Genomic DNA, 114,215 nt, shown 5'->3' with positions numbered 1-114,215 from the left:
CTTCGGACACCGTGGTACGGATGCCGATCTGTACGGTGGAGTAGGGAATGAACGTCGCGATCACCCCAAACAGCAACAGCCCGCGTACCGGACGTCTGATGATGGTGATGACCGACGCGGCACCGACAGCCGCCAGCAACACGAACGGCACCGGCAGCATCCAGATCATCACGCCGAACAGGAGACTGAAAAACAGTCCTATGGGCATGGCCATCGGCATCAGCGAAGCTCCTCAAGCGTGGCATGCACCTGCTTGCAGAACGCGTCGAGGTTGTAGCGGGCTGCCCAGTCTTTCGATACCACCGGATCTTCTGCGGGGGCGTTCGACAGCGTGCCCATCAGGTGAATCAGGCCGGCGCTGTCGGTGGGCGAAAAATGCGGGCTGTCGGGCGGCGAGATTTCATCCAGCGACGAGCCGGTCGCAACGGCCACGCGGGTGCCAACGCTCAGCGCCTCGATAACCGGCAGGCCGAATCCTTCGCACAGTGACGGTTGCCACAGACGATCCGCGTCGCGGTAGACGGCATGCAGTTCGGCATCGCTCAGGCCGGTCAGTACATGCAGGCCCTGAAGCTGACGCTGGGCCTCGGTCAGCGGTTCGTCACCGCCGACCAGCACCAGATCCGGCGTGTCAACGAATTGCATGCGCGCCGTTTGCCAGGCATCGACGAACCATCTGATGTTCTTGCGCGGCTCCCGGGTGCCCACGCACAGCCAATAGCGCTGCGGCAGTTTCAATGAACGGATATCGGCCGCTTCACCTTTGAAACCCTCGACGAGCAGCGGCACGATGCGAATCTTGTCCCGCGCTTTGGGAAAAAGACGCAAGACTTCGCTCGCCGTGTAGCTCGACGGCACCCAGACCTGATCGGCAACCCGGATCGAGTGGGCAATCGAGAGGTAGTCAGTCAGTCGATAGACACGGGCCTTGAGGCGCGATCCATGGTTGTTCTGCTGAGTGATCTGAAACACATCGTGAAGCTGCAGCACATAACGCAGGCCCTCCGGTTTACGACCCAGCGGCAGCCCCATATTGATGTTGGCGAAGTAAATCTGGATATCCGCGTCGCGCAGGGCACGCGGCAGGAATAAACCTTCGAAGCGCAGCCGGTCCGGGATCCGGTGTACCGAGTTCAAGGGCGTGGCCCACCGCGGCGCATGAATCAACCGCCGGATCGGATGGTTGTAAGGGGCCACGCCGAACAGTTGCAACTGAACGTCGGGATGAGCGCGAAACGCTTCTTCGAGCGCGAAGTTCTGGCGGCCGATGCCGCTGACGGGGTAACCGGCTGCTGCGCGGTAATCAAGTCCTATACGCATGAGCGCGATCCTTGCCTGTGTGCGTGAGTCGGGTGTAGATGACTTCCAGTTGTGACGCCGATACTGACCAGTCGTGGTGAGAGCGCGCGTACACGCGCGCGGCTTCGCCGATTCTGTCCAGGCGCGTGGGCTTGTCGATGTTATCGATGATCAAGTCCGCCAGCCCTGCGGCCTCTTCACTGCCCAGATAATGCTCACCGTTGTTGACCGCCAGCCCCGAGACGCCCTGGCTGGTGGTGATGATGGGCAGTCCGGCGGCCATCGATTCCAGTGTTTTGAGTTTCGAGCCGCCGCCCTGGCGCAGCGGGGCGAAAAAGATCGCTGTGGTGGTCTGCAATGCGCGCAGGTCTGGCACGAACCCGAGCCATTCGATGCGTGGATCCGGCCAGCGCTCGCGCCACGACTCAGGCATCGCAAAACCGCCGATGGCAAAGTGTACGTCGGGCGATCTGGCCCAGACCTGGGGCATGATCTCGTCCAGCGCCCATTCGATGGCGTCGATGTTGGGACCGTATTCGTAATTGCCGATGTACAGCAACCGACGGCTCGTGCGGTCGGCATGGACGCTGGCGTAGTAGCCGCAATCCACACTGTTGACCACGAAAGACGTGGCCTTGCCACTCAGGCGTGAGAGAACTTTGGCATCGTCTTCGGTTACGGCGACCAGTTCACCCGCCTGACGGAAAACGCGGGTCTCCCAGCGGCGATAACGCCAGCGGTCATACACCGCGAACGCGTTGGCCCAGCGCGGTATGCGCTCGTAACTGGCGGCGCCGAGGTCTGATTCGACGTTGTGTTCGGTGAGCACGAACGGTTTGCCCGAGCGTTTGAGCGCCTGCTCGAAAGGCTGGAAGGCATAGGTGTGCTGCAACTGAATCACGTCCCAGTCTTCACGCAACAGTTCTTCGAAGACCTTTTCCAGTTTCGGCGCATAACCGTTGACGCTGGCAAGCATTGGCGGTTTGGCCAGCGCGACGGCCAGCAAGGTCTTGAGACTGTGCAGAGGGCGCCGCTCGATAACGATCAGCCGCTCCAGCCAGGGCTCGAGTGCCGAACGGCAGCTGTCATCCAGCGCCGTCTTGGATTGCACCAGCAAGGTGATGCGATGGCCGCGTGCGGCCAGATTGCGCAACAAGTGATATTCCCGGGTCTTGCCGCCACTGGTGGTGGGCCAGGGCAGGTACGGGAGCGTCCAGAGTATCCGCATGTTCAGGGCTTCCATTCCAGGATTTGCAGGGTCGGCTTGAGCGCCAGGCTGATGCCCTTCGTGGCGGACAATGGAATCCGGCTGCCGGTCAGCGGGTCGTGCACGATGGCATCGTTGATGGCGGGGAAGGTCAGGCTGACGCCCGAGGCGCTCCACACCATCAGCAGATGCTTGCCGTCTTCGCGGCTCCAGGTCACGGCATACAGGTCATCGGGCACCTGGCTGACGGCGGGCGGATCGGTCGGTGTAAGGCGTGGTCCGGTGATGGTCAGGAAATTCTTCAGCGCGGTGTAGACAGGCTTCGGGCTGGCTTGCAGATCCAGCAGGCCATAGCCCTGATCACGGGCCGAGGCGCGTTCGTCCAGGTCGCTGAGGTTGAACAGGAAGATGCGCTGGAAATCCAGAGCGCTCATCAGGGCCAGACGACGCAGGGTGTAGTCGGCCTGACCGGACGTGCCGATCAGTCTTTGCATTTCCACCGGGCCGTCGTAGCTCGACCAGCCCCACTCGGTGGCCCATACCTGACTGACACCATTGCTGTGCAGCAGGTTATTCATGGCATTGGCCCGCACCAGGAAGTCCCGATCCTGGACCGAGTCGCCTTCGGGATATTCGGAATACGGATGATAGGCCGCCACGATGTTCTGGGTGCCCAGACCTCCGTCGAGCAGGCTCTGCAACATGTAGCCGGGCGTGCTGTGCATCTGGCTGTAGTAGGCCATGCCGGCGGTCACGATGGTTTTTTCCGGCAGTGCGGTCCGCAGGGCCTGGGCTGTGGTCGTCAGCAATCGACCGTAGGCTGCCGGGTCTTCCTTGGGCAGCCAGACGATATTCGGCTCGTTCCATACCTGCCAGTTGTTCACCTGCGGGTAGCGCTGGGCGAGGGTCACCATGCGCGCGGCGAAGATGGAAAAATCCTTGGGTGGATACTGGTCACGCCCCGTCGCGCCAGCCAGTGCACTGCTGGCGAAAGGCGCCGAGCCCACCATATAGGCAAGCGTGTTGTAGCGGTGCGCCTTGATCGCCTCCATCGCCGCGTCCAGTTCCGACAGCGCCAGTTTGTCTTTCTGCGGTTCGATGATGGGCCAGTGAATGGTCAGGCGGACCCAGTTCAGTCCCAGCTCGTCCAGACGCGCCATCTGTTGCTGGTAGATGTCCGGCGCAAAATACTGGAACTGCACGTTGACGCCTAGAAAGTCCTGCCAGACCACCGGACGCGGTGCTTTCAGCACGGTCGCCGCCTGACCGGCAGTGGCCAGCGTGGCGCTGATCAGAGCAGCGGTAACAGATCGCCACACGATTGAACGATGGGACATTTCAATGCACCTCGCAGGCTTGCCGGAATACCTTCTGGAATCGCTCGGCGGTGTGGCTCCAGACTCTGGCCCGTCCCATCAGTGAAGCCTTTTCGGCCCACTGAGCGATAAGCTCCGGGCTGGTGCAGACTTTCACCAGCGCATCGGCAAGCCCCTGAACATCGCCCTGCGGATAGATCATGCCGTTACCGTGCGACACCTCTTCGGCGAACGAGCGTGCGTCGGAGGTAATCACGCCGCGACCGCAGGCCACGGCCCAGGACAGCGCGCCGCTGGTCCCGCGCAATTTGCCCAAGATCTTCAATTTGCTGGATTCGCGGTACGGCAAGACCATCACGTGATGCGCCTGGATGACCTGTGGAATCTGCTCGGCAGGCAGGTCCAGTTGCCAGTCGATCAGGTCCACCAGACCCAGTTGGCGGATACGCAGCCTCAGTTGCTCCAGATAGCTGCCGGAAGGGCCGAATGCCATTTCCGGCTCGCTGCCGCCCGCCAGGGTCAGGCGTACGGTCGAGCGCAAGGCCGGTTTTGCGGTGAAGACCCCGGCCAGTGCATCGAGCAGGTCTTCGATGCCCTTGCCGCGATAGATGAAACCGAAGTACAGCAGGCGCAGCGGTTTCATCGGCGGTAACGGTGCCGGAGCAATGTCCCTGTTGCCATGGCTGATGACTTCCATCTGCGCAGGCTTGAGGCCCATGCGCTGACGCAGGCTCTGGCTGCCAGCCTGCGTCAGTGTCACCAGGCGGGTCATGTGCCGGGCCAGTTGCCGCTCTTCATACAGGCACAACGGATCGGCCAGCACAGTGGCCATTTCAGGCAGTGGAGAGCGCATGCCACTGGCGATCGACAGCGGCCAGGGCAGCTTTTCACGGCGCCAGACCAGACGCTCCGGGTCATGCACGGTGGCGGTCAGCGGCAATTTGGGGAAGCCCCGCTGTAACGCACGCAACGCCTGGAACTCAGCCAGCCGGCCGCCGCCCAGTTCGGCATGCACCACGTCGATTGCGCTCCAGTCGATTTCGGCCACACGTTGTATGGCGGCACGTGGATCGTTGCCGACGCCCTGCAACGGCGTGACCACGTGCAGCCCCAGCGCTTCGAGCGCATGCCTTAAATGGCCCGCATAGTCGGCGATGCCGTTCTGCTCCGGTGGCAGGGGGGCGAGCAAGGCAATACGCATCAGCCACGGCTCCCGATACGCTTGAGGAACTTCAGCACGTTCTCGGGCACTTCGAAGCGACGGCGGTTGATGATCACGCCGTCGACTTTCTTGAACGCGGTATTGAGGTTATGCAAGGTGTCTTCGAGCATTGGCACCGTGGTGTCCTTGGCCCGCACCACCAGCAGAATCAGGTCGGCATTGCGCAGCAACACGAAGGCTTCCTGATTGGTCGATACACCGGAGGCGTTGATCAGCACGATCTCGCCCGGCCGCGCAGGCGCCCGATTTTCGGTACGCACCTGATGCCCCTGCTCGATCAGCAGCGCGGCCAGGCGCTCGATCACGAACGATACGCCGGCGCCGGCCTTCACCGAGGTGAAGCCCAGCGTCAGACCTTTCTCATCCACCTGATCCAGCGGCAGGATGCCGTATACCCGATGCAGGTTGGAGATGAACGCAGCGCTGCGTTCCTGAGCGTGTTCCAGGTCGGGCAGGGTGGTCCAGACCGGCACTTTGAACGTGCTCTCGATCTTGTCGCCGTCATGGATCCGTTGATCCAGCAGGTAGAAGAAGTACAGGGCCAGCGCGCCGACCACGAGGCTGAGCGGGAAGGCCAGCAGCACCATCAGCAAGCTTTTCGGGAAGACCCGGCTCGGGTTGTAAGTGGCTTCTTCGATGGTCGCGATGTTGCTGATCTGGCTGTTGTCCAGCTCACGGTCGATGCGCGCCTTTTCCAGGCTGTCGGTGTACAGCGCGTAGCTTTTCTCGGCGGCATCCAGCTCGTTCTGCAGTCGCGAAAGCTCAGGCTCCAGATTCAGTGCCTGTTGACGGTCGGCTTCCAGCTGGGCGATCTGGGCATTCTGCTGCGCGAGTTGGGTCTGCAGGCGGGCGAAGCTGGTCTGCTGGTCGGCATACACGTTCTGCATGCGGTTGTAGATCGGGTTGGGCGTGATGCTTTCCGAGCGTTGAACCGTGGCGTCCTGTTCGTTGAGCAGTTTTTTGAGGTTGTTGATTTCCTCGTTCACTGCCCGGATTGGCGGCGCCTGTTCCTTGAACGAGCGCAACAGTTCCTGACGCTCGACTTCCTTGCCATTGATGCGGTTCTGCAGGTCTTGGCGGTTGGGGTTGAGGGTCAGTTCCCGTCCGGCGGAAACCGTCTTGGGCTGTGCGGCCAATTGTTTTTTCAACAGATCCAGCCCTGCCTTGGTAGAGGCAATGGCTCGGGTCGTGTTGTTGCGCTCGGTGCGCAAGTCGTTCAAGCCTTGAGAGGTGTCGGCCAGACGCTGGGAAATGCTCACCGCACTCAGTTGATTCAGGTAGTTCTGAATCTGCTTCTTGTACGAAATGATGTTGTCGCCGGTGTTCTTCACCTCCGACTCGTAGAACGTATACAGGCTGACGCGGCCCAGGGTCTTGGTGCGTTGCAGTTGATATTCTTCGATCCAGGTTCTGAGCACGGTCTGGGCGGTGGTCGGGTCATTCCAGGTAAAAGTCAGTTCCATGACCGATGAGCCGGGTTCGTGACGGACCTTGAAGTTCTTTTCCAGGTCTTCGGCCATGCGTTCGGCCTGAGTGCGTTTTTCGACCAGTCCGATGAATTGCAGGACGCTGCGACCGGCGTCCACGACTGCGCCGACAACACGCTTGAGGCCGTTCTTGATCGAGGCCAGAACACCGGATTCAGGTTCGGCACGAGACAGTTCAGCCAGGTATTTCTCCGACACTTTGCGCATGATCGGACGTCCCGTCAGCATGCGCTCCTCGTCCAGCAAAGGGTCGCGCAATGCGCTGGGCACCACGATGGCCTGACGGTTGGACAGCTCGATGGGCACCGTGCTGCTGTCCCGGCCGGGCTTGACCAGCAGCAGTGCGGTGGATTCATAACGGTTGGGCAGCAGCAAGGCCCCCAGCAGTACGACGACGAAGGTCGCTATGACGGTGATCTTGACCTCACGCCGAAAAATAAACAGCAGGCGCAGCAGGTCGCGAAATGAGCGGATATTGATCATGTCTGTTTCCCTGACAATTAATTGTTGTTGCGCAACTCGTAATTCAGACCTAGCCCGATCGACTTCGCGAAGGGGATCAACTGGTTGAAGTACAGGGTTACGCCGTCAACCTTGTTGCCGACCGTGGATTTGGGAACGAACACGATGTCGCCACGCTTGAGCAGCACGGGTGCCGTGGGGCCGCCCGCGCTTGCCCAGAGAAACTTGCTGTAGTCAAAGAAGTAGGTCTTGTAGAGTCCGTCGTCTTCCTGGCGCAACAGGGCCACCAGAGAGGCATCGGCATCGAGTGCGACACCGCCTGCACCGACAATCGCCTGAGCCAGGCTGGTGGCCACGTTGACCGGCAGGGTCACCGAGTTGCGCACTGCGCCGCCCACGAACACTGTATTGCCCGGAGACTGGGAGATATTGATGGTCAGGGCCGTTTCGCGATAGACGTTCTGCAGCTTGCTTTCCAGCAGGTCATTGAGCTGCTGGAGGGTCAGACCGGCTGCCTTGACCGTACCTATATACGGATAGGAAAAAGTCCCGTCGTTGAGCACCTGAAACAGGGTCAGCTCATAGATCGAGTTGGCGGTGAACGCCGAGATGGACGGCGACTCTCCGGTATTACGCACAATGCGCAAGGTGTCACCCGGCCGGATACGCTCCGGTGGCAACGGCTTGCCCGCCAGCGCCCTGCCGGCTGCCTGGCCTGCTTCGATCTGCGCCGGGTCGTCGGGCAGACCGACCCTGGATGGGGTATTACAAGCGCCAAGCAGCAATACGCTGACGATCAGCATCATGCGTTTCATTTATCCTGAACTCCTGTCATGCACGAATACGGCTCCCTTTCGGGTAATAAAATCATGGTGTAGGGCTACAGCCAGGTTCGTATCGGGTGGGTCCAGTCCTCTAGAGTGGTTGAGGGAGAGCCGCCACCAGCGGCCTGCTCGCATCAAGCCTGATCAGATTTTCAAGGTCTGCTCGGGAACGCGTCCGTAGACGTCGGTAAACCGCACGATGTCGTCTTCGCCCAGGTACTCACCGCTCTGTACCTCGATCATCACCAGATCAATGACCCCGGGGTTGACCAGTCGATGGGTAAACCCGGGCTTGATGAAGGTCGACTCGTTGGTGTCGAGCATGAACTCGCGTTCGCCGTTGGTAACCCGCGCCATGCCGCTCACGACAATCCAGTGTTCGCTGCGGTGGTGGTGCATCTGCAGCGAGAGCGACGCCTGCGGACGGACCACGATGCGCTTGATCTTGAAGCGTTTGCCTTCTTCCAGAACGGTGTAAGTGCCCCAGGGGCGAGTGACCGTGCGGTGCAGACGATAGGCGTCATGACCCTGACGCTTGAGTTCCTGAGCGATGATTTTGACGTCCTGACTGCGCGTGCCATCGGCGATCAGCAGCGCGTCCGGCGTGTCGATGATGATCAGGTTGTCCAGACCGACGCCGCCGACCAGCCGCTTGGGCGAGTCGATGTAGCAGTTGGTCACGTCATGCAGCACGGTCTGGCCGTTGCACTGGTTGCCGTGGGTGTCGGCGCCGCTCAGTTCGCGCACCGCTTCCCAGGAACCGATGTCGCTCCAGCCGAGTTCGCAGGGCACGACCGCCACGTTGTCTGAGCGCTCCATCAGGGCATAATCGATGGAGATATCCGTCACCAGGCCAAACGACTCGCTGTCGAGTTCAACCTGCAATTCGCGGTTGCCTTCTTTGCTCGGACTCAGTTCCAGGCACGCCCTGACAGCGCTCAATACGTCCGGCGCGTGGGTTTCCAGTTCACGCAAAACCGCATCGGCGCGCATGCAGAACATCCCGGCATTCCACAGGTGCAGGCCGCCGTCCAGATAGGCCTGTGCACTCGCCGCATCGGGCTTCTCGACGAAACATGCAACCTGATACGCGTCGGTATTGAGTGACTGGCCTTTCTCGATGTAACCGAAACCGGTTTCCGGCTTGGTCGGCACAATACCGAACGTCACCAGCCAGCCTTGTGCAGCGAGTGCCTGTGCAGATGTGACCGCCCTTGAGAAAGCTTCGATATTGGTGATCAGGTGATCGGCCGGCAAGACCAGCAACTGCGCGTCGCCACCGTACAGGCGGGTGACATGCACAGCGGCCGCAGCAATGGCCGCTGCGGTATTGCGGCCAAACGGCTCAAGAATGAAATCCAGCCGGACTTTGCTTTTGTTCAATTGCCGGTAGTCATCGACGGTGCGGAAATACACTTCCCGGTTGGTCACCGTCAGCAGGCGTTCGACATGGGGCAGGGCGGCCGCGCGCTTGAAGGTTTTCTGCAGCAGGCTTTCGCCGTCGGGGAGGCGCATGAACGGCTTGGGCATGGCTTCACGGGAGACAGGCCACAAACGGGTGCCGGAGCCGCCGGCGATGATGCAGGGAATGAGGGTGCTCATCAATAAGCCTCACGAGTGAAGAGCACTGCCGGAACAGTGCGCATAAGGATGTAGAGGTCGAACCAGACGGACCAGTTTTCTATGTACTCAAGATCGAACTCGACGCGTTTTTCGATTTTTTCCACGGTGTCTGTTTCCCCACGATAGCCGTTGATCTGAGCCAGCCCGGTGATGCCGGGCTTGACCCGATGTCGCGACGTGTACTCCTTCACCGCTTGCTCGAAAAGAATGCCGGCCGCTTTCGTTGCCGTTGCATGGGGGCGCGGGCCCACCATCGACATGCTGCCTGCTACCACGTTGAACAGCTGTGGCAGCTCGTCCAGGCTGGTCTTGCGGATAAAGCGCCCGACCCGGGTGATCCTGGCATCGCCCCGGATGGTCTGTTTTTCCGCTGTTGCATCGGCCTGGTGCTGATGCATCGAGCGAAATTTGAACACCTCGATGAGGCGATTGTTGTAGCCATAGCGCTTTTGCCTGAAGAACACCGGACCCGGTGAGTCTAGTTTGATTGCCAAAGCGACCAGCAGCATGAACGGCGACAGAGCGAGCAGCGCCAGCGAGGACAGCACGATGTCCTCGGCGCGCTTGATAAATGGAGACCAGCCGTTGAGCGGTACGTCCGAGGCGTTGAACATCGGCAGTTTGGCCACTTCCGTAATGCGGTTATGGCTGTGACGAAACGCGACCATGTCCGGCACCAGCAACACGTTGACCGGAAACCGGCGCAGCTCGTGAATGATGTGGTCCATACGGTTTTCGGCGGTCCAGGGCAGGGCGACCAGCACTTGCGTGACCTTCTCTTCGCGGATCAGCCGCTCCAGGTCACTGGTGTTGCCCAGCAGAGGCAGGTTGGCGACGGTCTTCGGCATGCGGCCGATGCGGTCATCGATGAAGCCAGTCACGCCAGAGCGGATGTCCTGATGCTGGAGCAGGTACTCGGCCAGACGCATACCGTTCTCGGTCGCGCCCAGAATCACGGCGTGCTGCAGGAACACGCCTTTGCGCATCTGGTGCTTGAACAATGCCAGCAGCAACAGACGAATGACGCAGTACAGGAAGAGGCTGGCCAGATACCAGAACATCAGCTGTTCATTGGAGAGGTAGCCGAACAGACCCAGCGTGCGTTGCATGAACAGCAGCAGGCCGAATGAAGCAGACCAGGCAATCACGATCGAGCGCAATCGCAGCGCGTTGCTGAACAGCGCCTCCGAATACACCCCCATGGCTTGAAAGATCAGCACCACAACAATGCCGAAAAAGACCTGCATCGCCAGAAAATCTTGCGGCTTTTCCATTACGCCGTCTGGCATGAATGCTCCGAGCAGCAGGCCGGGGAGCATGCAGGCGAGTGCGTGCGCGATGCGGATACCGAATAGAAAATACTCCACCAGACTGGTGCGAGTGAGCGACAGGCTGTCTACCGGTTGCAACCTCATAAAGCTCCCTTACTTCCTGTAACCCCGCGGCATCCGGGCCTAATCTTTATGTGAGCTGTGTCGTCAAAGCGCAGAGTCAAAAAAACACCTTCTTTACGGAGTTTGCTGAAGCGTAGCCAATAAGTTGTCGAAACGATGGGTTTTGAACCCTGCTATTTGTAGATACCACTTTGTGTATATCGACCGGTGCTCGCATTAACGTGAGAAATTTCAGCCGTTTGTGAGTGAAAACTCTCAAACGAAGGGTTTTGCTGTAGTTAAGCTCATGAAACAGAAAATGGGAGGGCGAATGTCGCGATGAGCGGTGCATGCGAGCGGCTACCAGGCTGGCGAACTGATTTGCCTCCCATTTTTTGGGACCAAACCCTATGTCAAAGGCATAAAAAAATATTCACGTGGACGGGCTTTTTTCGATCCGGCGGGGTCACAACCCTGCGCTGTGCCAAATGCAGTCAGGCGCTGGCAAACAAAAGCGTCACTCATACGTGGTACTCGTACCGGTCACCAGAGGGGGTTTCATGACACAACGCAGGGCTATGCTCATTCTTCACGGCAAGCAATCGCTCAATGAAGAGGTCAGGGATGGGGTCGCTGAAAAACGCAGGCAGGGCTGGGAGCTGGATGTGCGTCTGACCTGGGAGGGGGGCGATGCTCAGCGTCTGGTCAGCGAAGCACTTGCGGCCGGGCATCGTCATATCGTGGCAGGCGGTGGCGATGGTACGTTGCGCGACATCGCCGAGGCGCTGGCACAGGCGCCAGAGACCGATACCAGTCTCACTATCCTGCCGTTGGGCACTGCCAACGATTTCGCGCGCGCCGCCGGCGTGCCGCTTGAAATCGACAGGGCGCTGGAGCTGATGGACGGCACGCCGCGTGCCGTCGATCTGGGCGAAGTGGGTGGCAAGCTGTTCCTGAACATGGCCACTGGCGGCTTCGGCAGTCAGGTGACAGCCAATACCTCGGAAGACCTCAAGAAAGTGCTTGGTGGCGCGGCTTACCTGTTTACCGGGCTTACCCGATTCAGCGAACTGCATTCCGCTCACGGCGAACTGATCGGTCCGGATTTCCACTGGCGTGGTGATCTGTTGGCGCTGGGCATCGGCAACGGGCGGCAGGCGGGCGGCGGGCATGTGCTGTGCCCGACGGCAATGGCCGATGACGGCCTGCTGGATATCAGCATCCTGCCTGCACCTCAGGAAGTGGTCGGTACGCTCAGGAGCCTGCTTGAAGGCGGGCTTGGCTTCGACAACATGTTCGTGCGTGCGCGTCTGCCGTGGGTGGAACTCAAGTCTGCGCAGGGGCTGGAAATCAATCTGGATGGCGAGCCATTGTCTGGCGAAGACCTGCGGTTCCAGGCACGGCCTGCGGCGCTCAGGGTTCACTTGCCGGACGACTCGCCGGTACTCTCGTCAGCGGGCAGGGTTCAGCAGCTCAATCGTCCAGGCTGATGATTCGCTCCCGGACGCAGAACAGCACAAGACCGGCCACATCGAAGATCTGCAGCCGCTTCATGATCTGTGAGCGGTGAGTCTCCACGGTCTTGATGCTCAGATTCAAGCCGCTGGCGATTTCACGCGTGGATTTGCCCCGCACGATCAGGCGCAGGATTTCCATCTGTCGAGCCGTGAGGTTGTACGTCTCCTGCGGCAATTCGGACTTTCCTGAGCGCTGGCCTTGCAAGGCCCGGTTGATCACGGTATGCGCGATGGCGGGGCTCAGATAGCGTTCACCGTTGCGCAAGGCTTTCAACGCCTGCTCCAGCTCGGTCGCTGTGGCGTCCTTGAGCAGATAGCCATGAGCCCCGGTTTCCAGCGCACGCATGATGATGTCCGGCTCGGTATGCATCGACAGGATCAGAACCTTGCAGTCCGGCTGTACATTGAGCAGTTGCTCCAGTGCGTCCAGGCCATTCATGTCTTTCATGCCGATGTCCAGCAGGACGATGTCAGGATTGAGGCGTTGCGTCAGACTCGACAACTGACTGCCGTCGCACGCCTCCCCGACGATGGCGTAACCGGGAATGTCCGAGACCAGGGCGCGTACGCCGGCTCTGATAAGTGAGTGGTCATCGACCAGTAACAGGTTGCAGGTCATTGTGTTTTCTTGTATAAATGGGCGCGCTCGTCCGAACGGGGCGCCCAGGGAAACATGACTTCGATTCGAGTACCCCGCCCCAGGCTGCTGTGCAGTGACCAGGACCCGTCCAGCAACATGACACGCTCACGCATGCCTGCCAGGCCATTGCCTTCAGATCGCGGGCCGACGGCAGGCTCGAAGCCCTTGCCGTCATCGGCGATCAGAAGCAACAACCCGGCAGGTTGACGCTCGAAACGTATCAATAGATTTTTTGCCTGTGCATGGCGCAGCATATTAGTCACTGCTTCCTGGCAGACGCGATAGGCGGCGACGGCCATCTCTTCGGGAACCCCGTTCAGGTGCTGTCTGCACTCCAGGCTCCAGTTGATCTGGCTGCTGGCCAGAACGCCGACCAGATGGGCGCGCAGGCCGTATTCAAGCCCCAGGCTCGATAACTGGCGAGGATTGAGAATGGTGGACAGGTCGCGGACTTTTTCCAGTGTTTCTGCAAGGGTGGACTCAAGTTGCCCGGCAGGGGTGTTCAATGCGTCAGGCAGTCGGCGTTGCAGCCAGGCCAGTTGCAACTGCGCGCCGGTCAGCATCTGACCGATGTCATCATGGAGTTCCCGACTCAAGCGCTGTCGCTCGGTTTCCTGAACATCCAGCATTCGCTGCGCCAATTCCTGTGGCTGCAGCTGGATCAAACGGCTGTTGCGCCACATCCACAGCCAGATGCTGGCAAAAGTGATCAGATTGAGCGTCAGCAACGATGCCGGAAAATCCGCAGAGCGGGCAAACAACACGATATTGCCCAGTGCTGCGCTGGTACAGAACGCGGCTGTGACCCACTTCAACCGGTTGGTTGCATCAGACCCCAACCGCAAAGACTGGACGATGGCATGCATATCGATTCGCGCCATTAATAGCCATAGCCAATAATCGGACAGCTTGATGTCAATTTAATATTGATTGCAGTGTCAGCTGACTGTTTGAGTATATTCAAGGAAATTGAACTCGACACTTTTGATTCTGTTCCAGTCAAACCCGCGTTCACGTCCGGGAACAGCAAGTCATGGGTGTCGGACAATCTTACCGTACTGCCGCGTCAACCAAGCAGTTTAACTGCAGCGTGCGCCGACGGGATGGAAGACATGCAGGGCAGGGAATTCAAAGGAGTATTCGTACGCAAGTCTCAGCTTCGAACGGAGAGCGCATGAACGCTCGTTCCTTGCCATCTGCAGGATGCTCAAATGTTTTCAGTGAAGAGGGGGCGACGTTGCTGCCCTCTGGTTGTTTATTCGCGGACAGCATCCTCACGCTTGCCTGAACAGGCCGAGAGGGCGGCAAGTCTGCCCAGCAATTCCTGCTGTTCCTCGTTGTCCATGACCAGCTCGCCGGTGTTCGGATCGAGAAACTCCAGCTGCCAGGAAATCAGGGCCAGACAACTTTTGACGGTCGCCAGTGTTTCCTGTGACAGTCCGGTGGTCGGGTCCGCGTCATCGAGAAGGCTACGCAATCGCCGGGTAAAGTCCGCTATACATTGGACGGATGCGTCGTCGGCTTTATGGGTCAGCGTCAGCAATGATGCCAGCAGGCAATCGACCGCATCTTCATCGCCGCCGATCAACTCAAGGTGTAACAGACACTCTTCCGATTTATATAAAAGCGCCTGGGACTCGGCCAGAAACTGTTCATGTTTCTGCTGCCAATCGTTACTGCTCAGCATCCTGTATCTCCACACATCATGGACAGCGAACTCTCGTCCGCCGCGAATGGCTGACAGTTAATGTCGATTTCATCTGAAAGTCTGTAGGGCGTTTCGGAATGTATCTCTGCGATGTCGTATTGATATGCGTCGGGGGTCGTCAATGTGGATCCGATCCTGTTGTCAGGGCGCAAAAAACGCTCTGCTTCCTCTGCAATGGCTGCCTGTGCGAGCGAAACATCGATCTCAACGGGGCTGGTCGATTGCAAGAACTGGAACGCGAACACAAGCCTGACTCCCTTCGTGCAATGAGAATGGCGTCACAATAGTGGCAATGAGATAGCGATCATATCAGGCTTTCCCCGATAGACATTCAGGGCAACACCTAGGGCTGAGCGTATCGACCCTGTTTATCGGGGGTGAGCGTCGGGAGCGAGTTTGTTGTCGCACGGACACTTTTTGAAATGCGACATCAGTAAAGCATGATGTTAATGTGACATCAATGTCTGAAATTGGCCTTTCATCGCCATTAAGGTCCGGCTCGTTTCAGCCGATACACGTTAAGCAGACTCATCGTGACCAACGCTTCAGGAGCTAAAATGGCTGGCATTCTCGACACAGTAGATCAACGCACACAACTGGTGGGCGAGAATCGCCTGGAAATTCTCATGTTCCGCCTTGCCGGTCGCCAGTTATTCGCGATCAACGTGTTCAAGGTTCAGGAAGTGTTGCAGCTCCCGAAACTCACGCTGATGCCACAACGGCACTCCTTCGTCTGCGGCGTCGTCAACCTGCGCGGCCAGACGCTGCCGGTCATCGACCTGTCTCAGGCCATCGGCATGCGGCCTCTGGTGCCAGGCCCCGGCAGCACCATTATCGTGACCGAATACAACCGCTCGGTTCAGGCGTTTCTGGTGGGCGGTGTGGACCGTATCGTGAACATGAACTGGGATGCGATCATGCCGCCGCCTACCAGCGCCGGTCGTCAGCATTACCTGACCGCGATCAGCAAGGTCGATGACCAGTTGGTGGAAATCATCGACGTCGAGAAAGTGCTGGCCGAGATCGTGCCTTACAACGCCAAGGTGTCCCGCGAGAAACTCGAGGATCCGGTGCTTGAGGGCGCGCGTGGTCGCGAAGTGCTGCTGGTGGATGACTCCAAGGTGGCGTTGGCACAGTTGCGCGACACCTTGTCGCAACTGGGTCTCAAGTTGCACGTGGCCAGTGATGGTCTGAAAGCACTGAACATGCTCAAGGGCTGGGCTGATGCTGGCGAGGACGTGCATGAAAAACTGCTGATGGTGTTTACCGATGCGGAAATGCCGGAAATGGATGGCTACCGTCTGACCACCGAGATTCGTAACGATCCGCGTCTGCGGGCGCTGTACATCGTGCTGCACACCTCGCTGTCCGGCAGCTTCAACGAATCGATGGTCAAGAAAGTCGGCTGCGACAACTTCCTGTCCAAGTTCCAGCCCGACAAGCTGGTGGAAGTGGTGCGCGAGCGCCTGATGATGCTGACTCACTGATTCACTGCCTGATCGAGACTGCCTGTCGGGTTCCTGTTCGTATAAGCTTTGCCGCTCACGGCAAAGCTTATCGAGCCACCCAAGGAACCGTTCATGTTACGTCTGCGCGCGCTTTATCGTTTCCCTCTCAAATCATGCAAGGCGCAAATCCTGCAGCGGGCGTCGTTCGACAGCCTGGGGCTGGCGGGTGATCGACGCTGGATGCTGGTTGATGAGAGTACGGGGCGTTTTCTGACCCAGCGCGCCGTGTCGCACATGTCGCAACTTTCGGTGCTGTGGAACGCTGGCGGAGGCGTGACCCTGAGTGCGCCAGACTTCGCGCCGCTTGATGTCGCTGTCCCGGCCGATGTGCAGGAAAACCTGCGCGGCGTGACCGTCTGGCGCGATTCGCTGCAGGTGCCTGACGCAGGCGAGGAGGCGGCCGAATGGGTCAGTCGCTTCATCGGCAAGCCGACGCGCATGGTCTACATGCCCGTCGAGCGTGCGCGCTGGCTGCCTGGCGGCTATGGCTCCACCGACAACCGCGTCAACTTTGCCGACGGTTTTCCGCTGTTGCTGATCGGCCAGGGCTCGCTCGACGACCTGTCTGCCAGGCTGGGCAGGGATGTAGAAATGCTGCGCTTCAGGCCCAATCTGGTGATCGAAGGCGCCGAAGCCTTCGCCGAAGACAACTGGAAGCGTATCCGCATAGGCGACATGCATTTCGAACTGCTCAAGCCCTGTGCCCGCTGCATCCTCACCACTATCGACCCTGCCACCGGTGAACGCAGCCCTGACCGCGAACCCTTCGCGACCCTGAAGACCTACCGTGAAGTCGAAGGCAACGTCATGTTCGGGCAGAACATGGTCAATATCGGGCCGGGCGAGATCGAGGTGGGGATGGAAGTGGAGGTGTTGGAGTGAAAGGGTGACGTGAGCCCTGCGCTCGGCTCACTGAATCCGCAATCTGTGCCATGTGTGACGCGTAGCGTCACAGGATGCATGCCCACGCGGTGCGCGTGGGCACTATCAGTGTCGAGGCAGACATCTTCATAACGATGTCTGCTCCACCTCATAAGTCATCAAAAAACCGTTCGTGCCAGTCCACCAGCGGCTGCGGCGAGTTGAGTTTCTGGCCGTAGATCACCGAATACGACAATACGTTCTGCACGTACTGACGGGTTTCGTCGAACGGAATGCTCTCCACCCAGACATCGAATGCCAGGTGATTGGCACCCTTGAGCCACTGACGTACGCGGCCGGGCCCCGCGTTATAGGCGGCCGAGGCCAGCACGCGGTTGCCGTTGAACTGGCTGTGCACCGAGCTCAGATAAGCAGCGCCAAGCTGGATGTTGGTGTCCGGGTCGAGCACCTGCTGGGGTGAGGCCAGCGGGATGCTGAACTTGCGAGCGGTTTCCTTGGCCGTGGCGGGCATCAGTTGCATCAGGCCGCTGGCGCCTACACCCGAGCGCGCATCGTCCATGAAGGCACTTTCCTGGCGGGTAATCGCAAATACCCAGCTGGAATGCAGGCCGCGAATCTTCGCTTCGCGAACCAGCGTGTCGCGGTGCGCCATCGGGAAGCGGATATCCAGATCATCCCAGTATTGCGCCTGGCTGATGGTGCGGATGGCGGGGAAATACCACTTCAGGTCGTAGGCCAGCTTGGCCTGCGCAACCATTTCATCGCGATTGAAATGGCGGCTGACGTGGTACCACTCGCGACGACCATCGACGATCTCGCCACGGTCATGGAACTCCAGCGCGCGACGGACACCCGGCGTGTTGCGTACCTTATTGATCAGCGCCTGGCTGAGCACCAGCGGCTTGTTGTTGAGCTGGTAAGGGCTCTGGGTGCGGTCGGCGGCCAGAAAGCCGTAGAAATCACGCTCCTTGGCCACGTCTTTGTACAGCGCGGCAATCATCGGGCTGTTGGGCTGGGCCAGTTCAAGCGCACGGGCCTCCCAATAACGCCAGCGGTTGGTGGTGGCGAGATCCTTGGGCAGGCGGCGCGCCAGCTCATAGGCATCTTCCCAGCGGCCCAGACGCAGCAGCAGGCGCAGACGCCATTCGGTCACGGTGTTGTCGCGCAGGTCCGGGTCATATTTTGTCATGACCTCAAGCGCACGGTCATCGTAGCGGCGCGCGAGCGTCAGGCCGATTTCCTTGGCGATTTCCACCTGCTCTTCCCGGGAGAAGTGCATGGTGATCGCATAGCTGTCCAGCATCGCCAGGGCTTTCTGCGGGTCCTGACGTGCCAATCGACGCAGGCCGAGGCCCACGACGTCGGACATGGCTTCATCCACCGGCAGGAACTGCCCCGGGTTGTTGATCATCTCCGGCTTCTGGGCCACAGCAACGAGCAGTTTGCCCTGTGGTGCCAGCGAGTTGAGGCTGTTGACCAGCGTGTTGGCCAGGGTGTAGTTGCGGCCCTGTGCCGCCAGCTTGGCGCGCTGCCAGCGTTTCTGCTCGGTCAACTGACCTGCCGCAGCCCATTGCGCGAAGAACGCGTCGCAGGCAGCCGGCAAGGTCTTGCCGGTCATCCACAGCTTCTCGGCATTGGCATAGCCTTCGGCGCGCTTGTTGTTATTCAACTGATACTGGCCATACAGGCAGTCCAGTTCGACGAAATTCATTTTGGGGTCGTAATACTTTACGAACGGCTGCCAGTCGCCGCGCTCGGCGAGCCAGCGCAGCCAGCGCAACTTCATCCAGTTGGCCTGGGGAAGATCACCATGCTCGGCGAGAAACTTCTCGATCTCGGCATTGCTGGCGGTCTTCAGGCGCGCAGTCAGCTCGTCGTATTCCAGATACGGCTCGAGCGGATAGTCGGCCAGTGCCGTGCTGTACATCTGGTACGGGCCTGAATCGCCCTTGGCCAGCGCACGCTTGGCCTCGTCGTAATATTTGCGTTGTTGGGTAAGGTCTGCCGCGTGAGCGGTCTGGACGGCAGTGGCGGAGAGGAGCAGGCACGATAGAAAGCTGAACAAACGACTGCGCATGAGACTTCCGAGCAGATGAGTCGTGAAAAGTGCGGCTAGCTTAGCCTTTTGCCAGCTCATCGTGAAAGCACTGCCGACGAGCTTGACTCATGAAGAAATAATTGGCGGGTATAAAGAAGACGCTGTGTCGACCGCCTGCGCGACGAATCCCGACATCCACCGGCTATCTCAGGTAGAATGCGCGCCCGGTTTTTGGAGAAGCTCATGACCCTGCTCAAATTCAGCGATGTGTCCCTTGCTTTCGGCGCCATGCCGTTATTGGACAAGGTGTCCTGGCAGATCGCCCGTGGTGAGCGGGTGTGCATCATTGGCCGCAATGGCACTGGCAAATCCAGCATGTTGAAGCTGGTCAAGGGCGTTCAGAAGCCCGATGAAGGCGCTGTCTGGCGTGCACCCGGTCTGAAGATCGGCGAGTTGCCCCAGGAATTGCCGGTAGCCGACGGACGGACAGTGTTTGACGTGGTGGCCGAAGGTCTGGATGGCGTGGGTGCCTTGCTCGCCGAATACCATCATCTGGCCCAGAACTGCGTGACTGAGGACGACCTCAACAAGCTCATGCACGTGCAGCAGGACCTCGAGGCCCGTGATGGCTGGCGTCTGCAGCAGCTGGTCGAAAGCACCCTTAGTCGTCTGCAGTTGCCTGCCGACAAGACGCTCGCCGAGCTCTCCGGTGGCTGGCGTCGTCGTGTCCTGCTGGCTCAGGCGCTGGTTTCCGAACCCGATCTGCTGCTGCTCGACGAGCCGACCAACCACCTGGATATCGGCGCGATCGCCTGGCTGGAAGAAGCCCTCAAGGATTTCCAGGGTGCAGTGCTGTTCATCACGCACGACCGGGCATTCCTGCAGAATCTGGCGACCCGTATTCTGGAGCTGGATCGCGGCGGCCTGATCGACTGGAACGGCGACTACGCCAGTTTCCTCGTCCACAAGGAAGCAGCGCTGGCGGCCGAAGAAACCGCCAACGCGCTGTTCGACAAGCGTCTGGCCCAGGAGGAAGTCTGGATTCGTCAGGGCATCAAGGCCCGTCGTACCCGTAACGAAGGCCGTGTACGTGCGCTGAAGGAGTTGCGTGTCGAGCGCAGCGAACGTCGCGAGCGCACCGGCAAGGCCAATATTCAGCTCGACACTGCCGAGAAATCCGGCAAACAGGTCATGGTGCTGGACAACGTCAGCTTTGCGCACCCGGGCGGTCCGATGCTGATCAAGGACTTTTCCATGGTCCTGCAGCGCGAGGACCGTATCGGTCTGCTGGGTGCCAACGGTACCGGCAAGACCACGCTGCTCAAGCTGATGCTCGACAACCTGCAGCCGACCGGCGGCAAGGTCGAAGTCGGTACGCGTCTCGACGTTGCCTACTTCGACCAGTTGCGTCACCAGCTCGATCTGGAAAAGACCGTGATCGACAACGTCGCCGAGGGTCGCGATTTCATCGATATTGATGGGCAGAGCCGTCACGTGCTGAGCTATCTGGGGGATTTCCTGTTCAGCCCTCAGCGCGCCCGCACTCCGGTGAAAGCGCTGTCGGGTGGTGAGCGTGCCCGTCTGTTACTGGCCAAGCTGTTCAGCAAGCCTGCCAACCTGCTGGTTCTCGACGAACCGACCAACGATCTGGACGTTGAAACCCTGGAACTGCTCGAAGAAGTGCTGTTGACCTTCAAGGGCACGGTACTCATGGTCAGTCACGACCGGGCATTCCTCGACAACGTCGTGACCAGCACGCTGGTATTCGAAGGTGAAGGCAAGGTTCGCGAATACGTGGGTGGTTATCAGGACTGGCTGCGTCAGGGTGGTTCCCCGCGTCTGCTGGGTGTGGCGGATACCAAGTCGGGCAAGGCCGAGCTGGCCAGTGCTGTTGTTCAGGCTGCCCCGGTAGCCGCTCAGGAAATGCCGGTCGCCAAAAAGAAGCTCAGCTACAAGCATCAGCGTGAGCTGGAAGCCTTGCCGGGCCAGATCGACGAAGTCGAAGGCAAGATGGCTGCTCTCACTGCTGAAATGGCTGCGCCGGGCTTCTATCAGCAGCCAGCCGAGCAGACCACTGCGGCGTTGGCGCAGATGGAAAGTCTGCAAGGCGAGCTGGATGCCTTGCTGGAGCGCTGGGCCGAGCTGGACGAGTGATTGTCTGGCGTTAAAAGCAGAAAGCCCGGATCATGTCCGGGCTTTTCACATTTACGCCAACGCTACTCGGGCTTTTTGAGACGTACCGCCAGCATGTCGCAAGGTGCGCCGTGCAGGACGTCATTGGCGGTGGAGCCAAGCAGCAATGCAAGGCCATGGCGGCCGTGACTGCCGATGACGATCAGGTCGCACTCCTGCTTACTCGCGAGTTGGTGGATTTCCTGGCGGGGTTGTCCATACACCAGATGGCTTTCGCCGGCTCTCAAATCAGGATGGGTGATTTTCAGCTTTTCCAGTTTTTCCTTGGCCTGATCGAACTGCTGTTGTTGCAGCTGCGACAGGTCCATCGGGACGTCGCCTCCGAAGGCCATTGCCATGGGTTCGACGATATGCACCGTGGACAGCTTCGCATTGCTCTCTTTTGCCAGCTCCAGTGCACGTTTGAGCACCGCACTGCATTCGTCGGTGAGGTCAATGGCAACCAGAATATGTTGATACGACATGAGGGTGTCCTCCGAGAGGGTTGCGATGGGGTGAGTATGGCTCTTTCGTTCGCATCTGGGCAGACCCCGTGCAAGCCACTGTTTTCAAATTGTTGTTTAGCCTGAATCGGGCGGGGGCAAGAAATATGACGGTCTGGATAGTCCTGTCAATCATTTGTGTGATGTTGAGCCCACTTGTGTGGTTGCGTCCGTCGCGTCATCAGAGCGGCAGGATGGCATTGCGCATGGAAGCACGGCGCATCGGCATGGCGATGCAGCTTGCGCCGCAGGAGTGGCCTCACTGGCTCCCCAGGCAGCCGCCCAGCCCGTGCGCGCAATACCATCGGCCGCGCAGAGGCTCGAAGCCCGATGCGTGGACCTACTGGCAGTTTGAGCCTGGAGTGTGGGTCAACCGTTGGCGTGAGCCCTGCGAGGACACCACATTGCTGGCACATTTCCGCACGCTGCCGGCTGATGTCTTCAAGGTCGAAGCGGATTCGCAAATGATCGCTGTGTACTGGGCCGAGCGGGGCGAGGCAGATGTGTTGCAGCATATCAATGCGGCGCTCAAGGCGCTGGCCTGAAATTTACCGAATCGCAGGCAATAAAAAGCCCGATAACAACATCGGGCCGGGGTTGGCCAGGCAGGCCGATAATTCCTGGTATGCCGGCATCCAGTCTCTGAATGCCGGTTATCACCGCTGCGCACCCGTGATCGGAATCATCGCGGGCCTCTTGTGGCGCAGTGGGCTGACTCTAGACCTTCTGCTCCCTTTTGTCGCGTTTTTCTCGACGCATTCCTCAAATGAGCCTCAACAGTGCAGGATCTGCAAGGTTTGAGCTCACCTTTGCATTATCAGTTTGTTGAATGGTGGCAAATTAAACCGCGGTTTGCTGGTCGGGAATCGCTTGTGCCTTTTGCAATCCGCCGTTTTCATCGATGTTTTGGCGAATTGACAATTATCCGGTTTTGCCTGATGGTGTGCATACCCAAATCAAACGGGCGTATGAAATGAGCGTTTGGTCGTCAGACGGCTCTGACAGAATCCTGGCTACCTCGTCGCAGCGGATGTACGTGTGATTTGGCGTGTTCATCGACGGCGACGTCGTAGTCTCGTTGAACGTTAAGGTTCAGCGAGTATTGTTCAGCTTCCATATTGTGGAGATCAGTTGATGATTTACGAAGGTAAAGCCATCACGGTTAAGGCTCTTGAAAGTGGCATCGTCGAATTGAATTTCGATCTCAAGGGTGAGTCCGTCAACAAGTTCAACCGTCTCACCCTCAACGAACTGCGTCAGGCAGTGGATGCTGTCAAGGCTGACGCGTCGGTTAAAGGTGTGATCGTCACCAGCGGCAAAGACGCATTCATCGTCGGCGCTGACATCACCGAGTTTGTCGACAACTTCAAGTTGCCCGAAGCCGAACTGGTCGCCGGCAACCTGGAAGCCAACCGGATCTTCAGCGATTTCGAAGACCTTGGCGTGCCGACAGTCGTTGCCATCAACGGCATCGCGCTGGGCGGCGGTCTGGAGATGTGTCTGGCGGCCGATTACCGCGTCATGTCGAGCAGCGCGAAGATCGGCCTGCCGGAAGTCAAGCTGGGTCTGTACCCGGGCTTCGGCGGTACGGTTCGTCTGCCACGCATAATAGGTGCCGATAACGCCATCGAGTGGATTGCCTCCGGCAAGGAAAACGCTGCCGAAGACGCGCTCAAGGTCGGTGCAGTGGATGCGGTCGTTGCGCCAGAGAAACTACAGGCTGCGGCTCTCGACCTGATCAAACGCGCCATTTCCGGCGAGTTCGATTTCAAGGCCAAGCGTCAGCCCAAGCTGGACAAGCTCAAGCTCAACGCCATCGAGCAGATGATGGCCTTCGAAACCGCCAAGGGTTTTGTCGCAGGTCAGGCCGGCCCGAACTACCCGGCACCGGTCGAAGCGATCAAGACCATTCAGAAAGCGGCGAACTTCGGTCGTGACAAGGCGCTTGAGGTTGAAGCTGCCGGTTTCGTGAAAATGGCCAAGACTTCTGCTGCGCAGAGCCTGATCGGCCTGTTCCTGAACGATCAGGAACTGAAAAAGAAAGCCAAGGGTTATGACGAAGTCGCCAGAGACGTGAAGCAGGCTGCCGTTCTCGGCGCTGGCATCATGGGCGGCGGCATTGCGTATCAGTCGGCGGTAAAGGGCACACCGATCCTGATGAAGGATATTCGTGAAGAAGCCATTCAACTGGGTCTGAACGAAGCGTCGAAACTGTTGGGCAACCGTGTCGAAAAAGGCCGTCTGACCGCTGCGAAGATGGCTGAAGCGCTGAATGCGATTCGTCCTACGCTTTCCTACGGCGACTTCGGTAACGTCGATCTGGTGGTTGAAGCCGTAGTCGAGAACCCGAAGGTCAAGCAGGCAGTTCTGGCCGAAGTTGAAGCACAGGTGGGTGAAAACACCATCCTGGCGTCGAACACCTCCACTATTTCGATCAGTCTCCTGGCGAAGGCGCTCAAGCGCCCCGAAAACTTCGTGGGCATGCACTTCTTCAACCCGGTGCACATGATGCCGCTGGTGGAAGTGATCCGCGGTGAGAAGTCCAGCGAAGAAGCGGTTGCTACCACCGTCGCTTACGCCAAGAAAATGGGCAAGAACCCGATCGTGGTCAATGATTGCCCGGGCTTCCTCGTCAATCGCGTGCTGTTCCCGTACTTTGGCGGTTTCGCCAAGCTGGTCAGCGCTGGCGTCGACTTCGTGCGCATTGACAAGGTCATGGAAAAATTCGGCTGGCCGATGGGGCCTGCCTACCTGATGGACGTGGTTGGTATCGACACCGGCCACCACGGTCGTGACGTCATGGCCGAAGGTTTTCCGGACCGCATGAAGGACGACCGCCGTTCTGCTGTCGACGTGCTGTACGAAGCCAATCGCCTGGGTCAGAAGAACGGCAAGGGCTTCTATGTTTACGAGATGGACAAGAAAGGCAAGCCGAAGAAGGTCAACGACCCGGCCGTGCTGGACGTACTCAAGCCGATCGTTTTCGAACAGCGTGAAGTCACCGACGAAGACATCATCAACTGGATGATGATTCCGCTGTGCATGGAAACTGTGCGCTGCCTGGAAGACGGCATCGTTGAAACTGCCGCCGAAGCCGACATGGGCCTGATCTACGGTATTGGTTTCCCTCCATTCCGTGGTGGTGCGCTGCGTTACATAGACTCGATCGGTGTCGCCGAATTCGTTGCCCTCGCTGACCAATATGCCGAGCTGGGTGCCTTGTATCAACCGACCGCGAAGCTGCGTGAGATGGCCAGCAACGGCCAGAGCTTCTTCGGTTAAGCGCCTTCTGAGGAATGAACGTATGAGCTTGAATCCAAGAGACGTCGTGATTGTCGACTTCGGTCGTACCCCGATGGGCCGCTCCAAGGGCGGCATGCACCGCAACACCCGTGCCGAAGACATGTCTGCGCACCTGATCAGCAAGCTGCTGGAGCGCAACGACAAGATTGACCCGGCTGAAGTCGAGGATGTGATCTGGGGCTGCGTCAACCAGACCCTGGAGCAGGGCTGGAACATCGCGCGCATGGCGTCGCTGCTGACCCAGATCCCGCACACCTCTGCTGCGCAGACCGTGAGCCGCCTGTGCGGCTCGTCCATGAGCGCGCTGCACACTGCTGCGCAAGCGATCATGACCGGCAATGGCGATGTGTTCGTCATTGGCGGCGTGGAGCACATGGGTCACGTCAGCATGATGCACGGCGTCGATCCGAACCCGCACATGTCGCTGTATGCCGCCAAGGCGTCGGGCATGATGGGCCTGACTGCAGAAATGCTCGGCAAAATGCATGGCATTACCCGCGAACAACAGGATGCCTTCGGCCTGCGTTCCCACCAGCTCGCCCACAAGGCGACGCTGGAGGGCAAGTTCAAGGACGAGATCATCCCGATGCAGGGTTACGACGAAAACGGCTTCCTCAAGGTCTTCGACTACGATGAAACCATTCGTCCGGACACCACTCTGGAAAGTCTGGCGGCGCTCAAGCCGGCTTTCAATCCGAAGGGTGGCACCGTGACAGCGGGCACGTCTTCGCAAATCACTGATGGCGCTTCGTGCATGATCGTGATGTCGGCGCAGCGTGCCATGGACCTCGGTATCCAGCCTATGGCGGTTATTCGTTCCATGGCCGTTGCCGGTGTAGACCCTGCAATCATGGGCTACGGCCCGGTTCCTGCGACTCAAAAGGCACTCAAGCGCGCAGGTCTGAGCATCTCGGATATCGACTTCTTCGAGCTCAACGAAGCGTTCGCTGCACAGGCCCTGCCAGTGCTGAAAGATCTGAAAGTGCTCGACAAGATGAACGAGAAGGTTAACCTGCATGGCGGCGCCATTGCTCTGGGCCATCCATTTGGGTGTTCCGGTGCACGCATCTCCGGCACCTTGCTCAATGTCATGAAGCAGAATGGCGGCAACCTCGGGGTTTCCACCATGTGCATCGGACTGGGTCAGGGCATCGCGACCGTTTTCGAACGTGTCTGATTTGCCTGAAGTGATGCAGCCGGGGCTTGATGCCCCGGCTTTTGTTTTTTTGAAAAAGCAGTTTCAGACCCAATGTCTTGACTGTGTTTCTGTTCTGAACCCGTTTCACGAGGGCTGCATCATGCAACTGCAACCAGGGCTCTACCGCCACTATAAAGGCCCGGAATATCGGGTATTCAGTGTGGCGAAGCATTCTGAAACCGAAGAAGAGGTCGTGTTCTACCAGGCGCTCTATGGCGATTTCGGCATGTGGGTTCGTCCCCTGGAAATGTTCCTGGAGTCCGTCGAGGTTGACGGCGAGCAAGTCCCGCGCTTTGCTTTGGTCCAGGCCGAACCGAGCCTGTTTTCGGGTTCGTGACTCGGAAATTCACAACAGGCTGTGCTTGACCTCACCTTGTAGCCACTATATATAGCGTGGCCTTTACAAGCTCGTCATTGTCTTTCATCTAGTATTCAGGAATTTTCTGATCCATGGGCAAATCGCTGGTCATCGTGGAATCCCCGGCTAAGGCCAAGACCATCAACAAGTATTTGGGCAACCAGTACGTGGTGAAGTCGAGTATCGGCCATATCCGAGACCTGCCCACCAGCGGTTCGGCCAGTGCTGCCAAAGAGCCTGCCGCCAAGCGTGGCAAGGCCGCCGCAGGCGAGGGCCCGGTACTGACGCCGAAAGAAAAGGCGCAGCGCCAGTTGGTCTCTCGTATGGGCGTCGATCCGGAGCATGGCTGGAAAGCCAAGTACGAAATCCTTCCCGGCAAAGAGAAGGTGATCGAAGAGCTGCGCAAGCTCGCCAAGGATGCCGACACCATCTATCTCGCGACGGACTTGGACCGCGAGGGGGAAGCCATTGCCTGGCACCTGCGCGAAGCCATCGGCGGCGACGACAGCCGCTTCAAGCGCGTTGTGTTCAACGAAATCACCAAGAAAGCCATCCAGGAAGCCTTCTCCAAACCGGGCGAGCTGGACATCGCACGGGTCAATGCCCAGCAGGCACGTCGCTTCCTGGACCGCGTGGTCGGTTACATGGTTTCGCCGCTGCTGTGGCAGAAAGTCGCCCGCGGCCTTTCCGCAGGCCGTGTGCAGTCGGTTGCCGTGAAACTGGTGGTGGAGCGCGAACGCGAAATTCGTGCGTTCAATCCCGAAGAGTACTGGGAGATTCACGCCGACCTGGGCACTGCCAAGGGTGCCAACGTGCGTTTCGAAGTCGCCCGTGAGAACGGCGAAGCCTTCAAGCCCTTGAATGAAGCGCAGGCCATGGCCGCGCTGGAAAAGCTCAAGGCTTCCAGCTACAGCATTATCAAGCGTGAAGACAAGCCGACCAGCAGCAAGCCGTCGGCGCCGTTCATCACGTCGACCCTGCAGCAGGCCGCAAGCAATCGTCTGGGCTTCGGCGTGAAGAAGACCATGATGATGGCCCAGCGCTTGTATGAAGCGGGCTACATCACTTACATGCGTACCGACTCGACCAACCTGTCGGCCGACGCAGTGAGCATGGCGCGCGATTACATCGAAACCGAGTTCGGCAAGAAATACCTGCCGGAATCGCCAAACGTCTACAGCAGCAAGGAAGGCGCACAGGAGGCGCACGAAGCGATTCGTCCTTCCGACGTCAACATGCACCCGTCCAAGCTGTCGGGCATGGAGCGCGACGCCGAGCGCCTGTATGAACTGATCTGGCGCCAGTTCGTGGCCTGTCAGATGCCGCCCGCGCAATACCTGTCGACCACCGTCAGCGTTGCAGCCAGCGATTTCGAGCTGCGTGCCAAGGGCCGCATCCTCAAGTTCGACGGTTACACCCGCGTATTGCCGCAGATGGCCAAGCCTGGCGACGACGACGTGCTGCCGGACATGGCGCAGGGCGAAACCCTGAAGCTGAACAAGCTCGATCCGACCCAGCACTTCACCAAGCCGCCCGCGCGTTACTCTGAAGCGAGCCTGGTCAAGGAAATGGAAAAGCGCGGCATCGGTCGTCCTTCGACTTACGCAGCGATCATTTCGACCATTCAGGATCGCGGCTACGTGGCGCTGCATAATCGTCGCTTCTATTCGGAGAAAATGGGTGACATCGTTACTGGTCGCCTGTCCGAGAGCTTTGCCAACCTGATGGACTACGGCTTCACCGCCGGCATGGAAGAAAACCTCGACGACGTGGCCCAAGGGCAACGTGACTGGAAAAACGTGCTGGACGAGTTCTACGGCGATTTCCGCAAGAAGCTGGAAGTGGCCGAAGCGCCGGACAGCGGTATGCGCGCCAACCAGCCGGTCATGACCGACATTCCGTGCAAGGTCTGTGGTCGTCCGATGCAGATTCGTACCGCCTCCACCGGTGTTTTCCTTGGTTGCTCGGGTTACAGCCTGCCGCCCAAGGAGCGCTGCAAGGCCACTGTCAACCTCACCCCTGGCGACGAGATCGCCGAGGATGACGAGGGCGAGTCCGAATCCAGGGTTCTGCGTGGCAAGCATCGCTGCCCGATCTGCAGCACGGCCATGGATGCCTACCTGCTGGATGAGAATCACAAACTGCACATCTGCGGTAACAACCCGGATTGCACCGGCTACGAGATCGAGAAGGGTACCTACCGGATCAAGGGCTACGAAGGCCCGAGCCTGGAATGCGACAAGTGTGGCAGCGAGATGCAGCTAAAGACTGGCCGTTTCGGCAAGTTCTTCGGCTGTACCAACCCTGACTGCAAAAACACCCGAAAGCTGCTCAAGAGTGGCGACGCGGCACCGCCGAAGATGGATCCGGTCAAGATGCCGGAACTCAAGTGCGACAAGGTTGACGACACGTATATCCTGCGTGACGGTGCTTCCGGGTTATTTCTGGCGGCCAGTCAGTTCCCGAAAAACCGTGAGACCCGCGCGCCTCTGGTCATCGAGATCGCGCCGCACAAGGACGAGATCGATCCGAAGTATCACTTCCTTTGCGAAGCGCCGAAGAAGGACCCGGACGGCCGTCCGTCGGTGATCCGTTACAGCCGCAAGACCAAGGAGCAGTACGTGCAGACCGAGGTTGAAGGCAAGCCTACCGGCTGGCGTGCGTTCTACGATGGTAGCGCCTGGAAGGTCGAAGACAAGCGTTGATCGACTGAGGTCCGGCATTCACATGCCGGACCTTCTTCCACGGCAATGCGGTCAGGCTATGCTGGTCTTATTCGATTGTGATGGAGAGTGTTGCCATGGCTCATGAACTCTATACCCGCACCAACCAGAAGATTTATTTCGCCGGTCTCGCGCTCGAGGCCTTGAGCAAAGCGGAAAACGGTCAGGTCATCAATGCGCAAGCGTTGCAGCAGGCGGAGCGCGAATCGGTGCTGTTTCATCTGTACGGTGCCTTGTTGGGGCTGTGCCACGAGATCGCAGGTTACTACCGTCTGCCCCAGGCCAACGCCCCGCGTGCCGAGCAATTGCTGACGCAGGACGTGCTGGACGCCATTGCGATCCCGGAGATGGCTGAGCTGGTCGAACTGGCTCAGCATCGCGAGACGTGGCTGGCCAGGCTGCTGGCGGCCTACAACTCGCTGTACCAGCCGCCTCGTGCCCCCGTCAAGCCCAAGGGTGACGTGACTCAGCCGATGATTGTGACGGTGAATCTGGATGCCGAGCCGGAGCCGGAATTGACCCGTGAAGAGCTGGAAAGCTGGCGCCAACAGCTGAAAAGCCTGGCGGTTCGTTTCCGTGAAGGTTTGAGCGAGTGCTGAAAAGCGATGATGGAAGGGCTGGCAGGCTGCTACAATGCCAGCCTATTGCGGAGTAACTGTACTGATGCCTACCTCTTTTCTTGAAATTGTCGAACTGCCTGACGGTCGCATTGAACTGCGTCGCGCTGATGACGAGGGCTCGTTGGTCACGCTGGATTTCTCGGCCGATGCCAAGGCGTTCATGCAGGGGCAGCATGTCGAAGTTGCCAAGGCCATGTTGAGCGTAGGCGTTCAAATGGCCGGTCGCCTGGCCGAAGGCGAAGTCGAAAAGGATGACGGGCCTCGCGTTCTGCACTGATCGGCTATGCTAATCAGTGACCGGCCTTCAGCCCAGTCTGATATTCAGGCTTTGCGCTTCACCAATCCTCGCTGCACCGATCAACTGCTGGCGCGACGACGTGCTGAGTGGATTGATCCAGCTCACCACGGTATGGCTGCGTCCGAGCCGTAGCGCTTCCCGCGTCAATTCCAGTGCGCTCTGATTGCCGCGTGGCTGAAGCAGAAGAATCCTTTCCCGGTTCAGGCCGGCATCACGTAGCCAGGCCTGGGTCACGTTCGATGGCGGCGCAATAAGGGTCAGCCAGCGCGCATCGTCATCCTGACTGAGCTCGCGAAGGATAGGGGCGAGCAGGTTCATGCAGTTCCCTGCAGCACCACGCAAGGACAGTTCGCTGAAAGGCTCCGGCTCATTGCTCCAGGGCGTTTCGACAATGTCCGTGAGCATCGGGGCGATGGGCTGGGCCATGAATGCCTCGAACAGCGGTAATTGCGAATGCGGTGCTTGATGGAACTGCATAACGTCTCCTTAGCGGCGAATGACGCCGACGCTCAAACCTTCGATCACCAGATCCTGATCCTTGAGGTCGACCTCGATGGGTGCGAACTCCGGATTTTCCGCCAGCAGCCAGACCTTGCTGCCTTCACGCTTGAAGCGTTTGACGGTGACTTCGTCGCCGATCCGGGCAACAACGATCTGGCCATTACGGGCTTCACGCGTGGTGTGCACCGCCAGCAGGTCGCCGTCGAGGATACCGATGTCCTTCATGCTCATGCCGTGCACGCGCAACAGATAGTCGGCGCTGGGATGAAAGAAGGTCGGGTTGATGTTGCAGGATTCTTCGATGTGCTGCTGCGCCAGAATGGGCGCACCGGCAGCGACACGGCCAATCACAGGCAGGCTGCTCTCGTCGGGTTTGGCTTCGAAGCCGGGAATGCGTATGCCGCGTGAGGCGCCCGGTGTCATTTCGATTGCGCCTTTGCGTGCAAGCGCCTTGAGGTGTTCTTCAGCGGCGTTCGGCGACTTGAAGCCCAGTTCCTGAGCGATTTCCGCACGTGTCGGGGGAAAGCCGTTGTCTTCGAGACAGCGTTTGATGAAGCCCAGGATTTCGGCCTGGCGTGGCGTCAGTTTGATCATGTCGAGCGCTCTGTCTTTTTATACAGTGACTGGGATTATATACAGTGAAGGCGCAATGGCAATCGACTATTTCGTTTTCGCCGCCGAGCGGTTGTGGATTCGTGTGCCTGTCGATGTGCAGGGCGATGCAACGGCCATACCTGACCCCAGACGATTTCATCGTTTACTTCATGAATTCGTGACTGTCTGGCCATAAAATGAACGCGTCTGCTTGACAATCGGGGCGTATGATACGTATGTTTCAAACGTTCGTTTGTTAGGCAGAGAGCCATGGCCCAGTCGGAAACCGTTGAACGCATTCTTGATGCTGCGGAGCAGTTGTTCGCAGAGAAAGGTTTCGCTGAAACCTCGCTGCGTCTCATCACCAGCAAGGCCTCTGTCAATCTTGCTGCGGTGAATTATCACTTCGGGTCCAAGAAAGCGCTCATTCAGGCGGTGTTCTCGCGTTTTCTGGGGCCATTCTGTATCAGCCTCGAGCGCGAACTGGAGCGTCGTCAGTCCAGACCCGAGCACAAGCCCACGCTTGAAGAACTGCTCGAAATCCTGGTGGAACAGGCACTGGTCGTGCAGCCGCGCAGTGGCAATGATCTTTCCATTTTCATGCGCCTGCTGGGACTGGCCTTCAGTCAGAGCCAGGGCCATTTGCGACGCTATCTCGAAGACATGTACGGCAAGGTGTTTCGCCGTTACATGACGCTGGTCAACGAAGCTGCGCCGCGTATTCCGCCTATCGAGCTGTTCTGGCGCGTGCACTTCATGCTCGGTGCCGCAGCGTTCAGCATGTCCGGAATCAAGGCCTTGCGTGCCATTGCCGAAACCGATTTCGGCGTCAACACCTCCATCGAGCAGGTCATGCGCCTGATGGTGCCATTCCTGGCTGCCGGTATGCGCGCTGACACCGGGGTGACCGATCCCGCCATGATCGCCGCCCAGCTCAGGCCGCGCAGCAAGAGCAGCAGCACACCTGCACCTGTTGCCGCCAAGGCCTGACGTCACTGAAGCCCTTCGCATTGCACCGGGCTTCAGGATCAAGCACCATGCCCGCATTGCAATCGGGCACTGGTGTGTAAGGGTTTTTCTATGAGTTCTGGCCTGCAAGGCTCTCTGATGGTCGATGTCGCCGGTACCTGGCTGACCAGCGAAGACCGTCAGTTTCTGCGTCAGCCCGAGGTGGGCGGTCTTATCATCTTCGCTCGAAACATCGAGCATCCCCGTCAGGTTCGTGAACTGAGTGCCGCGATTCGTGCCATTCGGCCTGATCTGCTGCTTGCAGTGGATCAGGAGGGCGGGCGCGTCCAGCGTCTTCGTCAGGGTTTTGTACGGCTCCCGGCGATGCGCGCCATTGCAGAAAAGCGCGATGCCGAGCACCTGGCGGAGCATTGCGGCTGGCTGATGGCGACCGAGGTTCTGGGCGTAGGGCTTGACCTCAGCTTTGCCCCGGTGCTGGATCTGGATTATCAGCGCAGCGCGGTCGTCGGCACACGTGCCTTCGAGGGTGATCCCGAGCGCGTGGCCGTGCTGGCAGGTGCGTTTATTCGTGGAATGAATGCAGCAGGTATGGCGGCCACCGGCAAGCATTTCCCCGGTCATGGCTGGGCGGAGGCCGATTCTCACGTGGCGATCCCCAACGATGAACGCAGCCTGGAGCAGATCCGCGCCAATGATCTGGTGCCCTTCGCGCGTCTGAGTCAGCAACTGGCCGCGGTCATGCCGGCTCATGTCATCTACCCGAAAGTGGATTCGCAGCCGGCCGGTTTCTCACGCCGCTGGTTGCAGGACATCCTGCGCGACGAACTGAAATTCGACGGGGTTATCTTCAGTGATGACCTCTCGATGGCAGGGGCGCATGTGGTTGGCGATGCAGCAAGTCGCATCGAGGCTGCGTTGACCGCTGGCTGCGACATGGGGCTGGTGTGCAATGACCGTGCGGCCGCAGAGCTGGCACTCAGCGCGGCGCAGCGCATGAAGGTCAAGCCTTCGGCGCGTATCGCTCGCATGCGTGGCAATGCCATCGCCAGTACCGAGTACCGACAGCATCCACGCTGGCTCGCTGCGCTTGCTGCACTGCGCAGCGCCCAATTGATCGATTAAGGATTAGCAATGACTGTTTACGCGATTATCGGTGGCACCGGCCTGACCCAGCTCGAAGGGCTGCACATTCGTCAGTCGTTGCCCATGAACACGCCTTACGGAGCGCCGTCCGGCGAAATTCAGATAGGTGAGTACGCCGGGCGTGAAGTGATGTTTCTTGCGCGTCATGGTCATCCGCATCGCCTGCCGCCTCATCAGGTCAACTACCGCGCCAATATCTGGGCCTTGAAACAGGCTGGCGCCGAAGCGATTCTCGCCGTGAACGCAGTGGGCGGCATTCATCCTGCGATGGGCACCGGGCACTTTTGCGTGCCCCATGACGTGATCGATTACACCAGCGGCCGTCAGCATACGTTCTTCGCCGACGATCTGGAGCAGGTCACTCACATCGACTTCAGCTATCCCTACAGCGAAGCGCTGCGCGCCCGTCTGGTTGCGGCGCTGGCGGCTGAAGGCTGCGAGTTCAGTGATCGTGGCGTATACGCTTGCACGCAGGGGCCTCGTCTGGAAACCGTGGCCGAGATCATTCGTCTGGAGCGCGACGGCTGCGACATCGTCGGGATGACCGGCATGCCCGAAGCGGCGCTCGCTCGCGAGCTGGAGCTGGATTACGCCTGTCTGGCGCTGGTCGTGAACCCGGCGGCAGGCAAGTCGACTACTGTCATCACCATGGCTGAAATCGAGCAGGCTTTGCGTGACGGGATGGGCAAAGTCAAGTCAACGCTGGCGCGGGTGTTGTCTGCTCAGTAGGTATCCGGCCGGGCGGGACGAGGAAAAGGGCTTTCAGTGAAAGCCCTTGATTGCCACTAGATCATGCGCTTGAGCGTATTGTCCTTGCGCACCAAATGGTGCCAGATGGCTGCGACCACATGCAGCCCGATCACGTAATAGAAGATCGAGGCCAGCAGCTTGTGCACGTCTTCGAAATATTCCGCCGTGCGATCCGATGTCGCAAACGGCCAGGGAATCTGCAAGTCCGTAAGCGGGACCGGCAGGGCGCCTTTTTCCACCATCACTGTCAGCAACCCCAGCACCGGCTGAATGAACAGAAATGCGTAAAGCGCGTAATGTGAAACCGTCGCAGCAGCGCTTAACACGCCTTCCAGCGGTGGTGTGATGCCCGGTGGCCGATGACGACGTCGCTCGGCGACGCGGAAGAATGCCAGCACCAGGATCAGAAGGCCGACCCAGAAATGACTCTGCACGACCAGCAGGCGATACTCCGATCCCTTGCCGAACTGTGTGCGGCTGAGAATCAGGGTATACGCCAGCACGATCAGCGCAGCCATAACCCAGTGCAACCACCGGGCTTTGTAGGTATAGCGTTGCGAGGTCAGTGCATCCACGGTTGAATCCCTAGTCGCTTTTTAAGGCAGAGTGCATCGGATTCGGCATACAGCGCAAGAGTCTGTCAGCGGCAATGCCGTTCATCAGCAGTGCATGGGCCTGCACCCTTGCCCTGATCGGAGTGCAAGTTTCCCGACGCGAGTCCTGTGCATAAGCAAGCCTTATGCCTCAATGCGGCTTCAACGTCGCAAGCCTCAGCTCATGCGATACCAGCGTACAGCGGGCACGCTGCAAGAATGACGCAACGCCCTTTCTACGACCTGATCCGTGACCTGAACATCGTGTAGTTCCTCGATGCGGATTTTCTCCACTGCGGTTGCAAAAGTCCGAATAAGTCAGGCGGCCAACGTTCCTTCAGCCTCGACGAGTGGGCTGATATGGCAAAGGCATGGCATTCCCGTTCAGCAACGGAACCTGTGCCACCGGGCGGCTTCATATACGTTGAATATCTATCCAGGAGTCAGTCTTGACCAGTGCCAATACGCCCGTCGGCCAGACAACGCCGGTATCGGCCAGCATTTCCCTGAATGTACTGACCATGAACATGCACATGGGCTTCGGCATTTTCAATCGTCGCTTCATTCTTCCCGAATTGCGTGAAGCGGTGCGCACCGTGTCGGCTGATGTGGTGTTTTTGCAGGAAGTACACGGCGAGCATCAGAGCCATGCCCGGAATGTGAAGGACTGGCCGACCATTTCTCAGTATGAGTTTCTCGCCGACAGCATGTGGAGTGACTTCGCCTACGGTCGTAATGCGGTTTACCCGGACGGTGATCATGGCAATGCGCTGCTCTCCAAGTACCCGATCGTCAGCCATGAAAATCTCGACATCTCCATTGACGGAACAGAGCAGCGCGGTCTGCTGCATTGCATTCTCGATGTGCCGAATCATGGTCACGTGCATGCCGTCTGCGTGCATCTGGGCCTGTTCGAAAGTCATCGGCGCAAGCAGCTCGGACTGCTTGCTGAACTGATGGGCCGTTTGCCCGCCGGAGAACCGGTGATCGTTGCCGGGGACTTCAATGACTGGCGTCAGCGGGCCGACGCCTTGTTGCAGGGAACCGGGTTGCATGAAGCTTTCGTGGAGCGGTTTGGAGCGCCGGCAAAGAGTTTTCCGGCGCGATGGCCATTGCTCAGACTGGACCGGATTTACGTACGCAACGCCACGACCCACAGACCCAAGGTGCTTTCCAATCGACCCTGGTCTCATCTTTCCGATCATGCACCGCTGGCGGTGGAGGTGACCTTATGAGAAACACGACTGGCCGCACTGAAGAACAGTGGCGCGACGGCAACTCGGTAGAGCTGCTGATCAACGGTGAGGATTTCTTCACTAGGGTGTTCGAGTGCATCCGTGCCGCTCGCACGGAAGTATTGATCGAGACCTTCATCATTTTCGAAGACCGTATCGGGATCGGCCTGCAGGAGGCTGTGATCGAAGCGGCCAGAAACGGCGCGAAAGTCGTGATCACTGTCGATGACTACGGTACCTCCGATCTCAGCTCCGCGTTCGTCAGGGCCATGATCGATGCGGGCGTCCAGATTCAGCTGTTCGACCCGCGCCCTCGGTTCATGGGCATGCGCACCAATCTGTTTCGCCGTCTGCACCGCAAAGTGGTGGTGATCGACGGCGAAATCGGCTTCATCGGCGGTATCAATTACAGCGTCGATCACATGACCGACACCGGTCTGACCGCCAAGCAGGACTACGCCGTGCTGGTGCGCGGGCCGATCATTCAGGACATCCATCGCAGCGCCGTGCACATGCTCAGTGATGCAGTACGCGCCAAACTGACGCCTGTTACGCTCAAGCTCGAGCCCGCAGGCGCTGCGCGTATGTTGCTGGCCGAGCGCGACAACGCCGAGCACACCACTGACATTGAAGAACGCTACCTTGAGGCAATCCGCGAAGCGAAGCAGCGCATTACGCTGGCCAACGCCTATTTCTTCCCCAGCTACCGCTTCCTGCGTGAGCTGCGCAATGCGTCGCGACGTGGCGTCAAGGTGACGCTGATCCTGCAGGGCAAGCCGGACATGCCCTTCGTGCGGGTGTGCTCGCGTCTGACCTATACCTATCTGCTGCGCGATGGTGTGGTGATTCACGAATACAAACAGCGCGCGTTGCACGGCAAGGTGGCGCTGATCGATCAAGACTGGTCCACCGTAGGCTCCAGCAACCTCGATCCGCTGAGTCTGGCGCTGAATCTGGAAGCCAATCTGTTTATCCGCGATCAGTCGCTCAATGATCGGCTGCAGACCCATCTGATGGAGCTTGCGGCCGCGCACAGCACCCAGATGAGTTTGAAAGGGGCTGCACGTGGCCAGTGGTGGCGTGCGCCGATGATTGTATTGAGTTTCTTTTTCCTGCGCAGATTTCCGGCAATCGCCGGCCTGTTTCCGGTTCATGGCATGCGCCTGAAGCCGTTGCGGGCGAAAGATGTGGTGCCGGAAGCCAAGGTCATTGAGCAGCAACAGGCGCACCACGAGCTGGATCAGGAGAAGACATCATGACGCAGGCAGCCAGCGCATCCTCGCAGGACGCAAAGGGCAACAAGAAAAGTGACAAGTGGAAGTGGGCGAAACGGGCGTTCAACCTGTTTTTCTTTATCGCCGTGCCGGTGCTGCTGTTCCTGCTGGTCAAGAACCTGGATTGGCAGGAGGTCAAGCAGGCGCTGCAATCCTACAAGCTCAGCACGTTGTTGATGGCTGCCTTCGTGGCGGTGCTCAGCTACCTTACCTACTGCGGCTTCGATGTGCTGGCGCGTTACTACACACGCCATAAACTGTCGATCAAGCAGATCGTTCCGGTGACATTCGTTTGCTATGCCTTCAACCTCAACCTGAGTTCCTGGGTGGGCGGGATTGCCCTGCGTTACCGGCTGTATTCCAGGCTCGGGCTGGACGTGGCGACCATCACGCGTATTCTCAGCCTGAGCCTGATTACCAACTGGCTGGGTTATATGCTGCTCGCGGGTTTTGTGTTTTCCATGCGCTTTCTGTCGTTGCCCAAGGAATGGTCGATCGGTACTGACACCCTGCAATTGATCGGTTTCGGTCTGCTGGCGGTGTGCTTTGCGTATCTGGCGGCGTGCCGTTTCTCCAAGCGCCGCTCGTGGAAGATTCGCGATCAGGAATTCAACCTGCCTTCGATGAAGCAGGCCTTGATGCAGGCGAGTCTCGGTGCCTTGAACTGGTCGTTGATGGCGGCGGTAATTTTCACGCTGCTGCCGGAAAAGGCGTTCTACCCGGCGATTCTCGGTGTGCTGCTGATCAGCAGCATCGCAGGTGTGATCACCCACATTCCTGCCGGGCTTGGCGTGCTGGAAACGGTATTCATCACACTGCTTTCGCACCAGTTCTCCAAGGGCAGCCTGCTGGCCGCGTTGATCGGTTATCGTGCGATCTACTTCCTGTTGCCTTTGTTGCTGGCGGTGGTGGTGTATCTGGTGCTGGAGAAGCGTGCAAAGAAAATGGGCGAAAGAAACCAGCAGCGCATGGGGGAGCAGGCCAAGTCCTGACCCTGGCGGGGAAGTGGAAGCCGTTCTGGTGGACCTCACTTCCCCGTATCGCACCTGTCTTCAATCATCGAATCCCACCTGCTCGTGTATCTCGTCCACTTTCAACTCCAGTCGATACGCCACGGCAATGAACAGTGCCTGACAAAGGCACAGCGTGGCGCTGAGTGAGCGGAAGGCGAACGAACTGCCCTCATTGACCAGCAGGACCGAATTTGCCCGCTTGGCCAGCGGCGACAGGTTACTGTCAGTGATGATCAACGTCTTGGCCTGATGGTGCTGGGCGATACGCAGGCAGTGCTGGGTTTCCTTGCCGTATGGCGTGAAGCTGATGGCGATCACCAGATCGTTGGCGCGTACGCTGCGCATCTGCTCACGGTAACTGCCCCCGAGCCCCGAGATCAGGTGGATGCGTTTGTTGGTGTGCTGCAGGTTATAGACCAGATAGTCCGCGACCGCGAATGAACGGCGTACACCCACCACGTAGATGTTGTCGGCATTGACTACCAGATCCACGGCTTTTTCGAATTCCTCATCATCGAGTTCCGCACCCAGGCGTTCCAGCCCGGACAGGGTTGCATTCACGCACTCACGGGCCAGGTCACCGCCGCTGGCCTTGTGGGATTTGTTGGCGATCATGCTGCGAATACGCTGCTGGTAGTTCTGCACCGGCGTGGTCTTGTGCGTGTACGCTTCGCGAAACAGTGCCTGCATTTCACTGAAACCGCTGAACCCGAAGCGCTGCGAGAAGCGCACGATGGCTGACGGGTGAACCTCGCACTCACGCGCAATATCGCTGATCCGGTCGACCATGATCCGGTCGCTCTGCTGGCTCATGTAGCTGGCAATGCGTTTGAGCTGACGGGGCAGGGCGTCGTACTCGTCGGTGATCAGCCGCAACAGGCCTTCGGCGCTGGTCGGTGGCATGTCGACGCTAGCGTCTGGCAGAGACGGCTGGTCGGTGCTGTTCATAGTCAATCCTTCTTACGTTTTTTCGGGGCGTTGGCGTGTAGGGGAGCCCCGACAATAAAGGCTGCTTTTGGCAGGGCTGGAACTATATCGCACCTGCCCGTCCATTGTGCCAGCACTTGCAAAGGCTTATGGAAAAAATATTCCACTATAAAAAATTATAGAATAAATATTGATTGATCCTGCGGGACGTTTTAGGCTGCATTCACAAAGGCACGACGCGTACACGATATTCGCCGTGCAGGCTGATAAAAATAACAGGAGCCACCATGGGCCAGACACGCTTTGCTACCGGGCGTCAGTTGGATCTAATCTGTCTTGGACGCCTGGGCGTCGATCTCTATGCGCAGCAGGTGGGTGCCCGCCTGGAGGACGTTTCAAGCTTCGCCAAATACCTGGGCGGCTCGTCGGCCAACATCGCGTTTGGCACGGCGCGGCTGGGCTTGAAATCAGCGATGCTCAGTCGAGTCGGCGACGACCACATGGGGCGTTTTCTGGTTGAATCCCTGGCTCGCGAAGGCTGCGATGTCAGCGCAATCAAGCGCGACCCCGAGCGGCTGACCGCGATGGTGCTGCTTGGCTTGAAAGATCGCGAAACATTTCCATTGGTGTTCTACCGCGAGAATTGCGCCGACATGGCGCTGCGGGCCGAAGACATCGATGAAGCACAGATCGCGTCCAGTAAGGCGCTGCTGATCACCGGCACGCATTTCTCGACCGATCAGGTCTTCAAAGCCAGCATTCAAGCCCTCGACTACGCCGAGAAGCATCAGGTGCACCGGGTGCTGGATATCGATTACCGCCCCGTGCTCTGGGGGCTGGCCGGCAAGGCCGACGGCGAAACGCGCTTTGTCGCCGATCAGAACGTCACCCAGCATGTGCAGCGCATCCTGCCGCGTTTCGACCTGATCGTAGGCACTGAAGAAGAGTTCCTGATTGCAGGGGGGGCGACGGATTTGCTGAGCGCCCTGCGCACGGTGCGCGAGCATACGGCCGCCACGCTGGTGGTCAAACTCGGTCCGCAGGGCTGCACGGTGATCCATGGCGCAATTCCGGTGCGTCTGGAGGACGGCGCGATCTATCCCGGCGTGCGCGTCGAAGTACTTAACGTGCTGGGGGCGGGCGACGCCTTCATGTCCGGTTTTCTGAGCGGCTGGCTCAAGGACGCCAGCGACGAGCGTTGCTGCCAGTTGGCCAATGCCTGTGGCGGTCTGGTGGTCTCGCGTCATGCCTGCGCGCCGGCCATGCCGACGCCTGCGGAGCTGGACTACCTGTTCAACAGTCCGGAACCGATCACCCGGCCGGACCAGGATGTCGGCCTGCAACGCCTGCATCAGGTCAGCGTCGCGCGCAAACAGTGGAAGCAACTGTTCATTTTTGCGTTCGATCATCGCGGGCAGCTTGTCGAACTGGCGCAGCAGGCGGGTCGTGACCTGAGCAGTATCGGCAAGATCAAGCAATTGTTCGTGCAGGCGGTGGACCGGGTCGAAAGTGATCTGCGCAACCGGGGTGTCGAGGCTGATGTGGGATTGCTGGCTGACCAGCGTTTCGGCCAGGATGCGCTCAATGCCGCCACCGGTCGTGGCTGGTGGGTGGCGCGTCCTGTGGAAATTCAGGGCTCCAGACCATTGGCGTTCGAACATGGCCGTTCGATTGGCAGCAACCTGATCAACTGGCCGCAGGAGCAGATCATCAAGTGCCTGGTGCAATACCACCCCGATGATGAGCCGATGCTGCGCCTGGAGCAGGAAGCGCAGATCAAGGCGTTGTATGACGCCTCGAAGGTCAGCGGACACGAGCTGCTGCTGGAAATCATCCCGCCCAAAGATCACTCCTCGACTTATCCCGACGTCATGCTGCGAGCCTTCAAGCGCCTGTACAACCTGGGCATCTATCCTGCGTGGTGGAAGATCGAGGCGCAGACCGCCGAAGTCTGGCAGCAGCTGGATGCCTTGATCGAAGAGCGCGATCCGTACTGCCGTGGTGTGGTGCTGCTGGGTCTGAACGCGCCTGTCGAAAATCTGGCGGCCGGATTTGCCGCGGCACGCGACAGCCGCACCTGTCAGGGGTTTGCCGTCGGCCGGACAATCTTTCGCGAACCGAGCCGGGCCTGGATGGCCGGGGAGATCGATGACGCGACCCTGGTGGCCAGGGTCCAGAGCACGTTCAACTGGTTGATTGAGTCCTGGCGCGAAAGCCGCGCCTGAATTCAAACGTCATTGACGCCGTGATAACAACAAAAAGGTCCAGCCATGCCCGCTTCCGTATCTAACATCCGCATCGGCATCAACCCGATTTCCTGGAGCAACGATGACCTGCCTGCGCTGGGCGGCGAAACGCCGCTCAGTACTGCGCTGAGTGAAGGCAAGGCCATCGGCTACGAGGGTTTCGAGCTCAACGGCAAATTCCCCAAGGATGCCAAGGGCGTCGGCGATGTCCTGCGCCCCCACGATCTGGCCCTGGTGTCCGGCTGGTATTCCAGTCGGCTGGCCCGTCGCTCCGTGGCCGAAGAAATCGAAGCCATTGCCTCTCACGTGCAACTGCTGGCCGAAAACGGTGCCTCGGTGCTGGTGTATGGCGAGGTGGCCGACTCGATTCAGGGGCAGCGTATTCCATTGGTCGAACGACCGCGCTTTCATACCGATGCCGCCTGGCGCGAGTATGCCGACAAGCTCACCGAGCTGGCCCGATTCACGCTGTCGCAAGGTGTGCGACTGGCGTACCACCATCATATGGGCGCGTACATCGAATCCCCGCAGGACATTGACCGCCTGATGGCGTTGACTGGCAATGAAGTGGGTCTGCTGTTCGATTCGGGTCACTGCTACATGGGTGGCGGCGAGCCGGTCGATGTGCTTGGCCGCCATATCGACCGCGTCTGCCACGTGCATTTCAAGGATGTGCGCAAGCCGGTCGTGCAACTGGCTCGCAACAATCTGTGGAGTTTTCCTGACTGCATCATCAACGGCACTTTCACAGTACCGGGTGATGGTGATATTGATTTTTCGGCGTTGCTCAAGGTGCTGTTGCAAGCCGATTACAAAGGCTGGCTGGTGGTCGAGGCCGAACAGGATCCAGCGGTCGCGCCCAGCTACGTCTACGCCAAAAAGGGTTATGACACGCTGCGCCAGTTGCTGGCCGATGCTCGATAAAGAGGACTGGACAATGAATCTGTTGATCAAAAGCGAAGCTCAGGGTCGAGACATCGTTGCGTTACCTGAGGGCGCACTCGAGTACGTGGGCTTCTCCGCCTACCGGCTCGAGGCCGGGGACCGTTTGCCGTTGAACGCGGGAGACCACGAACTGTGCGTGGTGCTGCTCACCGGGCATGCCAGTGTCAGCGGCGAAGCGCCGGGGCAGGGTGCGTTCAACTGGGAAAACATCGGCGACCGGCACTCGGTATTCGAAGAGAAATCGCCGTTCGCCGTTTACCTGCCGCCTGACAGTCAGGCGCATTTCACGGCGCTGGGGCCGGCTCACCTGGCGGTCTGCGCAGCGCCCGGCGACCGCACGAAGCGCGCCCCGGCGCGCCTGATCACACCGGACAGCATGAAGCGCAGTGTGCGCGGCAAGAACGCCAATACCCGTTACGTGTGCGACATTCTGCCGGACACCGAAGTCGCTAATTCGCTGCTGGTCGTCGAGGTGCGCACACCGTCGGGTCACTCCTCCAGTTATCCGCCCCACAAGCATGATCGGGACAACCTGCCTCACGAGAGCTTTCTTGAAGAAACCTACTACCACCAGGTCAATCCACCTCAGGGGTTTGTGTTCCAGCGCGTCTATACCGATGACCGCAGCATCGATCAGGCCATGGCGGTGGAAAACAGCGATCTGGTGGTCGTACCCAAGGGCTATCACCCGGTCACCGTGCCTTATGGCTACGAATCCTATTACCTCAACGTGATGGCCGGACCGACCCGCGCGTGGCAGTTCCATAACGATCCGCAGCACAGTTGGCTGCTGGAACTTTAATTTTTTCTCTTACATGGAGTCAGTCAGATGAGCGATTCACCGGTGATCGGCCATTACATCAACGGTCAGGTGCATGACGGCGATGGCGAACGCTACAGCGACGTGTTCAATCCGGCGCTCGGCAGTGTTCAGGCACGCGTGGCGCTGGCCAGCCTCAAGACCGTGGATGAAGCGGTCGCTTCAGCAAAAGCGGCTTTCCCGGCCTGGGCCGATCAGTCGTCACTGCGGCGTGCACGGGTGATGTTCAAGTTCAAGGAATTGCTGGACCGTCATCATGACGAACTGGCGCAAATCATCTGCCGTGAGCACGGCAAGGTGTTGTCCGATGCTCGCGGCGAAGTGGTACGCGGCATCGAGATCGTCGAATTTGCCTGCGGTGCACCCAGCCTGCTCAAGAGCGATTTCAGCGACAACATCGGCGGCGGCATCGACAACTGGAACCTGCGCCAGCCACTGGGCGTCTGTGCGGGTGTGACGCCGTTCAACTTCCCCGTCATGGTCCCGCTGTGGATGATTCCCATGGCACTCGTCACTGGCAACTGCTTCATTCTCAAACCGTCCGAGCGTGACCCTTCGGCCAGCCTGTTGATGGCGCGTCTGTTGAAGGAAGCCGGTCTGCCCGACGGTGTGTTCAACGTGGTGCAGGGCGACAAAGTCGCAGTCGATGCGTTGTTGCAACACCCTGATATCGAAGCGGTGTCCTTCGTCGGCTCGACACCGATTGCCGAGTACATCCATCAGCAGGGCACAGCGCACGGCAAGCGTGTACAGGCGCTGGGCGGTGCGAAGAACCACATGATCGTGATGCCCGATGCCGACCTGGATCAGGCCGCCGATGCACTGATTGGCGCGGCCTTCGGCTCCGCCGGCGAGCGCTGCATGGCGATCTCCATCGCGGTCGTCGTGGGCGACGTGGGGCAGGCGCTGATCGACAAACTGCTGCCGCGCATCGATCAGCTCAAGGTTGGCAACGGCATGAACGCCGATTCGGACATGGGCCCGCTGGTCACTGCGGTGCACAAGGCCAAGGTCGAAGGCTACATCGACCAGGGCGTCAAGGAGGGCGCGAAACTGATCGTCGACGGGCGCAACTTCAAGGTGCCGGGTGCCGAGCAGGGCTTCTTCGTCGGTGCGACGCTGTTCGATAACGTCACGCCAGACATGCAGATCTACAAGGAAGAGATTTTCGGACCGGTGCTGGGCATCGTGCATGCACCTGATTTCGCCAGTGCGGTCGAGCTGATCAACGCTCACGAATTCGGCAACGGCGTCTCGTGTTTCACCAGCGATGGGGGGGTGGCACGTGCGTTTGCCCGCTCCATCAAGGTCGGCATGGTCGGCATCAACGTACCGATTCCAGTCCCCATGGCCTGGCACTCATTTGGTGGCTGGAAGCGGTCGCTGTTTGGCGATCACCATGCCTACGGCGAAGAAGGTCTGCGCTTTTACAGCCGCTACAAGAGTGTGATGCAGCGCTGGCCGGACAGCATTGCCAAGGGCCCGGAATTCAGCATGCCGACCGCCAAATAGGTTTTCTTCAACGGGAAGTGGAGAACAAAAACAATGAGCCAACCCCTCCGTTTTGCCCTCAACCGTATGGTCGCACCGCGCCTGTCGCTGATTGATTTCCTTGATATGGCGGTGAGCCTTGGGGCCGATGCCATCGAAATCCGCAATGACCTGAAGGGCATCGAGATCGAAGACGGTACGCCGCCACAGAGGGTGCGTGAGCAGTGCGCCGCAAAAGGTGTGCGTGTCCTTTCGATCAATGCACTGTATCCCTTCGACGTCTGGAACGATGAGCGTCATGCTCAGGTGACGAAACTGGCGCAGTACGCCCGGGACTGTGGCGCAGAGGGGTTGGTGCTGTGTCCACTCAATGACCATGGCGACCCGCGCAATGCCGCGCAGCGTGCGTCGGCCCTGCGCACTGCATTGACGGCGTTGGCGCCGATCCTGCGCGAGCATGGCCTTCTGGGCTTCGTCGAGCCGCTTGGGTTCGAGGAGTGCTCGTTGCGCCTCAAGCGTCAGGCGGTCGATGCGATCAAACAGGTGGGCGGTCTGGATGTGTTTCGTCTGGTTCACGACACCTTTCACCACCATCTGGCGGGCGAGGTCGAACTGTTTCCGGAGTGGACCGGGCTGGTGCATATCTCCGGCGTCGAAGATTCAAATGCACCGCTCAGCAGCATTCGCGACGGGCATAGGGTACTGGTGGGCGAGGCCGACATTCTTGGCAACACCTCACAGATAGAGCGCCTGCTGGGTGGCGGCTATACCGGTTACCTGTCCTTCGAGCCCTTTGCCGAGAGCGTGCATGCGCTTGCCGACATCTCTCAGGCGATGTCGGCAAGCATGGGCCACCTGTCCCGCGCTGTAGCGGCGGGTTAACGAACTGTGACAGATAAACAGTCTGTGGGAAGCGGCTTGCCGACGATGCATTCTGTCTGAAGACGTGTCGGTGACCGGACTGACGCAGTCGCCAGCAAGCCGCCTCCCGCAGGCCCTGGTCTGCTGCGCCGAAGCAGTATGGCAGAAAAGGAAATAAGCCCGAAGACCGATGTCAGCCGGGCTGAAAACACCTTCCACCTCAAACAACAACAAGGTGCGAGCATGAGTACTACCCGACTGACCATGGCTCAGGCTCTGGTGAAGTTTCTTGATAACCAGTACGTCGAAATCGATGGCGTACAGAGCAAATTTGTCGCTGGCATGTTCACCATCTTTGGTCACGGTAACGTGCTGGGTCTGGGCCAGGCACTGGAACAGGACAGCGGCGAGCTGGTGGTCCATCAGGGCCGTAATGAGCAGGGCATGTGCCATGCGGCCATCGGTTTTGCCAAGCAACACCTGCGTCGCAAAATCTACGCGTGCACCTCGTCGGTCGGGCCGGGTGCGGCGAACATGATCACGGCAGCAGCCACGGCTTCGGCCAACCGCATTCCGTTGCTGCTGTTGCCCGGCGATGTCTATGCCAGTCGTCAGCCGGACCCGGTGCTGCAACAGATCGAGCAATTCCATGACCTGAGCATCAGTACCAATGACGCGTTCAAGGCCGTGAGCAAATACTGGGACCGCATCAACCGTCCCGAACAGTTGATGAGCGCCGCACTCAATGCCATGCGCGTGCTGACCGATCCTGCCGACACCGGCGCCGTGACGTTGTCACTGCCCCAGGATGTGCAGGCTGAAGCCTGGGATTACCCTGACAGCTTCCTGCAGAAGCGCGTACACCGTATCGACCGCCGACCGCCCAGCCAGGCAATGCTTGATGACGCGCTGGCGTTGCTCGCCGGCAAACGCAAGCCGCTGCTTATATGTGGCGGGGGCGTGCGGTATTCCGGTGCTGCGCAGGCCTTGCAAGCCTTTGCAGAACGCTTCGGTATTCCCTTCGCTGAAACCCAGGCGGGCAAGAGCGCCATTGTCTCGGCGCATCCATTGAACATGGGTGGCATCGGCGAAACTGGCACCATCGCGGCCAATCGGCTGGCGCAGGAAGCAGACCTGATCATCGGTGTCGGCACCCGCTACAGCGATTTCACCACTGCGTCCAAATGGCTGTTCCAGAACCCCGACGTACAGTTCCTGAACCTCAATGTCGGCGCCTTCGATGTGCAGAAGCTGGACGGCGTGCAGGTGCTGGCCGATGCGCAAACGGCCTTGCAGGCGCTGACCGGACAGCTGGAAAGCCGCGATTACCGGGCTGCCTGGGGCGATGCACCGCGAGCGGCAAAGGCCGAACTGGATGCCGAAGTTGACCGCGTGTATGCGGTGGAGTATCAGCACGAGGATTTCGTCCCGGAAATCAATGACCACACGGATCCGGCTGTGCTGCGCGAATTCATCGAGCTGACCGGCTCGTGTCTGACCCAGAGCCGCGTGCTGGGGATTCTCAATCAGAACCTGCCCACTGATGCGGTGATCGTCGCCGCAGCGGGGAGCCTGCCCGGCGATCTGCAGCGTGCCTGGCGCAGCACCGGCGTTGATACCTATCACGTCGAGTACGGATACTCCTGCATGGGCTACGAGGTCAACGCCGCGCTGGGCGTGAAGCTCGCTCAGCCGCAGCGGGAAGTATTCGCACTGGTGGGGGACGGCTCCTACATGATGCTGCACTCCGAACTGGCCACCTCGATTCAGGAGCGGCGCAAGATCAATATCGTGCTGCTCGACAACATGACGTTCGGATGCATCAACAACTTGCAGATGGGACACGGCATGAACAGCTTCGGCACCGAGTTTCGTTTCCGCAATCAGGAGACCGGCCAGCTCGACGGCGACTTCGTGCCGGTGGATTTTGCCATGAGCGCGGCGGCTTATGGCTGCAAGACCTACAAGGTCAGTACTGCCGAACAGTTGCATGAAGCATTGGCGGATGCGCAGCGTCAGACCGTCTCGACCCTGATCGATATCAAGGTTCTGCCCAAGACCATGATTCACAACTACCTGTCGTGGTGGCGGGTCGGAGTGGCCGAAGTGTCGACGACAGGCACCACGGCCCAGGTGTACGAAAAGCTCAACCAGCAACTGGCCAAGGCTCGTCAGTATTGATTGCCCGAGTTTTTTCAGACCTTCAAACAAGAACAATCATTCATACAGGACAGTGAAATGACTTTGAAACTAGGTGTGATCGGTACAGGCGCAATCGGTCAGGATCATATCCGTCGTTGCAGCAAAGCCTTGATCGGCAGTCAGGTGGTGGCCGTCACGGACATCAATCTGGAGCAGGCCGCAAAAGTGGTGAGCGATCTGGGCATCAGCGCCGAGGTGTATGCCGACGGCCACGCGCTGATCGCAGCGCCCGACGTGGAGGCAGTGCTGGTCTGCTCATGGGGTGCAACTCACGAAGAGTACGTGCTGGCCGCCATCGCAGCGGGCAAGCCGGTGTTCTGTGAAAAGCCGCTTGCCGTGACGGCGGCAGGTTGCAGGCACATCGTCGAAGCCGAAATCGCAGGCGGCAGGCGTCTGGTTCAAGTCGGTTTCATGCGGCCCTACGATCAAGGCTACCGCGCCCTCAAGGCGGTGATCGACAGCGGTCAGATCGGCGAGCCGTTGATGCTGCACTGCGCGCATCGCAATCCGCGGGTCGGCGAGAACTACAAGACCGACATGGCGATCACCGACACGCTGATTCATGAACTCGATGTGCTGCGCTGGTTGCTCAACGACGATTACGTCTCGGTGCAAGTGGTCTTCCCGCGCAAGACCAGCAAGGCACTGGCCCACATGCGCGACCCGCAGATCGTGATGCTGGAAACCGCGCGCGGCACGCGCATCGATGTCGAGGTCTTCGTCAATTGCCAGTATGGCTATGACATTCAGTGCGAAGTGGTCGGCGAAACCGGCATCGCCAAACTGCCTGAGCCGTCGCAAGTCCAGCTGCGCAGCGAGGCCAAGCTGTCCAACGCGATCCTGATGGACTGGAAGGATCGATTCATCGCTGCCTATGACGTCGAACTGCAGGCTTTCATTGATGGCGTCTCTGCTGGCACACTCACGGGTCCTTCGGCCTGGGACGGCTATTGCGCCGCGGTCGCCGCCGATGCCTGCGTCCAGGCGCAGGGCAGCGGAGCGATCGTACCGATCAGCCTGGAACAACGCCCGGTGTTTTACAGCTGATCCAGGGCTGACGTAAAGGCGCCGCTTTATAAGCGGCACCTGTTTTGAACCATTGCCAGGCTATTGCTGGACAGGAGAATGCCATGCGAACAGGACTGGTGGGGTACGGCAAGGGAGGGCGTTACTTCCATGCCACGCTGATTTCGAGTTTGCCCGACGCTACTTTTGTGGGCGTCGTTACCCGCTCACCCGAGCGACGGCAGGAAGTGGCCAACGATCATCCCGGCGTGGCCACGTTCGACACGCTGGCTGAGTTGGTGAACGCCGGGGTCGATGTGGTGGTGATTTCCACGCCCCTGGCGTCACGTCGTGAGCTGATACTGGAAGCCATCGAGCTGGGCGTAGGGGTGGTCAGCGATAAACCGTTTGCCAACGATGCCGCTCAGGCGCGCGAGCTGGTCGAGGCTGCCGAACGGCGTGGCGTGCTGCTCAGCGTCTATCAGAACCGACGCTGGGATTCGGATTTTCTGACGGTACGCAAGCTGATCGACAATCAGGTGCTGGGGGCGATCAGTCGTTTCGAGTCCAGTATCGAGCGCTATTCGCCGCGCTCCGTGGGCAAGGCGAGTGGCGGCGGGGTACTGCGCGATCTGGGCAGTCATCTGGTGGATCAGGCACTGGTGCTTTTCGGGCCGGTAGAACGGGTGTACGCCGAGCTGCAGTTTGCAGGCACTGAGCGTGAACTGGACCATACCTTCTTCGTTGCGCTGACCCATGCCAATGGTGTGGTTTCGCACCTCTCCGGCAGTTGTTTGCAGAACACCCCGAGGCCGCGTTTCAGGGTCAGCGGTTCGCAGGGCTGTTACAGCGTCGAAGGGCTGGACGGTCAGGAGGATGCCGCGTTTGCAGGACTGACACCGCGTTCCGAAGGCGAGCGCTGGGGCGTGGAGGAGCATCGACGATGGGGCTGGTTCGAGCAGGGCGATCATCGTGAGCGAGTGCCTTCCGAACGCGGCTGCTGGCTGGCGTTCTATCGCCAGTTGCAGGATGCGGTTCAGGGGCAGGCACCGCTACCGGTGGATCCGCACGATGCCGTTGCGTCGGCTCAGGTCATGGACGCGGCACGTCTGAGTTCACGTGAGGGACGCGTCGTGGTTCTGTAACGTTTCAAGTGGATGAATAGATGCATTCGGATAGCCCGGCACCCATGAGGGAGTCGGGCTTTCTGACATTCTCGGGCAGACAAAAGAAAAAACAGAATAAATTCTAAAATCAGTTGAATTGGAAAATATTTTCCAATAGAGTCGTTTTCAGGTTACCGACTATCGAACCCTCTGGGCTGTCAGACATGTCTGAACGTCACAGGTAGCAAGCCAACAAAAACAAGATAGGTAATGTCGATGAAAACCCCCATCTCTGGCGTACCCGCCAGGCTTTCCGCACCCTCCGCATTCTGGATCCGGCTCATGGAGCGCTTCCTGACCCTCGTCGCAAGCGGCATGTGTGTGCGCCAAAAGGATGCGTTGCTGTTCTGCATTCCCGGCGCGACCGGGTTGCGCCTGCCCCGATAAGTCACCCTTTGCTTGATAGCTTCATCGCTACGTCGTTACCAAGTCCGAACAACAACAAGAATTTGGAGACAGACCTTCATGAAGACCCCGATTCGTTTCACCGCAATGGCCCTGGCGCTGATGCTCGGCAGCGGTGCCGCCCTGGCCGATATCAAGGTGGGCGTGGCGATGTCGCAGTTCGACGACACCTGGCTGACCTACCTGCGCGAAGACATGAGCGCCAAGGCCAAGACCATGCCCGATGGCGTATCGCTGCAGTTCGTCGATGCACGAGCTGACGTGAACAAGCAGCTCGATCAGGTTCAGGAGCTGATCGGCAAGAAAGTTGACGCCCTGATCGTCAACCCGGTGGACACTGCCGCCACCGCCAGAATCACCAAAATTGCAGTCGCAGCCGGCATTCCGCTGGTCTACGTCAATCGTCGTCCTGATGATCCCAGACTGCCCGCAGGCGTTGCTACCGTCACGTCCGATGACGTCGAGGCCGGCCGGCTGCAGATGGAGTACATCGCCGAAAAAATGGGCGGCAAGGGCAGCGTAATGATCCTGCTGGGCGATCTGGCCAACAACTCCACGAAAGGCCGTACCGACGGCGTGAAGGAAGTGTTGAAAAAATATCCCGGCATAAAGATCGATCAGGAACAGACCGGCATCTGGTCGCGCCAGAAAGGCATGGATCTGACCAATGACTGGATCACCCAGGGCCGTGATTTCAACGCCGTACTCGCCAATAACGACGAGATGGCAATCGGTGCGGCAATGGCTCTGAAGCAGGCTGGCAAGAAGCAGGGCTCGGTCTTCGTTGCCGGTGTGGATGGCACGCCCGACGGGCTCAACGCGATCACCAAGGGTGATCTGACGGTCTCGGTCTTCCAGGACGCCAAGGGTCAGGCCAACGGAGCTATCGATGCAGCCGTGAAAATGGCGAAAAAGGAGACCCTCGAGTCTCAGACCATCGTCATTCCGTACCGCCTGATCACGCCTGAAAACGTCGTCACCTTCAAATAAGAACAGCCGACAGGCGGGGCGGATCCTGCACCCCGGTCCTGTCGCTTGAGGAGCTTGTCACCATGTCCGGTTCAGCGACTGCCACCCCCACGCCTGCCCAGCGCGACTCTTCCGGTAGTGCAGGTCACGATGCCCTGAATGCCCAACCGCCTTACCTGCTGGAAATCAGCAACATCAGCAAGGGTTTTCCAGGCGTCATTGCACTCAACGATGTGCAACTGCGGGTCCGTCCCGGCAGCGTATTGGCGCTGATGGGCGAGAACGGCGCCGGCAAGTCGACATTGATGAAAATCATTGCCGGCATCTATCAGCCCGACGCAGGCGAAATCCGCCTGCGGGGCAAGCCCGTCACGTTCGACACCCCGCTGTCCGCCCTGCAGTCCGGGATTGCCATGATCCATCAGGAGCTGAACCTGATGCCGTTCATGAGCATTGCGGAGAACATCTGGATCGGCCGTGAGCAACTGAACGGGCTGCACATGATCGACCACCGGGAGATGTTCCGCTGCACCGCCGAACTGCTTGAGCGCCTGCGCATCAAGCTGGATCCGGAGGAACTGGTGGGCAATCTGAGCATCGCCGAACGACAGATGGTCGAGATCGCCAAGGCGGTTTCCTACAACTCCGATGTCTTGATCATGGACGAGCCGACCTCGGCCATTACCGAGACTGAAGTCGCGCATCTGTTCTCGATCATTTCCGACCTGCGTGCGCAGGGCAAGGGCATCATCTACATCACGCACAAGATGAATGAAGTGTTCGAGATTGCAGACGAAGTAGCCGTGTTTCGTGATGGTTGCTATATCGGCCTGCAGCGCGCCGAAAGCATGGACGGCGACAGCCTGATCTCGATGATGGTCGGTCGCGAGCTGACCCAGCTCTTTCCGGAGCGTGAAAAACCGATCGGCGATCTACTCCTGTCAGTACGTGATCTGCGCCTGGACGGCATTTTCAAGGACGTGTCCTTCGACCTGCATGCGGGCGAAATTCTTGGCATCGCCGGGCTGATGGGCTCGGGGCGAACAAACGTTGCCGAAACCCTGTTCGGCATCACGCCCAGCGATGGCGGAGAGATTCATTACGATGGCACAGCGGTGCGCATCGGCGACCCTCATCAGGCCATCGGGCTGGGATTCGCGCTGTTGACCGAGGATCGTAAACTGACCGGGCTGTTTCCCTGCCTGTCAGTGATGGAAAACATGGAAATGGCAGTATTGGCCAACTACGCAGGCAATGGCTTCGTCAAACAGAAAGCCTTGCGGGCGCTGTGCGAAGACATGTGCAAGAAGCTGCGGGTCAAGACCCCTTCGCTGGAACAATGCATCGACACACTGTCCGGAGGTAATCAGCAGAAAGCGTTGCTGGCCCGCTGGCTGATGACCAACCCCAGAGTATTGATTCTCGACGAGCCGACCCGCGGTATCGACGTGGGCGCCAAGGCCGAGATCTACCGCCTGATTGCCTTTCTGGCCAGCGAAGGCATGGCGGTCATCATGATTTCCTCGGAGTTGCCCGAAGTGCTGGGCATGAGCGACCGGGTCATGGTCATGCACGAAGGCGAAATGATGGGGATCCTGCCGCGCAGTGAGGCGACTCAGGAAAAAGTCATGCATCTGGCTTCCGGACATCGAGTCCATTGAGTTCGCAAGGCTGGCCTTGGCCAGAAGAACACGCCAGAACAAGAACAAGAGGGTAACACCATGAGCAATGCTATCTTGCAGAACAAGCCGGCCCTGGCGCCGACCAAAAACAAGCGGCGACTGCCGACCGAGCTGAGCATTTTTCTGGTTCTGATCGGTATCGGTCTGATCTTCGAGCTGTTCGGCTGGATCGTCCGAGATCAGAGCTTCCTGCTCAATTCGCAGCGGCTGGTGCTGATGATCCTGCAAGTATCGATCATTGGACTGCTGGCCATAGGCGTGACGCAGGTGATCATCACCACCGGCATCGATCTGTCTTCAGGGTCGGTGCTGGCGTTGTCGGCGATGGTCGCCGCCAGTCTGGCGCAGACCTCGGATTTTTCCCGTGCGGTCTTTCCTTCACTGACGGATCTGCCGGTGTGGATACCGGTGGTGGTCGGTCTTGGGGTCGGATTGCTGGCCGGTGCGATCAACGGCAGTATCATTGCCATCACCGGCATTCCTCCGTTCATCGCGACCCTCGGCATGATGGTGTCGGCCCGCGGCCTTGCGCGCTTCTACACTGAAGGCCAGCCAGTAAGCATGCTGTCGGACTCTTACACCGCTATCGGTCAAGGCGCGATGCCGGTAATCATCTTTCTGGTGGTGGCGGTCATCTTCCACATCGCGTTGCGTTACACCAAGTATGGCAAGTACACCTATGCCATCGGCGGCAACATGCAGGCGGCCCGTACCTCGGGGATCAACGTCAAACGCCATCTGGTCATTGTCTACAGCATCGCCGGATTGCTGGCCGGCCTTGCCGGTGTGGTGGCATCGGCAAGGGCGGCGACCGGGCAGGCGGGGATGGGTATGTCCTATGAGCTGGACGCCATCGCCGCTGCGGTGATCGGTGGCACCAGTCTGGCGGGCGGAGTAGGGCGCATCACCGGTACGGTGATCGGCGCGTTGATCCTGGGTGTCATGGCCAGCGGGTTCACCTTTGTCGGGGTCGATGCCTACGTTCAGGACATCATCAAAGGGCTGATCATTGTGGTGGCGGTCGTCATCGATCAGTATCGCAACAAGCGCAAGACCAAGCGCTGAGCGCAACCTGCACACACACAAGGGCCTTCGAGGCCCTTTTGTGTGTTGCAAGGTAGCTGGAACCGATTGGTTCTGTGCCGGTCAGACCCTCATCCAACCGGGCGCAATACAGGTTTGGTGCCCGGTTTTCAGGGGCTGCCACGCAATTGTTGGCCAAAAAACTTCAATTGTGTTGCCGAGTGCGCGAGGCGGCCTTAGACTGCCGCCCCTCGTAAATTGAGTGCCTGGTGGCGCTTGGAGATCATGGCGCTTGTACGGCAACGTTGAGCCGCTCCTCAATGCACGTTTTTTTATAGAGAAATCAATGACAAAGGAAAAGTTGCTGGCCATGCCGGCCGATGACTACATGAACGCCGAGCAGCACGCTTTCTTCGTCGAGCTGTTGCAGAACATGAAGGTCGAAATCCACGAGCGAATCGAGCAGAGCCGCATTGCCATCGAGAGCCTGGATACACCTGCTGACCCTGCCGATGCTGCCTCTGTCGAAGAAGAGCGTCACTGGCTGGTAAACGTGATCGACCGTGACCAGCGCATGCTGCCGCAGCTGGAAATGGCCCTTTCGCGTATCGCTGAAGACACCTTCGGCTGGTGCGATGACAGCGGCGAGCCGATCGGCCTGAAGCGTCTGCTGATCAGCCCGACGACCAAGTATTGCATCGAAGCGCAAGAGCGCCACGAGCAGATCGACAAGCACCAGCGCCAGGCCTGATCCACAGGCCGCGGGCAGGTGTCACGAAACCGGGAGGCGAGCAATTGCCTCCCGGTTTTATTGTGCCTGCGATTTATTCAAGGGAATGTTGCCCGCTACCACCAATGGCTCATGGCAGATGGCCGGTTTCTAGCGTTTAATGAGGACAAACAACGATAAATAAACGCTTGGGGTGATGCAGCATGTCCGACAACGCATTCGTGGCAAAACGGCTCTGGGTCTCCGTTCTACAGACGCTTGCCCTGTGCCTGCTGTTGGCGACGATCAATTTTGCCAGTGTCTCCCTTTACCTCGCCGTGCCGGTTGTCCTGCTGGTGATCTGGTTGCCACGTCTGCTGCCTGCAAACACCGTCCGGCCCTTGGAAGCGCCGGACGACAGCGCCATCGGGCGTCTGACCCGTGACCTTTCCCACACCACCAGCCACAACGCGCTTTCCGCTGCGCAAGTCGCGTTTTCCGTGCGCCAACTGGCAGACAGAGTGCAGTCGCAACTCGATGCTGCGGAACAGGTGGTGGGCAGCGCCGAGGTCATGATTGCCACTGAACGCCAGACCGCCCAACTGAGCCAGCAGGCCCTCAGCGCGGCCAGCCAGGCTCGTCAGCGAAGTGATGCGGGCAGCGTGGTTCTGAACGAGTCCATCCAGCGCATGCACCGCCTGAGTCAGGGAGCAGTGGACAGCCGTGAATTGATCGAGGCGTTGAATCAACGCAGTGAAGAAATCCAGCGCGTGACGTTGGTGATTCAGTCCATTGCCAGCCAGACCAACCTGCTGGCACTCAACGCTGCCATTGAGGCCGCGCGCGCTGGCGAGCACGGGCGCGGCTTTGCCGTTGTGGCCGATGAAGTGCGCGGACTCGCCGGCCGCACAGCCAGCGCTACGCAGGAAGTCGGGCAGATGGTCGCCGATATCCAGCAACGCACCAGTCAGGTTGTCGAGCAGATCCGCCAGTTGTCGGCGGATCTGGACAGCGGTGTCCAGCAGGTGGAACTGACCGGCGAACACCTTGAGAGCATTGCACGTCTTGCGGTTGAGGTGGAAAGCCAGGTGGGTGAAATTGCCCATGGCGCGCAGACCAATCAGGATCAGTTGGCTGGCCTGTTCGTTGCCGTCGAGCGCATGCGCAGCGATCTGGCCGTCAGCGACGAGCAGACCCGGCATCTGGCTCAGGCGGCCGTACAGATGGAGGGGCAGGCGGAAACCATCAGCCAGCGTCTGGCACAGGTCGGTCTGGATGACTACCATCAGCGCATCTATGACCTGGCCCGCGAAGGTGCACAGCAGATCGCGGCGAAGTTCGAAGCCGATATCGAACGGGGAACCGTCAGCCTCGATGATTTGTTCGACCGGCAGTACAAACCCATCCCGAACACGTCGCCGACGCGTTTCAACACCCGTTTCGACCGCTATACCGATCAGGTCCTGCCCGCTGTGCAGGAACCGTTGCTGTCACGGCATGAGGGGCTCGTCTTCGCCATCGCCTGCACGCAGCAGGGTTACGTACCGACGCACAACAATGCCTTCAATCAACCGTTGACCGGCGACTCTGCTGTCGACAACGCCCGCAACCGCAGTAAGCGCAAATTCGATGACCGGACCGGCATCCGTTGCGGCAGCCATCAACAGCCCGTGCTGTTGCAGACCTATACCCGCGATACCGGTGAACTGATGCATGACCTGTCCGTGCCGATCATGGTCAAGGGCAGGCATTGGGGCGGCTTGAGGCTGGGCTACAAGCCCGAAGCCGCGGCCATGAAATAGCCGGCCACTCAACGCTGAATGGGCGCAGTTCAAAAGATCGGCAACTATATTGAATGTGTCCACCCTTGGGGTGGATATATAAAAATATCGTTTCTCTGTTTTTACAGTGTTTATTTTCCTGGTTTTTTCGTTGTTGTTTTATTGTTGTAGGAAATTTCCGAAAAGTATTTTCGTTACTTGACTGTTCTTATGGCTTGAGCAAGCTAGTTAAATCGACGGCATGAATGGTTGATTTGACAGTTGCCGCTACAGGGAACATCTAAGGACGGAAACAGCATGAAAAATACAGGGAATGTTAAAGGAGACGCTGTCGTTTCGAACGCGGCGGCGCTGCGCGTAACCATACGGGCAGGCGTATTCTTCGATGGAACAGGCAATAACAGACTCAATAGCCGGATCGGCGCGGATTGTCAGGCGCTTATGGAGGTCAATGGTGAACGGCATATTCGAGAATGTGCAGGACGGCATTCCGATCCTTCCAGCAGTTATAGCAATGATCTGACCAATATCGCCCGACTGGCCGATCTTTATCGTGATCAGCAAGTTGCCGCCAATGACGGTGGTGGATTACGGGTTTATTGGTCGATCTATGTGAGTGGCGCCGGAACGACGTCGGGCAGTCGTGATTCACTCTGGCCGGGACAGAGCTTTGGGCGGGGGCCCACGGGTGTTGTGGCCAAAGTCGAGCGGGCGGTCAAAAAGCTGGACTCGCGGCTCAGGGCGTTTGCGTACTCCAACCCAGGGTGTGTTATTGAGGCAATCGAGCTGGACGTCTTTGGGTTCAGCCGGGGCGCCGCATCGGCCAGACACTTTGTCAACGAAGTGCTCAAACAGTCCGCAGGCTTGCTTGAGCCTTTACTGGGCAGCCGCAAGGTTCGGTTGAGCGAAGACTTCAGCTGGAAGGGCGGTAGCGTGCGGATCAAGGTTGTCGGTCTGTTCGATACCGTTGCAGCCATCGGCAGCCTCAAGGATCTGGGCAGCGTCAGTGACTCGGCCAATCGACGCGTCAATCTTTACCTGCCGCCCGATTGCGCACAACAGGTCCTGCATCTGGTGGCCCGGGATGAACTGCGACGCAATTTTGCGTTGAACAGCATAAGGCCGGTGTGGCCGCGAGAAATCGTTCTGCCTGGAGCGCATGCCGACATCGGCGGCGGGTATCTTCCGCAGATGGAGGAAAACGTATTGCTCACCCGGCCACGTGTCAGCACGCTGTATGCCAACGATCTGCCTGAATCGACTTCGGCATGGCTGCAAGTGCAGGCCGAGCTGAGTGCGATGGATGCAGAGCGCTGGATCGATCCACTGGACACTCAGGCCTCGCTGCAGGTTCAGGCGTGTGATGCCCAATGCCGATCCCGCGGCCGGGCATCTTTCGGAGGGCGTTCGACAGTGATTGCCGTCTGCCTGCGGCGTCAGGTGTTCGGCCATCTGTCGCGGGTGCATCTGCGGGTCATGCATGCGCTGGCCTGTGACGAAGGTGTGCCGTTCGAACCGATTCCCCTTACACAAGACCTCAAGCTGCCGCCCGAACTCGAAGGCATTGCCTGCAAGCTGATCGATTATGCGCGGGGGGATCCTTACAACCTGAGCGAGGATGAAGAGAAGATTCTTCGCTGGCGCTACATCCATCATTCGGCCCACTGGAGCGCGGCGATTGGCAGGCTGGGCAGCCTCAGTGATGCGGTGTTCGTGCATGCCCCCGAGCCTGGCGGGCGGATATTGCACCCTAATATCGGTCAGCCGGGCTATCCTCAGTAAGCCTTGACGCAAGAGTGATGCAGGCTGGCCTGCATCACTCTTATGCTGTCAGGGTTTTTTGTGCAGAAGAACATTCAGTTCGTCGACCACAGGCGCCCACTCGGCGTCGGCGCGCAGCTCTTCCTTGAGGAATGCTGCCTGTTGGGGTGTCCAGAATTCGGCGTCGATCAGTTTCACATCATCGGACAATCGATGTTGCGCAACGAAAGCATCGATACTTTTCTCGTCATTGTCCAGACCCAATTGGGCGAACAGGCCTGGCAGGTCAGGGTTGGGCAATTCCATGTCATCTCCTCGACGAGGGCGAACCCCGTACAGTCATTGGTTCAGTATCGGAGTGGTGGGGCCGGACAAGAGTTCGATGCTTTTTTTCCTTCTGCATAAGCTGACTTTTCCTGAACGCAAGGCAAGTGCTATGTTCATACCGGCGACGAGTTATCTTCAGCAAGAATCAGGTGCCCCTCACATGTCCCTCGCGTCCGGGGTCAATCGCAGGTGACGCGTGTACGACATCGTTTGTACAAAAGGTATATATCCCGCTGACGCTGTGAGCCGGTAGAATCCGTCGCCAGCCTGCACAGGGTACGGGGTGGCCTGCCTGGCACACCGCAGTGCAGCGCGTCAGCAGGTCTTGGCCGCGCCATGCGGCAACACGGATGAACGACTTTCAACTGCCCGCATACCGGGCAGCATCATTTATCACGTTGGGGGTTTGTACTTTGGCGGTAAGCAACCTGGATACGCACGCGTTGTTCGTGCTCGGCGATCTGCGGGCACAGTTGGTCAAGCAGTTTCAATCACGTTTTGTCTACGTCACCGAACAGTCGGCCGAAGGCATCTACATCGCAGAGATCGACACCGAGTCCGCCATGGTCGTCGATGACAAGCCGCGTCTTGAACTCAAGGTCGGCGATCATTTTCGCGCCTCTGTCCTTCCGAGCCGTGAAGGCGGGAAATTCGAAATCAGGTTCCGCGAAATCAAACTGGCTGTTTACGGCCTTGGCGATTACGCGTTCGTCGATACTGCGGAAGGTCACGGTATCGTCTTCAAGGAAGGCCATACGGTGTTCATGGTGTTTGCCGCCACAGAACAGCTTCAATCCGGCATGAGCAAGACGCTCAAGACGGCCGTTGGCAAGGCTGCGAAATGGCGCAAGGGCGAACTGTCGTTCAAGGCCAGCGAATAACGCTGGCGATTGCAGGGGTCATCCGCCAGCGGACTCGCCTTCGTTGCGCCCGCCGCTGACTTCCGCCGGTACGTCGTCGCCGGCCATGCGCTTGCGGAACAGTGCGGTCCGCGCCAGTAACAGTGTGGTCACAGGGACTGTGATCGCCAGCAGCACAGGAATCAGCCAGGCGTGAATCACCGGCTCCGACTTGAGTGCGGAGAAATAGATGATCGAGGCCAGTGCGACGCACCAGGCACCCAGTGTCGAAGCAAGCGCAGGCGGGTGCATTCGCTCGAAAAAGTCCCTCAGACGCAGCAGGCCCAGTGCGCCGGTCAGCGTGAACAGGCTGCTGGCAATCAACAGCACGGCAGTCAGTACTTCGGCCCAGAAAGGTACGTTCATTGGTAGTGAAGTCATTCGATTACTTCTCCGCGCAGCAGAAACTTGGCCAGGGCGAATGAGCCGACGAAGCCGAACAGTGCAATCAGCATGGCGGCTTCGAAATACGTGTCGCTGGCATAACGGATACCCAGTACCAGCATCATCAGCATCGCGGTGATGTACAGGTAATCCAGCGCCAGGACGCGGTCCTGGGCAGAGGGTCCTCTGATCAGCCGGATCAGCGTAATGACCATGGACAGGGCAAAGATCAGCAGGCTGACCAGAATGGCATTGTCGAGCAGGGCACTCATTGGAAAATCTCCATCAAGGGGCGCTCATAGACGGTCTTGAAGTGCTCGATGAATTGCGCCTCGTCCTCCAGATCGAAGACATGCATCAGCAGCACGCTGCGATCCAACGCCAGTTCCGACCAGACGGTACCCGGTACGACGGTAGTCACCATCGCCAGCGCCGCAAGGCCGTTGGCATCGTGCAGGTCCAGTGGTATCCGTACGAAGGCCGAGCGCGGTGGACGACGCTTGAGTCGCCAGACACTCACCCCGACCTGAACGTTGGAGACCACCACATCCCGACCAACCAATAGCAGCAATTTGAGAATGGTGCCCGGCTTGCGGATGCGCACCGGCATAGGTCGCAGGGGTGCCATGAGCAGTGGGGCAAGAAAGCCCAGCACGGCGCCGAGCAACAGATGTCCTGGACTGATTGACAGGTTCAGTACCAGCCACAACACCCACAGGGCCAGCGAAAAGACAGGCGCGGGAAACAGGCGTTTCATGGCTGTACCTCCGGCGCGCCAGCGTTGCTGTTGGGGCCGGGCACCGGACGCGTCGCCAGAACCGACTGCACGTACTGCTTGGGTTCATGCAGGGCGGCTGCCGTGTCCTGGGTGTAACGCAGCAATGGTTCGGCCTTGAACGTCAGGGCAACACACAGGCCCAGCAGAATGATAATCGGCAGGCATTCGTTGCGACGCAGGATCGGCGAAGGGCGCTCGTATGGTGTCCAGAATCGTTGGGTGCCGAGTCTGGAGAAGGCGATCAGCGACGCGAGGCCCGAGAAGATCAGCAGGCCGATCAGCATCCAGGCAGGGGTCGACAGGGCTTCGTCCTGCGCCACGTCCAGACCGAGCGGGTTCATGAGTGCGCTGAGCAGCGTCAGTTTGCCGATGAAGCCCGACAGCGGTGGCATGCCGATGATCAGCAGCGCGCAAATCACGAAGCTCAGGCCCAGAAATGCCATGGTGACCGGGATGACTTGCCCGACCACGACTTTCTGCTCTTCGTCCAGGTTGGTCCCGGGCGGCGGATGCAGCGACTCCAGGGTACGCGGCAACTGGTCGGCGTCTTCTTCCAGTGGAATCTCGTTGGCCGACCGCGAGCGCTCGATCAGTTCGGCCAGCAGGAACATTGCGCTCATGGCCAGCGTGGAACTGACCAGATAGAACAGTGCGCCGGACGTCAGGCTCGGCTGAGCGAACCCGATGGCCGACAACAGAATGCCTGCCGACACCAGAATGCTCAGGCTGGCCATGCGTTCGAGTCGCTGGGCCGCGATGATCGCGATGGCCGCCGTGACGATGGTCACCATGCCGCCGTAAACCAGCCAGTCGCCGCCAAAAAAGGCCGACGCACCGGCCTGGCCGGAAAACAGCAGCGTCCACAGACGCAGCAGCGTGTAAATGCCAACCTTGGTCATGATCGCGAACATCGCCGCAACCGGGGCACTGGCTGCAGAGTAAGCAGGCACCAGCCAGAAGTTCAGCGGCCACATGCCAGCCTTGGCCAGAAACGCGGTTGCCAGAATCGCCGCACCTGCGTGAAGCAGACCCTGATCGGCTTCGGACACTTGCGGGATCTTTATCGCGAGGTCTGCAAAGTTCAGTGTGCCGGTGACCCCGTAGATCAGCGCTGCTCCAATCAGAAACAGTGACGACGCCAGCAAATTGATCGAGATGTAATGCAGACCCGAGGTGACCCTGGCGCGCCCTGAGCCATGCAGCATCAGACCGTAGGAGGCTGCGAGCAGGACTTCGAAAAACACGAACAGGTTGAACAGATCGGCGGTCAGGAACGCGCCGTACAGGCCCATCAACTGAATCTGGAACAGCGCGTGGAAACTGGCTCCGGCCCGGTCCCAGCGGGCCAGGGCGAACAGCAGCGCGCAGACGCCGATAATGCCGGTCAACACCATCATCATGGCCGACAGATGATCCACCACCAGCACGATGCCGAACGGCACGCCCCAGTTGCCCGGCAGGTACACACCTATCGAGCCGGTGCTGCCGGTGTCCTGAACCCAGAACAGCAGCACGACGGAAATACCTAGTCCGATCATGCTGGAAAACAGATTGATACGGCCCTTGAGCGGACGACGTTTCTCGCCCAGCCAAAGCATCAGCCCGGCAGTCGCCAGTGGCAGAAGTATCGGGGCGATGATCAGTTGATTCAGCCAACTCATGCCCTGGGCTCCCTGCCATCAACGTGGTCGGTGCCGGTCAGGCCTCGGGAAGCCAGGAGCACCACCAGAAACAGCGCGGTCATGGCAAAACTGATCACAATGGCCGTGAGCACCAATGCCTGTGGCAGGGGATCGGTGTAGTTGAGCAGGTCCTGTGGAACGCCGTCCTTGATGATCGGCTCTCTGCCGATGAACAGGCTGCCCATGCTGAAGATGAACAGGTTCACGCCATAGGACAGCAGGCAGAGCCCCATCACCACCTGGAACGTTCGTGGTCGCAGCATCAACCACACACCTGATGCGGCCAGAACGCCGATGGCAATTGCGATGACTTCTTCCATCAGAGGGCTCCTTGCGGGTTGGCGACGGGCTTGGGCAACGGGGTCGGGCGATGGCTGCGTACCGACTGGTGAGCCAGTGCGGTGAGGATCAGCAGGGTGGCACCCACGACCACGGCATAGACGCCGACGTCGAAGAACAGTGCGCTGGCGAAGTGAATATCACCCAGGATCGGCAGATGCAGATGCGCGGTGTGGGTGGTCATGAAGGGATAACCCAGCGCCATCGAGCCTGCCCCGGTGAGCACGGCGCACAGCAGGCCGGTACCCATCCAGCGCAAAGGCCTCAGGCTCATCTGCGCTTCGACCCACTGCGTGCCAGCGACCATGTATTGCAGAATAAACGCCACCGACATGACCAGCCCGGCAACGAAACCACCGCCTGGCTCGTTATGGCCGCGCATGAACAGGTACATCGACACGATGAAGGCAATCGGCAGCAGCAGGCGTACCAGTGCGGCCGGGACCATCATGAAGCCCAGTGCGGTGTCGCTGGCACCGCGCGGGTTGATCAGGTCGGTGACGACGTCGCGCGCCAGCAGACGCTGCTGGGCAGGCAATGGAATGCTCTCCTTGGGCGGGCGGAAACGACGTAGCAGGGCGAATACCGTCAGGGCGACAGCGGCCAGTACGGTGATCTCGCCGAAGGTGTCGAAGCCGCGGAAATCCACCAGCATCACATTGACCACGTTGGTGCCGCCGCCTTCCGGGAGCGCGCGGCTCAGGTAGAACGAGGAAATGGCGTTTGGTGTCTGGCGGGTCAGCATGGCGTAGGACAGGATCGCCATGCCGAGACCGACCATGACTGCCAGTACGAAGTCGCGGATCCGGCGGGTGCGTGCTCTGAGGCGCGTACTGGTGGCCGCGACATCTTCGTTACGGCGCGGCAGCCAGCGTAGCCCGAGCAGAATCAGTACGGTCGTCACGACTTCCACGACCAGTTGGGTCAGGGCCAGATCAGGTGCAGAGAACCAGACGAAGGTGATGCAGGTCATCAGCCCGCAGACGCTGACCATGACCAGTGCCGCGAGGCGGTGATATTTGCCCTGCCATGCTGCGCCGAGTGCGCAGACAATCGCGATCAGCCACAGTGTCACGAACACGCCGGAGCCCGGAATCTTCGGACGGTCCCCCCAGGTCAGGCCACTGAAGTACATCGGAATGAAACCGCCCATGACGGCCGCCAGCACTAGCAGGAACAACTGCGGCTGCAGTCGGCGCGTGCTGACCTTGCGTTCGAAGCGCCGCGCCCAGTGCATCACGACCACCAGACTGCGTTCGAAAAAGCGCTTGCCATTAAGGCGTCCGATCAGTGGCGGAACGGGGAAACGATCGGTCTTGAGGGAGTTGCGCAGCAGCAGGTACAGAATGATGCCGCCCGCCATTGCCACCAGACTCATGATCATCGGCGCGTTCCAGCCGTGCCAGATCGCCAGGCTGTACTCGGGCAAGGTTCCGCCCACCACCGGTTGAGCCGCTGCAGCCAGCAAGGGCGCGACCGACTGGGACGGAAAGATGCCGACGATCAGGCAGGCCAGCACCAGAAACTCGACCGGCGCACGCATCCAGCGCGGCGGTTCATGGGGCATGTGCGGCAGGTCCTTGGCGGCCGGGCCGAAGAAGACATCGACGGTGAAGCGCAACGAATAGGCCACGCTGAACACACCGGCAATGGTCGCTACGACGGGTAGCGCGATTTCGACCCAGGTCGTGGCAGAAATGAATACGGTTTCGGCGAAGAACATCTCTTTGGACAGAAAACCATTGAGCAGCGGTACGCCCGCCATTGAAGCACTGGCGACCATGGCCAGCGTCGCGGTGTAGGGCAACAGCTTTATAAGCCCGCTGAGTCGCTGGATATCCCGGGTTCCACTTTCGTGGTCGATGATGCCCGCCGCCATGAACAGCGAGGCCTTGAAGGTGGCGTGGTTAAGGATGTGGAAAACCGCAGCGACGGCAGCCAGCGGGCTGTTGAGGCCCAGCAGAAGCGTGATCAGGCCAAGGTGGCTGATGGTCGAGTAGGCCAGCAGGCCTTTCAGGTCATTCTGGAAGATCGCGGCGTAGGCGCCGAGAATCAGAGTGCAGGCTCCGGCACCGCTGACGATCCAGAACCACTGCTCGGTGCCTGAAAGGGCAGGCCACAGGCGTGCCATGAGAAAGACGCCTGCCTTGACCATGGTTGCCGAGTGCAGATAGGCCGAGACCGGCGTGGGGGCGGCCATGGCGTGGGGCAGCCAGAAATGGAACGGAAACTGTGCGCTTTTGCTCAGTGCGCCGATCAGCACCAGGGTCAGCATGACCGGGTACAACGCGTGGGCACGGATGGCGTCGCCGGAAGCCAGAACGCGGTCCAGATCATAGCTGCCAACGATATGGCCGAGGATCATCATCCCCGCCAGCAAGGCCAGACCGCCTGCGCCGGTGACCATCAGCGCCATGTAGGCGCCGCGCCTGGCATCGGCGCGGTGGTGCCAGTAGCCGATCAGCAGGAACGAGAACACGCTGGTCAGTTCCCAGAAAAACACGATCTGAATCAGGTTGCCGGACATCACCAGTCCGAGCATGGCGCCCATGAAAGCCAGGAAGAACGCGAAGAAGCGGGGTACGGGGTCGTCCGGCGACATGTAATAACGGGCATACAGCGATACCAGTGCGCCGATCCCCAGCACCAGCATTGAAAACAGCCAGGCGAAGCCGTCAATGCGCAGGACGAAATTCAGCCCCAGGCTCGGCAGCCAGAAATATTCTTCGCGGATGACGCCGCCGTCGGCGATCTGCGGAAACCAGAAGGCCATCTGAACCGCGCCGATCAAGGCGACGAGACCTGCAAGAAGGGATTCTGCGTTACGCGCGTTGTGCGGCAAAAACGCCGCCAGACAGCTGCCGATGAAAGGCAGAAGCAGTAGAACTATCAGGGACATAGGCTTCTAATCTGCAGGGAAATATCAAGCATCATACGTGCCAGACACTTCGATACCAAAGGGACAGTTTTCCGAATTTCCTACAAAAAGTGTCTGGTCGCGTTTTGCAAGCCCGCTTCACCGGGGCGGATGTCGATTACAGCATCGGATCGTTGCGTCAATCCGGTTTTTTAAAGCCGTCTTCTTCAGTACATGTCTGCTCTACAGGCACTGAACGGCGTTTCATTTCACTGACGATGACACCGATCACAATAAGCGCTGCGCCCACCAATGCGATACCGGGCAAACGCTCACCCGCCAGTCGTCCGACAATGCCAGCCCATACGGGTTCACCGGCATAAATCACCGTTGCCCGTGTCGGCGAGACGCTTTTCTGTGCCCAGTTCATGGCCACTTGAATCACCGCGCTCATGGCTCCGAGGCCCACGGCGATGAGTACCAGCAGCCAGGAGAAGTCCGGCAGGTGCTCCTGGGTCGGGACGATCATCAGGAAGGCCAGAACCGAGGCGGTCGCCAGTTGCACCACGGTCACCCGTCGCACATCCACCTTGCCCGCGTAGGCGCTGATCAGAATGATCTCGGCAGAGATGGCCACGGCGCTGATCAACGTGGCGATTTCACCGGGGCTCATCTGTAGCGAAGTGCCCTGCGGACCCGAGAGTAGTACCAGTCCGGTGAAGGCCAGCACGATACCCATGCTGGGCATCAGGCCAGGACGCCGTCCCAGCACCAGCCACTGCAGCAACGGCACGAAGGGTACGTAGAGCGCAGTGATGAACGCCGACTGACTGCTGGGAATGGTCTGCAGGCCGATGGTCTGCAAGCCGTAGCCCAGCATGATTGCCGCACCGATCAGGACGCCGGCCTTGAGTTCCAGCAGCGTCAGGCCGCGCATGACGTTCATCGAGCACAGCGCGACGATCACGGCGGCGGCAGCGAAGCGCAGTCCGACAAAGAACATCGGACCACTGACGGCCATGGCGTGCTGCACGAGAAGGAACGTACCGCCCCACAGCATGGTAATGAAGATGAGCACGGCTTCCGCCTTGCTGATACGGGGTGTACGGCTGATAGACTTCATGTCGGCTCCAGATCCCACGGCCTTGCTTGTGACAAGAGGGTCGACACACAATGGTGCCGCGAAAGTGTGCAGTATAATGCGCAACGGATTCGGATGAGCACTCCCATGGACAAAGAAAATTCCCTGCGCGCGCCGGTACTGCAGCATGTCAGTCAGAACGTGCGACGCCTGCGCAACGCTGCCGACCTGAGCCAGACTGCGCTGGCAGAACGGTCCGGGGTCAGTCGGCGCATGCTGGTGGCCATCGAGGCCGGTGAAAAGAACGTCAGCCTGGCGACCCTGGACCGTGTTGCCGAAGCGCTGGAAGTCGCCTTCAGCGACTTGATCCAGGCCCCGGACATTCGCGATCATAGTCGTATCAACGAATTGGCCTGGGCCGGCACGATTAATGGCAGCAAGGCCGTTCTGCTGGCCAAGGCCAACGCGCGGCGCGAAGTCGAGTTGTGGGAGTTCTGTCTGGCGCCCGGCGACCTGTACTCAGCCGATGCAGATCCGGAAGGCTGGAGCGAGCAGGTCTATGTCGTTGAAGGGCATCTGACCATTCGGTTTTCCGATGGAATCGGACCTCGACACGTCGGCCCCGGCGAGTTCTATATGTTTCCCAGCAGCCAGCCGCATCGCTATTGCAACGAAGATATCGTTACGCTGAGGTTTGTACGCAACGTAGTACTGTGATGCTATCAATCCATTCATTCAGGCGCCTGCGCGAGGCCACGTTCGATGACCGATGACAAGAACATGACCGCCGACTTCCTGATTATCGGCGGCGGCCTGAGCGGCACCCTGTTGGCCGTGCAATTGTTGCGCAGACCGGGAAAGCGTCGAATCCTGATTGTCGAAACCCGTGAAGAACTGGGCCGCGGTGAGGCTTACAGTGCGACGGAAACAGGTCACACCCTTAACGGCAATGCGGCTCGCATGAGCGCCGACGCGGATGACGCTGACGATCTGACTCGCTGGCTTACCGAATACCTGGCCAAAGGCGGCTGGCCCGACGCCGCCGCGCAACGGGTGCCGGTCGCCGAGCTGTTTCCACCACGCGAGGTGTTCGGACGCTACGTTCAGCAGCGATTGAGGGAAGCCCAGGCACTGGGTGCGACCCATGGATCGACCGTCGAGCACGTGCGCGGTGAAGTCGTGGATCTTCAGGAACAGGCCGCCGGAGTGTCTGCCACGCTTGCCGATGGCCGCGTACTGCAAGGTCACTTCGCGGTACTGGCGACCGGTATGTACGCGGCATCGCGTACCCCGCAGCGCGAGTCGAGCGGGCTCAATGCAATGGCCCTCGATCCGTGGAACGTCAAGGTCATGCGCGAGCTCGACCCGCAGGCACGGGTGTTGATCATTGGCTCCGGGCTGACGATGGTGGACGCCGTGGTATCGCTCGAACAGGCCGGACACCGAGGGCCGATTCAGGTCTACTCCCGTCACGGACTGTTGCCCCATGTTCGACGACAGCCCCCTGAATGGTCGGATTTTCTCGGCCAGGATCACAGCATTCGCAGCCCCCGACAGTTGATTCGCAAGGTCCGCGAAGAATGTGAGCTGGCCATCGAGAGCGGGATCGACTGGCAGGCACCGCTCGACACGGTACGCGCCAATATTGGTCGATTGTGGAGTCAGGCCACTGATACGCAGCGTCGGCAATTTGTCCGTCATGTACGGCCCTGGTGGGAGAGTCATCATCATCGTTCGCCGCCACTGGGTGCAGCCTTGCTGGACCGGCTGGTAAAAGAGGGGCGACTGACCGTCGATGCAGCTTCGTTGCAGGGCGTTGGCAGGCTGGCTTCCGGGCAGGTGCAGATCACGCTGCGCTATCGGGGGCAGGATCAGCCGTCATTGGTCATCGGCGACGCGCTGGTCAATTCCACTGGCATCGAATACGACTGGCGCAGGGTCAACCGTCCGTTGCCGCGCCAATTGCTGGCCAGAGGTTTGGTTCAGCCAGGTCCACTGGCGTTGGGCATCGCAGCCGATCCCCACGGTGCCGTGCTCGATGCACAGGGTCGTCATTCATCGCGCCTGTTCGCGATGGGGCCGCCGTTGCGAGGGTTGTGGTGGGAAAGCACTGCCATCATGGATATAAGCACTCAGGCCAAAGCGCTGGCCATCCATCTGACAGACTGAGTCCCGTCCGTTTCAGGCCTGATCCAGCAGATAGGGTCCTGCCCCGCGTTTACCCAACTCATCCCCTTTGTTGCGAAGGGGGCAGGCTTCCATCGACAGACACCCGCAACCGATGCAGCCGGTCAGTTGGTCGCGCAATGCGATCAGGCTGCGGATTCGCTCATCCAGTTCGGTTTTCCATTGCTCGGACAGGCGCTGCCAGTCCGCCGCACTCGGTGCACGGTTCTCGGGGAGGTTCTGAAAGGCGGTGTGAACGCTGGCGAGCGGAATGCCCAGGCGTTGTGCGACCTTGATCAACGATACGCGACGCAGTGTTTCTCTCGGGTAGCGCCGCTGATTGCCCGCATTACGCTGGCTGCTGATCAGCCCTTTGGTTTCGTAAAAATGCAGCGCGGTCACTGCCACACCGCTGCGGGCCGCCAACTGGCCTACGGTGAGCATCGGCGCAGGCTTCTTTTCCGGGGGGTTGATCATGTTCGCGCAATCCGCTTGACCTCTAGTTAGATAGAGGTTTTACCCTGCCTGCACTTAAGTCGCAATAGCACCAGCGGGGAACTGTCATGGGATTATCAACTGCTCAACATCCGTTCAGTCAGGTCGTGGAGTTCGTCGTCGAGGCACAGCATCAGCACGATCTGATCAATGCGCTGGTCGTGCGCGACGAACGCTTCATCTCGACCCGACCAGGCTTCATCAGCTCAAGTGTGCAGGCCAGTGAAGACGGGGTGCGTGTCTTGCATCATGTGCTCTGGCACTCCAGGCCGCACTGTGAAGACATCGGGCTCAAAGTGGAAAACCCTGAGCTGGATCTGCACACGCTGATGCGCCGCTACCGGGCCACGAGCGCCACATTTGGCAGCTTTCGGATCATGGGGCAGGTGATGGCTCGTCCTTGAGCGACGGTCCGGTTACACGGACAGGTGCAGCATACGGTCGCCCTGCAGGGCCTCGCCCGGTCTGCGTTTGTTGACGGCCAGCTCGCCGATTCTGATCAGCCGGGTGCGAGTGACATTGCGCGTCAGGCCCAGCAGGCTCGCGGTGTGTACCTGATTGTGATGGCAGAACCGGTACGCGGCTCTGAGCAGCGCGTCCTCGACCTTCTCATGCAGGGCACCGGCCTGTTCCTCGAACAGTGTCTGGAACGCACGGTTCAGCAACTGTTCCGGGGACTCTTCCTGCTGCGCAGACTCATCCTGACGCTCGATACGCAGGTTGGACATGCGCAGGTCGTCGCGCTGAATCACGCCGTCACGGCATACCAGCAGCGTGTGGTGAATCACGTTTTCCAGCTCGCGGATGTTGCCGGGCCAGCTGTAGGTTTTCAGCTTGTGCTCGGCCTCGGGACTGATCCTGACAGGGCCATGTCTCAGACGCTGGCTATAGACCTGAATGAAATGCAGTGCCAGCGGCAGGATATCCCCGGGCCGCTCCCGAAGCGGGCTCAGCTCCAGATTGACCACGTCCAGCCGGTAGTAAAGGTCCTCACGGAAATGCCCGGCGTTGATGGCTTTTTCCAGTTGTACGTTCGTGGCCGCCAGCACCCGGACATCGATCGGAATGCTCTTGCGCGAGCCCAGGCGTACCACTTCGCGCTCCTGAAGTACGCGCAATAGCTTGACCTGCAGGCTCATGGGCAGATCGCCGATCTCGTCGAGAAACAGCGTGCCGCCATTGGCTTCCTCGAACCAGCCTGCCTTGGTGCCGACCGCGCCGGTAAAGGCACCTTTTTCGTGACCGAACAGCTCGGCCTCGATCAGGTTTTCGGAAAAGGCTCCACAGTTGACCGCCACGAAGGGTTTGTCGCGGCGGGCGCTGAGCGCGTGAACATGACGGGCAACCAGTTCCTTGCCGGTGCCGGTCTCGCCAATGATCAACACGCTGGCATCACTGGGGGCGACCTGCCTGACGTGCTCCAGCAGGGCCCTGGATTTAGGGTCTTCGAACACCTGCGCAGTGGCCCTGATCGAGGTGGCCAGCGCAGGCGAGTGAGGTAGGGTCAGCAGTTGCACCGACATTACTTGGCCTGCGGCGGCAGATCGTTGGCGATCATCTCGCCGAACGGGCCGGTCAGGTTGGTGATGCCGCGTCCCGCCAGGCTGGCGTACGGCTCAGGCAGCAGCGGGAACACCAGCTCCGCGAAACGGTAGGCCTCTTCCAGATGGGGGTAACCGGAGAAGATGAAGCTTTCGATGCCCAGGTCTGCGTATTCCTTGATGCGTGCCGCCACTTCTTCGGGATTGCCCACCAACGCGGTGCCAGCACCGCCACGTACCAGGCCGACGCCAGCCCACAGGTTCGGGGCTATTTCCAGATTGTCACGACGCCCGTCGTGCAGGGCAGCCATGCGGCGTTGCCCTTCGGAGTCAAAGCGCGAGAAGGATTTCTGCGCCGCGGCAATGGTTTCGTCACTGATGTGCTCGATCAGCGTGCTCGCGGCTTTCCAGGCTTCTTCGCTGGTTTCGCGAACGATGACGTGCAGACGGATACCGAATTTCACGGTCCGGCCCTTGCGAGCGGCGCGCTCGCGTACATCGGCCAGTTTCTGGGCGACGGCGGCCGGAGGCTCGCCCCAGGTCAGATAGACATCCACCTGATCGGCGGCCAGATCGTGGGCCGCGTCGGAGGAACCGCCGAAATACAAAGGCGGGTAGGGTTTCTGGATCGGCGGGTAGAGGGCCTTGGCGTTCTGCACGCGCAGGTGCTTGCCTTCGAAGTCCACAGCTTCGCCTTGCAAGACCCGACGCCAGATCTTCAGGAACTCATCGGTGACTTCGTAGCGCTCGCTGTGATCGAGGAAGCTGCCGTCGCCCCGGTTCTCGTCCGGGTCGCCGCCAGTGACGACGTTGATCAGCAGACGCCCGCCGGACAGCCGATCCAGCGTTGCCGCCATGCGCGCCGACACGGTAGGAGAAATGATGCCCGGACGAATTGCCACCAGATACTTGAGCTTTTCAGTAAGCGGCACCAGCGCCGAGGCGATCACCCAGGAGTCTTCGCATGAGCGCCCGGTGGGGATCAGCACGCCGTAGTAACCCAGATCATCAGCCGCCTGCGCCACCTGCTTGAGGTAATTGAGCGTGACCGGGCGCGCGCCCTTGGTCGTGCCCAGGTAATGGCCATCGCCGTGAGTCGGAAGAAACCAGAAAACGTTCATGAAAAATCCTTGAGTGGTCGGCCGGGTCAGAGTCGGTGAAGGCAGCTGTTGGATCCCGTACAGCAGGTCAACAGAGCCTCGAAGTGACGCCATTTATAGACACTCAGATTTATTCCGTAAAAGAACGTTAATCCATATTTTTAGATTCTTGAGTTATATGGCAAAAGGTTATCGCTCACAATGCCTGACCTGCATCCCTCTGGCGCTCGTCCGCCAGCCGAAACTTTGCCCACGCCGACCTGTCACCTTTCTAAGTTCAGAGGGAGTCAGGCAATGGCAAGGGCAATCTGGAAGGGCGCGATCAGTTTCGGGCTGGTGCATATACCGGTGGCACTGATTTCGGCGGCATCATCGAAAGGCGTCGATTTTGACTGGCTCGACAAGCGCAGCATGGACCCTGTGGGCTACAAGCGCATCAACAAGGTAACCGGCAAGGAAGTGTCCAGCGAGAACATCGTCAAGGGCGTCGAGTACGAAAAGGACCGTTACGTGGTGCTCAGCGAGCAGGAGATCCGCGCTGCGCATCCCAAGTCCACGCAAACCATCGATATCTTCGGCTTTGTCGATAGTCAGCAGATCCCTTTGCAGAACATCGACACACCTTACTTTCTGACTCCCGACAAGCGAGGCGAAAAAGTCTACGCTCTGCTGCGCGAGACCCTGCACGACACCAAAAAAGTGGCACTGGCCAATGTGGTGCTGCACACCAAGGAACATCTGGCTGCCGTCATGCCGCTGGCGTCTGCGCTGGTCATGGTGATCCTGCGCTGGCCCGCCGATGTGCGTGAACTCGATGATCTGGACCTGAGCGATGCGGTCACCGACGTGCGCTTGAACAAGAGCGAGCGCGACATGGCCAAACGCCTGGTCAAGGACATGAGCGCTGACTGGACGCCGGAAGACTACCGCGACACCTTTCAGGACAAGATCATGCAGTTGGTCGAAACCAAGGCGAAAGAGGGCAAGATCCAGGACCTTGAGACCGATCCGGGTGAGGAAGAACGCAAGAGCGCCGATGTCATTGATTTGACCGACCTGTTGCGTCGAAGCCTGGCGGGCAAGGGCAGCGCTCGCAAGAGCAAGGCGAGCAAACCTGCCAGCGGCAAGTCCAAAGCGCCCGCCACCAAAGAACCCGCCAAGCGCCGTGCGCCGGCTCGCAAGAAAACCAGCAAGGCCTCCTGAGCCGTTCGGAGACATTGATCATGCCCAAGCCTGTCAGCGAGTACACGCGCAAACGCAACTTCGACATCACCTCGGAGCCTGCCGAGGCTGGCAGCAAAAAGCGCACAACCAAGGCTCATGCGTTGAGCTTCGTCATCCAGAAACACGACGCGAGTCACCTGCATTATGACTTCCGTCTCGAACTGGATGGCACGCTGAAAAGCTGGGCAGTGCCCAAAGGGCCGAGCCTTGATCCGACGCAGAAGCGTCTGGCGGTGCATGTCGAGGATCACCCGTTGGGTTACGCCAGTTTCGAAGGCAGTATTCCCAAAGGGCAGTACGGTGGCGGCGACGTTATCGTCTGGGACCGTGGTGTCTGGGAACCGCATGGCGAGCCGCGCAAGACCTACGCCGAGGGAAAGCTCAAGTTCACGCTGATCGGCGAAAAGCTCACCGGTGACTGGACACTGGTGCGTACCCGGCTCAAGGGCAGCGGCAGCAAGGAGCAGTGGCTGCTGATCAAGGAAAAGGATTCGGTCGCCCGGTCTGCCGATGAATACGACATCACCGAGCAACAGCCGCAGAGCGTGATCAGCGGTGCCCATGTTGGTGTCGGGCGGGTTCCGGCGTCGAAGGCCAAGCCTCGTTCGGCGAATACCCGAAGCGTTACCGCGCCTGCGAAATCCTCTCGCGCCTCTTCTCGCACCAAAGCCAAGAGTGCGCTCCCGGAATTGCTCACCCCGCAACTCGCCACACTGGTGGACGCGCCGCCTGCAGGCGAGTGGCTGTATGAGATCAAGTTCGACGGCTATCGCATCATGACGCGTATTCAGGGCGACGAGGTGCGGCTGTTCACGCGCAACGGCCACGATTGGACCGAACGGCTGCCTGAACTGGCCAAGGCGATCAAGGCGCTGAAACTGCAGGACACCTGGTTCGATGGCGAAGTCGTGGTGCTTGACGAGCAGGGACTGCCGGATTTTCAGGCGTTGCAGAATGCGTTCGAGATCGGTCGCAGCAAGGACATTCTCTATTACCTGTTCGACATGCCATACCTGACTGGCGAGGACCTGCGCGAGGTGCCCATCGAGCAGCGCCGCGATGCGCTCAAACAGGTGCTCGGCAAACAGCGCAGTCGTCTGTTGCGTTTCTCCGATGCGTTTCGTTCAGGGCACAAGGACATCGTCGAAAGCGCCAGCGCGATGGGGCTGGAGGGCGTGATCGGTAAACGGGCCGGCAGCCCATATGTCAGCAAACGCAACGCCGACTGGATCAAGCTCAAATGCCGGCTGCGTCAGGAATTCGTGATCGTCGGCTATACCGCGCCGCAGGGCAGTCGCTCGGCATTCGGCGCCTTGCTGCTGGCGGTCAATGACGACGACGGTTTGATCTATGCCGGGCGGGTCGGCACCGGTTTCACCAGCCAGACCCTCAAACAGTTGCACGAACAGTTAAAGCCGCTGGAGCGTGACGCCTCGCCGCTGGACAAGAAACTCACCAGGATGCAAGGACGCGGTGTGCAGTGGGTCGAGCCAACATTGATCTGCGAGGTGGAATTCGCGGAGTGGACGCGCGAAGGCATTCTGCGTCAGGCGGCTTTTGCAGGGTTGCGTAGCGACAAACCTGCCAGCGAGGTGGCGCGCGAATACCCTCAGTCGGCAGACGTCGCCAGCCGTCCAAAAGTGGCCAAGGGCTCGAAAACCAAACCTGCGCAGGCGCCCGTTGCGCGCAAGCCTGCACGAGGCAAGGCCAATGTAGCCGGGGTCGGCATCAGCCATTCGGACCGGGTGATCGACAGCAAGAGCGGCACGCAGAAGATCGAGCTGGCCCAGTTTTACGAGTCGATCGCTGGCTGGATCCTGCCGTATTTGAATAATCGCCCTGTCGCGCTGCTGCGTTGCCCCGAGGGCGTCGATGGCGAGCAGTTCTTTCAGAAGCACTCCGAGCGCCTGGCGATTCCCCACATTCGGCAACTTGACCGCAAGCTCGATCCGGGCCACGCCGCACTGATGGAAATCGACACTGTGCAGGCCCTGGTCGGTGCTGCGCAGATGGGGGCTATCGAGTTTCACACCTGGGGTGCGACCAGTAACGGCATCGAAACGCCTGACCATTTAGTGCTCGACCTTGACCCCGATCCGGCCTTGCCCTGGCGGAGCATGATCGAAGCCACGCAAATGGTGCTGGCGGTACTTGAAGAGCTGGGACTCGAGGCCTTTCTGAAAACCAGTGGCGGCAAAGGCATGCACATCATCGTGCCGCTCGCCCGGCATGCCGACTGGGAGACGGTCAAAGGCTTCGCCAAAGCCATAGCCGAGTTTGTAACCCAGCAGTTGCCCGAGCGTTTTACGGCCACCATGGGCCCGAAAAACCGCGTCGGCCGCATCTTCGTCGATTACTTGCGCAATAGCCGAGGTAGCAGCACGGTCACCGCGTATTCGGTTCGTGCCCGGCCCGGGCTGCCCGTCTCGGTGCCGATAGCGCTCGATGAACTGGCGGGCCTCACGTCTTCGGCCCAGTGGGACATCACTAATCTAGAGCAACGTCTGCGTGAATTGAAAGGCGATCCGTGGGAGGGTTACCGTAACCGGCAGAGAATCACGCAAAAGATGTGGAAGCAGTTGGGGGCCAAACGGCCTTGAAATGACGGCTTCACGCAGTGATCGGTCGCCCGGGGTTTGCCCGAGCAGTGCGGGCCTGAAGAATCAAAAATAAGCACATGCAGGACAGATAAGGAGAACGTCATGACGCCACCCCGGCACCTGACCCGCAGAAGACTGCTGACCTTGGCGGCAGGTGTAAGCGCCGCACTGGTGTTCGACACAGCCGCTGGCGGCGATAAACCGCCGACGCTGCCATCGCCGTCTGACCCTTCCTCACTTCCCACAAAGCTGAAAACCGGAGGCAAGACCATGCAGACTCGAGCGATTCCCTCCAGCAACGAACCGCTGCCTGTCGTTGGCCTGGGCACTTATCGCGGTTTTGATGTGGCCACTTCCAGCCCGGCCTACAAGCAATTGCGCCCTGTTCTCGACGCACTGTTCGCGGCAGGCGGCAGTGTGGTCGACAGCTCGCCCATGTACGGACGCGCTGAGCAGACCACCGGAGAATTGCTGTCGATCCATGAACCGCGGTCACCGGCGTTTCTGGCGACCAAGGTCTGGACTCGCGGGCGCAACGAAGGCATCGCGCAGATGGAAGAGTCGTTCAAATTGCTGCAGACCGACCGGATCGACCTGATGCAGATTCACAATCTGCTGGACTGGAAGACCCATCTGCCAACGTTGCGCGAGTGGAAGGAGCAAGGTCGCATTCGCTACATCGGCATCAGCCACTACACCTCGGCGGCTTACGCGGACGTTGAAGCAGTGCTCAAGAGCGAGCAACTGGATTTTCTGCAGATCAATTACGCGCTTGACGACCGTGACGTCGAGAAACGGATCCTGCCACTGTGCAAGGAGCGCGGTGTTGCCGTGATCTGCAACCGGCCGTTTGGCGGCGGCGGACTGTTGTCGCGCCTCAAGGACAAGCCTTTGCCGGGCTGGGCTGCCCAGGTCGAAGTGAACAGCTGGCCGCAACTGGCGCTTAAGTTTTTGCTGGCCAATCCCGCTGTCACCTGTGTGATTCCCGGAACCGGGAACCCGCGCTACATGGCCGAAAACGTCGGCGCCGGGTTCGGTCCGACTTTGACCGATGCGCAGCGGCAGCAGTTGATTGCGCTTGTTGAATGATCGCAACAGTGTTCGCGAACCCTGTCGCGAACACTGTTCTCGACCGTCAGCGTCTCCTACAGAATCCTGTACAGCAGACGCTCGACCCTGACACGACTCACGCGGCGCAGAAACTTGCGCACCCCTTCCGGGTAATTCGCCAGCGTATCCAGCTCGTCGTATTGGTTGACGCGCTGAGTGTTGCGCATCAGGTGGGCGATCTCTGCTTCTCGCGGCGCAGTCCACTGACCTTGCGGATCATCGATCAGCAGACCGTTTTCCAGGTCGAGGTTGAATGCGCGCGGGTTCAGGTTGTTGCCGGTCAACAAGGTATAGCGCTGATCGACCCAGATGCCCTTGAGGTGGAAGGTGTTGTCGCCATGCTTCCAAAGATGCACGTTCAAACGGTGCTGGGCGATGGCCTTGCTGTGCTTTTGGGTGAAGCGCCTGAGGCTGATCTCATAGAGGTATGGCAGGGCGGAGATCACCTTGAACGGCTCGTCCGGGTGGATGAAAAAGTCGTTGGCGGTCTTGTCGCCGATGATGATATCGACGTTCACACCGCGTTTGAGTGCCCGGTTGATCTCGCGGGTCACGGCCACCGGCAGATTGAAGTAGGGCGTACAGATCGTCAGCTGGATCTTGCTGGAGGCAATCAGGTCGCAGATGGCGCGATTCAGCCCGTTGCGCGGACCGACGCCCAGCAGCGGTACGACGCGAAATTCGCCGTTTTCCCTTTCGCCCGCCGAGGTGTCGTAGGCCGTGCGCTTCAGGTTGCTGCGAAAGGCGCGAATCTCGCCGCGCAGGCTGCGGGAACTGGGCGGAGACTGCAGGTCCAGGCGATGCACGGCCGGTGAGGGCAGTATTTCGCGCTGTACCAGATCCACGAAGCTGTCGGCCAGCGGTGAGCTCTCGATCAGGTGATAGCGGTCCAGCCGATACTTGTCGAGCTTGTGCAGGTACACGTTGTTGATACTGGCGCCACTGTAGATGACGCAATCGTCGATCACGCTGCCCTTGAGGTGCAGCACGCCGAACAATTCCCGGGTCTGGACCGGCACGCCGTAGATGGGGACTTCCTGGTCGTGCTCCAGATTCTGCGCCTGATACCAGGTCGAATTGCCCGGCTGGCGTCCGGCACCGATCAGGCCGCGCTGCGCCCGGAACCAGTCCACCAGCACTACCACTTCCAGCTCGGGGCGGGCGGTTTTTGCGGCGTAAAGGGCATCAAGGATTTCCTGGCCCGCTTCATCCTGCTGAAGGTACAGCGCGATGATATAGATGCGACGGGTCGCCGAAGCGATCTTTTCCAGCAGGCAGCGCCGATAGTCGGCGGCAGAGGGGACGATGAAGATTGCATCGCTCGGCAAGGCAAAACCGCGGAGCGCCGCCAGGGTCGAGCGTCGGAAGTTGGACTGCATAGGCCTCTCGATGGGATAACCAACAGCGGCTGAGCTTACACCACCCAACGCATCAGGTCGCCGCCAGTGTCCTGTTTCAGGTTGTGACCATGCGTTTCAAGGCATTTCCTGACCCCATCTGGCGCTCTGAAAAGGTGATGCAACTCGAGCGGTCGGCTGATCCGCAACAATAATCCGGGGTATTGATCGTGCCCATGCTCCGCGTGTGCATGCATAAAAGGCAGCTCCCGCCACGCCTTTCGTCGTGAAACCCGCGTTGTAGCCGCGTTCACAAAAATAAACGATAACCGTTCCCAGTAACACCTGATAGCATTTCGCATTCTTATAACAGGGGCGCAGTCATGGAAGGACACTGCCCGGCCCACTTTATCGTTCAGCAGGACATCTCCATGCACACCTCGCCGTTTCCTTTTCGCCTGACGCTGATTGCGTTTTGCTGCTCCTTTGGCCTTCCCGTCTGGGCCGCTACGGCCACGTCTGCCTCGTCAGGCGGCCCCATGGTGCTGGGCGAAACCGCAATCAGCGCTGACAAGGTCGCCCCTCAAGCGTTGCCGCCCGTTTACGCCGGTGGCCAGGTGGCTCGCGGCGGGCAACTGGGTGTATTGGGCAGTTCGGACATTATGGATGTGCCGTTCAGCATGACCAGCTACACCGAGCAGTTGATCGAGGACCAGCAGGCCGAAGACATCGGCGACGTCCTGCTCAATGACGCATCGGTCCGTCAGTCCTCCGGTTATGCCAACGCCTCGCAGGTGTTTGTGATCCGTGGATTCGCGCTGAATACCGACGACATCTCCTACAACGGCCTTTACGGCGTACTGCCTCGTCAGATCATCTCGACTGACGCGCTGGAGCGTGTCGAAGTATTCAAAGGTCCCAACGCCTTTATCAATGGCGTGACGCCAACCGGTTCCGGCATCGGCGGCGGCGTGAACCTGCAGCCCAAGCGGGCGAAAGACACACCGACACGTCGCTTCACCACCGACATCAGCAGCGACGGTCGGGTCGGCGAGCACCTGGATCTGGGGCAGCGCTTCGGTGAGGACAACCGGTTCGGCGCACGCCTGAACCTGGCCCAGCGCGAAGGTGAAACCGGCGTCGATGACGAAGAGCACCGCAGCAAGCTGTTCGCGCTGGGCCTTGATTATCGCGGCGATAACTTGCGCATATCCGGTGATTTCGCTTACCAGAAACAGCGCATCAATCAGAGCCGCAACACCGTGTTCGTGGGCAGTGGCCTGACCAGCGTACCGCACGCGCCTGACGCCGATACCAACTACGCGCCCAACTGGACCTGGACCGAAACCGAAGACACCTTCGGCATGAGCCGGGTCGAATACGACCTCAACGATGACTGGATGCTCTATGCCGCTGCCGGTGCCAAACACACCCGCGAAACCGGTATCTATGGATCCCCGACCATCAACGACGCAGCTGGAAACATCACGGCGACGCCATCTTTCATCCCTCATGATGAAGACAACAAGACCGCTATGGCGGGCATCAACGGTAATCTGCAGACCGGTCCGGTCAGTCACAAGCTCAACTTCGGTCTGTCAGGGATCTGGACCGAACAGCGCAATGCGTACCTGTTCGGAGGCAGCCGCGCCGGCAGCAACCTTTACGACCCTGTGTCGACTGAGCGTCCTGCTCTCAACGGCATCACCGCCGGCGACCTGAACGACCCCGGCATCACCGGCAAGAGCCGCATGCGCAGCGCGGCATTCTCCGACACCCTGGGTTTCTTCGACGACCGCCTGCTGGTGACCGCAGGTCTGCGTCGCCAGCAACTGCGAGTCCAGGGTTATGCCTACGGCAGCGGCCCGCGCACATCGCTGTATGACGAAGCAATCACCACACCGATCTATGGTGTCGTGTTCAAACCATGGCGCTATGTTTCGTTCTATGCCAACCGTATCGAGGGCCTGGCCCAAGGACCGACCGCGCCGGGCACGGTGACGATCAACCCCGGCGAGATCTTCCCGCCTGCGCGTTCCAAGCAGGTCGAGGCCGGCGTGAAGCTCGACATGGGCACGTTCGGCGCGAGCCTGGGTGTGTACCGTATCGAGCAGCCGGCCGACGGTTATCAGGTTCAGGACGGTAGCGGGACCCGTTATGTCCGCGATGGCGAGCAGCGTAACAAGGGCGTGGAAATGAATGTATTCGGTGAGCCTGTCAGCGGACTGCGTCTTTTGGCCGGTCTGACTCTGATGGACACTGAACTGAGCGGCACTGCGGGCGGCAGCAACGATGGCAACGATGCCGTGGGCGTACCGACCTTCCAGTTCAACGCCGGGGCAGACTGGGACATTCCCGGCATTGAAGGCGCGGCCATCAACGCACGCATGCTGCGCACCGGAGGCCAGTACCTGAACGCGTCGAATACCTTGAGCATCCCGACCTGGAACCGCTTCGACCTGGGCGCACGTTACACCTTCAACGTGGCGCAGAAAGACATCACCCTGCGCGCCAACGTCGAAAATCTGATGAACAAGGATTATTGGGCGTCCACCAACGGCGGTTACCTGACTCAGGGTGAGCCACGCACCTTGAAAGTGTCGGGCACCATCGACTTCTGATCGACAGCCGGATGACAGTGTCCCCTGACACCGTCATCCGGTCTGCCACACCCTCAGTAGCCGTTGCGCTTGAGGATCGTGTCAATGCTTTCCTTGGCCGGACGGCCATAGAACTTCAGCAGCTCGGCGGTGCGATTGGTGAAGAAGCCGTCTGCACCGTCCTGGCTGATGCGCTTGAAGTCCGCCGGGTCATCCACGGTATACGGATGGATGACCATGCCTTTCTCGTGAGTCAGGTTGTTCATCCAGGGTTTGACCAGGTCCATGTAACTCTGGTCGCCGCCCTTGGCCAGTTGCGACGACGGGCCGGTGCCGATGGCGCCGTGGGCTTTGGCCCAGTTGATCCAGTTCTCGAACTCTTCCGGCGACTTGACCTCCTGGCTCGCGTAATAGCTGGATTTGTCCTTCATGCCTGAATCCTTGAACGCTACATCGGACTTGGGTTCGATGGAGCCTTTGCCGATCCACAGCAGCATGACTTTCGGCACTTTCGGCATTTCTTTCTGCAGCAGCTCCAGACTCTGTTTCTCAAAGGTCTGCAACACCACACGGCCCGGCATGTGCGCGACGTTCACATGGCCCGGCGCTGCAGCAGGGCGTTGCGCCAGCCAGCCGCGCTTGGCCAGGACTTTCTTCAGGTCGGCTTCGACGCCGGGAAACTGCGACGGCACCTTGGCTTCAATGTACAGCCCCGGCTTGTTCGCGCCGCCTTCGGCAATATCAATCACCTCATCCAGCGTCAGAATCTGCAGACCGGCGTAGCTGTCACGGGCGCGGTCCGGGTAGGCTTTGTTGAACCACGAACCGGCATCCAGTTGCTTGAGCTCGGCCAGCGTGAACGTGCTGACCGGGTCCTTGGCACGGCTCGGAAAAACCTCGGCAATGTTGGTGGTGCGCTCCAGCACATCGTCATGCAAGGCGATCAGCACGCCGTCCTTGGTGCGCTGGATATCCATCTCCAGATAGTCCGCGCCCAGATCGCGAGCCAGGGTATAGGCCGGGATGGTTTCTTCCGGGGCGTCGAACGAGGCGCCCCGGTGAGCGACCACCGCAGGCCATGGCAATCCCAGTTTTTCGCTCAATACTTTACCCGGTGCATCTGCGGCCGATGCTGTGCCTGACGACAGCATCACACCTGCGATGGCGGTCGCCGCCAGCAGTCGAGCCAGGGGCGTTCTGGTGAACCGGAAAGAGGAAAATCCTTGCATGGGCCGATGATTCCTTGAATGGAGAAAACAGTTGATCGCCTCGTACAGTTCGACGGAGGCGCACCCTGAAGCATTAACAACATCGCTTTCGATACGGCAAGTGCAGTGTCGTTCCCGGTTGCGTGATGTCGTCCTGAATGTCATTTACGGCACGCAACGGTAGCGCAACGCCGCAGCCGCATGGCTCGAGGGCTGGCGCACAGTCTGGGCGACGAATGAGACGGCTGTATGAACGCAGGCTGTTCATTCGGCGAATGCCTCTGCCCAAGCCCGTCGACTCGGGTTACTGTCAGGTTTTTGATCATCAGGCAGGAGTGGGCATGACAACGGTATTGGTGCTGGTCGAAAATCTGGATACCTATCTGCCGATTCTGGAACACAGTGGTTTCGAGCTGATTCGCGCACCCACAGCCGCGCAGCGCGCCGAAGCGATTGCCGCACATGGGTCGGCCATCAGTGCGGTCGTGACCCGTGGTCCGCTGGGTTTCTTTGCCGAAGAGATGGACGCCTTGCCCAATCTACGCATCATCTGCGTGAGCGGGGCGGGGTATGAAAAGGTCGACCTGCCAGCGGCCGAAGCACGTGGCATTACTGTCACCAATGGTGCGGGGGTCAATGCTTCCACCGTGGCCGATCATGCGCTTGCACTGCTGCTTTCACTGGTACGTGACATTCCTCAGGCTGACGCTTCGGTGCGGCGCAGCGAGTGGCGCAAGGCAATGCGTCCGTCGCTGGCGGGCAAGCGTCTGGGCATCATCGGGCTGGGCGCGGTCGGGTTGGCGATTGCCCGGCGCGCGGCGGCGTTCGATATCAGCATCGGTTATCACAATCGCAAGGCACGCTCCGACTGCGATTACACCTGGCACGCCTCCGTTCAGTCACTGGCCGACGCGTCGGACTTTCTGGTCATTGCCACGCCAGGCGGCAGCAGCACCCACCATCTGGTAAACGCCCCGGTGCTCGCGGCATTGGGGGGCGACGGGTTTCTGGTCAACATCGCCCGCGCCAGTGTCGTCGACACAGACGCCCTGGTCGCCGCACTGCGAGCGCAGAAGATTGCCGGAGCGGCACTGGATGTGTTCGACGATGAGCCCAGCGTACCTGACGTGTTCAAGACCCTGGGCAATGTGGTGTTGACGCCACACGTGGCAGGCCTGTCGCCCGAGGCGTCGAAAGACAGTGTGCAGATGGTCAATGACAACCTGCTGGCCTTCTTTGCCGGCGAGCCTGTGCTGACGCCTGTTCACAGTTGAGCAGTCGTGCGTGGCTGCACGGATGGCTTGCCTGATCGCCCATTCTGCTTGCGCTGCTGCCTGTCTATAGTCCGCCCCATCACGCATGACATCAATCAGGGAGCAGGGCATGGACATAGTGAGCGGGGCAGGCAAAACCGTGCGAATCGGTCTGGTGGGGGATTTCAATACGCAGTTCGCGGCGCATCAGGCAATACCGCAGGCGTTGCAGATGGCAGGTGACGCGTTGCAGCTGAAAGTCGAGGCGCAGTGGTTGCCAACGCCTGACATAGGAGAGGGCGTTCGGCTGAAAGTGTTCGATGGCCTGTGGTGTGTGCCGGGAAGTCCTTATCAGGACATGCAGGGTGCGATGACAGCGATTCGTCTGGCGCGCGAGCAGCACATTCCGTTTCTCGGTACCTGTGGCGGATTTCAGCATGCGTTGCTGGAGTTTGCCCGTAACGACCTGGGCTGGAGCGACGCCGAGCACGCTGAATCGAACCCGGATGCCCCGAACGCGATCATTGCGCCGCTGAGCTGTTCTCTCGTCGATGCACTGTCGACGATTCATCTGGTGTCGGACACGTTGATTGCCCGGGCCTACGGCAGGCTGGAGATCGAGGAGCGTTATCACTGTCGTTACGGTCTGGTGCGTGAGCTGGAACAGCAGGTTTTCGGCGCGGCAATGAAAATCAGCGGACGAGGTCCCAAAGGTGAAGTGCGCAGCATGGAATTGGAAGGCCATCCGTTTTTCGTCGCCACGTTGTTTCAGCCCGAACGCGCCGCGTTGCTGGGCAGGACGCCAGCGCTGGTCAAGGCGTTCGTTCAGGCGTGCAGCGGTGACGCCCGATGATCGCCTCGCGTTTTCCCACGCCTTATTACGCGGTGGTGTTTACATCACTGCGCAGTGCTGATGACGGGCAGGATTACAACGCAGCCGCGCAACGCATGGTCGAACTGGCCCGGCAGCAGCCTGGATTTCTCGGGGTGGAGTCGGCGCGTGACGAAACCGGCCTGGGCATTACCGTGTCGTACTGGTCTGATGAGGCCGCGATTCGGGCCTGGAAGGCTCATGCCGAGCATGCCCAGGTGCGTGAACAGGGCCGGGCGCACTGGTATCAGTCGTTCACGACGCGGGTGTGCAAGGTCGAGCGCGACTATTCATTTTGATGCCGGCCAGTCTGATACCGCGCAGCGCTGCGTAAAGAAGCTGAAACAGTGAATGCGACCCAAGGTGCTGTTTCAATTTGCGGGGATATGCCAGCATTGGGCTCTAAACACGGGAGCCCTTATGAATCACGACCTGACTCCGAACGGCACGGTGCGCATTCCGGAAGGCCTGGATGTTCCCGCGCAGGTGATTTGCCACGCCACCAGTCTGCGCAGGGCGAGCCGACGCATCTGCCAGCTATACGACGCCGTCATGGCGCCGTGCGGCCTGCGTTCGACGCAACGCTCGATCCTGATGCAGATCGCCCGCAATCAGGCGCCGACCATGACCGAACTGGCGACGATTCTGGTCATCGACCGCTCGGCGCTGGCGCAGAATCTCAAGCCGCTGGAACGTGAAGGGTTGTTGTCGGTGGACGTCGACCCGAACGACAAACGCAGTCGCCTGGTGCGCCTGACGCAGGCTGGTGTCGAGAAACTGCTGGAATCCCAGGCATTGTGGGAACAGGCCCAGCGCTCTTATGAAACCGCGCTGGGGCCTGAACTGGCACTGGAACTGCGCACCCTGCTTGCGCAGGTTGCAGCGGCCGACTACGGCGACGAGTACGCGTGAGTCGGCCGGTCTGCTGTCAGGGCATGACAGGTGGGGTGTAGGTCAGTGTCGTGCCCAGCGCCCATAACAGGAACAGCACCAGCGGCGCGTGAACCAGCAACTGCACGAATGAAAAGCCGATCAGATCGCGCGCCTTGAGGCCCAGAACACCCAGCAGCGGCAGCATGTAGAACGGGTTGATCAGGTTTGGCAAGGCTTCGGCGGCGTTGTAGATCTGCACCGCCCAGCCCAGGTGATACTGGAGTTCATTGGCGACCTGCATCACATAAGGTGCTTCGATGATCCACTTGCCGCCGCCCGACGGGATGAAGAAACCGAGCACCGCCGAGTACACGCCCATCAGCACCGCATAGGTGTCGTGGGAGGCGATGCTGGTGAAGAACGTCGAAATGTAATGCGCCAGTGTCTGCGCGTCGCCGCCCTTGACCGTGGTCAGCAGCGCGGCAATCGAGCCGTAAAGCGGAAACTGGATCAGTACCCCTGTGGTGGTCGGTACTGCTCGCGCCACGGCATCCAGAAAACTGCGTGGCCGCCAGTGCAGCAGTGCGCCCAGCATGATGAACAGGAAGTTATAGGTGTTCAGCCCGGAAATCGCAGTGATCGCCGGTTTGGTCGAGAACTCGTTGAACAGCCAGCCCGCACCTAACAGCACCATCAGAATGATCAGCAGGGGACTGTATTCCAGCCATTCACCGGGCCGCGAACGGACAGGCAGCGGTGGCAGGTTGAAGGCCGGGTCCACGCCGCAGTCTTTCGCATCGCGGGCGCTGTTCGGGCCGGGCGCAGTGGCATAGGCGACGATCAGGGAAATGACCACCAGCGCCGCCAGCATCACGCCGGACTGCCAGAGGAAAATGGTTTCGGTGAAGGGGATAACGCCCGTGATCGCTAGGATCGACGGTGGCAGGCTGGCCGGGTTGGCCTGCAATTGCGCCGCCGATGACGACAGCCCTAACGCCCAGACGGCGCCCAGCCCCAGATAGGCCGCTGCACCGGCGGCTCGGTAATCCATGCGCAGATCGGTGCGGCGGGCGAGGGCACGTACCAGCAGACCGCCAAACACCAGGGAAAGCCCCCAGTTGAGTAACGACGCGAGCATCGAAATCAGCGCGACCCAGGCCACCGCCGAGCGGCCATTGCGCGGAATACGCGCCAGTCGGTCGATCAGTCTGACCGCAGGTGGCGAACTGGCCACCACATAACCGCCGATCACGACGAACGCCATCTGCATGGTGAACGGAATCAGGCTCCAGAAGCCGTCACCGAAGGCCTTGGCCGCTTCTGCTGGTCTTGCACCGATGGCCAGCGTTGCTACGGTGACAATCACCACTGCCAGGGCGGCAAAGACCCATGAGTCAGGGAACCAGCGTTCAGCCCAGGCAGCGCAGCGCAGGGCAAATCGGGCGGAGCGGCTTTCTTCGAGGTTGGCGGCCATCTGGGCGTCCTGTTGTCATTATTATGGGGGAACGTGTGCGGGCGTTTCCGGCGTGTCTCTTGGCAAACTCCGGACGTTGGGTGGCGGCTTGCCGGCGATGGCGTCAGTTCAGTCGCAGCGGTAGCGCCTGAAAAAATCTATCGCCGGCAAGTTGCCTCCCACGGGAGATTGCGTTTATTCAGCAAGTTACATTGTTGTCTGAAGAGCAGTCGTTCAAACCAGGTTTGCGTCAGGTTGCTCGATCAGAACGTCATCTCGATCACATCGTCCGGTACGATCAGCTTGCCAGCGGTCTTGGCGATGATTTCTTCAACGCTGACCCCCGGCGCACGTTCGCGCAGGATGAATGCGCCGTCTTCGATTTCAAGATAGGCCAGATCGGTCAACACCTTGCGGATGCAGCCCGCACCGGTGAGTGGCAGGCTGCAGCGGGGCAGCAGTTTGGACTCGCCGTCCTTGGAAGCGTGGGTCATGGTCACGATGATGTTGTCCGCGCCTGCCACCAGGTCCATTGCGCCGCCCATGCCCTTGACCAGCTTGCCGGGAATCATCCACGAGGCGATGTTGCCCTCCACGTCCACCTCGAATGCGCCCAGCACCGTGAGGTCCACATGGCCGCCACGGATCATGGCGAAGGATTCGGCTGAAGAGAAAATCGATGCGCCAACACGCGCGGTAACAGTCTGCTTGCCAGCGTTGATCATGTCGGCGTCGATGGTGTCTTCGGTGGGAAATTCACCCATGCCCAGCAGGCCGTTTTCCGATTGCAGCATGACGTCGATGTCTGTCGGGACATAGTTGGCGACCAGCGTTGGAATGCCGATCCCCAGATTCACGTAATAGCCGTCCTTGAGTTCGCGGGCGACGCGCTGAGCCATTTGTTCGCGGGAAAGTGCCATGGTCTGAATGCTCTTTGTGATTGTGTGCCGATTCCTGCTTCGTGAAGCGCTGTCGCCCTCAGGGTTTTCTGAGGGTGCGCTGCTCGATGCGTTTTTCGAAAGTGCCCTGGATCACACGGTCGACATAAATGCCGGGAGTGTGAATCTGGGTCGGCAACAGCACGCCGGGTTCGACAATCTCCTCGACTTCGACCACGGTGATCCTGCCTGCTGTGGCGACCACGGGGTTGAAGTTCTGCGCGGTATGACGATAGATCACGTTGCCGAAATGGTCAGCCTTCCAGCCTTTGATCAACGCGAAGTCACCGGTGATGGCTTCTTCAAGAATCACATTGCGACCGTTGAACTGGCGGGTCTCCTTGCCTTCAGCGACGGGAGTACCGTAACCGGTGGCGGTATAGAACGCCGGGATGCCTGCGCCGCCCGCACGAAGTTTTTCGGCGAGGGTGCCTTGCGGTGTCAGTTCGACTTCCAGTTCGCCGCTCAGCAACTGGCGTTCGAACAGGGCGTTTTCACCTACGTAGGACGAGATCATCTTTCTGATCTGGCGGTCTTCGAGCAGGATGCCCAGACCGAAGCCATCGACGCCACAGTTGTTGGAGACGACGGTGAGGCCCTTGATGCCCATGCGCTTGATTTGCGCGATCAGATTTTCCGGGATGCCGCACAGTCCAAAGCCGCCACAGAGCACGGTCATGTTGTCGGTCAGGCCGGCGAGGGCCTCTTCGTAAGTTGCCACTCGCTTGTCGAGTCCAGCCATGATGATCCGCCTTTTATAGTTGTGACCGGCAGGTGCTGCCGGAGGATCGGGTTGCCTGCATCTTCTCTCGGCTTCAATGATTTGTTAATTTTGTTTTTCTGATGGATTGATAAGAAAGATAAATATATGAACGTGAAGCAGCTCCGCGCTTTCCTGGCCGTGGCGCAGTACCTCAGCTTTGCGCAGGCGGGCGAGCGGCTGAATCTGTCACAACCGGCCCTGAGCCTGACGATAAAAAGCCTGGAAGAGGACCTTGGCGGCCAGTTGCTCACGCGCACCACGCGCAATGTCAGCCTGACGCCCGAGGGCGAGACGCTGCTGCCACTGGCACGCCAGCTGCTGGCCGACTGGGACAATACCGAGGAGTTGCTGCGCCAGCGTTTCACCTTGCAAATGGGACGTGTGTCCATCGCCGCCATGCCATCGTTTGCAGGCAACCTTTTGCCCGGCGCCTTGAAGACTTTTCGAGGGCGCTACCCACGGGTCAACGTGGCGGTGCATGACGTGGTCAACGAGCAGGTCCTGGAAATGGTGCGGCATCGGCGGGTCGAGCTGGGCATCGGTTTCGAGCCTGAATCAAGCAACGCACTGTCGTTTACGCCGTTTTACATGGATCGATTCGTGGCCGTGGTTTCCACGCAATCGCCGCTGGCCGGGCGCGAGGAAGTGTCCTGGGCCGAGCTGTTGAACGAAGACTTCATTGCCCTGCAGCGGCCTTCAGCCGTACGCCTGCTGCTGGAACACGCCATCGAGTCGCAACATGGCAAGCTGTCGGTGGCCTTTGAAAGTCATCAACTCTCGACCATCGGGCGCATGGTCGCCAACGGTCTGGGCGTCAGTGCGGTGCCGTCGTTGTGTATCGAACAGATGCGGGAGCTTGGTGCGCGTTGCGTGCCGCTGGTGGAGCCGCGTATCGAGCGGCGTATCGGGTTGATGCTGCTGGCCGATCACAAGCTGTCGGCAGCGGCTCAGGCACTGCGCGAGGTGCTGATTGAGCACGCCCGTGAACAGGGGGCGTGAAAGTCGATAGCCACTATCACGGCTGTTGATTTTTGCCACGCAGGGTCGGGGCGTAACCTTGCTTCATTCCCGAAATGAAGCCAGCCTGGAGGCCCGCCATGAACCGTTTATTTGCCCTTGCTCTTGTTCTGTCATTCACCGTCGCACTGGTCTCCGGTTGCTCGACTCATCATGCGGTCGAGTTGCGTCCCTACTCGGTCGAAGAGAGCCATCAACTGGCGATGGAAGACCTCAATCGTCGCGGTCTGTCCTTTGAGGAGTATCAGGCCCGCAAGGCGCAACTCCTTGCAGATCCGCAGATCCAGCAGGTTCGCCAGTTCGACGATCAGGGTGAAATCAGCGTTGATCGCGGTACATTGAGCCAGAATCCTCAGGGTTAACAGTCAGGCTTGAACGAGGTTTTCGCTCGAACTGTATAGCAAGAAACTTCGCTTAACTGTCCATGTGTTTCCTGTGGGTCTTTCGATAGGGTGAGTACCCGACTCACAGCTTCACAGACACCCGGATCGCTTCATGTCGTTCTCTCTGGATTTACTGCTGGCCTTCGCGCTGTTTGCCTTCGTCACGTCGGTGACCCCCGGCCCCAACAACATGATGTTGCTGGCTTCGGGCGTCAACTTCGGTTTCGGCCGCACGCTGCCGCACATGCTGGGCATCAGCATCGGTTTTTTCGTTCTGGTTCTGGCGGTGGGGTTTGGTCTGGGCAGTGTGTTCAAGGCCTGGCCGATGCTCTACACCCTGTTGCGTTACGTGGGCGCGGCCTATCTGCTTTACCTGGCCTGGAAAATCGCCACTGCCGGCCCGGCCTCCGACTCCAGCGAAAGTCGTGGTGAGCCGATGAGCTTCATGGGCGCAGCGCTCTTCCAGTGGGTCAACCCCAAGGCCTGGATCATGGCGATTGGCGCGATCAGCACCTACACGCCAATGCAGGGTTACTTCACCAATGTGGTGATCATCTCGGGCGTGTTTGCCTTGATCAACCTGCCAAGCGTGGGCATCTGGGCTGGCTTCGGCAGCCTGCTGCGCAATGTGCTGCGTGATCCCGTCGGACTGCGGATCTTCAACGGTGTGATGGCTGCCTTGCTGGTGGCGTCGCTGTATCCGCTGATTGTCGAGCATTGATGGCCGAGACGCCTCATGATGGCTCCCACAGCCCTGTGTTTCGCTGCGCAAGCAGGATCAGCCAATCACAACGCTAACTGTAAATGCCCGCCCGCCGCCTTGTGTCGCGCCTGAAGTCGGTGCTGCAGGCTGAGGTAAAAGTGTTCAAGCCCTTCGTTCAGCCGCTCGGTGAGGATTTCGTCGAGCGTGCCACCTTCCTCGTTGTCGCCATAGGTGATCTGGGTGTCGATGGCAAAAATGCCGTGCAGCACTTCCTGGGATTTGAGCGCTGACAGCACAGGCTTCAAGGCGTAATCCACCGCCAGCATATGGGCGATGCTGCCGCCGGTTGCCAGTGGCAGTACCACCTTGCCATGCAGGGCGCGCTCGGGCAAAAGGTCGAGCAGTGTTTTCAAGGCGCCGGAAAACGAGGCCTTGTAGACCGGCGTTCCGATCAGCAGGCCGTCGGCCTGCCGAACCGCTTCGACAAATTCCAGCACTTGCGGGCTGTCGAATTTCGCGAACAGCAAATCTTCGGCATTGAAATCACGAATACGCAGCGTGGTAACGCCGACACCGTGGCTTTGCAACCAGCGTCCAGCGTGAGCCAGCACAACGCCTGAGCGGGATTTGGGGGAGGGACTGCCTGACAGTGACACAACGAGCATGCGGGAATTCCTTGCGATAAGCGTAAGGCTGTAAAGCAGCTTGTGTGCCAGAGCATCATGCAGCGGCTCATGCCTCTGAAACACTGGGGCTGTGGCCTTTTTCCCGTGGAAAGCGCACCTTGCAATAGCTGCTGAAAAGCCGGCCAACTGTTGAACTGCTGTTGCACCCGCAACACTTCTGCCAAACCCCAGGCAAAAAAAACCGCGACCGAAGTCGCGGGTACAAGGTTCAAACGTCGAGCGGATCAGTTGCGGAAGGCCGCCCCGGTTTGAACAACGCTGGCCGAGCCGAGCAGTTGGCTGATGAAGCGGCTCCACCGGGTGATATTGGCCGGGCCTACGAACACCACATCCTGAGCCTTGAGTTCGAACTGTCCGGCCAGCAGGTAGGCCGTAGGCTTCTTGGCGTTCAGGTGATACACGGTGGACGATGCATTGGCGAAGTTCTCTGCACCGCGGATCACATAGACCGCATCGCCATCGGCGCTGTCCGGACTCAGCCCGCCGGAATTGCCCAGAGCTTCGAGCAGGGTCACGTTGGTGGTGGCGAAGGAAATGACCTGCGGATTACGCACTTCGCCCAACACGTAAATCTTGTTCTTGGAAGCGCTGTTGAGGTGCAGGTAGTCGCCGTCCTTCAAGAACACCTTGCTCAGTTGCGAGCCTTTGCGGTTCAGCGAGTCGATGTCGATCATGTAGTCACGACCATCACGGCGCAGCGTCAGGCCTGCCAGGTTAGCGTCGGTCAGGTCGATGCCCGCGACACTGATGGCCTGCACCAGGCTCAGCGGAATATTGGTGATCGACTGCGGACCAGGGCTTTTGAACGAGCCGGACAGCAGCACGCGCTGACTGTTGTAGCGCAGCACCTTCACGTCGACCTTGACTTCAGTGTATTGCGGCGCAAGGCCCATGCGCAGTTGTTCACGAATCTGGCTGACGGTCTTGCCGCCCGCACGAATCCTGCCGACATACGGGAAAAACAGTGTACCGTCGCTCAGCACCTCTCGGGTGTTGGCGTCCAGTTGGTCCTGCGAGCCCGGCGCGGTCAGCTCGGGGTGTTCGAAGACCGTCACCAGCAATGTGTCGCCAGGCCCTACGACGTACTCCGGGGTCTTGTAGTTCAGCAATTCGGCGGGCAAGGCCTTGGCGTCCATCGCGGTGTTCTGCTGCTGTTGCTGCAGGGTCTTCGGGCTGATGTCGACCAGTTGCGCCTTGGGTTCGTCCGGGTCGCTGTTGGTGACATCGCCGGGTGTCATGTGTTGGCCGGGAGCGAATACGCACCCCTGCAGGATCAGGGAGGAGAGTAGCAGGACAGCCAGGCTTCGATTCATGGGAGTGTTCCTTCGTGACGGTGCACCTTGCACCTGAATGATTTCGTTACGTCCATTTCCACGACCGGCAGCAGCATCGGTCCACGTCGTGATCGTTTTTAGCGCGCGCACATACCTCCCTCCGGGCAAAGGCTGCCGGAGCCGTCGTCTAGTCAATGGAAAGTCAGAAGGCGTTCTTGTTGAAGAAGCCCTTGAACAGCGTCAGCAGAATGATTTTCAGGTCCAGCCAGATCGACCAGTGTTCGATGTATTCCAGATCGAACTCGACCCGTTTACGCATCTTGTCCAGCGTGTCGGTCTCGCCACGCCAGCCGTTGATCTGCGCCCAGCCGGTGATGCCCGGCTTGACCTTGTGGCGCAACATGTAGCCACTGACCTGTTTGCGGTATTGCTCGTTGTGAGCCACGGCATGCGGACGCGGGCCGACGATGGACATGTCGCCACGCAACACGTTGAAGAACTGGGGCAGTTCGTCCAGCGACGTGCGGCGCAGAAACGCACCCAGCGGCGTGATCCGTGTGTCGTTGCGCGTGGCCTGGCGCACCACGTCGCCGTTTTCCTGCACGTTCATGCTGCGAAACTTCCAGACCATGATCGGCCGACCGTCCAGCCCGTAACGGCGCTGGCGAAACAGCACCGGACCTTTCGACGTCAGCTTGATGGCCAGGGCAATCAGCAACAGTGGAATCGCGATCAACATCAGAATCAGGCTAGACAGCAGGATGTCTTCGACGCGCTTGACCACGCTCCACGCGCCATCCATGGGCGAGTCGAAAATGCTGATGCTGGCCAGCCCGTTGATACTTTCGCTGCGCGCGTGCAGCAGCTCGAACATGAACACGTCCGGTATCAGGTACACCGAGGCGGTGGTGTCACTGAGGCCGGTGATCAGTTCGCGCAGGTGGGGTTCGGCACTGAACGCCAGGGTGATGTACACCTTGTCGATCCGGCCCTGACGGGCGTCCTCGACCAGTTGCTCGAGATCGCCGAGCACCGGCACACGTCTGCCAGTGGCGTTCAGGTTCATCTGCTGCGGATTCGAGTCGTAGAAGCCCAGCAGATTCAGGCCCATCCAGGGCGCGCTGGAAATCGACTCGGCCAGCCGCTCGCCGACCTGACCGGTGCCGACAATCGCCACGCGCCGGGTGTTGAAACCGTGGCGTCGCAGGCTGTGCAGCAGCAGGCGGATCAGCAGGCGATAACCACACAGGATCGCCAGCACCAGCGCGAACCAGGTCATCTGTCCGTTATCCGGCAGGTTGTCCCGGTCGAGCAGCAGGTAATCCACTGACAGCAGGGTGATGAAGGTCAGCGCCCAGTAATTGAATACCTTGGTCAGCTCGCGCAGGATTCGCTCGCCGCGCCAGGAACCGTAAAGCTGGTGGTACTCGCCGACCCAGTGAAACACCAGTACAGCCAGAATGATATGCAGCCAGGCCTCGGTGCTGTCGATCATTGCCAGTCGGTTTTGCCAGTGACCGATCAGCACGATGACCGCCAGGTCCAGCAGACGGTGAGCGACCGACAGCGCTGACTGATGGGCATGCAGAATGCCGCGAACGGAGGTGCGCATGACGGTGCTCGCTCAAACGGATTTGATAGGAACGACTCGGGACGGCAACTCGCTGGCAAGGCTTTGCGAGGTCTGGGGTGTCCAGGGCTGAGCGGGCAGGCGGGACAGGTGTGCGGTGGCCAGGTGGTTGTCGACAAAGGCTTTGATTTCCTGTTCGAAACGGACAATCGAGAACCGCTCGGCGTTGGCGCGACAGGCCTGCGCGGTGATGCGCGCCTGCGCACTTTCGAACTCGTTGACCGCTGCGATCAGTGATTCAACGGTCTGCTGCGGATAGAAAACGCCGGTAGGATGTGGATGATCCAGCCCGCGGACGGTCTCCAGCACGCCACCCTTGCCGAAAGCGATCACTGGTGTGCCACAGGCCTGGGCCTCCACCGGGCTGATGCCGAAATCCTCTTCGGCAGCGAACACGAATGCTCTGGCGGTGCGCATGTGCTCGATCAGGACGCTTGCCGGCTGGAAACCCATCAGTGTGATGTTGGGCGCCCGGCTTGCGATGGCCTGCGCCTTGGCCAGGTCAGGACCGTCGCCGATCATGATCAGACGCTTGTCCGGCATGGCAGCGAAGGCTTCGACAATCATCGGCATGCGCTTGTAGGGGACCATGCGCGAGGCGGTGAAATAGAAGTTCTCGCGTGTACCGCTAGCGGTGAAGCCGAGCGTATCGACCGGCGGGTAGATGACCGTCGATTCGCGCCGATAGGCCTTGCAGATACGCGCGGCGATAAACCCTGAGTTGGCGATGAAGGCGTCCACACCGGCCGAGGTGCGCTGGTCCCACAGGCGGATGTAATGCAGCACCAGTCGCGCCAGCCGGCCTTTCATGCCGGTGTTCAGGCCCGCTTCGCGCAGGTACTGGTGTTGCAGGTCCCAGGCATAACGGATCGGTGAATGGATGTAGCTGACGTGCAGTTGATCCGGGCCGCTCAGCACGCCCTTGGCCACGGCATGACTGCTGCTGATGATCAGGTCGTAACCGGACAGATCCAGTTGTTCGATAGCCAGCGGCATCAGGGGCAGGTAGCGCTGGTAGCGGTTTCTGGCGTTTGGCAGGTTCTGGATGAATGTGGTGGTGGCCACCTTGCCGTGCAAATGGGCACGGTCCTCATCGTTCAGAAAGTCGATCACGGCAAACAGGTCGGCCTGGGGCCAGATATTGATCAGTGAAGCCAGCACACGCTCGGCACCGGCATAGGTCACCAGCCAGTCGTGGACGATCGCAATTCTCATGGAGATTCCTTGCTGTATTCGCTCGCTCTACTGCAGGCGCGACGGGGCGCGTCTTGACGTTGCTGTTATTGATTCAGGGTTTGCTTGAAGAGGATTCGGGGCTGATGCGCTGTTTGCCGAGCAGCGCCGGTTCTGGCCCCAGCAAGGCATCGATGCGCTGGGAAAGGCGGTGTGCGGACAACTCCCAGGAAAAGCGTTTCACATTGTTCAGCCCGTGCAGGCGCAAGGCATCGCGCAACGGGGCATCGACCAGCACCCGGTGCATGGCCGCTGCCATGTGGCCGACGTCCAGCGGATCGAAATACAGGGCACTGGCCTGCAGCACTTCCGGAATCGAGGCGGCATTGGCGGCCAGCACCGGGCAGCCGCACGCCTGGGCTTCCAGCGGTGGTATGCCGAACCCTTCGTACAGGGACGGAAACACAAATGCGGTCGCGCCCTGATACTGCTCGATCAGTTCGGCATCGCTGAGCCGTCCCAGAAAACGAATGCGCGAATCACGACAGGCCAGGCGCTGCAGGTTCGGATCGGCGAAGATGCCAGTGGCGGCGCCCACAATGTGCAGTTGCAGATCGTTGTGATCCCGCAAGCTCAGAAACGCCTGGATCATACGGTTGAAGTTCTTGTGCGCAGCGGGCGAGGACACAGCCAGCAGGTATTTCGGGGCATCGGACTGCACCGGGCGAGGACGGAAGCTGTCGCTCACCGCAGCTGGCACGACCAGCACCCTGGCTTCGGGAAAACCATAGAACTGCGATATCTCGCCTCTGGAGAAGTTGCTGCTGGTCACCAGGGTTTTGATGCGCGACAGCAGGATCGGTGTGAGGGTGCGGTAGGCCAGGCGGAACAGCCGGGTATAGCTCTGTGGAAAGCGTACGTAATTGATGTCGTGATGCGTGGCGATCTGGTTGCGGTAAAACATCGGGCCGGTGCTGCTGATGGAGATCAGCAGCGGATTTTTCTGCCGCTGCAGGTACAGGGGCAAGTCGATCTGCTCCCAGAGATGACCCTTGTTATGACCGATGCACTGTACGTTCAGCGCTTTGGCACTTTCATGCAGTTTGATGCCGTGAGGCGCGACGAATACCAGATCGTTGCGCAGCCTTTTCAGCGCCATGCAGATCTGCTCGGCATAACGCTGAACGCCACTGACGTCCTGGGTGAGAAACCGTGAATTGATAAAGATCATCTCAAGCATCCTGCAAGGTCATGGTGATGTAGGGTGGATGCGGGTGCTTTTTTGAAGGGCTGGCTACCTTCGATCCCGTTCTTGTTGGGCGAACAGCACGGGCCTCATGCCCAGGCTGATGATTTTCGGAAATTCGTCGATCCGGATCTGGGCCGAACAGCGGGCGTCGGTGCAGTTCCAGGGTGTGTCGGTCTCGAAGCGGCCCTTTTCCGGCTGGCCGCTGTCGATCATTTCCACGTTACCGCGCTGCACGCTGCTCGCTTCGACATGGGTCAGGTGTGGCACACCGGTGGTCCACGCCACCAGAATCTGCTCCTGGCCGCGGGTGAATCTGAGCAGGTAAGTCGAATCCATTTCCTGGCTTCTCTCGACGTCGTACTGGTAATCCAGCAAGGTCCTGCTGATGGCCTTTAGCGTCGCGTAGGCAGGCTTGGTGCTCAGGTCTTTCCTGAGCAGGCCGAAGTTCTGTTGCAGGTCTTCGCTGTCAGTGCCGCTGTCGATCAGTCCGTGCCACCAAAGCCCCTTGATATCCGGCAGCGTGCGGGCGAGAAAAAAGCTGCGCGCCAGAAAGGCTGCCTGGTTCTGTTCGCTGACGCTGCAGTCACCGGTACCTGTCGGCCAGCCCATCTCGGTCAAATACAGCGGTACCGGACGGGTCGCCAGCGCACGCAGGTCCGCATCGATCCAGCGCAGCCAGGCGATCCAGCGCTCGGGTGTGTGGCGCTGCTCGGTCCGGCAATGCACGTAGGGATGCAGTGACAGGCCATCCACCTGATTGAGCAGACCGTTCTGGATCAGTCGCTCGGCGAACCCCAGCTCCATTCCCAGGCTGGTGACGGCGCCAGCCAGAATCGTGACCGGCTTTTTCTGTGTTCTGATGCGGGCCGCGGTTTCCTCGACCAGCGTGCTGTAGTCCTTCGCCGCCCAGGCATCGACCGGGTTTTCCCGATCCCACTCGTTCCAGATTTCGTAAAGATCGATCCGGTTGGCCAGTTCCTGTGTGATGAAACTCACGTAGTTGCCGAATGCCTGGCGCACGACTGGATGACGCGGTTTCGCGTGGTTGTCATAAAACGGGCTGCCGTAACCCAGCACCAGCAGCGGCCTCAGGCGATGCTCGCGAACCCCGTCCAGATACGCCTGCCAGACGGGATCGATGCGCAGAAAGCCGCGCCGGGGTTCGACACGGGTCCAGTACGCACTGTCGCGAACCGAATTGATGCCTGCGCGCTCCAGTAACTCGAGCGCCTGCGTCTGCAGGCGGTCGCTGCTCATCAGTTGCGCGTCGACGCCGATGATGAAGTGTTCCTCGCCCGTGGCGAAAAGGCTGGTGAACAGCCCCAGCAGAAAGACCGTCAATGATCGTCGTCGACGGAGTGCGGGTGGCTTGGACATGTCTTGGCTCAGTCAGAAGCACGCTGCGCAGCACTGTCTGGCGGAGCACGTGCCGAGGAAGATCACTGCATCGTGGAATTGCCCGATCCTAGACCGGGTTGTACTGGCGCTGGTCGGGTGTTGTGATGCTGTCCAGTACAGTCCGGGCAAAAAGCGTCTCGTACTGATCCAGCATCAGGTCCAGGTTCAGCAGCGACGCGACGCTGTTGCGCGCCTGAGCACTGAGTCGTGCCAGGAGGCGGGGCTGCTGGTGCAGCTTGAGCATCGCCAGCCCCAATGAGTCGGGATCGTCCGGGCTGCACAACAGGCCGTTGAGCTGGTCCTGGATGATTTCTGTCAATCCTCCCATGCGGCTGGCAATGACCGGACGGGAATAGGCACAGGCCTCCACGGCGACCATGCCGAACGGCTCGTTCCAGATGGATGGCACCACGGCCACGTCGATCTGGCTGTAGAACGTTTCGGGCTTCTGGTAACCGACAAAGCTGATGTTCGGTGAGGTCACCATGGCCTTGAAGCGTTTCTCATCGTTGATCTGTCCGCGTCCGGCAATCTGCAGCGTTGCGTTGAATGGCAGATGTTGAAACTGATCGATCAGCCAGCCCACGCCCTTCGAATCCGACAGGGTGCCCAGATAGCCAAAACGCAGGGGCGCGTTGCTCGGCTCTGCCGTTTGCGGGTCAATATTGCGCTGCAGTGGCAGGGCAATCGGTATGGGACTTGCGTTGTGCACCACGTAGCCTTTGGCGCCCTTGAAATAGCCTTGGGCCTGCAACGTGTCGAGCATGTACTGACTGACGCCGACCACCGTGCTGACCTGGGCCGAGCGCTCGTCGTCTCCCTTGCGAAACTGCTTGCACATCGCGCATTGGCGCTGGCAGCTGTGGCCTTTTTTGAACATGGTGCTGCTGGGGCAGAGCAGATAGAGGTCGTGAAGGACTTGAACGATGGGACGGCCTGACGCCGTGATTTCATCCCACGCCGAGACCGACCAGCCGGTCAGGTTATGGCACACCACCAGGTCCGGCTGCTCCATTTCCATGACCTGACTGACGTACTCGCGCATGCCCACGTTGTAGCGGTCACGCAGGTGCCAGCCGAGGCGGATCAGACGGCCGGGCCGCTGCGCTGTGAAATGCCAGTACAGGTTGTGCAGACCTGCGCGGTAAACCTTGATCTGGTTGACGGCGGTCATGTGCAACCCGGGTTGATCGGTGGTGGCCAGCACGGCGACCGCGTGGCCACGCTTCTGCAGGCCTTCGACCGTGCGCTGCAGGATGATTTCCGCGCCGCCGCCGATGTCAGGTGCATAGAGGCTGCTGATGAAGAGGATTTTCATAGAGGATATGACCTGTTGAGGCCCAGCACGCCAGCCTCGCCATCATTGATGGCCTGCTCGATCAGGCTCAGGCGCTGTCCGGCATCACAACGCCTGGCGATCACGCGCAGCAGGCAGAAAAACACCCAGCGGTTGAGTCGGTAGAGCAGAGGGGACGACGCCCAGACGTTTTTGTCGAACCAGGCCTGATTGCGTGCCCCGTAATAGGCACGCAGATCCGAACCGGCCAGCAAATAGTTTTCGTAGACATTTCGGGTGCGTGCCTTGATGTTCCAGGAGTCTTCCAGGTCATCGAGCAGCGCCTCGGGCACCAGGTAAATCCGCCCGCCACCCGCGGTGATTCGCCAGGTGTATTCACTGTCATCGGCGTACAGCTTCAGTGCTTCCAGCGGCAGGCCGATCTTGACGTAAAGGCTGCGATGGGCCAGTAATCCGCCGTAAGTGGCAAAGGGCAATTGGACTGTCTGTGGCACAGCGCGATCGGCCACCGGTTTGCCCCAAGGCAGACGACGCCAGATTTTGTAAGGCAGTTGCGCGATGTGAAAGCCGAAGAAGCTCGATCTCAGCTGGACCGCGTATCGTCGGGGTACACCTGCTGCGATGTCAGCCTGATGGGTGGGACGAAACCCGAGCACGGCGGTCTTGTCTCGCCCATCGATGCTTTCCCGTTGATGGAGATGATAGTGAAGCACTTCGATGGCGTTGATGGTGGGGGCGTTGTCGTCATCCATCAGCCATATGTACTCGGCCCCGGCATCCAGCGCGGCCTGAATGCCGACTGAATAGCCATGTGCCGAACCGGTGTTGTGCTCCAGCCGGATGACCTCGACCTGACCGGGCCACTTGCTGCTCAGATTCTGCAGCGGCGCGACCGAAGCGTTACTGACAATGATGACCCGCTCGATCAACGAGCTTTCAAGCGAGCGGCTGACCAGCGTGTGCAGGTAGTTGAAACGATCACCATAGGTGAGCGTCACCAGGGTGGTCCGGTGGGTCATGGTCTGTTTCCGGTGGTGGCTTGAATAGGGATGTAGATGGTCATGATGTGGCTGGCTGGCATGTACTGCGCGAACCCTCAAGCCCGCGCTTCCACCCGCGTCAGACTGCTGATCGGCAAGACGACCTTCTGCTGACGTTGCAGCATGTTGAGCAGGATCACGGCGCGCTCGGTGCCATCAGTGGCCAGGAAGATGGCTTCGACATCGCAAAAGCCTCCCGCCTTGATCAGCACCGGCTCGCCCTGGGTAAACACTATCCTTGGGGCGGGAGCAGACAGGCGCTCGCGGATCTGCTCGATCAGCTCGTCACGCACCGGCACCGGGTGGCCGCCGAAGGTGACGATGCGGGCCACGCCGCGTGTCGAGCGGATCGGGTACCAGTTGTCGTGTACCTGATCCATGCGGATGAACAGGTAGCCCGGGAACAGTTCTTCCTCGATCGGCGTACGGTTGCTGCGCTTTCTTTCCCCCGACTTGAGTGGCCGGTAGCACTCGAAATGCTGGCGCTGCAGGTGCTCCTCGGCACGGGCTTCCTGACGGGGCCTGGTCTGAATCAGATACCAGCGGGCGGGGCGCTCGGACAAGGACATGGGGTCACTCCACTGCCAGTTGCGGGGAAGGAGCAAGTGTTGCGTCAGGGCCAATCCGCACACAGGTATCGTTGGCAACCTGCAGATCGTGGGTCGTGCAGTGACTCAGCAGCGCCTGCACCTGTTCCAGACTGTTGAACATCAACACGTCAATGATCGACAGATCACTGACGAAGGGCTGGCCCAACTGGGGATACGTGAAGGGTCGCATAGAGAAAAAGCGCAGCAGCAGGCCATTGCGGGCAAAGCGGTCGCGGTCGTAAAGCTGAAGGCCACCCAGCGGGTTGAGCACCGAACTGGCGGACAGCGCGTGGGCGACCCGGATCACCCGGTCCTGCTTGTCGGTGCACTGGTTGATCTTCAGGTCGGAGCCCCGAACCATTGGTGTATCGATCTGCAGATAAGCGCACAGCTCGCGCAAGACGTTCTCCGCATACAGCGCCAGGTTGTGTTGAGGATGGCGGATCAATCGCTCCAGCAACGGCATGATCTGCGCAAAGTACGGCGCCTTGCGGTAGCTCTGAGCGATGATATTGATCAGGCGACTGGCTTCGTCTGCAAAGTTGTCGATCAGGCTGCGCTGCATGATGGGCAGTTCGAAGTGGTCTTTTTTCAGCGGGAAGGTAATCAGCCGGGCCTGACCGTTGCTCAGGATCCGGTTCCGGTTTACCCAGCCCGCCCGGATGTACTGCAGGTCGTCGCCCAGGACGAACACATCAGCGGCTGCGATCAGCTGGAAATAGCCCAGATAGGGAAACAGGTATGGCTGCATCATTGCTACGGTTCTGGCCATGATTAATTCCTTTTAGGGCTTGAAGAGCGCGTCGTCCGGCGCGTTCATTTGTTGACGGGGTGGTAGTTGTAGCCATACGCCGCGCAGTCGTAGTCCGAGGTGGTTGCCTTGCGGACCACGGCGTTGAAGATGGCGCCCTTGATCAGAATGCCGTTCTGACCGAGCCGGCGTTTGCAGGCCTCGATTTCCTTGAGCGTGGTGATGCCGAAACGCGCGACCAGCAGGCAGGTGCCCGCCTGACGGCCGACCAGCGTGGCATCGGTGACCGCGAGAATGGGCGGGGTGTCCACCAGGATCAGGTCGTACAGGGGCGACAACTCGGTGAGCATCTTGTTGAAGTTGTCATGCATCAGCAGCTCGGAAGGGTTGGGTGCCGCAAAGCCGCAGGAGATGAAATCCAGATGGCGAATCTGGGTGTGATTGATGACCTCGGTGCATTTCAGGCGAGCGGCCAGCGTGTCGGACAGGCCATGTTTGGGTTGCAGGCCGAAGATGCGGTGCAGGTAGCCCTTGCGCATGTCGGCGTCGATGAGCAGTACGCGTTTGCCCGTCTGGGCGATGATGGCGGCCAGGTTGCTGGACACGAACGACTTGCCCGCGCCGGGCGACGGGCTGGAAATCATCAGTACGTTGTTGCGCGCCTCGAGCATCGCGAAATGCAGGCTGGTGCGCAGGCTGCGCAAGGACTCGATCGCCAGTTCGTTCGGCGCCGCAATGCTCAGCAGCCGGGATTCCTTGGGAGCACCGCCGCCCTTGGTGGTTTTCTCCAGACGATCCTGCTGGCGGGAGTACGGCAGCGATGCGTAGACCGGCATGCCGCTGTTTTCGATGACCTCGGCACTTTCCACGCCGCGGTAGAACGCCTGGCGAACAAAAATGATGGTCACGGCCACCAGTGCTCCGACCAGTGTGGCCAGCAGCACGACCAGCGTCTTCATCGGCTTCACCGGGCGTTCGACGTTGGTGTCTGCGTTGTCGATCACCCGGACGTTACCGATGCTTCCCGCCCGTAGAATGTCCTGTTCCTGACTCTTGTTGAGCATCAGGGTGTAGGTCTGGCTGGTGACCTGCATGTCGCGGGTCAGGCGCAGCAATTCCTGCTGCGTCATAGGCAGGGCCTCGATCTTCTTCAGCAGGCCCTGTTTCTGTTGTTCAAGCTGGCTCATCTGACTCATCAGGCTGCGATAGGTCGGATGCTCCTGGGTGTACAGCCGTTCGATCTCGACGCGCTTGAGCTTGAGCTCCGACAGCATCGAGTCCAGTTTGACGACCTGATCCAGCACGCCCTTGGTCTCGATGCTCAGGTCCACCGATTTGGCGCTGGTCTGAAAGTTGTTAAGGGCTACTTCGGACTCTTCCAGCTGCTTGCGCACCATGGGCAGTTGCGAACGCAGAAACTGCAGGCGCTGTGCGGCTTCAGCCGAGCTGCGCTCAACGTTCTGGCGCACATAGAGGTGGCTGACCTCGTCCAGAATCTGGTTGGCCTTGTCGGCGTCCTGGTCCTCGATGGACAGGTAAATGATCCCGGAGTCCTTGCCCGCTTCGGTGATCTTCAGGCGATTCTGATAGATCAGCGCCGAGGTCAGAGTCCGCTGGCGCGAAACGGTGAACTCAGTGCCAGGATGCGCATGCAGGGCGGCGACCTGGATCTTCACGCCGTTGCCCTCCACGATCCGGTTGATGGCACCGCTGAGCAACAGGTTGTGGTCGCTGTCATACAGCGAAAACTGGCCGGGATTGCCTGCCACCAGCGTCAGCTTTTCGCCCAGCAGGGCTTCGGGTACTTCCAGCTGGAAGACATCGATTTTCTCGCCGCCCCAGGCGTACTGGGTCATGCCGAACAGCGGCTCGGCCAGCGCACCCTCATATTCAGGCTTGAACGTGCGATAGAGATAAGGCCCGATGACCGGAAAGAAGTCAGGTGTCTGGACAAGATTCAGCTTCAGGTCATCCACCACCTTGCCAAGCAGGGCGCGTGATTTGATCAGTTCGATTTCGGTGGTGGCCTGGGAGACCGACGACGGCTTGTTGTTGACCTCGGGTGTGCCCTCGATACCGACCTTCTTCGGCTCGATCTGGATCATTGCACTGGCCTGAAACACCGGCGTGGCGAGAATTGCGTACGCAAGCCCGGTCAGGAAAAACAGGCTGACGGTCCAGATGATCAAGGCCTTGTGATCGAACAACATGCGCAAGATAGTTGCCAAATCGATCCGGGTGTCCTGGTAATAGTCCAGGGTGGGACGGTTCATGACGGTCATTTATCTTGTTTCTCCTGACTGAAGATGGGGAAGCCAGTCATCGATGCATCGCGAGAGATGCTGATAGGTCTGTTCAAAGGCTGACTTGGGTCGTCGATACGGGTCTGCTATTTCCAGCGCGTGCTGCCACTTGCCGAGCAGGAAGGTTCTGCCGCGCACTTCCGGCGCCAGCTTGAGAATTCGGGGAACGTGGGCCTGCTCCATGAGCAGGATCAGGTCCGCCTGGAGGAGCAGATGCCTGTTTACTTGTCGAGCTTCATGGCGGCGGGTCGGTACCTGATGCGACTGCAGGACCGCCTTGGCCAGCGGGTCCATCGTCGAGCCGGACAGCGCGGCAATGCCTGCCGACTGAACGCGCACTTCCGGGTCTGTCAGACGATGACGCAACAGCGCCACCGCCATCGGGCTGCGGCAGATGTTGCCAACGCACACCACCAGCACGTTACTGAACATGGGCTTTGCCGGTGGCGGACCAGAGTCGTTTGCTCAGATTGACGGCGAAATTGCGCGCCACCATCAACAGCGTCTGAAGCTTGTGGCGCGGTTCCAGTGCCGACAGCGACAGGCAGACGTTTTGCATCAGGAAGTACTCGTACAACGCCTGGTTACCGAGGCGGTTGTAGTAGTTGGCCAGGCTTGAGCAGGTCTGCAGACTCATGTGCAACTTGCGTTTGTCGCTGCGCATCGAGAACACGCCGCCCGGATGCAACCGGTAAGCAGCCGGTTTGATCTCGGCCATGAACTTGCCCTTGCCGTGGGCACCCAGCAGTGACCACCAGCACAGGTCATTCAACGGCGCGATGCGAATGTGCAGTTCGGGCGGCATGGCGCTGAACACATTGCGAAAACAGGTGGTCAGGGTCGAAATACGGCGCGCCTTCTGCAGTTCCAGGCTCGTGGCGTCGCTGCGCAGATTGCCTTGCAACTGAATGCCGTACTGGCCGTTCTCGTCGAATGCGAACGCATCGTGGTAGGTAATGACGTAGTCAGGATGGCTTTCAAGAAAATCCACTTGCAGTTGCAGTTTGCGCGGATCGGTCCAGTAGTCGTCGGCCTCGCAGTAGGCGATGTAACGCCCGCGCGCCTTGGCGAACAGGTTCGGTACGCAGGGAATGCCCTGACTGTACTGGTTGGTCTGCTGATAGAAGGGCCGGATGATCGTCGGGTGGCGCTCGGTGTACTGCGCAATGATGCGCGCCGTTGCGTCGGTGGAGGCATCGTCGTGAACCAGAATCTCGTAGCTGAACGAGGTTTGCTGCGACAGAAAGCCGTCCAGCGTCTGGGCGATGAACGCCTCCTGGTTGTAGGCCGGGCAAACGATGCTCAGCAGTGGCGTCTGGGTCTCCGGACGCGTTGAGCTGGCGGTTTTTGCAGTGACATCCATGGCTCATGTACTCGGTTTGCTGAACAAGATGTAGACCTTCAACGCCAGTGGCTTGTAGCTCGCGGCGACCAGCGCAAGGGTGATGAAGCCGCTCGCCGCCAGAGCCAGAAACAGGCTGGTGCGGCTCTGACCCGCAATCAGGTCGAACGCCGGCTGACTGATGAAAAGGCCCGTAGCGGTCATCACGCTGATGCGCAGGATGTCGCGCAGCCACTGGCCGTGAATGCCCGGTGCGAGACGTTGATGGACGATCATTGGCCAGATGGCGAACGACGCTGCACGCAGAAAGAACCAGGCCAGCGCCGCGCCGTATACGCCTTGAAAGTGAATGGCCAGAAACAGTGTCGGTACTGTGATGACGGCTGAAATGACGCTGTACCAGAGGTGCAGATGCATCTGGCCGTAGGCGTACTGCAGGTAGAACTGAAAGGCGCTGGCTGCCATGATCGCGCTGCCCAGCGCATACCAGCTCAGGATCGGCCGACTCCAGCGGGCGGCGTCCGCATCGCCTGTCCAGGCAAGCACCAACGGTTCGGCATGTAGAGCAATGACTGCCGCCAGTGGGAACAGAAAGGTGCAGACGAAACGATGGGCTGCCAGAAACAGGGCGTGCATGTCATCGCATCTGCCCTCGGCCATTAGCACGGTCAGGCGCGGCAGCAGGGTTTGAACCAGCGGATTGGTCAGCATCATGATGCCGGTGGTCATCAACGCCACCAGCGAGAAATAACCGTACTGGTCCAGCGGCAGCAGGTTGGACAGCAACGCCTTGTCCATTTGTGTCAGCACGATCCACAGCACCGCGCTGAACGACATGCTTGCCGCGAAGGGCAGGATCGGCCTGACCAGATGCCAGTCCAGACCGGTGGACCAACGGGCAACCGGCATTTGCTGCCAGGCGCGGGTCGCGAAGATCAAGGCTTCGATCAGCCCCACGATCACCTGAAACTCAAAGAAGTCCTGTGGATCCTGCGAGAACTGGCTGACCAGCACCAGGCCGCCGAAATAGCGCAGGGTAGCGATCAGCACGTTGACTGCATTCAGCCAGCCATGTTGCTCAAGGCCCTGAATGCCGCTTTTGTACAGGGTCGAATACAACCGCAGCGCAATCACCACGCCCATCAGACCGATGCAGTTGATCAGTGTCTGCGGTTGCAGCGTGTTAGCGTTGAGCCAGTGGGTGGCAATCCACGGGCTGGTCAGGTAAATCGTCGTGCAACTGATGATCGCCATCGGCAGAAACATCAGCTCGAAAGACCGCAGCAGACGGCCCGCTGTATGTTCGCCGGCGGGCGTCCCTTGCCCGTGAGCCACGGCACGCACCAGGCTGGGTGACAATCCTGCATCGAGCAGTTGCAGCCACGCCTGCAGCACCGTGAAGAACCCGATCAGTCCATACACCTCGGCGCCAAGGTGGCCGAGGTAGAAGGGCAGGATCAGAATGCCGACCAGCAGGACGTAGGCCTGGCCCAAGTAGTTCAGGGCGGTATTGCGAATAACGGACCGTTTGTTGGACATGTTGATCAAATGACCTGAGCGATGGCAGGGCTTTGGTAACTCAGGCGGTCCAGGCTGCACGATTCAAGCAGAGTCTGGATGATCCGGTCCTGGTCATCCTTGAGCAGACCGGGGTAGATCGGCAGGCACAGCACGCGCTCGCTCAACGCACGGGAGACGGGCTGTCCTGGTTGCGGTTGCAGGTACTCGAGGGTGTCCAGCGACGGATAGAAGTAGCGGCGGGGATTGATTTCGCGCAGGTTGAGTGCGGCCCGCACCTCCAGCAGCGCCTGTTCGTCACGCAGGCCTATCGGGTAATAGCTATGGTTCAGCTCGCTGTCGGCCTGCGGCTCCTGCAGATCCAGATAGTTTTCAAGCCGCGAGGTGTAGCGATGGGCAATCTCGGCACGTTCTTCGAGGATGTTCTCGATGTTGTCCAGAATGCACAGCCCCATGGCCGCCGAGAACTCATTGAGTTTGGCATTGATGCCAATGCCATCAATCTTGTCGACGTCTGCAATACCGAAGTTGCACAGCAGATAGGCGCGCCGGGCCAGTTCGTCATCATTGGTGATGATCGCGCCGCCTTCGATAGTGTGGAACAGCTTGGTCGCATGGAAGCTGAGCGTGCTGATATCGCCCCGATTGAGCACTGACTGACCGGCGTGACGCACGGCAAACGCATGGGCTCCGTCATACACGACCTTGAGTTTGTGCTTGCTTGCGATCTGCTCGATGGCATCTACCGCGCACGGGTTACCGAACACGTGGGTGCCGACGATAGCGGTGGTGTCTTCTTCGATACGGCTTTCGATGTGCCGGGGCGAAATATTCCAGGTGCCAGGGTCGATATCGGCGAAGATCGGCCGTATGCCCTCCCACTGCAACGAACTGCTGGTCGCCACAAAGCTGAACGGTGTTGTGACGGCGCTGCCACTCAGACCCAGCGCGCGATACGCCACTTGCAGGGCCAGGGTGCCGTTATTGGTCAGGAGGATATGCCGGACACCCAGATACTCCTTGAGCCTGTTTTCAAGCTCGCCAGCCAGTGGACCGTGATTGGTCAGCCAGCCACGTGCGTAGATCCCCTCGACATACCGCTTGAACTTGTCGATATCACCAAGGTAGGTCTTGGTCACGTTAATCATCGAAGCCTCCATGTTCCTGTAGATCAGTGTGTAGCGAGGGTTGATTCAGAGCGTCGGTGACTGCCGTGTATCGGTTTCCGGAGGCGAACTGCCGGTCTGCGCGCTGACACGTGCAGCCCGTTGTTGGGTGTGGTCGAGAATCAGGCGAGTCACCCGGCCGCCACTGTGCGGGTCACCGAAATGGAAGATCGCCGTCGCACGTTTGAGGCCTGGGCTGCAGGCCTGATTGGCATGCAGGGTGCGATAACCCCAGAACAGGTAAATATCGCCGGGTTGCAGTTTCAGTACTTCGGGCTTGAGCCATCCTCGCCTGATCGCAATGCACATGACCCAGCGCGTGAGAGGGTTTTGCAGCAGCAATTTCTCGATAATGTTGAGTGCGATGTGCTGACGGACGTTGCGCAGATTGGGGAACAGCATCAGGTCGCCACATTCTTCTCCCTCGGTCGGGATGTAGATCGGGATCAGTGCGGTCACCAGACTGGCGTCATAGTGAAAGCGATTGGACTCGCGCAAACCCTGTTCGCCTTGCACGCAGCGCAACACGGGAAAGATCTGATCGCTGATGCTTTGCCGCTGTGCACCGTGCTTATAGAGTTGGCCCAGCAGGTGTTTTAATTCAGGTGTCGACCACAGGCTGGCCAACAGGCTCTCGCTCAATGCCGTTTCGCCGTGATAGGCGAAGTATTCACCGGGGTGTTGCGAGGCCTGTCGGTCGGTAAAGGCCCTTAACTGCTCGAGATCGGTTTCATTGAGTACGTTCTTTAATGTTGTAAAGCCCCGGGTATCCATGTCCTGGGCCAAGTTTTGAACAGGTTGCGTATTAAAATCGGGTAGACAGGGCATTCAGTGGCACCTCGGTTCTGGGGAGGCGGACAACCAAATACATATAACTGGCTGCTGAGTGGGAAAACGGTCTATCGGGCACGCTACCGCCCGAATCATGCGATCCATGCTCTACATCTATCCGACGAATGCCCATGCGACACTTGTTTACCCTGCATCGAGTGGCAGATTGCTTCAGGCAATGCTACCGCCACACCGAACGCGTTCAGTAAATACAAGGCTTTTATGAGTCAACAGACATCCACCGGCGCCGATAAGGCACCGTGGAAACAACTAACTTCGCGGGCAGAACTGCAAATAGCGATAGCTTGACAACATCCAGCGCAGTGCACTGTGGCATTAGCGTACAAACCAGGAGGTGTCTGACAGTGCTATATATTGGTAGCGTCAGCGATTCTGTCAAATTATTTCGTCAGCTTTCTGTTAAATTTTTGATAAATGGTTTCATCCAATGACTAATTCATTGATTTTACTGGGCGTCAAAAAACAACCATTATGCCAAGCCTTTGAATTGACAGTTTTCAGGCGTCTTTACAGTGTGTGACTTTTGTCAATCGTGTGATCGTAGACTGATTCAAATCAGTCACGGTGTGTGAGTGTCTCAATAAGTGGTGACGCGGGTTTTAATACCTGCGAGTGCCTGAAATGATGGTGGGGGCGGTCAAGTGGGACGTTTTGCTGACGTGGAAAATGCGCCTGGGCGCGGCGCGCTGCCGAACTTCCTGTAAAACCCGGACCCATCGGACAGGCGGTTGAGTGAATTCAAGCGCTGAAGCACGTCCATCACGCAATTGATTTGTTGCGGGCCTTGGTTTTATATTAAAAAAGAATATATAAATATCAATTGATAATTTTTGGTTCTATGCTGGATCGTGCATGATGACCTCACAGGCCTGATCGCGATGACTCGGTGATCAGTTGGATGTTGCATCGCGCAGGCCACGCCAGTCAGAGGAACCGTCATGAAAGAGTCTGCCTTGTATTTCGATTACGCCGCCACTACGCCTGTCGACGAGCGCGTCATCAAGGTGATGGTCGAGTGCCTGTGCCTGTCGGGCAATTTTGGAAATCCTGCTTCCAGTTCCCACAGCTTCGGAAGGAGCGCCCGTCTCGCAGTCGAGAATGCCCGTCAGCAGGTTGCAGGCCTGGTGGGGGCTCAGGCTTCACAGATCATCTGGACCTCCGGGGCGACAGAGTCGAACAATCTGGCCTTGAAGGGGGTCGCCCAAGAGCGGGCAGGGCGCGTTGGCAAGCCAGGCGGGCATATCATCACCAGTCAGATCGAACACAAGGCGGTGCTCGATACCGCACAGCAGTTGCAGGCGAGTGGTTTCACCGTCACGTATCTGGCACCTGATGCCGACGGTCTGGTCAGCGCCGATGCCGTCAGCGCCGCCTTGCGTGAGGACACTTTTCTGGTGTCACTCATGCTGGTCAACAACGAGTTGGGTACGGTTAATGATGTCGCCGAGATCGGCCAGCGTGTCCGCAGCCATGGCGCGCTGCTGCATGTCGATGCGGCGCAGGGCGCGGGCAAGGTCAGGATTGACCTGAGCAGTCTTGCCGTCGATCTGATGTCATTTTCCGCTCACAAGATCTATGGCCCCAAAGGCATTGGTGCCTTGTACGTCGGCCCCCGCGCGCAGCAGCGCGTCCTGGCGCAGATTCATGGCGGAGGACATGAGTCCGGATTGCGTTCCGGTACCCTGGCCACCCATCAGATTGCGGGTATGGGCGCCGCGTTCGCGTTGGCAGGCGAAACGTTTGATCAGGAGCTTTCGGAAATCGAGCGCCTGAACAGCCTGCTTCGCGAGCAACTGCGCGGCATACCCGGCCTTTGTATAAATGGCAGTCCTTCACGAAGGATTGCCCATACGCTGAGCCTCACCTTCGGTAACCATGATTTGAATGTTGCAGCACTGGGGCAGCACCTCGCGTTTTCTTCGACGTCAGCGTGCAATTCAGCGAAAAATACGCCCTCGCACGTCTTGCTTGCGCTGGGCCATAGTCCGCAGGCTGCCAGTCAGACAATCCGCCTGAGCATCGGGCGCTTTACTCGGGAGCAGGACATCCGCCGTGCCGCCGAAGCAATTCGTGCGAGCGTGACCCAGCCTGTGTTCTGGGCAGTTGCTCACGCTTGATGAGTGCTCCATTATCTGACCGGTGATAGCAGCCATTTTTCGGTCAGCAGGAGAATCAATGAGTACGCAAGCGAGCGCCAGTAACGCAGTGGCAGAACGATTGGCGCAAACGCGCGCCTTGATGAGCAGGGAGCGCATCGATGCCTATCTGGTGCCGTCGGCAGACCCTCATCTTTCCGAGTATTTGCCCGGTTATTGGCAAGGGCGCCAGTGGTTATCGGGTTTCCATGGCTCCGTGGGCACGCTGGTCATCACCCAGAACTTCGCTGGCGTGTGGGCGGACAGTCGCTATTGGGAGCAGGCGACCAAGGAACTGGCCGGCAGTGGCATCGAGCTGGTCAAATTGATTCCCGGTCAACAGGGACCGCTGGAATGGCTCGCTGATCAGGCGACTGCCGAGACTGTGGTTGCGGTTGACGGTGCTGTGCTGGCGGTGGCGTCTTCACGCACCCTGGCAAGCAAACTGTATGCGCGCGGTGCGCGGTTGCGGACCTATACCGACCTGCTCATCGAGCTCTGGCAGGATCGCCCAGCCTTGCCGGTCAGCCCGGTCTACGAACACCTGCCGCCCCAGGCATCGGTCTCGCGCCGCGACAAGCTGAACCTGGTCCGCAAGGCGATGGATGAAAAGGGCGCGGATTGGCATTTCGTTCCGACGCTGGATGACATTGCCTGGCTGTTCAATCTGCGCGGCTCCGACGTTTCGTACAACCCGGTGTTTATCTCGTTTGCCCTGATCGGTCCGCAAAGTGTCACGCTGTTTGTCGACTCGAAGAAAGTGAGTGCCGAGGTCCGTCGGAATCTGGAACTGGATGGCGTCAACCTGATGGAGTACACGCAAATCGGTGCCGCGCTGCGTGAACTGCCAAAGTCTGCACGTCTGCTGATTGACCCGGCTCGAGTGACCTGTGGTCTGCTTGATTACCTGGACAGCGAAGTCACTCTGGTCGAAGGGTTGAATCCGAGCACCTTGCTGAAGTCGCAGAAAACCGAAGCCGACACCGCACATATTCGTCAGGCGATGGAGCAGGATGGCGCTGCGCTCTGTGAGTTTTTTGCCTGGCTGGACAATGCGCTGGGACAGCAGCCGGTCAGCGAGCTGACCATCGATGAAAAACTGACCGCTGCGCGTGAACGCCGTCCGGGTTATGTCTCCGCCAGTTTCGCAACCATCGCCGGCTTCAACGCCAATGGCGCCATGCCGCATTACCGGGCGACCGAAGCCGAACACGCGCAGATCGAGGGTAACGGCCTGTTACTGATCGACTCCGGCGGACAATACCTGGGTGGCACCACGGATATCACGCGCATGGTCGCGATAGGCACACCTTCCCTCGAACAGAAGCAGGATTGCGCCCGAGTACTGAAAGGCGTCATCGCGCTTTCGCGTACGCATTTCCCCAAAGGCATCCTGTCCCCTTTGCTCGATGCCATTGCTCGCGCACCGATCTGGACCGAGGGCGTCAATTATGGTCACGGCACAGGTCATGGCGTCGGCTATTTCCTCAACGTACACGAGGGGCCGCAAGTCATCGCCTATCAGGCTCCGGCCACTCCACAGACGGCCATGCTTGCGGGGATGATCACGTCAATCGAACCTGGAACCTACAGACCGGGACGCTGGGGTGTGCGTATCGAGAATCTGGTCATTAACCAAGAGGCGGGGCAGACCGAGTTCGGTGAGTTTCTGAAGTTCGAAACCTTGACCCTTTGCCCGATCGATACGCGATGCATCGAGCTTTCGATGCTGAGTCTTGAGGAGCGAGAATGGCTCAATGACTACCATGCCCATGTCAGCCAGCGTTTGAGTCCGCTGCTTGAAGGCGCTGCGCTGCAATGGCTGCAGGCGCGGACTGCTGCGATCTGATCCTGGTATCAGTTGCCGCCGTCTCAGGGCTTCGGCAACTGACTGCTCAACGATGAACCTTTCTTACAGACGATGATCATGCTGCGGCTGGTGTACCCTGCTGGATTGAGGCCGAACGGGTAGTCTTCCGGCTCTTCCTCGGCGTCGCCTGATTTGGCGATGACCTTGAAGGTCCCTGATGTGCAGGCATTGGTCGCAAGCTCGTAGCACTTGGCCCAGGACGATGACAGCCCCGAGCAATTGATATGAATTCCGCGTTTGGTCTGCTTGACTGGTTTCGAGGTTGCCGCACAACCAGCCATGGCCAGAACGGCCACTGCGATAAAGATGTATTTCATTCCTTTCCTTGAGCAAACCATTACTTGAGTGCCTTACGTGCTTGAGTTTCTTATTATGTGTTTCTTGGGCAATGCGCAGATCGAATCTCGAAAACGAGATTCGCTACGGGCTAAACATGGCTCAAGCGCGTGACAATTACCAGTGCCTTGTGACTGGTTCCTGACCAACACGTTCAGTCCGCAGGCACGAGCTGGGGTTTGGTCGGTGTCGAGCCCAGTGTCGCCCCAATAGAGGCGACGATGATTGCGCTGATGGCCAGCCATTGGGTGAGCGACAGATCCTCGTGGAGAAAAATCAACCCTGACAGGGCTGCAAACACCGGCTCCAGGCTGGCGAGCGTGCCGAAGGTGCGTGCTGACATTCGGGTCAGTGCGACCATCTCCAGGCTGTAGGGCAGAGCGGTCGAAAGAACGGCAACGCCCAGTGCTGCCGGGATCAGCGAAAGATCCAGCAAGGCGGCACCTGCATGCACCACGCCAATGGGCGCGATGAAAACGGCTGCGATCGTGACACCCAACGCTGCGGTCTGAATGCCGTTATCGGCTCCCGCTTTCTGCCCGAACAATATGTAGGCCGCCCAGCAAACGCCTGCTCCCAGCGCATAACCAGCCCCCACCAGATCGATATGTGTACTCGACTCTCCCAAAGGGATGAGCAGCAGAAGGCCTAGTACAGCCAGGGCCACCCACAGGAAATCGATCAATTTGCGTGATGCCCACAGGGCCACGGCCAGCGGCCCGGTGAATTCGAGCGCGACGGCGATACCCAACGGTACGGTCTGCAATGACATATAGAAGAGCATGTTCATGCTGCCCAGAGAAATGCCGTAGAGCATCACCGTACGCAATGATCTGGCCGTGAGGCGCGCTCGCCATGGTCGCAACACTAATAGAAGAATCAGGCTGGCAAAGATAAGACGCAGCGCGGTCGTCCCTTGCGCACCGACCACCGGGAAGAGGCTCTTGGCCAGAGATGCACCGCTCTGGATCGATATCATTGCGATGATCAGCAATCCCAGAGGGAACAGAAGGGGGGCGATGTTGCGGGGTTTGGCAGACATATCGGTAAAGCGTCCTGTCAGGGAGGTGATGTGAAGCGTGGACATGATGCTGAATATTGGGTTATTGAGCAATATATTGCGCACTGCAAACGCTCTTCTATATAGCAGCGGGCATCGAATACCTATTTTCCAGCGTTTTGAAAATAACGGTTGACGCGCTCGTTGAGGTGTCTATAATTCGCCCCACTTCCGGCGCAGACGGAAACGAAAAAGCCTTGCGATTCAATGAGTTACA

At 59.4% G+C, this 114,215-nt stretch carries 101 protein-coding genes (1 of these 101 running past the window's edge); 48 read left to right on the top strand and 53 right to left on the bottom strand.

Annotated features, from left to right (window positions below):
• The 9 genes from KDX39_RS24140 to KDX39_RS24100 form a co-directional block, all read right to left on the bottom strand.
• A protein-coding gene (locus tag KDX39_RS24140) for an O-antigen ligase family protein (RefSeq protein ID WP_231662068.1) crosses the window boundary here: on the bottom strand, nt 1–220 show its 5' portion. It extends 1,196 nt beyond the left edge of the window; the window shows 220 of its 1,416 coding nt (coding positions 1–220); it begins with the start codon at nt 218–220; its stop codon lies beyond the left edge, outside the window.
• Nucleotides 220–1,320, bottom strand: coding sequence for a glycosyltransferase family 4 protein (locus KDX39_RS24135; protein ID WP_231662067.1), 1,101 nt, complete (start codon nt 1,318–1,320; stop codon nt 220–222). Before KDX39_RS24135 ends, KDX39_RS24140 begins: the two co-directional genes overlap by 1 nt.
• Nucleotides 1,304–2,527, bottom strand: coding sequence for a glycosyltransferase family 4 protein (locus KDX39_RS24130; RefSeq protein WP_231662066.1), 1,224 nt, complete (start codon nt 2,525–2,527; stop codon nt 1,304–1,306). Before KDX39_RS24130 ends, KDX39_RS24135 begins: the two co-directional genes overlap by 17 nt.
• 2 nt (nt 2,528–2,529) lie before the next feature.
• Nucleotides 2,530–3,843, bottom strand: a complete 1,314-nt coding sequence (locus KDX39_RS24125) for a cellulase family glycosylhydrolase (protein WP_231662065.1) — start codon at nt 3,841–3,843, stop codon at nt 2,530–2,532.
• Between the two features lies 1 nt (nt 3,844).
• Nucleotides 3,845–5,023: a glycosyltransferase gene (locus tag KDX39_RS24120; protein ID WP_210074397.1), complete on the bottom strand. Its 1,179-nt coding sequence runs from the start codon at nt 5,021–5,023 to the stop codon at nt 3,845–3,847.
• The gene (locus tag KDX39_RS24115; protein WP_231662064.1) at nt 5,023–7,014 is read right to left on the bottom strand and encodes a GumC family protein; all 1,992 of its coding nucleotides are present in this window, start codon (nt 7,012–7,014) and stop codon (nt 5,023–5,025) included. The genes KDX39_RS24120 and KDX39_RS24115 overlap by 1 nt, the downstream gene beginning before the upstream one ends.
• Nucleotides 7,015–7,031: 17 nt before the next feature.
• On the bottom strand, nt 7,032–7,808 hold the full coding sequence (locus KDX39_RS24110; RefSeq protein ID WP_099228431.1) for a polysaccharide biosynthesis/export family protein: 777 nt from the start codon (nt 7,806–7,808) through the stop codon (nt 7,032–7,034).
• Between the two features lie 153 nt (nt 7,809–7,961).
• Nucleotides 7,962–9,419 (bottom strand): mannose-1-phosphate guanylyltransferase/mannose-6-phosphate isomerase, encoded by a 1,458-nt coding sequence (locus KDX39_RS24105; protein ID WP_231662063.1) that lies wholly within the window; start codon nt 9,417–9,419, stop codon nt 7,962–7,964.
• Nucleotides 9,419–10,855: an undecaprenyl-phosphate glucose phosphotransferase gene (locus KDX39_RS24100; protein ID WP_231662062.1), complete on the bottom strand. Its 1,437-nt coding sequence runs from the start codon at nt 10,853–10,855 to the stop codon at nt 9,419–9,421. Before KDX39_RS24100 ends, KDX39_RS24105 begins: the two co-directional genes overlap by 1 nt.
• A gap of 518 nt (nt 10,856–11,373) precedes the next feature.
• Between KDX39_RS24100 and yegS the strand changes: the two genes are divergently transcribed.
• Nucleotides 11,374–12,303: a lipid kinase YegS gene (gene yegS / locus KDX39_RS24095; protein WP_099228434.1), complete on the top strand. Its 930-nt coding sequence runs from the start codon at nt 11,374–11,376 to the stop codon at nt 12,301–12,303.
• On the opposite strand, the gene KDX39_RS24090 is transcribed toward yegS, so the two are convergent.
• The 3 genes from KDX39_RS24090 to KDX39_RS24080 form a co-directional block, all read right to left on the bottom strand.
• Entirely contained in the window at nt 12,287–12,949 is a 663-nt protein-coding gene (locus tag KDX39_RS24090) for a response regulator (RefSeq protein ID WP_231662061.1), read from the bottom strand. The two genes, yegS and KDX39_RS24090, sit on opposite strands and share 17 nt — an antisense overlap.
• Nucleotides 12,946–13,836 (bottom strand): sensor histidine kinase, encoded by an 891-nt coding sequence (locus tag KDX39_RS24085; protein WP_231662142.1) that lies wholly within the window; start codon nt 13,834–13,836, stop codon nt 12,946–12,948. Before KDX39_RS24085 ends, KDX39_RS24090 begins: the two co-directional genes overlap by 4 nt.
• 389 nt (nt 13,837–14,225) lie before the next feature.
• Complete coding sequence (locus KDX39_RS24080; protein ID WP_231662060.1) at nt 14,226–14,657, bottom strand: hypothetical protein; 432 nt, start codon at nt 14,655–14,657, stop codon at nt 14,226–14,228.
• A 578-nt stretch (nt 14,658–15,235) separates the two neighbouring features.
• Between KDX39_RS24080 and KDX39_RS24075 the strand changes: the two genes are divergently transcribed.
• Both KDX39_RS24075 and KDX39_RS24070 read left to right on the top strand, forming a co-directional pair.
• Nucleotides 15,236–16,165, top strand: a complete 930-nt coding sequence (locus tag KDX39_RS24075; protein ID WP_184319957.1) for a chemotaxis protein CheV — start codon at nt 15,236–15,238, stop codon at nt 16,163–16,165.
• Nucleotides 16,166–16,258: 93 nt separating this feature from the next.
• On the top strand, nt 16,259–17,068 hold the full coding sequence (locus tag KDX39_RS24070) for an MOSC domain-containing protein (RefSeq protein WP_231662059.1): 810 nt from the start codon (nt 16,259–16,261) through the stop codon (nt 17,066–17,068).
• A gap of 148 nt (nt 17,069–17,216) precedes the next feature.
• On the opposite strand, the gene KDX39_RS24065 is transcribed toward KDX39_RS24070, so the two are convergent.
• Nucleotides 17,217–19,145, bottom strand: a complete 1,929-nt coding sequence (locus KDX39_RS24065; protein WP_231662058.1) for a transglycosylase SLT domain-containing protein — start codon at nt 19,143–19,145, stop codon at nt 17,217–17,219.
• Nucleotides 19,146–19,349: 204 nt separating this feature from the next.
• On the opposite strand from KDX39_RS24065, the gene KDX39_RS24060 reads away from it, so the two are divergent.
• Nucleotides 19,350–21,260 (top strand): ATP-binding cassette domain-containing protein, encoded by a 1,911-nt coding sequence (locus KDX39_RS24060; protein ID WP_099228442.1) that lies wholly within the window; start codon nt 19,350–19,352, stop codon nt 21,258–21,260.
• A gap of 62 nt (nt 21,261–21,322) precedes the next feature.
• Here the strand turns inward: KDX39_RS24060 and KDX39_RS24055 are convergent, their stop codons facing one another.
• The gene (locus KDX39_RS24055; RefSeq protein WP_231662057.1) at nt 21,323–21,763 is read right to left on the bottom strand and encodes a universal stress protein; all 441 of its coding nucleotides are present in this window, start codon (nt 21,761–21,763) and stop codon (nt 21,323–21,325) included.
• Nucleotides 21,764–21,888: 125 nt separating this feature from the next.
• Here KDX39_RS24055 and KDX39_RS24050 point away from each other — a divergent pair, with 125 nt between their 5' ends.
• The 7 genes from KDX39_RS24050 (at nt 21,889) to KDX39_RS24020 (ending at nt 30,260) form a co-directional block, all read left to right on the top strand.
• Nucleotides 21,889–22,326 (top strand): hypothetical protein, encoded by a 438-nt coding sequence (locus KDX39_RS24050; RefSeq protein WP_231662141.1) that lies wholly within the window; start codon nt 21,889–21,891, stop codon nt 22,324–22,326.
• 589 nt (nt 22,327–22,915) lie between these two features.
• The gene (gene fadB, locus KDX39_RS24045; protein WP_231662056.1) at nt 22,916–25,063 is read left to right on the top strand and encodes a fatty acid oxidation complex subunit alpha FadB; all 2,148 of its coding nucleotides are present in this window, start codon (nt 22,916–22,918) and stop codon (nt 25,061–25,063) included.
• A gap of 22 nt (nt 25,064–25,085) precedes the next feature.
• Nucleotides 25,086–26,261 (top strand): acetyl-CoA C-acyltransferase FadA, encoded by a 1,176-nt coding sequence (gene fadA / locus KDX39_RS24040; protein WP_231662055.1) that lies wholly within the window; start codon nt 25,086–25,088, stop codon nt 26,259–26,261.
• A 121-nt stretch (nt 26,262–26,382) separates the two neighbouring features.
• Nucleotides 26,383–26,619: a DUF1653 domain-containing protein gene (locus KDX39_RS24035; protein WP_069144420.1), complete on the top strand. Its 237-nt coding sequence runs from the start codon at nt 26,383–26,385 to the stop codon at nt 26,617–26,619.
• A 113-nt stretch (nt 26,620–26,732) separates the two neighbouring features.
• Nucleotides 26,733–29,345 carry a type I DNA topoisomerase gene (topA, locus tag KDX39_RS24030; RefSeq protein WP_231662054.1) on the top strand — a complete coding sequence of 871 codons (2,613 nt, stop codon included), beginning with the start codon at nt 26,733–26,735 and terminating at the stop codon, nt 29,343–29,345.
• Nucleotides 29,346–29,440: 95 nt separating this feature from the next.
• Nucleotides 29,441–29,962 carry a DUF6586 family protein gene (locus KDX39_RS24025; RefSeq protein ID WP_231662053.1) on the top strand — a complete coding sequence of 174 codons (522 nt, stop codon included), beginning with the start codon at nt 29,441–29,443 and terminating at the stop codon, nt 29,960–29,962.
• Between the two features lie 64 nt (nt 29,963–30,026).
• Nucleotides 30,027–30,260, top strand: coding sequence for a hypothetical protein (locus KDX39_RS24020; RefSeq protein ID WP_073165391.1), 234 nt, complete (start codon nt 30,027–30,029; stop codon nt 30,258–30,260).
• Nucleotides 30,261–30,287: 27 nt separating this feature from the next.
• Here the strand turns inward: KDX39_RS24020 and sulA are convergent, their stop codons facing one another.
• Both sulA and lexA read right to left on the bottom strand, forming a co-directional pair.
• On the bottom strand, nt 30,288–30,758 hold the full coding sequence (sulA, locus tag KDX39_RS24015; RefSeq protein ID WP_231662052.1) for an SOS-induced cell division inhibitor SulA: 471 nt from the start codon (nt 30,756–30,758) through the stop codon (nt 30,288–30,290).
• A gap of 9 nt (nt 30,759–30,767) precedes the next feature.
• Nucleotides 30,768–31,376 (bottom strand): transcriptional repressor LexA, encoded by a 609-nt coding sequence (gene lexA / locus KDX39_RS24010; protein WP_231662051.1) that lies wholly within the window; start codon nt 31,374–31,376, stop codon nt 30,768–30,770.
• 270 nt (nt 31,377–31,646) lie between these two features.
• On the opposite strand from lexA, the gene psrA reads away from it, so the two are divergent.
• From psrA to KDX39_RS23995, 3 genes are all read left to right on the top strand, one after another.
• Nucleotides 31,647–32,366 (top strand): transcriptional regulator PsrA, encoded by a 720-nt coding sequence (gene psrA / locus KDX39_RS24005; RefSeq protein WP_231662050.1) that lies wholly within the window; start codon nt 31,647–31,649, stop codon nt 32,364–32,366.
• 90 nt (nt 32,367–32,456) lie between these two features.
• Nucleotides 32,457–33,467 (top strand): beta-N-acetylhexosaminidase, encoded by a 1,011-nt coding sequence (gene nagZ, locus KDX39_RS24000; protein ID WP_231662049.1) that lies wholly within the window; start codon nt 32,457–32,459, stop codon nt 33,465–33,467.
• 9 nt (nt 33,468–33,476) lie between these two features.
• Complete coding sequence (locus tag KDX39_RS23995; RefSeq protein WP_231662048.1) at nt 33,477–34,217, top strand: S-methyl-5'-thioinosine phosphorylase; 741 nt, start codon at nt 33,477–33,479, stop codon at nt 34,215–34,217.
• Nucleotides 34,218–34,273: 56 nt separating this feature from the next.
• Here KDX39_RS23995 and KDX39_RS23990 read toward each other — a convergent pair whose 3' ends face one another.
• A complete protein-coding gene (locus KDX39_RS23990) occupies nt 34,274–34,813 on the bottom strand; it encodes a cytochrome b (RefSeq protein WP_231662047.1) in 540 nt (179 codons plus the stop codon).
• A 467-nt stretch (nt 34,814–35,280) separates the two neighbouring features.
• Here KDX39_RS23990 and KDX39_RS23985 point away from each other — a divergent pair, with 467 nt between their 5' ends.
• Genes KDX39_RS23985 through KDX39_RS23975 form a run of 3 tightly spaced genes read left to right on the top strand, consistent with a single transcriptional unit; the run spans nt 35,281 to nt 38,332 of the window.
• On the top strand, nt 35,281–36,066 hold the full coding sequence (locus tag KDX39_RS23985) for an endonuclease/exonuclease/phosphatase family protein (protein ID WP_184319973.1): 786 nt from the start codon (nt 35,281–35,283) through the stop codon (nt 36,064–36,066).
• Complete coding sequence (gene clsB / locus KDX39_RS23980; protein ID WP_231662046.1) at nt 36,063–37,325, top strand: cardiolipin synthase ClsB; 1,263 nt, start codon at nt 36,063–36,065, stop codon at nt 37,323–37,325. The genes KDX39_RS23985 and clsB overlap by 4 nt, the downstream gene beginning before the upstream one ends.
• Nucleotides 37,322–38,332, top strand: a complete 1,011-nt coding sequence (locus tag KDX39_RS23975) for a lysylphosphatidylglycerol synthase domain-containing protein (protein ID WP_231662045.1) — start codon at nt 37,322–37,324, stop codon at nt 38,330–38,332. The genes clsB and KDX39_RS23975 overlap by 4 nt, the downstream gene beginning before the upstream one ends.
• A gap of 60 nt (nt 38,333–38,392) precedes the next feature.
• Here KDX39_RS23975 and KDX39_RS23970 read toward each other — a convergent pair whose 3' ends face one another.
• Nucleotides 38,393–39,301, bottom strand: a complete 909-nt coding sequence (locus KDX39_RS23970) for a MurR/RpiR family transcriptional regulator (RefSeq protein WP_231662044.1) — start codon at nt 39,299–39,301, stop codon at nt 38,393–38,395.
• 266 nt (nt 39,302–39,567) lie between these two features.
• On the opposite strand from KDX39_RS23970, the gene KDX39_RS23965 reads away from it, so the two are divergent.
• From KDX39_RS23965 to KDX39_RS23930, 8 genes are all read left to right on the top strand, one after another.
• Nucleotides 39,568–41,505: a bifunctional 5-dehydro-2-deoxygluconokinase/5-dehydro-2-deoxyphosphogluconate aldolase gene (locus KDX39_RS23965; protein WP_231662043.1), complete on the top strand. Its 1,938-nt coding sequence runs from the start codon at nt 39,568–39,570 to the stop codon at nt 41,503–41,505.
• 45 nt (nt 41,506–41,550) lie between these two features.
• Nucleotides 41,551–42,450, top strand: coding sequence for a myo-inosose-2 dehydratase (gene iolE, locus KDX39_RS23960; RefSeq protein WP_231662042.1), 900 nt, complete (start codon nt 41,551–41,553; stop codon nt 42,448–42,450).
• Nucleotides 42,451–42,463: 13 nt separating this feature from the next.
• Nucleotides 42,464–43,273 (top strand): 5-deoxy-glucuronate isomerase, encoded by an 810-nt coding sequence (iolB, locus tag KDX39_RS23955; protein ID WP_231662041.1) that lies wholly within the window; start codon nt 42,464–42,466, stop codon nt 43,271–43,273.
• A gap of 27 nt (nt 43,274–43,300) precedes the next feature.
• Nucleotides 43,301–44,803 carry a CoA-acylating methylmalonate-semialdehyde dehydrogenase gene (locus KDX39_RS23950; RefSeq protein WP_231662040.1) on the top strand — a complete coding sequence of 501 codons (1,503 nt, stop codon included), beginning with the start codon at nt 43,301–43,303 and terminating at the stop codon, nt 44,801–44,803.
• A 33-nt stretch (nt 44,804–44,836) separates the two neighbouring features.
• Nucleotides 44,837–45,664, top strand: coding sequence for a TIM barrel protein (locus tag KDX39_RS23945; RefSeq protein WP_231662039.1), 828 nt, complete (start codon nt 44,837–44,839; stop codon nt 45,662–45,664).
• Nucleotides 45,665–45,886: 222 nt separating this feature from the next.
• Entirely contained in the window at nt 45,887–47,824 is a 1,938-nt protein-coding gene (gene iolD, locus KDX39_RS23940) for a 3D-(3,5/4)-trihydroxycyclohexane-1,2-dione acylhydrolase (decyclizing) (RefSeq protein ID WP_231662038.1), read from the top strand.
• A gap of 57 nt (nt 47,825–47,881) precedes the next feature.
• Nucleotides 47,882–48,892, top strand: a complete 1,011-nt coding sequence (locus KDX39_RS23935; protein ID WP_231662037.1) for a Gfo/Idh/MocA family oxidoreductase — start codon at nt 47,882–47,884, stop codon at nt 48,890–48,892.
• Between the two features lie 83 nt (nt 48,893–48,975).
• Nucleotides 48,976–49,995: a Gfo/Idh/MocA family protein gene (locus tag KDX39_RS23930; protein ID WP_231662036.1), complete on the top strand. Its 1,020-nt coding sequence runs from the start codon at nt 48,976–48,978 to the stop codon at nt 49,993–49,995.
• A 179-nt stretch (nt 49,996–50,174) separates the two neighbouring features.
• Here KDX39_RS23930 and KDX39_RS26400 read toward each other — a convergent pair whose 3' ends face one another.
• Nucleotides 50,175–50,300, bottom strand: a complete 126-nt coding sequence (locus tag KDX39_RS26400) for a hypothetical protein (RefSeq protein ID WP_257109177.1) — start codon at nt 50,298–50,300, stop codon at nt 50,175–50,177.
• 181 nt (nt 50,301–50,481) lie between these two features.
• On the opposite strand from KDX39_RS26400, the gene KDX39_RS23925 reads away from it, so the two are divergent.
• The 6 genes from KDX39_RS23925 (at nt 50,482) to KDX39_RS23900 (ending at nt 58,367) form a co-directional block, all read left to right on the top strand.
• The gene (locus KDX39_RS23925) at nt 50,482–51,411 is read left to right on the top strand and encodes a sugar ABC transporter substrate-binding protein (protein WP_099228465.1); all 930 of its coding nucleotides are present in this window, start codon (nt 50,482–50,484) and stop codon (nt 51,409–51,411) included.
• Nucleotides 51,412–51,473: 62 nt separating this feature from the next.
• Nucleotides 51,474–53,051 carry a sugar ABC transporter ATP-binding protein gene (locus tag KDX39_RS23920; RefSeq protein WP_099228466.1) on the top strand — a complete coding sequence of 526 codons (1,578 nt, stop codon included), beginning with the start codon at nt 51,474–51,476 and terminating at the stop codon, nt 53,049–53,051.
• Between the two features lie 60 nt (nt 53,052–53,111).
• Complete coding sequence (locus KDX39_RS23915) at nt 53,112–54,137, top strand: ABC transporter permease (protein ID WP_025993042.1); 1,026 nt, start codon at nt 53,112–53,114, stop codon at nt 54,135–54,137.
• A gap of 304 nt (nt 54,138–54,441) precedes the next feature.
• A complete protein-coding gene (locus KDX39_RS23910; protein ID WP_004883780.1) occupies nt 54,442–54,846 on the top strand; it encodes a TraR/DksA family transcriptional regulator in 405 nt (134 codons plus the stop codon).
• Between the two features lie 182 nt (nt 54,847–55,028).
• Nucleotides 55,029–56,606 (top strand): methyl-accepting chemotaxis protein, encoded by a 1,578-nt coding sequence (locus KDX39_RS23905; protein ID WP_231662035.1) that lies wholly within the window; start codon nt 55,029–55,031, stop codon nt 56,604–56,606.
• 276 nt (nt 56,607–56,882) lie between these two features.
• On the top strand, nt 56,883–58,367 hold the full coding sequence (locus tag KDX39_RS23900) for a T6SS phospholipase effector Tle1-like catalytic domain-containing protein (RefSeq protein WP_231662034.1): 1,485 nt from the start codon (nt 56,883–56,885) through the stop codon (nt 58,365–58,367).
• A 48-nt stretch (nt 58,368–58,415) separates the two neighbouring features.
• On the opposite strand, the gene KDX39_RS23895 is transcribed toward KDX39_RS23900, so the two are convergent.
• Nucleotides 58,416–58,652 (bottom strand): DUF2789 domain-containing protein, encoded by a 237-nt coding sequence (locus tag KDX39_RS23895; RefSeq protein ID WP_231662033.1) that lies wholly within the window; start codon nt 58,650–58,652, stop codon nt 58,416–58,418.
• A gap of 434 nt (nt 58,653–59,086) precedes the next feature.
• Between KDX39_RS23895 and KDX39_RS23890 the strand changes: the two genes are divergently transcribed.
• Nucleotides 59,087–59,554: a hypothetical protein gene (locus tag KDX39_RS23890; protein WP_231662032.1), complete on the top strand. Its 468-nt coding sequence runs from the start codon at nt 59,087–59,089 to the stop codon at nt 59,552–59,554.
• Nucleotides 59,555–59,572: 18 nt separating this feature from the next.
• Here KDX39_RS23890 and KDX39_RS23885 read toward each other — a convergent pair whose 3' ends face one another.
• The 7 genes from KDX39_RS23885 to KDX39_RS23855 form a co-directional block, all read right to left on the bottom strand.
• Complete coding sequence (locus KDX39_RS23885; RefSeq protein WP_099228471.1) at nt 59,573–59,953, bottom strand: Na+/H+ antiporter subunit G; 381 nt, start codon at nt 59,951–59,953, stop codon at nt 59,573–59,575.
• Nucleotides 59,950–60,228 carry a K+/H+ antiporter subunit F gene (locus KDX39_RS23880; protein WP_099228472.1) on the bottom strand — a complete coding sequence of 93 codons (279 nt, stop codon included), beginning with the start codon at nt 60,226–60,228 and terminating at the stop codon, nt 59,950–59,952. The genes KDX39_RS23885 and KDX39_RS23880 overlap by 4 nt, the downstream gene beginning before the upstream one ends.
• A complete protein-coding gene (locus tag KDX39_RS23875; RefSeq protein WP_231662031.1) occupies nt 60,225–60,713 on the bottom strand; it encodes a Na+/H+ antiporter subunit E in 489 nt (162 codons plus the stop codon). The genes KDX39_RS23880 and KDX39_RS23875 overlap by 4 nt, the downstream gene beginning before the upstream one ends.
• Complete coding sequence (locus KDX39_RS23870) at nt 60,710–62,395, bottom strand: monovalent cation/H+ antiporter subunit D (protein ID WP_231662030.1); 1,686 nt, start codon at nt 62,393–62,395, stop codon at nt 60,710–60,712. The genes KDX39_RS23875 and KDX39_RS23870 overlap by 4 nt, the downstream gene beginning before the upstream one ends.
• Nucleotides 62,392–62,736, bottom strand: a complete 345-nt coding sequence (locus KDX39_RS23865; RefSeq protein WP_231662029.1) for a Na+/H+ antiporter subunit C — start codon at nt 62,734–62,736, stop codon at nt 62,392–62,394. Before KDX39_RS23865 ends, KDX39_RS23870 begins: the two co-directional genes overlap by 4 nt.
• Nucleotides 62,736–65,654: a monovalent cation/H+ antiporter subunit A gene (locus tag KDX39_RS23860; protein ID WP_231662028.1), complete on the bottom strand. Its 2,919-nt coding sequence runs from the start codon at nt 65,652–65,654 to the stop codon at nt 62,736–62,738. The genes KDX39_RS23865 and KDX39_RS23860 overlap by 1 nt, the downstream gene beginning before the upstream one ends.
• Nucleotides 65,655–65,811: 157 nt before the next feature.
• The gene (locus KDX39_RS23855) at nt 65,812–66,735 is read right to left on the bottom strand and encodes a DMT family transporter (protein ID WP_231662027.1); all 924 of its coding nucleotides are present in this window, start codon (nt 66,733–66,735) and stop codon (nt 65,812–65,814) included.
• A gap of 105 nt (nt 66,736–66,840) precedes the next feature.
• Between KDX39_RS23855 and KDX39_RS23850 the strand changes: the two genes are divergently transcribed.
• Nucleotides 66,841–67,410: a helix-turn-helix domain-containing protein gene (locus tag KDX39_RS23850; RefSeq protein ID WP_231662026.1), complete on the top strand. Its 570-nt coding sequence runs from the start codon at nt 66,841–66,843 to the stop codon at nt 67,408–67,410.
• Nucleotides 67,411–67,455: 45 nt separating this feature from the next.
• The gene (locus KDX39_RS23845) at nt 67,456–68,862 is read left to right on the top strand and encodes an FAD/NAD(P)-binding protein (protein ID WP_231662025.1); all 1,407 of its coding nucleotides are present in this window, start codon (nt 67,456–67,458) and stop codon (nt 68,860–68,862) included.
• A 12-nt stretch (nt 68,863–68,874) separates the two neighbouring features.
• Here the strand turns inward: KDX39_RS23845 and soxR are convergent, their stop codons facing one another.
• Nucleotides 68,875–69,336 (bottom strand): redox-sensitive transcriptional activator SoxR, encoded by a 462-nt coding sequence (gene soxR, locus KDX39_RS23840; protein WP_231662024.1) that lies wholly within the window; start codon nt 69,334–69,336, stop codon nt 68,875–68,877.
• Between the two features lie 86 nt (nt 69,337–69,422).
• Between soxR and KDX39_RS23835 the strand changes: the two genes are divergently transcribed.
• A complete protein-coding gene (locus KDX39_RS23835; protein WP_231662023.1) occupies nt 69,423–69,758 on the top strand; it encodes an antibiotic biosynthesis monooxygenase in 336 nt (111 codons plus the stop codon).
• A 12-nt stretch (nt 69,759–69,770) separates the two neighbouring features.
• On the opposite strand, the gene KDX39_RS23830 is transcribed toward KDX39_RS23835, so the two are convergent.
• Both KDX39_RS23830 and ssuD read right to left on the bottom strand, forming a co-directional pair.
• Complete coding sequence (locus KDX39_RS23830; protein ID WP_184320018.1) at nt 69,771–70,877, bottom strand: sigma-54 interaction domain-containing protein; 1,107 nt, start codon at nt 70,875–70,877, stop codon at nt 69,771–69,773.
• Nucleotides 70,877–72,016: an FMNH2-dependent alkanesulfonate monooxygenase gene (gene ssuD / locus KDX39_RS23825; protein WP_025995890.1), complete on the bottom strand. Its 1,140-nt coding sequence runs from the start codon at nt 72,014–72,016 to the stop codon at nt 70,877–70,879. The genes KDX39_RS23830 and ssuD overlap by 1 nt, the downstream gene beginning before the upstream one ends.
• 273 nt (nt 72,017–72,289) lie before the next feature.
• Here ssuD and ku point away from each other — a divergent pair, with 273 nt between their 5' ends.
• The 3 genes from ku (at nt 72,290) to KDX39_RS23810 (ending at nt 76,908) form a co-directional block, all read left to right on the top strand.
• Entirely contained in the window at nt 72,290–73,198 is a 909-nt protein-coding gene (gene ku / locus KDX39_RS23820) for a non-homologous end joining protein Ku (protein WP_231662022.1), read from the top strand.
• A gap of 20 nt (nt 73,199–73,218) precedes the next feature.
• A complete protein-coding gene (gene ligD / locus KDX39_RS23815; RefSeq protein ID WP_231662021.1) occupies nt 73,219–75,819 on the top strand; it encodes a DNA ligase D in 2,601 nt (866 codons plus the stop codon).
• A 102-nt stretch (nt 75,820–75,921) separates the two neighbouring features.
• Nucleotides 75,922–76,908: an aldo/keto reductase gene (locus KDX39_RS23810; protein ID WP_231662020.1), complete on the top strand. Its 987-nt coding sequence runs from the start codon at nt 75,922–75,924 to the stop codon at nt 76,906–76,908.
• Between the two features lie 56 nt (nt 76,909–76,964).
• On the opposite strand, the gene pssA is transcribed toward KDX39_RS23810, so the two are convergent.
• Nucleotides 76,965–78,308, bottom strand: a complete 1,344-nt coding sequence (gene pssA / locus KDX39_RS23805) for a CDP-diacylglycerol--serine O-phosphatidyltransferase (protein ID WP_231662019.1) — start codon at nt 78,306–78,308, stop codon at nt 76,965–76,967.
• Nucleotides 78,309–78,697: 389 nt separating this feature from the next.
• Here pssA and KDX39_RS23800 point away from each other — a divergent pair, with 389 nt between their 5' ends.
• A complete protein-coding gene (locus KDX39_RS23800; RefSeq protein ID WP_231662140.1) occupies nt 78,698–80,887 on the top strand; it encodes a TonB-dependent receptor in 2,190 nt (729 codons plus the stop codon).
• Between the two features lie 53 nt (nt 80,888–80,940).
• Here the strand turns inward: KDX39_RS23800 and KDX39_RS23795 are convergent, their stop codons facing one another.
• On the bottom strand, nt 80,941–82,095 hold the full coding sequence (locus KDX39_RS23795; protein WP_231662018.1) for a glycerophosphodiester phosphodiesterase: 1,155 nt from the start codon (nt 82,093–82,095) through the stop codon (nt 80,941–80,943).
• Between the two features lie 320 nt (nt 82,096–82,415).
• On the opposite strand from KDX39_RS23795, the gene KDX39_RS23790 reads away from it, so the two are divergent.
• The 4 genes from KDX39_RS23790 to KDX39_RS23775 all read left to right on the top strand — a co-directional run bounded on the left by KDX39_RS23790 (nt 82,416) and on the right by KDX39_RS23775 (nt 85,110).
• Nucleotides 82,416–83,348: a 2-hydroxyacid dehydrogenase gene (locus KDX39_RS23790; RefSeq protein WP_231662017.1), complete on the top strand. Its 933-nt coding sequence runs from the start codon at nt 82,416–82,418 to the stop codon at nt 83,346–83,348.
• Nucleotides 83,349–83,457: 109 nt separating this feature from the next.
• Nucleotides 83,458–84,180 carry a CTP synthase C-terminal region-related (seleno)protein gene (locus KDX39_RS23785; RefSeq protein WP_231662016.1) on the top strand — a complete coding sequence of 241 codons (723 nt, stop codon included), beginning with the start codon at nt 83,458–83,460 and terminating at the stop codon, nt 84,178–84,180.
• Nucleotides 84,177–84,497 carry an antibiotic biosynthesis monooxygenase family protein gene (locus KDX39_RS23780; RefSeq protein WP_231662015.1) on the top strand — a complete coding sequence of 107 codons (321 nt, stop codon included), beginning with the start codon at nt 84,177–84,179 and terminating at the stop codon, nt 84,495–84,497. Before KDX39_RS23785 ends, KDX39_RS23780 begins: the two co-directional genes overlap by 4 nt.
• A gap of 121 nt (nt 84,498–84,618) precedes the next feature.
• Nucleotides 84,619–85,110, top strand: coding sequence for a MarR family winged helix-turn-helix transcriptional regulator (locus KDX39_RS23775; protein ID WP_099228490.1), 492 nt, complete (start codon nt 84,619–84,621; stop codon nt 85,108–85,110).
• A 16-nt stretch (nt 85,111–85,126) separates the two neighbouring features.
• Here the strand turns inward: KDX39_RS23775 and KDX39_RS23770 are convergent, their stop codons facing one another.
• The 3 genes from KDX39_RS23770 to KDX39_RS23760 all read right to left on the bottom strand — a co-directional run bounded on the left by KDX39_RS23770 (nt 85,127) and on the right by KDX39_RS23760 (nt 88,204).
• Entirely contained in the window at nt 85,127–86,545 is a 1,419-nt protein-coding gene (locus KDX39_RS23770; RefSeq protein ID WP_099228491.1) for a short-chain fatty acid transporter, read from the bottom strand.
• A 242-nt stretch (nt 86,546–86,787) separates the two neighbouring features.
• Nucleotides 86,788–87,444 carry a CoA transferase subunit B gene (locus tag KDX39_RS23765; protein WP_231662014.1) on the bottom strand — a complete coding sequence of 219 codons (657 nt, stop codon included), beginning with the start codon at nt 87,442–87,444 and terminating at the stop codon, nt 86,788–86,790.
• Between the two features lie 58 nt (nt 87,445–87,502).
• Complete coding sequence (locus tag KDX39_RS23760) at nt 87,503–88,204, bottom strand: CoA transferase subunit A (RefSeq protein WP_231662013.1); 702 nt, start codon at nt 88,202–88,204, stop codon at nt 87,503–87,505.
• A gap of 126 nt (nt 88,205–88,330) precedes the next feature.
• On the opposite strand from KDX39_RS23760, the gene KDX39_RS23755 reads away from it, so the two are divergent.
• The 3 genes from KDX39_RS23755 to KDX39_RS23745 all read left to right on the top strand — a co-directional run bounded on the left by KDX39_RS23755 (nt 88,331) and on the right by KDX39_RS23745 (nt 90,346).
• The gene (locus KDX39_RS23755) at nt 88,331–89,224 is read left to right on the top strand and encodes a LysR family transcriptional regulator (RefSeq protein ID WP_231662012.1); all 894 of its coding nucleotides are present in this window, start codon (nt 88,331–88,333) and stop codon (nt 89,222–89,224) included.
• A 98-nt stretch (nt 89,225–89,322) separates the two neighbouring features.
• Nucleotides 89,323–89,604, top strand: a complete 282-nt coding sequence (locus KDX39_RS23750; RefSeq protein ID WP_099228494.1) for a hypothetical protein — start codon at nt 89,323–89,325, stop codon at nt 89,602–89,604.
• A 133-nt stretch (nt 89,605–89,737) separates the two neighbouring features.
• Nucleotides 89,738–90,346 (top strand): LysE family translocator, encoded by a 609-nt coding sequence (locus KDX39_RS23745; protein ID WP_231662011.1) that lies wholly within the window; start codon nt 89,738–89,740, stop codon nt 90,344–90,346.
• Nucleotides 90,347–90,411: 65 nt separating this feature from the next.
• On the opposite strand, the gene ssuE is transcribed toward KDX39_RS23745, so the two are convergent.
• The 16 genes from ssuE to KDX39_RS23665 form a co-directional block, all read right to left on the bottom strand.
• Nucleotides 90,412–90,993 carry an NADPH-dependent FMN reductase gene (gene ssuE, locus KDX39_RS23740; protein ID WP_184320050.1) on the bottom strand — a complete coding sequence of 194 codons (582 nt, stop codon included), beginning with the start codon at nt 90,991–90,993 and terminating at the stop codon, nt 90,412–90,414.
• A gap of 245 nt (nt 90,994–91,238) precedes the next feature.
• A complete protein-coding gene (locus KDX39_RS23735; protein ID WP_231662010.1) occupies nt 91,239–92,327 on the bottom strand; it encodes a polysaccharide biosynthesis/export family protein in 1,089 nt (362 codons plus the stop codon).
• Between the two features lie 163 nt (nt 92,328–92,490).
• The gene (locus tag KDX39_RS23730; protein ID WP_231662009.1) at nt 92,491–93,900 is read right to left on the bottom strand and encodes an undecaprenyl-phosphate glucose phosphotransferase; all 1,410 of its coding nucleotides are present in this window, start codon (nt 93,898–93,900) and stop codon (nt 92,491–92,493) included.
• Between the two features lie 12 nt (nt 93,901–93,912).
• A complete protein-coding gene (locus KDX39_RS23725; RefSeq protein ID WP_231662008.1) occupies nt 93,913–95,133 on the bottom strand; it encodes a glycosyltransferase family 4 protein in 1,221 nt (406 codons plus the stop codon).
• A 73-nt stretch (nt 95,134–95,206) separates the two neighbouring features.
• On the bottom strand, nt 95,207–96,322 hold the full coding sequence (locus KDX39_RS23720) for a glycosyltransferase family 4 protein (protein ID WP_231662007.1): 1,116 nt from the start codon (nt 96,320–96,322) through the stop codon (nt 95,207–95,209).
• Between the two features lie 63 nt (nt 96,323–96,385).
• Nucleotides 96,386–97,717: a hypothetical protein gene (locus tag KDX39_RS23715; RefSeq protein ID WP_231662006.1), complete on the bottom strand. Its 1,332-nt coding sequence runs from the start codon at nt 97,715–97,717 to the stop codon at nt 96,386–96,388.
• An 88-nt stretch (nt 97,718–97,805) separates the two neighbouring features.
• The gene (locus KDX39_RS23710) at nt 97,806–99,056 is read right to left on the bottom strand and encodes a glycosyltransferase family 4 protein (protein ID WP_231662005.1); all 1,251 of its coding nucleotides are present in this window, start codon (nt 99,054–99,056) and stop codon (nt 97,806–97,808) included.
• A complete protein-coding gene (locus KDX39_RS23705; protein WP_231662004.1) occupies nt 99,053–100,054 on the bottom strand; it encodes a glycosyltransferase in 1,002 nt (333 codons plus the stop codon). The genes KDX39_RS23710 and KDX39_RS23705 overlap by 4 nt, the downstream gene beginning before the upstream one ends.
• 77 nt (nt 100,055–100,131) lie before the next feature.
• The gene (gene rfaH, locus KDX39_RS23700) at nt 100,132–100,644 is read right to left on the bottom strand and encodes a transcription/translation regulatory transformer protein RfaH (RefSeq protein ID WP_231662003.1); all 513 of its coding nucleotides are present in this window, start codon (nt 100,642–100,644) and stop codon (nt 100,132–100,134) included.
• Between the two features lie 4 nt (nt 100,645–100,648).
• On the bottom strand, nt 100,649–101,437 hold the full coding sequence (locus KDX39_RS23695; RefSeq protein ID WP_231662002.1) for a WbqC family protein: 789 nt from the start codon (nt 101,435–101,437) through the stop codon (nt 100,649–100,651).
• Between the two features lie 44 nt (nt 101,438–101,481).
• Nucleotides 101,482–103,698: a polysaccharide biosynthesis tyrosine autokinase gene (locus KDX39_RS23690; RefSeq protein ID WP_231662001.1), complete on the bottom strand. Its 2,217-nt coding sequence runs from the start codon at nt 103,696–103,698 to the stop codon at nt 101,482–101,484.
• The gene (locus KDX39_RS23685; RefSeq protein WP_231662000.1) at nt 103,699–104,151 is read right to left on the bottom strand and encodes a low molecular weight protein-tyrosine-phosphatase; all 453 of its coding nucleotides are present in this window, start codon (nt 104,149–104,151) and stop codon (nt 103,699–103,701) included.
• A complete protein-coding gene (locus KDX39_RS23680; RefSeq protein WP_231661999.1) occupies nt 104,141–105,082 on the bottom strand; it encodes a glycosyltransferase family 2 protein in 942 nt (313 codons plus the stop codon). Before KDX39_RS23680 ends, KDX39_RS23685 begins: the two co-directional genes overlap by 11 nt.
• Before the next feature lie 3 nt (nt 105,083–105,085).
• Complete coding sequence (locus KDX39_RS23675) at nt 105,086–106,600, bottom strand: lipopolysaccharide biosynthesis protein (RefSeq protein WP_231661998.1); 1,515 nt, start codon at nt 106,598–106,600, stop codon at nt 105,086–105,088.
• 5 nt (nt 106,601–106,605) lie between these two features.
• A complete protein-coding gene (locus KDX39_RS23670) occupies nt 106,606–107,727 on the bottom strand; it encodes a DegT/DnrJ/EryC1/StrS family aminotransferase (protein ID WP_231661997.1) in 1,122 nt (373 codons plus the stop codon).
• Between the two features lie 45 nt (nt 107,728–107,772).
• Nucleotides 107,773–108,519 carry a hypothetical protein gene (locus KDX39_RS23665; protein ID WP_231661996.1) on the bottom strand — a complete coding sequence of 249 codons (747 nt, stop codon included), beginning with the start codon at nt 108,517–108,519 and terminating at the stop codon, nt 107,773–107,775.
• A 1,016-nt stretch (nt 108,520–109,535) separates the two neighbouring features.
• On the opposite strand from KDX39_RS23665, the gene KDX39_RS23660 reads away from it, so the two are divergent.
• Both KDX39_RS23660 and KDX39_RS23655 read left to right on the top strand, forming a co-directional pair.
• Nucleotides 109,536–110,714: a cysteine desulfurase family protein gene (locus tag KDX39_RS23660; protein ID WP_231661995.1), complete on the top strand. Its 1,179-nt coding sequence runs from the start codon at nt 109,536–109,538 to the stop codon at nt 110,712–110,714.
• 58 nt (nt 110,715–110,772) lie between these two features.
• Nucleotides 110,773–112,581, top strand: coding sequence for an aminopeptidase P family protein (locus KDX39_RS23655; RefSeq protein ID WP_231661994.1), 1,809 nt, complete (start codon nt 110,773–110,775; stop codon nt 112,579–112,581).
• A 23-nt stretch (nt 112,582–112,604) separates the two neighbouring features.
• Here KDX39_RS23655 and KDX39_RS23650 read toward each other — a convergent pair whose 3' ends face one another.
• Nucleotides 112,605–112,919 (bottom strand): hypothetical protein, encoded by a 315-nt coding sequence (locus KDX39_RS23650; protein WP_231661993.1) that lies wholly within the window; start codon nt 112,917–112,919, stop codon nt 112,605–112,607.
• Between the two features lie 173 nt (nt 112,920–113,092).
• Nucleotides 113,093–113,980 carry a threonine/homoserine exporter RhtA gene (gene rhtA / locus KDX39_RS23645; RefSeq protein WP_231661992.1) on the bottom strand — a complete coding sequence of 296 codons (888 nt, stop codon included), beginning with the start codon at nt 113,978–113,980 and terminating at the stop codon, nt 113,093–113,095.
• Between the last annotated feature and the right edge of the window lie 235 nt (nt 113,981–114,215).

The organism is Pseudomonas sp. CDFA 610, from assembly GCF_021147865.1.
GTDB lineage: Bacteria > Pseudomonadota > Gammaproteobacteria > Pseudomonadales > Pseudomonadaceae > Aquipseudomonas > Aquipseudomonas alliivorans.
Note: the sequence above shows the minus strand (reverse complement) of the source record. Positions and strands in the feature narration are given on the sequence as shown.

What these genes read in the sequence shown, in the direction of transcription:
- KDX39_RS24135 (WP_231662067.1), bottom strand. Translation starts at nt 1,320, where the DNA reads ATGCGTATAGGACTTGATTACCGCGCAGCAGCCGGTTACCCCGTCAGC.
- KDX39_RS24130 (WP_231662066.1), bottom strand. Translation starts at nt 2,527, where the DNA reads ATGCGGATACTCTGGACGCTCCCGTACCTGCCCTGGCCCACCACCAGT.
- KDX39_RS24125 (WP_231662065.1), bottom strand. Translation starts at nt 3,843, where the DNA reads ATGTCCCATCGTTCAATCGTGTGGCGATCTGTTACCGCTGCTCTGATC.
- KDX39_RS24120 (WP_210074397.1), bottom strand. Translation starts at nt 5,023, where the DNA reads ATGCGTATTGCCTTGCTCGCCCCCCTGCCACCGGAGCAGAACGGCATC.
- KDX39_RS24115 (WP_231662064.1), bottom strand. Translation starts at nt 7,014, where the DNA reads ATGATCAATATCCGCTCATTTCGCGACCTGCTGCGCCTGCTGTTTATT.
- KDX39_RS24110 (WP_099228431.1), bottom strand. Translation starts at nt 7,808, where the DNA reads ATGAAACGCATGATGCTGATCGTCAGCGTATTGCTGCTTGGCGCTTGT.
- KDX39_RS24105 (WP_231662063.1), bottom strand. Translation starts at nt 9,419, where the DNA reads ATGAGCACCCTCATTCCCTGCATCATCGCCGGCGGCTCCGGCACCCGT.
- KDX39_RS24100 (WP_231662062.1), bottom strand. Translation starts at nt 10,855, where the DNA reads ATGAGGTTGCAACCGGTAGACAGCCTGTCGCTCACTCGCACCAGTCTG.
- yegS (WP_099228434.1), top strand. Translation starts at nt 11,374, where the DNA reads ATGACACAACGCAGGGCTATGCTCATTCTTCACGGCAAGCAATCGCTC.
- KDX39_RS24090 (WP_231662061.1), bottom strand. Translation starts at nt 12,949, where the DNA reads ATGACCTGCAACCTGTTACTGGTCGATGACCACTCACTTATCAGAGCC.
- KDX39_RS24085 (WP_231662142.1), bottom strand. Translation starts at nt 13,836, where the DNA reads ATGCATGCCATCGTCCAGTCTTTGCGGTTGGGGTCTGATGCAACCAAC.
- KDX39_RS24080 (WP_231662060.1), bottom strand. Translation starts at nt 14,657, where the DNA reads ATGCTGAGCAGTAACGATTGGCAGCAGAAACATGAACAGTTTCTGGCC.
- KDX39_RS24075 (WP_184319957.1), top strand. Translation starts at nt 15,236, where the DNA reads ATGGCTGGCATTCTCGACACAGTAGATCAACGCACACAACTGGTGGGC.
- KDX39_RS24070 (WP_231662059.1), top strand. Translation starts at nt 16,259, where the DNA reads ATGTTACGTCTGCGCGCGCTTTATCGTTTCCCTCTCAAATCATGCAAG.
- KDX39_RS24065 (WP_231662058.1), bottom strand. Translation starts at nt 19,145, where the DNA reads ATGCGCAGTCGTTTGTTCAGCTTTCTATCGTGCCTGCTCCTCTCCGCC.
- KDX39_RS24060 (WP_099228442.1), top strand. Translation starts at nt 19,350, where the DNA reads ATGACCCTGCTCAAATTCAGCGATGTGTCCCTTGCTTTCGGCGCCATG.
- KDX39_RS24055 (WP_231662057.1), bottom strand. Translation starts at nt 21,763, where the DNA reads ATGTCGTATCAACATATTCTGGTTGCCATTGACCTCACCGACGAATGC.
- KDX39_RS24050 (WP_231662141.1), top strand. Translation starts at nt 21,889, where the DNA reads ATGACGGTCTGGATAGTCCTGTCAATCATTTGTGTGATGTTGAGCCCA.
- fadB (WP_231662056.1), top strand. Translation starts at nt 22,916, where the DNA reads ATGATTTACGAAGGTAAAGCCATCACGGTTAAGGCTCTTGAAAGTGGC.
- fadA (WP_231662055.1), top strand. Translation starts at nt 25,086, where the DNA reads ATGAGCTTGAATCCAAGAGACGTCGTGATTGTCGACTTCGGTCGTACC.
- KDX39_RS24035 (WP_069144420.1), top strand. Translation starts at nt 26,383, where the DNA reads ATGCAACTGCAACCAGGGCTCTACCGCCACTATAAAGGCCCGGAATAT.
- topA (WP_231662054.1), top strand. Translation starts at nt 26,733, where the DNA reads ATGGGCAAATCGCTGGTCATCGTGGAATCCCCGGCTAAGGCCAAGACC.
- KDX39_RS24025 (WP_231662053.1), top strand. Translation starts at nt 29,441, where the DNA reads ATGGCTCATGAACTCTATACCCGCACCAACCAGAAGATTTATTTCGCC.
- KDX39_RS24020 (WP_073165391.1), top strand. Translation starts at nt 30,027, where the DNA reads ATGCCTACCTCTTTTCTTGAAATTGTCGAACTGCCTGACGGTCGCATT.
- sulA (WP_231662052.1), bottom strand. Translation starts at nt 30,758, where the DNA reads ATGCAGTTCCATCAAGCACCGCATTCGCAATTACCGCTGTTCGAGGCA.
- lexA (WP_231662051.1), bottom strand. Translation starts at nt 31,376, where the DNA reads ATGATCAAACTGACGCCACGCCAGGCCGAAATCCTGGGCTTCATCAAA.
- psrA (WP_231662050.1), top strand. Translation starts at nt 31,647, where the DNA reads ATGGCCCAGTCGGAAACCGTTGAACGCATTCTTGATGCTGCGGAGCAG.
- nagZ (WP_231662049.1), top strand. Translation starts at nt 32,457, where the DNA reads ATGAGTTCTGGCCTGCAAGGCTCTCTGATGGTCGATGTCGCCGGTACC.
- KDX39_RS23995 (WP_231662048.1), top strand. Translation starts at nt 33,477, where the DNA reads ATGACTGTTTACGCGATTATCGGTGGCACCGGCCTGACCCAGCTCGAA.
- clsB (WP_231662046.1), top strand. Translation starts at nt 36,063, where the DNA reads ATGAGAAACACGACTGGCCGCACTGAAGAACAGTGGCGCGACGGCAAC.
- KDX39_RS23975 (WP_231662045.1), top strand. Translation starts at nt 37,322, where the DNA reads ATGACGCAGGCAGCCAGCGCATCCTCGCAGGACGCAAAGGGCAACAAG.
- KDX39_RS23970 (WP_231662044.1), bottom strand. Translation starts at nt 39,301, where the DNA reads ATGAACAGCACCGACCAGCCGTCTCTGCCAGACGCTAGCGTCGACATG.
- KDX39_RS23965 (WP_231662043.1), top strand. Translation starts at nt 39,568, where the DNA reads ATGGGCCAGACACGCTTTGCTACCGGGCGTCAGTTGGATCTAATCTGT.
- iolE (WP_231662042.1), top strand. Translation starts at nt 41,551, where the DNA reads ATGCCCGCTTCCGTATCTAACATCCGCATCGGCATCAACCCGATTTCC.
- iolB (WP_231662041.1), top strand. Translation starts at nt 42,464, where the DNA reads ATGAATCTGTTGATCAAAAGCGAAGCTCAGGGTCGAGACATCGTTGCG.
- KDX39_RS23950 (WP_231662040.1), top strand. Translation starts at nt 43,301, where the DNA reads ATGAGCGATTCACCGGTGATCGGCCATTACATCAACGGTCAGGTGCAT.
- KDX39_RS23945 (WP_231662039.1), top strand. Translation starts at nt 44,837, where the DNA reads ATGAGCCAACCCCTCCGTTTTGCCCTCAACCGTATGGTCGCACCGCGC.
- iolD (WP_231662038.1), top strand. Translation starts at nt 45,887, where the DNA reads ATGAGTACTACCCGACTGACCATGGCTCAGGCTCTGGTGAAGTTTCTT.
- KDX39_RS23935 (WP_231662037.1), top strand. Translation starts at nt 47,882, where the DNA reads ATGACTTTGAAACTAGGTGTGATCGGTACAGGCGCAATCGGTCAGGAT.
- KDX39_RS23930 (WP_231662036.1), top strand. Translation starts at nt 48,976, where the DNA reads ATGCGAACAGGACTGGTGGGGTACGGCAAGGGAGGGCGTTACTTCCAT.
- KDX39_RS26400 (WP_257109177.1), bottom strand. Translation starts at nt 50,300, where the DNA reads ATGAGCCGGATCCAGAATGCGGAGGGTGCGGAAAGCCTGGCGGGTACG.
- KDX39_RS23925 (WP_099228465.1), top strand. Translation starts at nt 50,482, where the DNA reads ATGAAGACCCCGATTCGTTTCACCGCAATGGCCCTGGCGCTGATGCTC.
- KDX39_RS23920 (WP_099228466.1), top strand. Translation starts at nt 51,474, where the DNA reads ATGTCCGGTTCAGCGACTGCCACCCCCACGCCTGCCCAGCGCGACTCT.
- KDX39_RS23915 (WP_025993042.1), top strand. Translation starts at nt 53,112, where the DNA reads ATGAGCAATGCTATCTTGCAGAACAAGCCGGCCCTGGCGCCGACCAAA.
- KDX39_RS23910 (WP_004883780.1), top strand. Translation starts at nt 54,442, where the DNA reads ATGACAAAGGAAAAGTTGCTGGCCATGCCGGCCGATGACTACATGAAC.
- KDX39_RS23905 (WP_231662035.1), top strand. Translation starts at nt 55,029, where the DNA reads ATGTCCGACAACGCATTCGTGGCAAAACGGCTCTGGGTCTCCGTTCTA.
- KDX39_RS23900 (WP_231662034.1), top strand. Translation starts at nt 56,883, where the DNA reads ATGAAAAATACAGGGAATGTTAAAGGAGACGCTGTCGTTTCGAACGCG.
- KDX39_RS23895 (WP_231662033.1), bottom strand. Translation starts at nt 58,652, where the DNA reads ATGGAATTGCCCAACCCTGACCTGCCAGGCCTGTTCGCCCAATTGGGT.
- KDX39_RS23885 (WP_099228471.1), bottom strand. Translation starts at nt 59,953, where the DNA reads ATGACTTCACTACCAATGAACGTACCTTTCTGGGCCGAAGTACTGACT.
- KDX39_RS23880 (WP_099228472.1), bottom strand. Translation starts at nt 60,228, where the DNA reads ATGAGTGCCCTGCTCGACAATGCCATTCTGGTCAGCCTGCTGATCTTT.
- KDX39_RS23875 (WP_231662031.1), bottom strand. Translation starts at nt 60,713, where the DNA reads ATGAAACGCCTGTTTCCCGCGCCTGTCTTTTCGCTGGCCCTGTGGGTG.
- KDX39_RS23870 (WP_231662030.1), bottom strand. Translation starts at nt 62,395, where the DNA reads ATGAGTTGGCTGAATCAACTGATCATCGCCCCGATACTTCTGCCACTG.
- KDX39_RS23865 (WP_231662029.1), bottom strand. Translation starts at nt 62,736, where the DNA reads ATGGAAGAAGTCATCGCAATTGCCATCGGCGTTCTGGCCGCATCAGGT.
- KDX39_RS23860 (WP_231662028.1), bottom strand. Translation starts at nt 65,654, where the DNA reads ATGTCCCTGATAGTTCTACTGCTTCTGCCTTTCATCGGCAGCTGTCTG.
- KDX39_RS23855 (WP_231662027.1), bottom strand. Translation starts at nt 66,735, where the DNA reads ATGAAGTCTATCAGCCGTACACCCCGTATCAGCAAGGCGGAAGCCGTG.
- KDX39_RS23850 (WP_231662026.1), top strand. Translation starts at nt 66,841, where the DNA reads ATGGACAAAGAAAATTCCCTGCGCGCGCCGGTACTGCAGCATGTCAGT.
- KDX39_RS23845 (WP_231662025.1), top strand. Translation starts at nt 67,456, where the DNA reads ATGACCGATGACAAGAACATGACCGCCGACTTCCTGATTATCGGCGGC.
- soxR (WP_231662024.1), bottom strand. Translation starts at nt 69,336, where the DNA reads ATGATCAACCCCCCGGAAAAGAAGCCTGCGCCGATGCTCACCGTAGGC.
- KDX39_RS23835 (WP_231662023.1), top strand. Translation starts at nt 69,423, where the DNA reads ATGGGATTATCAACTGCTCAACATCCGTTCAGTCAGGTCGTGGAGTTC.
- KDX39_RS23830 (WP_184320018.1), bottom strand. Translation starts at nt 70,877, where the DNA reads ATGTCGGTGCAACTGCTGACCCTACCTCACTCGCCTGCGCTGGCCACC.
- ssuD (WP_025995890.1), bottom strand. Translation starts at nt 72,016, where the DNA reads ATGAACGTTTTCTGGTTTCTTCCGACTCACGGCGATGGCCATTACCTG.
- ku (WP_231662022.1), top strand. Translation starts at nt 72,290, where the DNA reads ATGGCAAGGGCAATCTGGAAGGGCGCGATCAGTTTCGGGCTGGTGCAT.
- ligD (WP_231662021.1), top strand. Translation starts at nt 73,219, where the DNA reads ATGCCCAAGCCTGTCAGCGAGTACACGCGCAAACGCAACTTCGACATC.
- KDX39_RS23810 (WP_231662020.1), top strand. Translation starts at nt 75,922, where the DNA reads ATGACGCCACCCCGGCACCTGACCCGCAGAAGACTGCTGACCTTGGCG.
- pssA (WP_231662019.1), bottom strand. Translation starts at nt 78,308, where the DNA reads ATGCAGTCCAACTTCCGACGCTCGACCCTGGCGGCGCTCCGCGGTTTT.
- KDX39_RS23800 (WP_231662140.1), top strand. Translation starts at nt 78,698, where the DNA reads ATGCACACCTCGCCGTTTCCTTTTCGCCTGACGCTGATTGCGTTTTGC.
- KDX39_RS23795 (WP_231662018.1), bottom strand. Translation starts at nt 82,095, where the DNA reads ATGCAAGGATTTTCCTCTTTCCGGTTCACCAGAACGCCCCTGGCTCGA.
- KDX39_RS23790 (WP_231662017.1), top strand. Translation starts at nt 82,416, where the DNA reads ATGACAACGGTATTGGTGCTGGTCGAAAATCTGGATACCTATCTGCCG.
- KDX39_RS23785 (WP_231662016.1), top strand. Translation starts at nt 83,458, where the DNA reads ATGGACATAGTGAGCGGGGCAGGCAAAACCGTGCGAATCGGTCTGGTG.
- KDX39_RS23780 (WP_231662015.1), top strand. Translation starts at nt 84,177, where the DNA reads ATGATCGCCTCGCGTTTTCCCACGCCTTATTACGCGGTGGTGTTTACA.
- KDX39_RS23775 (WP_099228490.1), top strand. Translation starts at nt 84,619, where the DNA reads ATGAATCACGACCTGACTCCGAACGGCACGGTGCGCATTCCGGAAGGC.
- KDX39_RS23770 (WP_099228491.1), bottom strand. Translation starts at nt 86,545, where the DNA reads ATGGCCGCCAACCTCGAAGAAAGCCGCTCCGCCCGATTTGCCCTGCGC.
- KDX39_RS23765 (WP_231662014.1), bottom strand. Translation starts at nt 87,444, where the DNA reads ATGGCACTTTCCCGCGAACAAATGGCTCAGCGCGTCGCCCGCGAACTC.
- KDX39_RS23760 (WP_231662013.1), bottom strand. Translation starts at nt 88,204, where the DNA reads ATGGCTGGACTCGACAAGCGAGTGGCAACTTACGAAGAGGCCCTCGCC.
- KDX39_RS23755 (WP_231662012.1), top strand. Translation starts at nt 88,331, where the DNA reads ATGAACGTGAAGCAGCTCCGCGCTTTCCTGGCCGTGGCGCAGTACCTC.
- KDX39_RS23750 (WP_099228494.1), top strand. Translation starts at nt 89,323, where the DNA reads ATGAACCGTTTATTTGCCCTTGCTCTTGTTCTGTCATTCACCGTCGCA.
- KDX39_RS23745 (WP_231662011.1), top strand. Translation starts at nt 89,738, where the DNA reads ATGTCGTTCTCTCTGGATTTACTGCTGGCCTTCGCGCTGTTTGCCTTC.
- ssuE (WP_184320050.1), bottom strand. Translation starts at nt 90,993, where the DNA reads ATGCTCGTTGTGTCACTGTCAGGCAGTCCCTCCCCCAAATCCCGCTCA.
- KDX39_RS23735 (WP_231662010.1), bottom strand. Translation starts at nt 92,327, where the DNA reads ATGAATCGAAGCCTGGCTGTCCTGCTACTCTCCTCCCTGATCCTGCAG.
- KDX39_RS23730 (WP_231662009.1), bottom strand. Translation starts at nt 93,900, where the DNA reads ATGCGCACCTCCGTTCGCGGCATTCTGCATGCCCATCAGTCAGCGCTG.
- KDX39_RS23725 (WP_231662008.1), bottom strand. Translation starts at nt 95,133, where the DNA reads ATGAGAATTGCGATCGTCCACGACTGGCTGGTGACCTATGCCGGTGCC.
- KDX39_RS23720 (WP_231662007.1), bottom strand. Translation starts at nt 96,322, where the DNA reads ATGATCTTTATCAATTCACGGTTTCTCACCCAGGACGTCAGTGGCGTT.
- KDX39_RS23715 (WP_231662006.1), bottom strand. Translation starts at nt 97,717, where the DNA reads ATGTCCAAGCCACCCGCACTCCGTCGACGACGATCATTGACGGTCTTT.
- KDX39_RS23710 (WP_231662005.1), bottom strand. Translation starts at nt 99,056, where the DNA reads ATGAAAATCCTCTTCATCAGCAGCCTCTATGCACCTGACATCGGCGGC.
- KDX39_RS23705 (WP_231662004.1), bottom strand. Translation starts at nt 100,054, where the DNA reads ATGACCCACCGGACCACCCTGGTGACGCTCACCTATGGTGATCGTTTC.
- rfaH (WP_231662003.1), bottom strand. Translation starts at nt 100,644, where the DNA reads ATGTCCTTGTCCGAGCGCCCCGCCCGCTGGTATCTGATTCAGACCAGG.
- KDX39_RS23695 (WP_231662002.1), bottom strand. Translation starts at nt 101,437, where the DNA reads ATGGCCAGAACCGTAGCAATGATGCAGCCATACCTGTTTCCCTATCTG.
- KDX39_RS23690 (WP_231662001.1), bottom strand. Translation starts at nt 103,698, where the DNA reads ATGACCGTCATGAACCGTCCCACCCTGGACTATTACCAGGACACCCGG.
- KDX39_RS23685 (WP_231662000.1), bottom strand. Translation starts at nt 104,151, where the DNA reads ATGTTCAGTAACGTGCTGGTGGTGTGCGTTGGCAACATCTGCCGCAGC.
- KDX39_RS23680 (WP_231661999.1), bottom strand. Translation starts at nt 105,082, where the DNA reads ATGGATGTCACTGCAAAAACCGCCAGCTCAACGCGTCCGGAGACCCAG.
- KDX39_RS23675 (WP_231661998.1), bottom strand. Translation starts at nt 106,600, where the DNA reads ATGTCCAACAAACGGTCCGTTATTCGCAATACCGCCCTGAACTACTTG.
- KDX39_RS23670 (WP_231661997.1), bottom strand. Translation starts at nt 107,727, where the DNA reads ATGATTAACGTGACCAAGACCTACCTTGGTGATATCGACAAGTTCAAG.
- KDX39_RS23665 (WP_231661996.1), bottom strand. Translation starts at nt 108,519, where the DNA reads ATGGATACCCGGGGCTTTACAACATTAAAGAACGTACTCAATGAAACC.
- KDX39_RS23660 (WP_231661995.1), top strand. Translation starts at nt 109,536, where the DNA reads ATGAAAGAGTCTGCCTTGTATTTCGATTACGCCGCCACTACGCCTGTC.
- KDX39_RS23655 (WP_231661994.1), top strand. Translation starts at nt 110,773, where the DNA reads ATGAGTACGCAAGCGAGCGCCAGTAACGCAGTGGCAGAACGATTGGCG.
- KDX39_RS23650 (WP_231661993.1), bottom strand. Translation starts at nt 112,919, where the DNA reads ATGAAATACATCTTTATCGCAGTGGCCGTTCTGGCCATGGCTGGTTGT.
- rhtA (WP_231661992.1), bottom strand. Translation starts at nt 113,980, where the DNA reads ATGTCTGCCAAACCCCGCAACATCGCCCCCCTTCTGTTCCCTCTGGGA.